Here is a 115,343-nt window from a genome sequence, read left to right on the forward strand (position 1 = left end):
GGCGGCGGCGGTCTTGACCGCGGCCTCCTCGTCCAGGTCGGTGACGGCGACGCGGTAGCCGCGGTCGTAGAACCGGGAGGCGATACAGGCGCCCAGGCCGCGGGCCGCTCCGGTGACCAGTACGACGCGCGGCTGGTCGTCCTCCCACCCTGCCGGGCTCACAGGAGGAACCCCGACGCCGTCACGGCGTCCTCGGAGTTGATCAGACGGACGACCTTGCGCACGATCCGGGGACCGTCGGCGGTGAACGTGACGCGGTGGGTGAGATCGGCCGCCAGGACGAAGGTCTCACCGCGCTTGTAGCCGACGACCACCTGCGCGGAACGGATCTCGATGGAGTCCCCGGACTCGTCACGGGCGGCGACCGTGAAGCGGGAGACGGTACGGACCGTACGGGCCGCGGCCGTCGCCGAGATGGAGAAGCCACCGGTCAGCCGCTCGATGCGCATCCGGCGCATCCGGTCGTCGTCGTACACCAGGTTCAGCGAGCCGGCGAAGTCCGTCGTCTGAGGGTCGATGGGGACGACGTACTCGCCGCCCTCGGCCCACAGCGTGTCCCACTCCTCGTACCGCTTGGCGTCCAGGAGGCGGGCCTCGCGCCAGATCAGGGAGAGCGCGGCGAGGGCCCGCGGGTCGTCGAGCGGCAGTTCGGCATCCACAACTGCCGTACTGAGGACGTCACCAACTGTCGTACTGAGAACGTCACTTGACATCTGTCATCATCCTCTTCCACATCGCGTACGCCTCGCGCATGCCGGTCTCGTCGGTCGCGTGGGAGGTCGGCTGGCCCAGGTCGTTGGGCTTCTCCCGGCCGAGGCCCCGGTTGACGAGGATCGGCATGTCGACGCCGCCGGTCACGCCGCGCTGGACGCGGTTCCAGGCCTCGGCGTCGTCGGGGCTGCCGAAGCCGAACGGGCCCTGGAAGTGCTCGTGGATGCGCAGCCGTTCGCGGTTGACGATCTCGGGGCCGCCGTCCAGGCCGAGGGCCACGTGCCGGATCTCTGTCTCCGCGACCGAGACCGGCCGCAGGACCCGGAAGAAGGACATCGACATGGCCACGTTCGGGAACAGGTTGAGGTTGAAGCCGGCGCCGTGCAGCGAGCGCACGATCCGCCGCACGCGCTCCGGCGGCAGGTCCTTCGACAGCTCCTCGATGACATGGCTGAAGCGGTCCTGGAGCTTTTCGCTGCCGTCGTCGACGTCCAGGTCGACGTGCTCGGCGACGGACACGGACACGCTGTGGCCGTTGCCGAGGGCGTGGGTGACCGCGCTCTCGTCGGTCATGATCGACAGCATGCTCGCGGTCTCGGCGTCCACGGACGACATCCAGGAGCGGTGCACGATCGGGAAGTGGTACCAGTCGGTCGTGTTCTCCAGCTGGATCTTCCAGTTGCCCTGGAAACGGAACTTGTGCTCGCCCTGCACCTTGATCGGGAAGCCGGCGCCCTGCTTCATGAAGCGGTCGATCCACAGCCGCGCCCCGCCGAGGAAGTCCTCCAGCGGTTCGATCTCGTCGTTGAAGCTCGCGAAGATCATGCCCGCGTACGTCCCCACCTTGAGGCGTTGCAGCGGCAGGTCCTTCTTCTCCGTGACGTTCTCGTAGCCCTCGGGATAGGGGATGCCGCGCAGCGTGCCGTCCAGGGCGTACGACCACGCGTGGTAGGGGCAGGTGAAGCCGTTGCCGTTGCCCTTGGGGACGTCGCAGACGCTGGCGCCGCGATGGCGGCAGCGGTTGAGGAGGACATTGATGCCGCCGCGGCGGTCGCGGCTGACGATGACGGGACGGCGGCCGATCCAGGCGGTCTTGAAGTCGCCCGCCTTGGCGATCTCGCTCTCGTGGGCCACCCACACCCAGGTGCGGTGGAAGATCCGGTCCATCTCCAGCTCGAACAGCTCCGGGCCGGTGTAGAGGGTGCCGGCGACGCGGTCGTCCTCGACGAGCGACGCGATGTCGGGAGTCTCCGGGGACACGGTCATCGGGTGGCCTCCGGCTCCGGCAGCGGACGGCCGACGCGCGCCTCGATCTTCATGTAGCGCCACAGCCCGTGCTCGCCGACCTGGACGGTGCGGAAGAGGTTGCAGGCCGCGGCCACCGTCGGCTGGTCGGTCACGTCGGCGAGGACGTACGACGTCCAGGGCCAGGAGCCGGAGGGGCCGACCATGTGCTGGTCGTCGTCCATGGTGCCGAGGACGCTCACGCCGGGCAGTTCCCAGAGCTGGGAGAGCATGGTCGTGAAGCCGTCCCAGACCGCCTTGCCCTGACCGGTGGGCAGATCGAAGAAGTTCTGGTTGACGCCGATGCAGAAGAGCACGCGCAGGGGTTTGCCGCCGGAATCGGGCATGGGGGAGTTCCCGCCTTTCAGGGGTGGGCCGGACAGGGCTGCTCGGAGATGCCCGGACAGTGGCTGCTCGGAGGTGGCCGGGAGGGCTAGAGGTAGCCGGGGAAGGGCTCGACGCCCATGAGGACCGCGCCGGCGCCGTCGTACATGCCCTCCTGGAGGAAGGCGTGTTGCGGGACGACGGACGCGTCGCGCAGGAAGCGCTGCATCGGGTGGCCGTCGGTGATGGCCGGGATGCCGCTGAGCTGGTAGGCGGCGCGGACGACCTCGAACGAGTTCTTCGCGAGATGGGCGGAGGCGAGCCGGAGCAGGCTGGCCTGCTCGGAGGTCGCCGGATCTCCGGCCTCGACCGTTGCCCACACCTCGCCGGTGGTCTCGTAGAAGAAGGCGCGTGCGGACCGGAGTTGGGCCTCGGCCTGGCCCACCGCGATGCGGTAGGTGGCGCGTTCGGCGGGCTTGGGGGCGCCGGTGAATCCGGCGCGTCCGCCGCTGGCGATCGCCTGGTCGAGTGCGGCGCGGGCGACTCCGAGGCCGACCACGGCAAGGACCTGGGCGGCATAGGGGACGGTCGGGTAGCGGTACAGCGGTTCGTCGACGGTGGGTTCGCCGCCGCGTACGAACGTCCACTCCTCGGGGACGAGCGCACCGTCGGCCACCAGGTCGTGGCTTCCGGTGCCGCGCAGGCCGATGACGTCCCAGTTCTCGACGATCTCCACCTGCTCGGGGCGCAGCACGGCGGTCAGCGGACGACCGGCGTTCTGCTGACCGGCCTTGCCCCCGCTCGCCTTGATGCCGACACCGAGGACGTCCGCGCCCTTGCAGCCGCTGGCGAACTTCCACCGGCCCGAGACCCGGTACGTACCGTCGACGAGTTCGGCCGGCTGGACCGGGAACAGGCCGCCGGCGAAGGCCACATCGGGCCCGTCGGCGTACAACTCGGCCTGGGTCTCCAGGGGCAGCGCGGCCAGATAGACGAGGGCCGAGCCGAAGCTGGCCACCCAGCCCGCCGATCCGTCGACCTCCGATATCCGCTCGATGAGCCGCAGGAACTCGACCGGCGGCAGCGCGTCGCCGCCGAAGCGCTTCGGGGCGCCCGCCCGGTAGAGACCGGCTCGTTTGAACTCGGCGACCATGTCCCGCGGAACGTGCCGCTTCTCCTCGAACTCCGCGCGCCGCTCGGCCACTTGGGACAGCACGCGGTCGAAGTCGGCCGCTCGGGCGTCGGAATCGACCGGTGCCGGGGATTCCAGCGACTGCGTCATGGGACGAACTCCTCGCATTGCCGGGCGGTCCTCGTTCCCGCCGTGCCTTCACGCTAGGCGCGGCGGGAACGGGCCGACAATTGGGAGTTGGCTGGAGTGTGTAGGGGATTCCTTTACGCGGTCCGGTGCGCCGAGAGCCCTTGACGGCCCGGCGCGCCAGGAGCCTCTACGTCGGGTCGCTCGCCAGGAGTCGTGCGATGCCCGGCGGGCTGAAGATGTCCCGGGTGGCGAGCGCGATCCCGCCGTGGATCCCGGCCGCGGCGCCGAGCTGGGTGGTGGTGATGGTGAGTTTGCGGGTGGCCAGGGGCAGGGCGCGCTGGTAGACGACCGCGCGGACGCCGGAGAGCAGATCGTCGCGGAGTTCGCTCAACGGGCCGCCGAGCACCAGGGTGCGCGGGTTGAACATGTGCACCAGCATCGCCACCACCTCGCCGATCTCCGTGGCGGCCTGGCGCAGCGCGTGCAGGGCGGGCGGATCACTGTTGGCCACCCGCAGCGCCAACTCGTGGGCGCCGTGCAGCGGGTCCTCGCCCGTCGACTCGGGAATGCCGAGGCTGCGCAGGATCGCCCGGTGGGAGGCGAGCGCTCCCACGCAGCCGATGTTGCCGCAGGCGCACAGCACATCGCCGCCGCCGACCGCCCGGATGTGGCCGATGTCGCCGGCCGCCCCGTCGGCTCCGCGGTACACGTCACCGTTCGCGGTGACGATGCCGGCACCGATACCGCTGGCGATCTTGATGCACAGCAGCGGAGTGTCCGCCTCGGCCTGGCCGGCCTCGCCGAGCGCCATCAGGTTGACGTCGTTGTCCACCACGACCGGGCAGCGGAACGCGGTGCGCAGGTGCTCGGCGACGGGATAGCTGTCCCAGCCGGGCATGCCGGTCGGACGTACCGCGCAACCGTGCTGGAAGTCGACGGGACCGGGCAGGCCGACCACCGTCTCGCGTACCCGGCCCGGGTCGCGGCCGTGCTTCGCCAGCAGACTCGACAGCCGCTCCGTCACCGCGTCCAGCACCGCCTTGGGGCCGGCGTCGATCCGGACGTCCACGGTCTCGTGCGCGATCACCCGCTGGGTGAGGTCGGCGATGGCGACCTGGCTCGACAGGGTGTCGATGTCCGCGACGGCGATGGTCCCGGCCTGCGGGCTGATCGTCAGGACCCGTGGCGGGCGCCCCCGGACCGACTCCCTGCTCTCCAGCTCCTGGAGTATGCCGCGCGCCACGAGGTGGTCGACCTGCTGGCCCACGGTCGAGCGGGCGAGGCCGCTGCGCCGGGAGATCTCCGCACGGCTGGTCGCCTCACCGGAGACCACGAGATCCAGCACCCTGCGCAGCGCGACCGGCACCGGGGAGGACGGAGTCGTCCCCGCGGTGTGTCCCTCGCTGTATCCGTCGCCTTTATGCATTCTGGTGACCCTAATGACGTCACCTTCCGCCCGTCAACAAGGTGTTCAGGCCAAGGATGTCTGGATCATGACGAGATCGTTTCGGTATGGGCCCGAGATTTGACCGATTTTAGGCCTTGGAGAAAATTAAATAGGGCCTCTTGTGCTTTTCCAGCGAACTAAACGATGGTGATGCGCAACGCGGCGTTCAGGCCGCGGTCGGTCGGAAGACGGCGGAGGTGCACCGGTGAGTGGTTCCCTGCGAGCGGTCGTGATCGGGACCGGCATGATCGGCGCGGTACACGCCGCGGCGATCCGCTCGGCCGGCGGGATCCTCGCCGGAGCGGTGGCCTCGACTCCCGAGCGCAGCGCGCAGGTCGCCAAGGAGTGGGACGTACCCGCTCGCTATCCGGACTTCGACGCGGTGCTCGCCGACGAGAGCGTCACGGTGGTGCACCTCTGCACACCCAACGCCCTGCACGTCCCGCAGGCCGAGGCGGCCCTGCGCGCCGGCAAGCACGTGATCTGCGAGAAGCCGCTGGCCACGGCTGCCGCCGACGCCGAGCGGCTGACTCAACTCGCCGAGCGCGCCGGGCTGTTGCTGGCCGTTCCCTTCGTCTACCGCTATCACCCCCTCGTCCGGGAGATCCGCGAGCGCCGCCTGCGCGGTGAGTTCGGGGCATGGCAGCTCATCCACGGCAGCTACCTCCAGGACTGGCTGCTGGCCGAGGACGCGACATCGTGGCGGGTGGATCCGGCGGAGGGCGGGCCCTCGCGGGCCTTCGCCGACATCGGATCCCACTGGTGCGATCTCGTGGAGTGGGTCGCCGGAGTCCGCTTCACCGAACTGACGGCCCGCATCGGCACCACCTTCGCCGACCGGCCCACCGAGGACGTGGCCGCCGTACTGCTGCGCACCGAGGACGGTGTCCTCGGCACGCTGACGGTCTCCCAGGTCTCGGCAGGCCGGAAGAACCGGCTCTGGTTCGAACTCGACGGCGCCGACGGCAGCGCGGTCTTCGACCAGGAGAACCCCGAGACCGCCTGGCTGGGCGCCCAGGACGGCGCACGGATTCTCGTCCGCGATCCACAGCACGGCTCCGCCGAACAGCGGCGCCTGTCCCGGCTGCCCGCCGGACACGCCCAGGGGTACGCCGACTGCTTCAACTCCTTTGTCACCGACGCCTATACGGCCATCGAGGGCGGCGCGCCCGAAGGCCTGCCCACCGGCGCGGACGGGCTGCGCTCGGCCCGGCTGGTCGAAGCCGTGCTGCGGTCGTCCTGCTCCCTCGGATGGACCGACGTGGACGGCCCCGTCCCCCACCACGAGAGCCAGGAGGCCCCCGTATGAAACTCGGCATGCTCACAGCCTGTCTCCCGAACCTCTCCCTGGCACAGATCGCCGCCTGGGCGGACGAGGCCGGATACGAGGCCCTGGAGGTCGCCGCCTGGCCCGTCACCGGCGGCCGCGACTTCGAGGCCGCACACCTGCCGGTGGCCGACTTCGGCACCCAACGGGCGGACGAGACAAGGGAGTTGTTCGAGCGTCACCGGCTCCAGCTCTCGGCGCTCGCGTACTACGAGAACAACCTCCACCCTGACGCCGGGCGGCGGGAGGAGATCCATACCCACCTCAAGAAGGTCATCGACACCGCGGCCGCCCTCGACGTCCCGTACGTCGGCACCTTCGTCGGCCGCGACTGGACCCAACCCGTGGCGCACAGCCTCCGCGAGGCCGAGAAGATCTTCCCCGAACTCGTCGAGTACGCGGGCGAACGCGACGTACGCATCATCATCGAGAACTGTGTGATGGAGGGCTGGCACCCGGACGGCTACCCGGGCAACCTCGCCTACTCGCCCGAGCTGTGGGAGTGGATGTTCTCCCTCGGGCTCTACCTCAACTGGGATCCCTCGCACCTCACTTGGATCGGTGTCGACCCGGTGAAGACCATCGCGCCGTACGCCGACCGGATCGTCCACGCTCAGGCCAAGGACGCCGAGATCCTGCCCGGCGCGATCGACCGCTACGGCGTCTTCGGCAAGGCGGTCGGGCGCGACGACCCCTGGGACAACGGCTGGTGGCGCTACCGCGTCCCGGGCCGCGGCCAGGTCGACTGGAACGCCGTCGTGGACGCCCTGTACGAGAACGGCTTCACCGGAACGCTCTCGGTCGAGCACGAGGACCCCGTGTGGAGCGGCACCGAGGAGAAGGTCAAGACGGGCCTTGAGATCGCCCACCGCACCCTGCGCCCACTGATCGTGGCCTGACGCGCGTCGTGCGCCCCACTCGACCGACACGCCCCCCAACTGACAAGAAAGCGCAGGAGATTCATGGCTCAGGAGAACACGCGGCACCGCATCGGGATTCTGGGCGCGGGCAACATATTCGGCCGTTACGTCGAAGGCCTGCGTAAATTCCCGGAGCTGGAAGTGGTCCGCGTCGCCGACATCGACCCGGCCCGCGCCAAGCAGGCCGCCGCCGAGTTCGGCATCCCGGAATGGGGGGACGACACCGCACTCCTCGCCGACGACAGCGTCGAGATCATCATCAACATCACGCCCCCGCAGTTCCACGCGAAGACCACCATCGCCGCGCTGGAAGCCGGAAAGCACGTCTACGCGGAGAAGCCCCTCGCCGTCACCGTCGAGGAGGGCCGGAGCATCCTCGAAGCCGCGGCGCGCACCGGACGCCTGCTGGGATCGGCGCCCGACACCTTCCTGGGCAGCGCCGTACAGACCGCACGGCACGCCATCGACACCGGGCTGATCGGTGAGGTCGTCGGCACCACCGCCTTCGTACGCTCCAGCCGCGCCGAGACCTGGCACCCCGACCCGCGCTCCTTCTTCCAGCCGGGCGCCGGCCCCGTGTTCGACATGGGCCCCTACTACCTGGCGGCCCTGATCAACTGCCTCGGCCCGGTCGGCTCGCTCTCCGCGGCCACCCGCATCGGCGCCAGGACCCGCAAGGTCACCAGCCCCGACCGCGTGGTCGACGAGATCACCGTCGAGGTGCCCACCCACGCGTCCGCGGTGCTGACCTTCACCTCCGGAGCCATCGGCACCGTCCTGATGAGCTTCGACGTCTGGGACACCGAGCTGCCCCGGATCGAGATCTACGGCACGGAGGGCACCCTCGCGCTGCCGAACCCCAACTTCTTCGACGGCGACGTACGGATCAAGCGCCACCAGGACACCGACTGGGAGGTGCTCACCCCGGTGACCGAACTGTTCGGCGCCGTGGGCACACCCGAGCAGCACCGCCGGGGCCTGGGAGTACAGGACCTCGTCGGCGCGCTCACCGGCGAACCGCACCGCGCCAACGCCCAGTTCGCCTTCCACACCCTGGAAGTCCTCGCGAGCTTCGAGATCTCGCAGCAGGAGAGCCGGGTCGTCGCGCTGGAAAGCAGCTGCGAGCGCCCCGCGCCCCGCTACGCCCCCTGATCCCGAGCCACCCACCGCACGCCGAAAGGACCCGAGAACATGAAGATCAGGCAGGACCGCCTCGCCATCAACCCCCTGCAATGGGTGGCCAGTGCCGAAGGCTGGATCGACCCCACCCTCGCGCCGTCGCTGGAGAACCGGCTCGAAGTCATCCGCGACGCCGGCATCACCGCCGTGCACAGCGACGTCCCCGGCGACATGACGGCCTCGGCGTACGCCGCGCTGCTGGCCGGGTACGGACTCAGCGCCGCGCCCGGCTACGTTCCCGTACGGCTCACCGAGGACGAGGCCGAGCGGCAGCAGTACCGGGACAATGCCGCGCGGATCGCCGCAGAACACGCGGAGCTCGGCGTGCCCACGATGTTCCTCGCCATGGGGATGGCCAAGGACGCGGTACGCGTGGCCCACCCGGCGGTCGGCCAGGACGCCGACCGGGACCGGCTGGAACGCGTACGGGACCTGCTGGCGGAGACGGCCGGGATCATCCGCGCCGAGGGCATCACGCCCGCCTTCCACCCGCACGTGGGCACCTGGGCCGAGACGGAGGAGGAGACCCGCTTCGTCCTCGACACCGTCGACGCCTCCGTCCTCGGGTTCGGTCCCGACATGGGCCACCTGGCCTGGGCGGGCGCCGACGCCGCGCAGCTCGTCCGCGACTACGCCGACCGCGTGGCGAGCGTCCACATCAAGGACCTGGACCTCAACCTTGCCGCACAGGCGAGGGAGGCGGGATGGGACTACCGCAGGACGGTGAAGGCGGGCCTGTGGTCGGAACCCGGCCAGGGAAACGCCGACATCGAAGGCTTCGTCGACGCGCTCCCGGACGGCTTCGACGGCTGGCTGATCATCGAGGTGGACCGCGGGGCCCGGCCGACGCCGGAGGAGAGCGTCCGCAAGTGCGGGGAGTGGGCCGCCAAATACGTGCAGTGATCCACCGGCTCGGAACGTCGAATGACTGGTTGTTCACACCCGGGGAGCGGGACGACCACGGGGAGCCGAGGAGACAGTGGTAATGGAACAGATGGAGAGATCATGCGCAAGACAGCGGCGTTCATCGGCGCCGGATTCCTGACCGTCACAACCGCCGCCTGCGGCGGCACCGCCTCGACCGGTGCCGCCGACAAGACACTGACCATCTCCGAGTCGGTCACGGCCACGCCGTGGGACCTGGCGAAGGCCAGCATGGGCCCCGAGGCCCAGTACTACCAGCCGGTCTACGACACGCTGGTCCGGCTGAACTCGAAGAACGAGCCCACGCCGAACCTGGCCACCTCGTGGTCGTACGACAAGGCCGAGACCACCCTGACGCTGAAGCTGCGCAGCGGTGTGAAGTTCACCGACGGCACGGCCGTCGACGCGCAGGCCGTCAAGCAGAACCTCCTGCACACCAAGAGCGGTACGGGCACGGCCGCCGGCGAGATCCAGGACATCGCGAGCGTGGACGCCACGGATGCCCGGACCGTCGTCATCAAGCTGACCCACCCCACCGCCGCCCTGCTCCCCGCCCTGGGCCAGGTCTCCGGCATGATCGCCAGCCCCAAGTCGCTCGACAACCCGAAGACTCCTGTCGGCTCCGGCCCGTACCAGCTGGACACCTCCGCGACGACGGCCGGGCAGACGTACACCTACACGCGCACCTCGGGCTACTGGAACGCGAAGGCATTCCCGTTCGACAAGATCGTCATCAAGTACCTGGCCGACCCGACGGCACGCACCAACGCCCTGCTCACGGGCCAGCTCGACGGTGCCTCGCTCAGCCTCAGCAAGGTCAAGACCGTCAAGGGTCGCGGCCTGAACGTCATCACCTATCAACCCGGCGACATCGAGGGCCTGTTCATCTGGGACCGGGCCGGCAAGATCGTCCCCGCGCTCGGCAAGCTCAAGGTCCGGCAGGCGCTCAACTACGCCTTCGACAAGCAGGCCATCATCAAGACGGCCAAGACCGGACTCGGCGAGCCCACCACGCAGCTGTTCGCCCCGTGGGAGGAGGGCTACGACGCCTCGCTGAACTCGACGTACTCCTACGACCCGGCGAAGGCCAAGAAGCTCCTCGCCGAGGCCGGCTACCCGAACGGTTTCTCGGTCACGCTGCCGGACCTGTCCGCCCTCTTCCCGCAGGAGCAGGAGGCCCTCACCCAGTCCCTCAAGAACATCGGGATCAAGGTGAAGCTGGACAACCTGCCGAGCGACCAGATCTTCAGCAGCATGCTCTCCGGCAAGTACGCCCTGACCTACTTCAAGCTGGGCGCCCCCACCTCGTGGGACAAGGTCCAGCTGGAGCTGACCAAGAACGCCACCTGGAACCCCCTCAAGTACGACGACCCCAAGGCCGACGCCCTGATCACCCAGATCTCGAAGGCGTCCGGGACCGAGCGCACCGCACTGCTCAAGAAGCTCAACACCTACGTCGTGAACCAGGCGTGGGACGCCCCGTGGACCCCCACGGTGAACGCCTACGGCACCGCCAAGGACGTGAAGGTGACACCGCAGCCCGGTATCAACTTCCCGCCGATCTACAACTTCGCGCCGACGAAGTAGCGGCGAGGCCGCTGCGACCCGCGGAAGGAGGAACTGACCGTGCTTGTCTTCTTGTTCCGGCGCATCGCCGCCGGTGTCGTCCTGGTGGTCGTGGTGGCCACCGCGACGTTCCTGCTGCTCAGCCTGACCGGCAGCGACGTGGCCCGCAACATCCTCGGCGAGACAGCCTCGCCGGCCCAGGTGTCCGCCAAGGCCCATGAACTCGGCCTCGACGAACCCCTGGTGGTCCGGTACGGGCACTGGATCGACGCGGCCGTGCACGGCGATCTGGGCCAGTCCTGGTACACCGGCGACTCGGTGAACCAGTCCCTGGTGAACACCCTTCCGATCACCCTCTCCATCGTGCTCGTCGGCATGCTGATCGCCCTGGTCCTCAGCATCCTGCTGGGGACCGTGGCAGCGCTGCGCGGCGGCTGGGTGGACCGCGTCGTGCAGTTCGCCGCGGTCCTCGGCACCGCGATCCCCAGCTTCCTGATCGCCCTGGTCCTCGCGGTCGTCATGGCGGTCCAGCTCGGACTGCTGCCGGCCACGGGATATGTCGCCCTCGGCACGTCCCCCTCGGGATGGTTCCAATCGGTCATCCTGCCCGCCGTGGCACTGGCGGTCGCGGCCACCGCGGCCACCGCGATGCAGGTGCGGGGGGCGCTGATCGACGTCCTGCGGGCCGACTTCGTCCGCACCCTGCGCAGCCGGGGCCTCACCACACGCAGCGTCGTGTACCGGCACGCCCTGCGGAACGCCGCGCCACCCGCCCTGACCGTGCTCGCCCTCCAGTTCATCGGCCTGATCGGCGGCGCGGTCGTCGTGGAGAAGGTGTTCGGGCTGCCGGGCATCGGCACGCTCGCCAACTCGGCGGCCGTCCGGGGAGACGCGCCCGTCCTGCTCGGCACGGTCGTGGTGACCGTCACCGTCGTCGTCGCCGTCAACCTGCTGCTGGACATCGCGTACGGCTGGCTCAACCCGAAGGTGCGTGTCTCATGACCGTCCCGGAGACCGCCGCGATCCCCAAACGGGACCGCCTCCTGCGCCGGACCCTGCGCGACCCGGTGGCCGTCGCCTGCCTCGTGATCCTGGCCCTGGTGATCCTCGCGAGCCTGGCCGCCCCCCTGCTCACCGACTACGCACCGGACCACAGCGTCCTGTCGGACACCCTCGCACCCGTGTCGGGCGCCCACCCGCTCGGCGGCGACGGCGTCGGCCGGGACGTGCTGTCACGGCTCCTCTACGGCGGCCGGACCAGCCTGCTCGGCGGCACGCTCGCGGCCCTGGTCGCCTTCCTGGTCGGCGGACCGCTCGGCCTGGTCAGCGGCTTCTACCGGGGCTGGTTCGACGCGGCCGCCGGCTGGATCATCAACGTGATCATGGCCGTGCCCGCGATCATCGTGATGCTGGTGGTGATGGCGGCCGTCTCCCAGGACCTCAACGTCGCGATGATCGTCCTGGGCGTCATCATGGCGCCGATGGTCTTCCGCCTGATCCGCGCCTCGGTGGTCTCGGTGCGCGAGGAGCTGTACGTCGACGCCGCGCGGGTCTCCGGCCTCGGCGACCCCCGCATCATGCGGCGGCACATCCTGCCGGTGGTCATCGCGCCCTCGGTCATCCAGGCGACGCAGCTGTTCGCCGTGGCGATCGGCATCCAGGCCGGGCTGTCCTTCCTCGGTCTGGGAAAGGCGTCCCAGGCCAGCTGGGGCGCGATGCTCAACGACGGCTTCACCAACGTCTACACCAAACCGACGCTGCTGGTGTGGCCGGGCCTCGCGATGGGGGTGACCATCCTGGCGGCCAGCCTGCTCGGCAACGCGGTGCGCGACGCACTGGGGACGACCGAGACCCGGGTCGTCCGCCGCCGTCGGCCGGCGCCCAGGAAGACCGCTGCCGGGGGGCCGTCGCCGTCCGATCGCCTGCTCACCGTGGAGGACCTCCGCATCACCTACCCGAAGCCCGGACGTTCCGGCCGTTCCGGCGGCTCCGACGGCGACAAGATCGTCGTCGACGGAGTCAGCCTGACCGTGGAGCGCGGTGAAGTCCTCGGCCTGGTGGGCGAGTCCGGCTCCGGCAAGAGCCAGACGGCGTTCGCCGTGCTCGGACTGCTGCCGAACGAGGCCGAGGTGACGGCGGATCAGATGTCCTTCGCCGGCAAGGAGTTGCTCGGTGTGAGCCAGACCGCGCTCAACGCCCTGCGCGGCCGGGGGATCGGATACGTACCGCAGGAACCCATGTCCAACCTCGACCCCTGCTTCCGTATCGGCTCCCAGCTCGTCGAACCCATGCGCAAGCATCTGGAGATCTCCAAGGGCGAAGCCCGCACCAGGGCGCTGGAGTTGCTGGCGCGTGTCGGCATCCCGGACCCGGAGCGGGTGTTCAGGTCGTACCCGCACCAGGTCTCGGGCGGCATGGCCCAGCGCGTACTGATCGCGGGTGCCGTGTCGTGCGATCCACAGCTGCTGATCGCCGACGAGCCGACCACCGCACTCGACGTCACCGTCCAGGCCGAGGTGCTCGACCTCATGCGCTCCCTCCAGCAGGAACGCGAGATGGGCATGATCCTCGTGACCCACGACTTCGGCGTCGTCGCCGACATCTGCGACCGGGTCGCCGTCATGCAGACCGGACGCATCGTCGAGACGGCCTCTGTCGAGAAGATCTTCGCGTCGCCCGAGCACGCGTACACGCGGATGCTCCTCGATTCCACCCTCGAAGGCGGCCCGGCGCGCGCCGCCCTGAGCGCCCCCTTGAAGGAGGTGACGTCATGACCGCCGGCCCCGCGGCCCCGACCCCGTTGCTCGAACTCGAAGACGTCGTCGTGGAGTACCCCGGCAAGGGCCGCCGCGCGAAGCCCTTCCGCGTCCTGCACGGAGTGTCCCTGTCGATCGCACCCGGCGAGACACTCGGCCTGGTCGGCGAGTCCGGCTCCGGCAAGACGACCCTGGGCCGGGCGGTCCTCGGCCTCGCCCCCGTCACCGGCGGCTCGATCCGCTACGCCGGAAAGCCGGTCTCGGGGCTCGGCAAACGGGAGCGGCGGGCGCTGAGCAAGGACGTCCAGGTCGTCTTCCAGGACCCGTTCACCTCGCTGAACCCGGCCATGACCGTCATGGACATCCTCACCGAACCGATGCTCGTGACCGGCGTCTCGCGCACCGACGCGGAACGCCGCGTCCAGACCCTGCTCGACCAGGTGTATCTCCCGCACGACGCGGCGCAGCGACTGCCGCGCGAGTTCTCCGGCGGCCAGCGGCAACGCATCGCCATCGCACGCGCCCTGTGCCGGGACCCCAAACTGATCGTGTGCGACGAACCGGTCAGCGCCCTGGACCTGTCCACCCAGGCACGGGTGCTCGACCTCTTCATCGAGATCCAGGAGGCCACGGGGGTGGCGTATCTGTTCGTCACGCACGACCTCTCCGTCGTACGGCACATCAGCCACCGGGTGGCCGTGCTCTACCGCGGCGACATCGTGGAGACGGGCCACGCCGCCCAGGTCACCGAACACCCCGAACACCCCTATACGAAACGGCTGTTGCTCGCCGCGCCCGTGCCCGATCCCCAGCGGCAGGCCCAACGCCGGGCGGAGCGGCTGCGGTTGGCGCGGGAGAGGGACGCGTCATGAGCGACGAGTCGAGCGAGAGGCTGGTCGTGGACACCCTGACCCGCTACCTCGCCCTCTGCGACGTTCCGGTGCGTACGGAAGGTGAGTTGGGGGACCTTTTCACCGAGGACGCGGTCTGGGAGGGCGGCGGCAGCGAGTACGCCGAGAAGTTCGGCCGCACCGTGGGCCGCGAGGCGATCGTCGAGATGTTGTCGGCCTACCTGCCGCCCGCCCCTCACTTCCGTACGAACGTGCACCTGCTCTTTCCTGGCGTGGTCTACGTCAAGGGCGTTACCGCCCGGGGGAGTTGGAAGATGCAGCAGCTCTCACGCTACGAGTCGGGCGCCGCCGAGGTCATGGTCGCCAAGCTCGACGTGACCTTCCGGATCGGTCCGGACCGGACCCGCATCTCGGCCTTCCGCACGGAACGGCTGTTCAGCGCACCGTTGACGGGAGAGTGATGAGCGCGCACACCCACGGCCGGACGATGTTCCTGACCTGCTACGCCGACACCCACCAGTACGGCTGGCATCATGTCGACCTGTTCGTGCACGACAGCGCCGGCCAGGAGGTCAACTGGGTGCACTGGCAGGTCGATCAGGACGGTCCCGACGGTGCCGACGAGGCGACCGCGCGGGTCGAACCCGCCCTGCGCCGCACCAGCGAGTGGAAGCGCGGCGTCAGTGCCGACGGCAGCGAGTACTGGATCGCCCAGGCCGCCTGGGGCGATTGAGATGTGCCTCGTCTACATCCTGGACGACGACGAGGAGTTGTGCACCTCGCTGGCCTGGCTCCTGGAGTCGGTAGGCATCCGCTCGCAGTGCTTCTCCGACGCCCGGGACTTCCTGCGCTCCTACGACCGGGACCGCCCCGCCTGCCTGGTCCTCGACGTGCGGATGCCGGAGATCAGCGGATTCGGCGTCCAGGAGATGCTGAACGAGGCGGGGGCTGCACTCCCCGTCGTCTTCGTCTCGGCGCACGGCGACATCCGGATGTCGGTACGCGCTCTCCAGAACGGGGCCGTCGACTTCCTGGAGAAGCCGTACGACCCGCAGCACATGCTGGACGTCGTGCAGGCGGCCCAGCGGACGGCGCGGGAACGCTTCGACGAGCTGGCCCAACGGCGCGATCTGCTACGGCAGTTGGAGAGCCTGACTCCCCGTGAACGCGAGGTGCTGCACCTGGTGGTGGACAGCGTGCCCAGCAAACAGATCGCCGGGCGGCTCGGCATCAGCACGAAGACCGTCGACGTACACCGCACCCGGATCCGGGAGAAGACCGGCGCGGAGAGCATCGCGACGCTGGTCCGTGACGTACTCCGGCTGGGACTGCGGCTCCCGGCCGCCCGATGAGAGCGAGGGCAAGGCCGTATGAACGATCTCGAACCGGCCGACTTCCGGGCCCTGACCCAGGCGTTGAAGTACTGCGTGCTGCTCCACGACGCGAGGACGTACGACATTCTGTGGGCGAACCAGGCGGCGTGTGAGCTGCTGGAGTGGACCGTCGACGAACTGAAGCCGCTCAAGGCCCCCGACATGAGCAAGAACGCCCGCCAGTACAGCCGGGAGTTGGGGCACCGCTGGCTCGGGCAGGCGGTCGCGGACGGGGTCAGCGCCACCGAGTGGTGCTACCGCTCCAAGAGCGGCGAGGAGATCCTGACCGAGGCCATCGCGATCCGTGTGGACCTGCCGTCGCGGCCCGTCGTGATGGTCCAGTTCCGTGACATCGCTGAGGAGAAGGCCGTCCGCCGCGATCTGTTCCGGACCGAGGGCCGACTGCGCACCTTCCTCGGCAACCTGGCCGAAGGCATCGTCGTCCTCGACGACGACGGCGGTGTGGTCTTCGCGAGCGAGTCCGCCGCCAAGCTGCTCGGCGTCGGCCAACCGGCCCTGCACGGCGCCGACTTCGGGGACTACTGTCGCGACGGCGCCGTCCCCGAGCGCGAGGGCCGCTACCGCCTCGGTGCCCCCGGCGGCGAGGCCCGCTGGTACGCGGCCACCTGCCAGCACATCGACATCGAGAGCGATCTGCGCGGCCGGCTCGTGCTCTTCTACGACATCACCGACCGGGTGCGTGCGGAGGAGGAACACCGCCGGGACACCCAGCACTTGAACCACCTCGCCCGCTACAACGCCATGGGCGACATGGCGATGGCGATCGCGCACGAGGTGAGCCAACCGCTCGCCGCCGCCTACAACTTCGTGGAGGGAGCCCGCGGCCGGCTCGCCGCCGGTGACGAGTCCGTCGCCTGGGGGCTGGACAACGCCGTACGGCAGATCGAGCGGGCCCGCCGGATCCTGGGCAGCCTGCGGCAGTACGTGGGCCGCCTGGAGCAGTCCGAGCAGCTGACCGACCTCAACTCGATCGTCGAGGACTGCGCGTACTTCATCGACGTCAGGGCTCAACAGCACGCCGTGGACGTCGAGTTCGACCTCGCTGACGCGCCCCTCCCGGTGCGCTGCGAGAACGTCCTCATCGGGCAGGTCGTCATGAACCTCGCCTTCAACGCCCTTGAGGAGATGGCGAGTTGGCCGCCGGGGGAGCGCAAGGTCGAACTCACCACGCGGCGTACGGCGGACGGAAACGCCGAACTCGCCGTCCGTGACCACGGCCGGGGCCTGCCGGCCGACCTTCCCGGCGACCGGATCTTCGACGGCGTCTTCACCGCGAAGGAGAACGGCAGCGGCATCGGCCTGGCCCTGAGCCACCGCATCATCACCCGGCACGGCGGCCATATCCACGCGGCCGGGAACCAGCCGCAGGGAGCGGTCTTCCGCTTCACCCTCCCTCTCATCCCGGAGGAGGATCATGCCTGACCAGGACATCCACGTGACCGGACTACGGGCCGAGCACCACACGGAACCGCTCGGCATCGGCGAGCCCCGCCCCCGGCTGACCTGGCAGACCGTCACCACCCGTCCGGGCTGGACCCAGGCGGCGTACGAGATCCGACTCACGGACGGTGAACGGGAGTTGTACACCGCCCGTCGCCTGTCCGCGGACTCGGTCCTGGTGCCCTGGCCCGGTGACCCCCTGCACTCGCGGCAGCAAGTCGGCGTGTCCGTAAGGGTATGGGGTCCGAAAGGCGCGGGCGCGAGCCCGTGGTCCGCGCCGCTGACCGTCGAGGCCGGGCTGCTCCAACCGGCCGACTGGCAGGCCCACTTCGTGTCCCCGGCCTGGCCCGAGGCCACCGACCGACAGGTCCCGCCCCCCGTCCTGCGCACCGCCTTCCGGCTGCGCGCACCCGTGGCGTCCGCCCGCCTCTACGCCACGAGCCACGGCCTGTACGAGGCCGAGATCAACGGCGTACGCGTCGGCGACCACGTCCTGGCCCCCGGCTGGACCCACTACACCGAGCGGCTGCGCCACCAGACGTACGACATCACCGAGGCGCTGCACACGGGGACCAACACGATCGGCGTGCTGCTGGCCGACGGCTGGTTCCGCGGCCGGATCGGCTTCGGCGGCGGACGCCGCAACATCTACGGAGACCGGCTGGCCGCCCTCGTCCAGATCGAGGTCCGCTACACCGACGGCACCACCGAGACCTTCGGCAGCGACTCGGAATGGCAGGCCGCGCACGGCCCGATCCTCACCTCCGGGATCTACGAGGGCGAGGAGTACGACGCACGGCTCGTGCCCGCTGACTGGAGTCCGGTCGAGGTCCTGCCCTCCGTCCTGACGCCGCTCGTCGCCCCGGACGGCCCGCCCGTACGCCGTACCGAAACACTGGCTCCCGTCGACGTCCTCACCTCACCGTCCGGCCGCACGATCCTCGACTTCGGCCAGAACCTCGTCGGCCGTCTCCGTATCCGGGTCACCGGCGAGGCCGGACACACCGTCACCCTGCGCCACGCCGAAGTGCTGGAGGACGGCGAACTCGCCGTGCGCCCACTGCGCGAGGCCCGCGCCACGGACACGTACACCCTGCGGGGCGATGCGGGCGGCGAGGAGTGGGAGCCGCGCTTCACCTTCCACGGCTTCCGCTACGCCGAAGTCACCGGCTGGCCGGGGGAGTTGGGCGAAGGCGACATCCACGCCGTCGTCCTGCACACCGACATGCGCCGCACCGGCTGGTTCACCTGCTCCGACCCGCTGCTCAACCGCCTGCACGAGAACGTGGTGTGGGGCATGCGCGGCAACTTCGTCGACATCCCCACCGACTGCCCACAGCGCGACGAACGCCTCGGCTGGACAGGCGACGTACAGATCTTCGCCCCCACCGCGACCTTCCTCTACGACTGCTCCGGCCTCCTGCGCTCCTGGCTGACCGACCTCGCCGCCCAGCAGTACCCGGACGGCCGGGTCCCGATGTACGTGCCCTTCTTCCCCGACCGCTTCCCCGAACTGCGCGCCGCCGCCTGGGGCGACGCGGCGGTCATCGTGCCCTGGGTGATGTACGAGCGCTACGGCGACCTCGGCATCCTCGCCGCCCAGTACGACAGCATGAAGGCCTGGGTCGACGGCATCACCGCCGTGGCCGGTGACCGGCACCTGTGGAACACCGACCGTCAGCTCGGCGACTGGCTCGACCCCACCGCCCCGCCGGACCGCCCCGGCGACGCCCGGACCGACAAGCAACTGGTCGCCAACGCCTATTACGCCCACTCCGCCTCCCTGCTCGGCCGTACCGCCCAACTCCTGGGCAGGGAGGACGACTTCGCGCACTACACGAAGCTGGCCGAGACGGTACGGGCCGCCTTCCGCGACGAGTACGTCACCCCGGACGGCCTCCTGACGAACGACGCCCAGACCGCGTACGCCCTCGCCCTGCGCTTCGGCCTGCTCGCCGACGCCCATCGGGCCCAGGCGGGACGCAGGCTCGCCGAACTCGTCCGCGAGGGCGACTTCCACATCGGCACCGGCTTCGTCGGCACGCCGCTGATCTGTGACGCGCTGTGCGACGCGGGGGAGTACGACACGGCGTACCGACTGCTGCTGACGAAGACGTGCCCGTCGTGGCTCTACCCGGTCACCATGGGCGCGACCACCGTCTGGGAACGCTGGGACAGCATGCTGCCGGACGGCACGGTCAACCCCGGCGAGATGACCTCCTTCAACCACTACGCCCTCGGCGCCGTCGCCGACTGGCTGCACCGCACCGTCGCCGGGCTGGCACCGGCTGCTCCCGGCTACCGCCGCCTACTCGTCCGACCCCGCCCCGGCGGCGGACTCACCCACGCCTCCGCCACACACGAAACGCCGTACGGCCGCGCCGCCGTGTCCTGGACCCGCACCGACGGAGTGCTGCGCGTGACGGTCACGGTCCCGCCCGGCACCACCGCGCTGATCGACCTGCCGGGCATGGCGGAGCGCCCCGAAGTCGGCTCCGGCGAACACCGCTTCCTCACGGAGATGCCATGAACACCCGTTACCAGCACGCGACTCTGATCGACGGCACCGGAGCCGCGCCCGTACCGGACGCGGTCCTCGTCGTGGACGACGCCGGTCTCATCGCCTATGCGGGACCGGCGGCCACCGCACCCCCGACCCCGACGGCGGTGACAGTGGACCTGCGCGGACGCACCCTGCTCCCCGGCTTCTTCGACTGCCATACGCACCTGTGCATGACCCCGGGCCGAGGGCTCACCGCAGGACTGACCGCCGACCCGACCGTGGAGACCTTCGAGATCGCGCGGCGACTTCGCACAACCCTCGACGCCGGTGTCACGACGCTGCGCGACCTCGGCGGTCTGCCCGCCGGCTATCGCACCGCCGTCGAACGCGGCCTCGTCGAAGGCCCCCGGCTCCAGACCGCCGTCAAGGTCATCGGCCACACCGGCGGACACGCCGACTGCTCACTGCCCGGCGGAGTGAACGCCGCCCCGCATCTGACCGCGATCGCCGACACCCCCGACGAGGTACGGATCGCGGCCCGGCGCATGCTGCGCGACGGCGCGGACCTCATCAAGGTCTGCGCCACCGGCGGCATGGGCAGCCCGCACGACGACCCCGACGACGAGGGGCTGACTCTCGACGAGTTGAAGGCAGTTGTCGACGAGGCCCGACGGCATCGCGGCAAGACGGTCGCCGCGCACGCCCAGGGCACCGCGGGCATCCGCAACGCCCTCCGGGCCGGTGTCACCAGCATCGAGCATGGCTACGGCATGACCGACGAACTGTGCGATCTGGCACTGGAGTCGGGCGCCGTCCTCGTCCCCACCCTCGCCACGGTCTTCGCCCCGCTCGACCAGGCGGTCATGGCCGACTACCACTTCCGCAAGAAGAGCCGCTGGGCCGGCATCACCAAGGAGAACATCGCGCACGCCATCGCCCGCGGCGTCCCGATCGCGCTCGGCACCGACGCCGGTGTCGTCGAACACGGCCGAAATCTGAGCGAGTTGTCGCACCTGGTGGAACTCGGCATGGACCCGTTGGCCGCGATCACCGCAGGCACGCTCAGCGCGGCCCGACTCCTCGGCGTCGACGACCGACTGGGCTCCTTGGAGGCGGGGAAGACCGCGGACTTCGTGGCGGTCGACCAAGACCCCTTGTGCGACATCGGCAGCCTCGGCAGGCCGGAGAACGTCGTGCTGGTCGCCCAGGCGGGAGAGCTGTGGAAGGACCTTACGAGAATCTGACGCGGAGTCCGAACGCCTTCATACATCGCCGCACAGTGGCAACTCTGGTCCCACACACCCCGGGCCAGAGGAGCCGCACATGAGCAGGCACAACAAACGCAGGTCGAAGCTGCAGAAGAGGCTGACCGTCCTGGGTGGAGGGGCGGTGGCCGTCGCGGCGGCCGTCGTCATGGTCAACGGAGCCTCCGCGGCGCAGGTTTCGCCGACCCCGCGCGCCGCCTCAAAGGCCGACCACGCCGTGTTCGTCCAGGGCAACGAACTGGCCGGGAACACCATCCGCGTCTTCCGGCGGGGCGACGACGGGAAGTTGACCGCCGCGGGGAAGTACGCGACCGGCGGCAAGGGCGGCGACCAGACCGACGCGCCCACCGACTCGCTCGCCTCGCAGGGGTCGCTCGTCTACGACCACCGTTCCGGCCGGCTCCTGGCGGTCAACGCGGGCAGCGGCACCCTGACGTCCTTCGCCGTGCACGGCCAGAAATTGACAGACCGTCAAATAGTCTCCACGGGAGGCGACTTCCCGTCCGCCGTCACGGTCTCGGGGGATCTCGCCTACGTCATGAACGCGGGCGGCGCGGGAAGCGTCCAGGGCTTCCGGATCACCTCCAGGGGGCTGAAGCCGCTGAGCGGTTCGAACCGCGGTCTGGCGCTGAAGAACGACAAGGTGCCGCTGTTCAGCAGCTCGCCGGGGCAGGTCGCCTTCACGCCGGACGGCCGGGACCTGGTCGTCACCACCAAGTCGGCGAACACCATCGAGGTCTTCCCCGTGGGGAAGGACGGCCTCCCGGCGGACAAGCCGGTCGTGAACAAGTCGGTGGGCATGGTGCCGTTCGCCATCGCCTTCGACAAGTCCGGGCGCATGCTGGTCGCCGAGGCCGCCAACTCCACCGTCACCACCTACAAGGTGCGCCACGACGGCGAGTTGAAGACCGTACAGGCGTCCCTGCCGAACGGGCAGATGGTCCTGTGCTGGCTGGAGCGGGCCGGTGACTTCTTCTACGGCGGCAACACCGGCAACTCCACCGTCAGCGGCTACCGCCAGGACGCGCACGGCCGACTCGCCCTGACCAACGAGGCGGGCATCGCCGCCGCGCCGTCCGGAATGTCGCAGGGCGTCATCGACCTCGCCGTCGCCGCCGACAAGTTCGTCTACGTCCAGAACGCGACCTCCGGCACCGTCGACGGTTTCCGGGTCGGGCGCACCGGTGCCCTCACCAAGATCACGACGATCACAGGACTGCCCGCCTTCGCCGCCTCCGGCATGGAGGGCATCGCCGCGGTGTAAGAAAGCGGCCATCGCGGCGGAACGTCCCGGGCACGCGACGAGCGCGCCCGGGACGTCGTGCTTGGGGTGGGCGTGCTCGCACAGAACGACAGCGTGTGGACGCGCCGCGCTGAGTGTCGCCGGGCGGGACGCCGGGCCGGAGTTGCTCACCGCCGCGACGCAGTCGGCCCCGTTCCACGGGAGAGTGCTGGAGACTGAGCCGCCGACTGCCGCACGAGGGTCGCATCACCGCGTGGAGCCGCGAAGCCCTTGGAAATCTTGTGGCGAGGGTCCGTAGACACATGCCCGGTGTTCAGCCGCTGCTACGGCTGCCCCTGCGGCGCAGGGCGATGAAGCCGCCCGCGATGGCGAGGACGCCGGTGGCGGCTACGGCGGCGATGCCACCCGCGCCGGTGGCGGCGAGGTCCTCGCCCCGGCCGCCCTGCGGCTGGGTTCCGCCGGAGGAGTCGGTGGCAGGGGTCGCGGCGCCGGTGCCGCTGCTGCTGCCTGAGGCGGACGTACTTGCGGACGGTGTCGGTGTGGTGGCCGAGACGATCGCCTTGTCGCGGGTGAAGGTGAGGGTGCCGAAGCCGAGGTGGTCGAGGCCGCCGCCGGTTCCGTAGTCTCCGCCGCCGCCCTCGGGCCTGACCTTGGCCGCCATCTCGCTGACGTACGGCGCGTCGAGGCCGCGGCGCTTCACGTAGTGGTTGTAGAGGCTCTCCCAGATCGGGCGCACCTGACCGCGGGCCCAGGTGGACGCCTCTGTGAACGTCTCCCAGCCCTCCCACACGCCGGGTGCGCCCTTGTGCCAGGTCCAGGAGGTGAAGGGGACGTCGTGGCCGAGGTTCCACTTGGCGGCGTACTCGACGCCCTTGAGGACGCGGCTGTCGTCGTAGCCGTAGAGGTCGATGCCCTGGTTCCACGCCGTCTCGCAGATGGTGCCGAGCAGGCCCACGCTCAGCAGGGCGTGCCCCTGGTCGCGTCCGACCTCCACCATCTGTCCGAGGCCCCCGGGGTGGATGAAGGGGATGGCGTTCTTGATGGAGCCCATGCCCTTGCCGGACTTGAAGTACGTGACGGCCTCGTCGACCTTGGCCCGGTCGTCGCAGAGGATGCCGACGGACAGCACGCACGCGACGCTCAACAGGTCCCAGCTGCTCCAGTAGTTGGAGTCGTAGGCGCCGTTGTGCTTGGCGAGGAAGCTGCTGCTCATCGGGTAGAAGACGGTCAGCATCATCTTCTGGAACCGGGCCAGGTCGAAGCCGTCGTAGCCGCGCATGATCTCCGCGGCGTTCGCGAACTGGTAGCCGTGGATACCCGCCGCGATGAACCGGTCGGCGTCGCCGTCGAGTGTGGTGAGTTTGGCCGACCAGGCGTTGAGGATGTCGCGGGCGGTGTCCGCGTGGGCCGTGTCGCCGGTGACCTTCCAGCGCAGGGCGTTCTGGTAGGCGGCGGCGATGTCGAAGGCGAGCGTGGTGACGTTGTCACCCGTGGCGCCGCGTATCACCGTCGCGAGCGGCGTCGCCTTCCAGACGCTCGCCGAGCGCGGGTTGCCCGCCAGCTTGGCGTAGCCCGCCTTCCACCGGCCGGTGCCCGCCTTCACCTTGGCGGCCATACGGTCGAAGTCGGCCTGCGTGTGCAGCAGTCCCGGATGTGCGAACGCGGTGCTCGCAGCGGCGGGAGTGGCTCCGGCACCGATCGCGGCTGCCCCGATGCCCGCCGCTCCGGCTGCTCCCGCCACCCGCAGCACGCTGCGCCGGCTCATCATCGGTCCGCTGTTGTTCTGGCTCACTGACACTGATTGGCTCCTGTCGGATCTGGCCGTACGCAGCAGGAGACGTACGGGCGGAGCGCGGATAACAGAAACCGTGGAAAGAAATCTTGAACGCCTCTGGCACACTGCCATCCTTCGGAGCGCCGGCATCGGGCGTTCGTCGACGAGGTGGGGCGGGACAAGGTGGGACGGGTTCGCTCGCACGACGTGCGGGAGCGGCCGGATGTCGCGGTGGTCGTGGCGGCGCGGGCCGGTGACCCCGAGGCGTTGGAGCACCTCGTGCGGAGCTGTCTGCCGTTGGTCTACAACATCGTCGGTCGGGCCCTCGACGGGCACAGCGACGTCGACGACGTGGTCCAGGACACGATGCTGCGGGCCCTGGACGGGCTGCCGGGCCTGGAGGAACCGGAACGGTTCCGGTCCTGGCTGGTCGCCATCGCCGTACGGCAGGTCCGCGACCGGTGGCGCGGTCGGCAGGCCCGGCCGCAGTCGGATCTACCGGACGAGGCCGTCCAGGAGGTGGCCCCGGAGGCGGACTTCGCCGATCTGGCCATTCTCCGGCTGGCCCTGTCGGGACAGCGGCGCGAGGCGGTGGAAGCGACCCGTTGGCTGGAGGACGAGGAGCGCGAGGTGCTCTCGCTGTGGTGGCTGGAAGCCGCCGGGGAGCTGACCCGCGCCGAACTCGCGGCGGCCTGCGACCTCGCGCCGCAGCATGCCGCGGTACGGGTGCAGCGGGTCAAGGAGCGGCTTGAGTCCGGGCGGGCCGTGGTGCGGGCGCTGGCCGCGTCGCCGCGCTGTGCGGAACTGGACGCGGAACTGACCTCCTGGGACGGTCGGCCGAACGCGCGGTGGCGCAAGCGGCTGGCGCGTCATGTCCGCGACTGCCCGCAGTGCCTGTTCAACACCTCCGAACTGGTGCCCACAGAAGGGTTGTTGGGTGGCTTCGCGCTGGTGCCGGTACCGATCGGTCTGGCGGGCCTGCTGCTGGCCAAGTCGATGCCCTCGGCCTCGGCGGCGGGTGGGGTCACGCACGCTCCCGGCGGTGCGGGCCGGGTAGGACACCTGCTGGCCAAGCTGGCGGCCAAGCCGGTGGTGACGTTGACGGCCGGGGCGTTGGCCCTCGCGGGTGGCGGCGCGGTATACGCGTACACGCGGTCCGACGCGCCGGTACGACCACCTGCGGCAAAGGCCCAGCCCCATGCCCCGGCATCGTCCGCGGTCTCGTCGGCACCGCCGACCCCGACGCCTTCCGCCACGCCGAGCCCGACGCCGGCGGCCGGTTCAGCGCTCCTGGGCCGCCACGCCCTGCGGTCGGCCGGGCAGTCCGGCCGCTATGTGCGGGAAGTCGGCAATCTCGGATTCCTCAGTCCCGTCGCCGCGACCAGTCCAGGGTCCGCGAAGCAGGAGGCCACCTTCCGATTCGTCGCCGGGCTGGCCGATTCCCGCTGCTACTCGATCGAGGACGCCTCGGGCAGATATCTGCGCCACTACGCCTTCCGCATCCGGCTGGACGCCAACGACGGATCGGCCGTCTTCCAGAAGGACGCCACCTTCTGCGCCCGGCCCGGTTCCACCGACGGGTCGGTCTCCCTGGAGTCGTACAACTACCCCGGCCGCTACCTCCGTTACCGCGACAACCTCCAACTGTGGGTCGACCCGGCCCAGAACACCGCCGCGTTCCGCGCCAGCCGTTCCTTCACTGTGGTCGGGCCCTGGACCTGATCGCCCCCGCCTGCCATCGCAGGCGAGGGCGCATGTGGTGGGTCGATGTCCCGGCTGCCGTGAAGGCCGTGCGTACGAATCCGCCCGGCAGGGGCGTGCTGTCCACCGGGACAGGACGGCCCTCGCTGTCCGAAACCCGCAGGAGGCCCCCACCGGTCGGGGCGGTCAACACGTAAGTGCCCGCGCTGGTGAGGGTCAGCCGGGCGCTGGTGAGCAGGCCGTGCTGCCAGTCGAGGTCCACGCCGACGCCGCCCCGGGCCCGCAGCCCCCGGACGCTGCCGCCCGGCCAGGTGGACGGGAGTGCGGGCAGCAGCCGCAGTTCGCCGGTGTGGCTCTGGAGGAGCAGTTCGGCCATGGCCGCCGTGGCACCGAAGTTGCCGTCGATCTGGAACAGCTCCGGCGGGTGCAGGTCGAAGAGGTTGTCCGAAGTGGAGCCCGCCAGAAGGGAGTTGAGGCTGTGCCGGGCGAGGTCTCCGTCGCCGATTCTGGCGGCGAGCGCGGCGACCCAGGCGAGGCTCCAGCCGGTGCCCCCGCCGCCGTGCGCGAGGCGCTGGTCCAGGGCCGCGCGGGCGGCGGCGAACAGCTCCGGAGTCCCCTCGGCGTCGATCAGCGAACCGGGGTAGAGGCCGTAGAGGTGGGAGAGATGGCGGTGCCCGAGGTCCTCGGGCTCGACGTCCTCCCACCACTCGGGCAGTGGCTTCCCGGCCGCGTGTGCCACCGGGCGCAGCCGTTCGCGGGCGGTGCGCAGCGTGTCCTCGATCTCGTCGCGCAGGCCCAACTCCCCGATCGACGCGAGGCAGTTGTCGAAGAGTTCTCCGGTGAGCCAGAGGTCCATCGTGCTCGCCGCGCTGGTGGCGACCAGCGATCCGTCGGCTGCCCGGAAGCGGTGCTCGGGTGAGGTGGAGGGGCAGGTGACGAGGCGTCCGTCGGTGTCCTCGACGAGGAAGTCCAGAAGGAAGACGGCGGCCTCCCGCATCACCGGATACGCGCGTTCGGCGAGGAAGCGGCGATCGGCGCTGAAGCGGTAGTGCTCCCAGAGATGGGCGCACAGCCACGCCGCCCCCATCGGCCAGTTGGCCCAACTCGGGCTGCCCTGGACCGGATTGGTGCTGCGCCAGATGTCGACGTTGTGGTGGGCGGTCCAGCCCCGGCAGCCGTAGTAGGCGTGCGCGGTGCGGCGGCCGGCCTCGGCGAGATCGGTGATCAGGTCGAAGAGCGGCTCGTGACATTCCGGCAGGCCGGTGGTCTCGGCGTGCCAGTAGTTCATCTGGAGGTTGATGTTGGTGGTCCAGTTGGACTGCCAGGGCGGCTGGACCGCGGTGTTCCAGACGCCCTGGAGGTTGGCCGGCTGGGAACCGGGACGGGAGGAGGCGATGAGCAGATAGCGGCCGTACGCGAAGTGCAGTGCGGCCAGGCCCGGATCGTCGCCGCCCGCCCGCACAGCGGCGAGGCGTTCGTCGGTCGGCAGGTCGTCGAGCGCCGGGTCGTGGTCCAGGCGTAGATCCGTCCGCCCCTGGAGGGCCCGGTGGTCGGCGGTGTGCTCGGCGCGCAGCCGCTCGTAGGGAAGGGCGGCGGCGGTCTCCAACTGCCGTACGACATCGGTGTCCAGGCCGGATTCCGGGCCGAGCGGGGTCCGGTTCCAGCCCCGGTAGCCGGTCGTGACGGCGACGAGCAGGGTGGCGGTCGTCGCTCCGGTGACGCGCAGGCCTCCGTCCGGGGTGCGCTCGACGGTGGCGGACGGGTCGGCCCGGACGCGCAGTCCCGCCGCGAATCCGGTGCCCGCGTCGGGCGCGTACGTGACGGCGTCGGGGCCGGTGGCCTCGAACCGCACGTGCGCGGGGGCACGGCCCGTGATGACCGCGCCCGGCGCCGATCCCGGGTGCGCGGAGTGCAGGCGGGCTGTGAAGGACAGTGCCGCCGGGCGGTCACAGCTGAGCCGTATCGCGAGGACGCCCGCGACCGCCGAGACGAACAGTTCGCGGGTGTGCCGTACGCCGTCGACGGTGCAAGCGACCGCGGCGAGGCCTTCGGTCAGGTCCAACTCCCGCCGGTACGAGGTGACTTCACCAACATGGTCCAGATCGAACAGCAGGGCACCCAGCGGCTGGTACGCCTGCGTGAACGGCCCCTGCATTCGCGTGGCCAGCTCCTCGGCACGCACGTGGTCGCGGTCACGGAGAACCGCCTCACGCAGGGCGGCAAGGTGCGCGGCGGCCCCGTCGTCGTTGTGGTCCCCGGGACCGCCGGACCAGAGGGTGTCGGCGTTGAGGTCGATCCGCTCCCGTACGGCACGCCCGTGCACCATCGCGCCCAGGGACCCGTTGCCCAGCGGCAGCGCCGCGAGGAAGTCCTCCGCGGGCTGCCGATACCAGAGCCTCAGCACGGGCGGAAGCCGAGCGTCAACGTCACCGGGCGGGCGTCGAGTTGGAACTGGGGCTGGGTGCGCGGACCGCAGGCGCCGCTGCCGATGCCGTGGTGCGCGGCGTCGAGGTTGACATACACGCGGTCACGGGGACGCAGGTCGCTGGTGTGCCGTGCGGCGTCGAGGTCCTCGCTGGTCCAGCGGCGCACGGTGAGATCGGCGTGCGGGTACCCGGTGACGGTCAGCCCGGCGCCGTCCGGGCCGGTGAGGCGGGCGTCGCGCACCTGGCGCCGGTTGCCGTTCTCCTGCGGCAGGACGTACGGCGTCTGGAGATCGTCGACGGCGGCGTCGAAGTGCCCGACCCGGACGGCGGCGGTGGTGTCGGAGTACGCCTCACCGGGGCCGAGCCCGAACCAGTCCACCGTCTCGATGTCCCCCGGGAGCGCCATGCGGATGCCGATGCGGGGGAGCGGGCAGGGCCAGGTGCCCAAAGGCTCGGTGGTCAGGGCGAGTTGGAGCAGGTCGGGGTCCTCGGCGTCGGCGGCCCAGCGGAAGACCGTACGCATGGCGAAGTCGGCGCCCGCGGGCGCGGTGCGCGTGACGACCTCCAGACCGCCGTCGTGCGGGCGGAGGCCGACCAGCCGGTGTTCCAGTCGGTCGAGGCCCGCCTTGCGCCATGCCTCGGCGAGTGGACCGTTCCAGGTGCGCAGGTCGTTGTCGATGGGGGCACGCCACAAGTCGAGGCGGGGGCCGTCGACTTGGAGGCCGCCGAGCGCGGTCAGCGATCCCGTTACGGCGTCGAAGACCGCGGGTCCGAGGGTGTACGTCCCGTCGGCCAGGGCCGGGACCAACGGCCGGACCACCGCCGGCACTTCCGGCGCGGGGCCCGCGACAGCGGCCTGGTCCCAGGCTATTTCGTGACCGGCCGGTGCCCATGACTCGTCCGCCGCGAGCTCGGCGACGACCGTGACCCACCGCTCCTCGCCGTCCTCCAGGGGTGCGTCGCAGAGCTTGGTGAGCGCCTCAGGCCAGAGCAGCACCCCGTCGGCGCCTGCGGGCACCGGCTGGAGCGCCAACTCCCCGTCCCCGCGCGGCTGTCCGTTGTCCTCGACCGACCAGCGGAACCGCAGATGGGCGGTGTCCAGAGTGTGCAGCAGATTCCGGACGCGGACCGCCCTCGCCGTGGTGTCGACGGTGATCCGTACCGGCTCCACGGCCTTCTTGTACTCCGTGAGGCCGGGGGAGGGGGTGCGGTCGGCGAAGACCAGCCCGTCGCAGCAGAAGTTGTCGTCGTGCACCGGCTCGCCGAAGTCGCCGCCGTACGCGAAGTGTTCGCGCCCGTCGGGGGTGCGGCGCCGGACGCCGTGGTCGATCCACTCCCAGACGAAGCCGCCGTGCAGCCGGGGGTGGGTCTCGAAGAGTTCCTGGTACTCGCTCAGACCGCCCGGGCCGTTGCCCATGGCGTGCGCGTACTCGCAGAGAATGACCGGCAGTCGGCGGCGTCGTGCGTCCAGTGCCGGGTCCTCGGCGACCGCTTCCTGGCCTCGGCCCAGGAGACCCACTTCTCCGTGGTCGGCGTACATCAGGCTGAAGACGTCGGTGTACGGGCAGTTGTAGTCGCCCTCGTAGTGGATGAGCCGGTCCGGGTCGCGGTCCTTCGCCCAGGCGGCCATGGCCGCGAGGTTGGAGCCGGTGCCGGCCTCGTTGCCCAGCGACCACATGACCACGCTGGGGTGGTTCTTGTCCCGCTCGACCATGCGGCGCATCCGGTCCAGGTAGGCCTCGCGCCAGCACGGGTCGTCGCTCGGGTTGCCCTTCCAGCCGACCAGCCCGAAGCCGTGCGTCTCCAGGTCGCACTCGTCGACGACCCACAGGCCGTAGGTGTCGCAGAGGTCGAGGAACGCGGAGTCCGGCGGATAGTGGCTCGTCCGGACGGAGTTGATGTTGTGACGCTTCATCAGGAGTACGTCCGTGAGCATGTCCTCGTGGCTGAGGGTGCGCCCGGTGTCGGGGTGCCACTCGTGGCGGTTGACGCCCCGGAAGAGCAGAGGCCGGCCGTTGGCGAGGATGACGCCGTCCACCACCTCGATCCGGCGGAAGCCGATACGCAGGGGGACCCGCTCGCCGTCGGTCACCAACTCGCCCTCGTAGAGGTGGGGTTGCTCGGCGGACCAGGGGATGACGCCGGGGGCGGGGTGCGGTCCCGCCGGGTCGGCGTCGGCGATGCCCAGGGCGGGGACGGTGAGCAGGGCCGGGCCGTCGGCCCGCACGGACAGGGTGCCTTCGCCGGTGAGGTGGTCGTAGTCGGCGTGCACGAAGAAGTCGGTCAGCGCGCCGGCCGGGCGGGAGAGCAGGGTGACGGGGCGGAAGATCCCCGACAGCCACCACATGTCCTGGTCCTCCAGGTAGCTGCCGGACGACCACTGGTGCACCCGGACCGCGAGGACATTGCGACCCGGCCGCAGGGCGTCGGTGACGTCGAACTCGGTGGGCAGGCGACTGCCCTTGCCGTCGCCGAGCGGCGTGCCGTTGAGCCAGACGGCGAAACAGGAGTCGACGCCCTCGAAGCGCAACAGGGCGTGTCCTTCGGGCCAGTTGTGGGGGAGGAGGAACTCGCGGCGGTACTCGCCGGTCGGGTTGGCGTCCGGTACGTGCGGCGGATCCACCGGGAACGGATAGACCTGGTTGGTGTACGCGGGCGGGCCGAAGCGCGGCTCGCCCGGCAGCCCCTGCATCTGCCAGCAGGACGGCACCGGGATCGTGTCCCAGCCGCTGTCGTCGAACCCGGCTTCCTGGAAACCCTCGACGACCTGCGGCAGGCCTGCGGCCAAGTGGAAGCGCCAGGTCCCGGTCAGATCCAGTGCGGGGGCGTCGGAGGTGAAGGCGGCCCGGGGCTGCTCGCGGCCGCGGCCCGGTGAGAGGCTCTCCAGGTAATCGTGTGCGGTGGGTTCACTCGTCACAACAGGTGCCTTCTTTCGGGCAGTTGGCGGTGCGCGCTCCCGCGGGCGACAAGGGGCGGTGGAGCGCGCGGGCATGGCGGTGCACGCGTCGGGCGGGGAGCGACCGACGCGTGGGGTTCCGGGCGGGGCGGCGCTGTCGACGCCGCACCGGACGTCAGTGGACGGCGGGCGGCGCGGAACTCGCGCGGGGTACGACCTCGGGCCGTAGGAGAGTCAGGGACGGGGCGGCCGGTCTGCTGTTGGCGATGCCTCGCCACAGCAACTCGGTGGCCTCCCTGGCCATCTGCCGCTTCGGCAGGGCCACCGTGGTCAGGGGCGGATGGGCGTGTGCCGCCTGGGGGATGTCGTCGATGCCGACGACCGAGATGTCCTCCGGCACTCGGAGTCCCTGGTGCCGGCAGACTTCCATCACCCCCAGGGCGATGGCGTCGGTGGAGGTGAACACGGCCGTCACGGGTTCCGCCGCACGCAACTGCGGCAGGGCTCGCAGCGCCGCCTCATAGCCGGACGCGGGCGTCGCTCCCGGTGCCGTGAACACCAGGTCGTCGGGGACCGTGATCCCGTCCTCGGCGAAGGCCCGCCGGACGCCGGCCACCCGGACCCGGTGGGCCGGGAGGTCCGCGATCACCGCCACCTGGCGGTGGCCGAGCTCCCGGAGGTGCCGCCCGGCCAGATACCCGGCCTTCTCGTAGTCGATGGTGACCACGGGCAGCGTGTCCGGCGGATCGATCTCCCAGGCACACAGCACGACCGGCAGCTCCAACTCGCTCTGCGGGGACAGCTGTTCGCCGATGTCGAAGTCGCCGGCCACCAGGAGCGCGTCCACCGACCGGTTGGAGAGGGTGGCCAGTTGACGCCGGGCGCGGTCCCCGTCGCCCCGGGTCGTGGCCAGCAGCAGGTGGTAACCGCGCTCCTCCAGCAGCATCTCCACCTCCTCCACCACCTCCGAGTAGAAGGGGTTGGCGATGGTCGGCACGATGAAGCCGATGGTCATGGTGGTGCCCGTGGACAGGCTCCGGGCCACCAGGTTGGGTGTGTACCCCAGTTCGGCGATGGCGGCCTCGACTCTCGCCCTGGTCTCGGGGCTGACGACCGTCCGCCCCCGGACCACGTTGGAGACGGTCTGCTTGGTGACGCCGGCGCGCTGCGCGACGTCGGCCATGGTGACCACGGGGCGGGTCCACCTCTCATTTGACCGGTAAAAACATCTGTGTTCTGGATTCTTGCAGCGCCTTCCGAGGCGGGTCAAGGTGCCCAGAAGCCTCTTTCCGAGTGCCCTGATGGCGACAGAAACCGGTTGTGCGCGACCTCTTGACGCTCCGGACACACATAGTTAACGTCACTCGGCAGCGGCATTTGACCGGTCAAAAACCGTGCTGCGACAGAGCTTTGCTGCTTCACCGAGTGAGGCGGAGCCGATCTCGACGGCCCGCGATTCCACCGTCCCCCACCGCAGTCAGGCGGGAATTCCACGCGCCCTCCCCACGGCCGCGCCGTGCCCGCTCCCCGTCAACAGAAATCCTGCGAAGAAGCCGGAAAGGCAGGAAGCAGTCATGCGGTCCACAACTGGTGCTCCGATGTCACGGCGTCGGTTCCTCACGACCTCCACCGGTGTCGCCGCCGCGGCCACGGCTGGCGGTCTGCTCTCGGGCTGTGCCGGCTCGGTGTCCTCGGGCGGTTCCGGTGGCAAGACCACCCTCACCATCATGTCGAGCGGTACCGAGCTGGGCACGGCCGCCGAGATCAAGCAGGCCGAGAAGACACTCGGCATGACCCTCAAGGTGGTCAAGTACGACCTCACCCGGCTGACCGCCATGCTCACCGCCGGGACGGCCCCCGACATCGTGCGTGCGGTGGGTGCGACGGACGCCCCGTACCTCGCGTCGCACGGTGTCGCCCAGGATCTGGACGACTACTTCGCCAAGAGCGGCGTCCTCAAGGCGAGCGACCTGGACCCGGTCAACGACGTGTGGCGCTGGGACGGCGAGAAGCAGGGCGTCGGCCCGCGCTACGGCATGACGAAGGACTACTCCCAGGACTCCATGCTCTGGTACAACACGGCCCTGTTCGACAAGGCGGACGTCTCCTACCTGAGCGACACCGTGCCGCTCACCTACGACGAACTGCTCGACGTCGGCAAGCGCCTCGCGCAGACAGGCAAGAAGTCCAAGGTGTACGGGCTGAAGATGGACGGCTTCACCGGGACCTTCCTGAACATGACGACATCCGCCGGTGGACAGCTCTTCAACAGCGACTACTCGGCCGTCGACTACTCCAGCCCGGAGGCGCGCAAAGCCCTCGCCTGGTACATCGAACTCGCCAAGTCCGGCATCTCGCCGACCATCGTCGACCCGGACCCCAACGGCTGGGACTGGCCCACCTACCAGGTCGGCCGGATGGCGATCACCACCGAGGGCTACTGGTTCGGGGGCATGATCACCACCGACAAGAAGATCGCCGCCACCTCCCGCTTCGCGCCCGCCCCTCAGTTCGGCAGCAAGCGCACGAGCTCCTGCCTCAGTGCCACCGGCCTGTGGATGCCCAAGGCGGGCAAGAACAAGGACGCGGCTTGGCAGGCGATGGAGTACTTCCTCGGTGGCGAACCCGCGAAGAAGCGGGCCAGGACCGGCTCCGGACTCCCCGCACTGAAATCCCTGCGCCCCCTCCTGCCGAGGACCGAGGGATTCCAGAAGCAGGCGTACGCGGTGCAGGAGCGGGAGCTGCCGTACTTCTCGCTGCTGCCGTTCACGCCGTACGTCCGGATCGACGCCATGGACGCCGTCGTCAACCAGGTGCTGCCCGCGGCGATCAAGGGGACAGTGTCCGTCGGGAAGCTGGCGGACCAGCTGAACGAGGGGATCAACAAGCAGCTCGCCAACGGCAAGAAGCTGATCAAGTGAGTGCGGGACAACTCGCCGAGGCACCCGCGAAGGCCACCCTGCCCGCAGAGGCCGTATCGAGCCGGCCGCCCCGTCGGCGTGGTGCGCGTGCCCGTCAGCAGGAACGTGTCTTCTATCTCTGTGTCACACCATGGCTGTTGGGGTTCCTCGGCCTGACGCTGTATCCGCTGGGGTACGCCCTGTGGCTGAGCCTGACCGATTCCGACGGCATCTCGCCGCACACGCACTTCATCGGCCTGGACAACTACAAGGAACTGCTCTCGGACCCGGTCACCCGCGACACCCTGGTCCGCACCGGGATCTTCGTCGCGGCCGTCGTGCCGACCGCCATCATCGCCGGGCTCGCCCTCGCGGCGTTGCTCAACCGTCCGATCCGGGGCCGGGGCGTCTACCGCACGCTGCTCTATCTGCCCGCGGTGTTCCCTCCGGTCGGCGCGGCGATGGCCTTCAAGATGGTCTTCGACCGTGACACCGGCGCGGCCAACGGGATCCTCGGCTTCCTCGGCGGCGGCCCGGTCACCTGGCTCGCCGATCCGTACGCCCGGTACGTGCTGCTCATGCTCACGCTCTGGGGCTGCGGCAACGCCATGATCATCTCGCTGGCCGGCCTGCAGGACATGCCCAAGGAGTTGCTGGAGGCCGCCCGCATCGACGGTGCGAACTCCTGGCAGTCGTTCCGGCGGATCACCCTCCCGCTCCTGTCGCCCGTGATCTTCTTCCAGGTCATCACCGGCGTCATCGGCGCACTGCAGAGCATCATGCCGATGCTGCTCGCCGCGAACCCCAGCCCCGCCGCGGTCACCTCGGTGCCGCAGGGCAACTACCTGTACATGATCAACGTGTTCGCGCAGTACCTCGCCAACGGCCGCTTCGGCTACGCGTCCGCGCTGCTGTGGGTCCTGTTCGCCGTGATCCTCGTCGTCACCGCCCTGATCTTCAAGCTGAGTTCGGGCGCGGTGTTCTACAACTTCGAGCCGGAGACCAAGAAATGATCCTCGCTCGTCGAACCGGCCTCTACCTGATTCTCATCGCGCTGGTCGCGCTGTTCGCCAGCCCGTTCGGCTGGCTGATCATCACCGCCCTCAAGGACAACTCGGAGATGGCCGCCTACCCGGTGCACTGGTTGCCCGAGAAATGGCAGTTCGGGAACTTCTCCAAGGCCCTGAACTTCTTCAACTACCTTGGCTACGCCCGGAATTCACTGATCATCGCGAGCATCTACTCGGTGCTGATCACCCTCAGCTCGGCCTGGGCCGGCTTCGGCTTCGCCCGCATGGCGGCCCGGGGCAAGCGGCTGGTCTTCGGCGTCCTGCTCTCCACGATGATGATGCCGGCGATGATCACCCTCATCCCCACCTACATCATCTTCGCCAGGCTCGGGATGATCGACACCTACTGGCCCTGGGTCCTGTGGGGGCTGGCCGGAGCGCCCTACCTGATCTTCCTGTTCCGGCAGTTCTTCGCCAACATGCCCCGGGAGCTGGAGGAGGCCGCGATCGTCGACGGCTGCGGCTACGGACGTATCTTCTGGCGGATCTTCCTGCCGCAGTCCTGGCCGGTGCTCGCCACCAGCATGCTGCTGTCGTTCACCTGGGTCTGGGGCGACTACATCGCCCCGTCCCTGCTGCTGAGCACGGACCACACCACGCTGGCCGTCGCCGTGGCCACCCAGTACGTCAACGAGGGCAACCAGGCGCCGATCAACAACCTCATGGCGGCGGGCTCGGTCATGTACATCCTGCCCGTCCTGCTGCTCTTCTTCGTCCTCCAGCGCGGCTTCGTCACCGGGGTCTCCACCTCGGGACTGAAGTAACGGCGCCTGAAGCAGGGCACGCGAATCAACAGCGCCTGAGACAAGCGCACTTGAAGCAACGGCACGTGAAGCAACGACACCCTCCTCGAACCCCAAGGACGCAGCATGTCTTCGCCCTCCGCTGCCCGTTTCACCCTCGACCCGGCCTTCGGTATCGGAACCGTCCACCCGCGGCTGTACGGCTCCTTCGTCGAGCACCTGGGCCGCTGCGTGTACAGCGGCATCCACGAGCCCGGACACCCCGACGCCGACGAGAGCGGCCTACGGGAGGACGTCCTCGCGCTCGTCCGCGAACTCGGTGTCACCACCGTCCGCTACCCGGGCGGCAACTTCGTCTCGGGCTACCGCTGGGAGGACAGTGTCGGCCCGGTCGAGCAGCGGCCCCTGCGCCTGGAGCCGGCCTGGCGCTCCACCGAGACCAACGAGTTCGGCCTCGCCGAGTTCATGGGCTTCTGCGCCAAGGCGGACATCGAGCCGATGATGGCCGTCAATCTCGGCACCCGTGGCGTGGAGGACGCCGGCCGGCTCCTCGACTACGCGAACCACCCGGGCGGCACCGAGCTGTCCGACCTCCGGGCCGCGCACGGCAACAAGGAGCCGTTCGGCATCCGCATGTGGTGCCTGGGCAACGAGGTGGACGGCCCCTGGCAGATCGGACACAAGAGCGCGGAGGAGTACGGCCAGGTCGCCCGCGAGACCGCCAACCTCATGAAGATGATCGACCCCGGCCTCGAACTGGTCGTCGCCGGCTCCTCCAGCTTCGGGATGCCGACCTTCGGCACCTGGGAGTCGACGGTCCTGACCGAGTGCTATGACAAGGTCGACCACGTCTCCCTGCACGCCTACTACGAGATGAAGGGCGAGCGCCCCGACCGCGACTCGTTCCTCGCCTCGGCCGTGGAGATGGAGCGGTACATCGAGGCCGCGGTCGCCACCTGCGACCACGTGGGCGCCACACTCAAGTCCCAGAAGAAGATGATGATCTCCTTCGACGAGTGGAACGTCTGGCACACCGAGCCCGAGTCGCCGCCCGCCTCCCGCCCCGAGGACGACTGGCCGCAGGCCCCACGGCTCCTGGAGAACAACTACACACTCACCGACGCCGTACTCGTCGGCTCCCTGATGATCGCCCTGCTGCGCCACGCCGACCGGGTCACCGCCGCCTCCCTCGCCCAACTGGTCAACGTCATCGCCCCGATCATGACCGAGCCGGGCGGTCCCTCCTGGCGGCAGACCACCTTCTTCCCCTTCGCCCAGGCGTCGAAGTACGGCCGGGGCCGGGTGCTGCGCGTCGAGGTGGACAGCCCGACCCACACCACCGAACGCCATGGCGAGGTCGATCTGTTGCATGCCACGGCCGTCCACGACGAACAGGCCGGCACGATCACCGTCTTCGCCGTCAACCGGAGCCTGACCCGGGAACTCCCGCTCGAAGTGGACCTCCGCGGTCCCGGCGCCGTCCGGATCGTCGAGCATCTGCTGCTCACCGGCGACGACCCCGACGCCCGCAACACCCTGACGGACCCCGAACGGGTCACTCCCCGCACCGTCGACGCCAGTGCTGTCACCGGTGACGTACTGACCTCCACGCTGCCGCCGCTGTCCTGGAACGTCGTCCGCCTGGCCATCGACAGCGCCAACGTGCCTGCCACCGCCCAGAGTTGAGAGGGAAACCCCGGATTCATGACTGTCTTCACCGCTCAGGACGGCGCCCTGGAACGGCGCGCCCCGCACGAACTCCTTGTCATCGAACCCTGGGGCCCGCACGCGGTACGGGTCCGCGCCCGAGCCCTCCGGAACCCGGACGACACGATCGCCGGCCGCAGCCTGGACGGCAGCAGCGTCACCCGCACCGACGAGGCCGGCGCCGTAACAGGAATCGACGAAACGCTGCCCGGAGCCCTCGACATCCCCCCGCCCGACTCCACCGCCACCGCGACCGCGCACCCGGACGGCACCGCCCGGCTCGTGAACGGACGCATGACCGTCGAGGCCGACCAGGACGGCAAGCTGCGCTTCCTGCACACGGCGACCGGCCGCGAACTCCTCGCCGACAAGCGCCCGTACACCTGGTACCCGGAGCCGCGCACGTTCGCACCGCTCGGCGACGGCGCCTACCGCATCGAGCAGAGCTTCGAGGCGTACGACGGTGAGCGCGTCCACGGTCTCGGCCAGCATCTGCACGGCCGCCTCGACCAGAAGGGGCTGGTGATCGACCTGGTGCAGGGCAACACCATCGTTTCCATCCCCTTCCTGCACTCCTCCCGCGGCTACGGTCTGCTGTGGAACAACCCGGCCACGGGCCGGGTGGAGTTGGGCGGCGACACGACCCGCTGGGTCGCGGACGAGGCACGCGGGCTCGACTACTGGATCACCGCGGGCGACACCCCCGCCGAGATCATGCGGGCGTACGCGGACGCCACCGGCCATCCACCCCTGGTGCCCGAATGGGCCACGGGCTTCTGGCAGTCGAAGCTGCGCTACCGCACCCAGGACGAACTCCTCGCCGTGGCACGGGAGTACAAGCAGCGAGGACTGCCGCTGGCCACGATCATCTGCGACTTCTTCCACTGGACCCACATGGGCGACTGGGACTTCGACCGGACCGACTGGCCCGACCCCGAGGGCATGGTCAAGGAGCTGGAGGCACTCGGCGTCAAGCTCGCCGTGTCCGTCTGGCCCACAGTGGAGCCCGGCAGCGACAACTACACCGCTCTGCGCGACGCGGGACTCCTCGTCGGTGACCGCCACGGCGGCCTGCTGACCTTCCCCTGGCCGTCCCGCGGCCACGGTGCGGACCACCAGCCGATGGCGTACCTCGACTCCACCGAACCCGGCGCCCGCCGTTACCTCTGGCAGCAACTGCGCGAGCACTACCGGGAGTTGGGCGTCGCCGCGTTCTGGCTGGACGCGTGCGAACCCGACCTGACCCCGGAACTGGCCGCCCGCGCGGTCTACGCGGCGGGCCCCGGCATCCAGGTCGGCAACATGTACGGGCAGGCGCAGGCACGCGCCGTGGCCGAAGGGCTCCAACAGGACGGCGACGACCGCCCGTTCAGCCTGATCCGCTCCGCCTGGGCCGGCAGCCAGCGCTACGGCGCCGCCCTGTGGTCCGGCGACATCCGCCCCACCTTCGAGTCCCTCGCACAGCAGGTGCGGGCCGGGCTGAACGTCGCGATGAGCGGCATCCCCTGGTGGAACATGGACATCGGAGGCTTCGGCGGCGGTGACCCCACCGACCCGGCGTACCAGGAGGTCATGGTCCGCTGGTTCCAGTACGGCACCTTCAGCCCGGTCATGCGGCTGCACGGCGACCGGCAGCCCAACTGGCCCACTTTCTCAGCAGACATGACCGGCGGGCCGAACGAAGTCTGGTCCTACGGACAGGACGCGTATCCGATCCTCTCCGCGCATCTGCACCTCCGTGAGCGCCTTCGCCCGTACCTGCTGGAACTCGCCGAGGCCACGCACCGCACCGGCGCCCCCGTCATGCGCCCGCTGTTCTTCGACTTCCCGGACGACGAGCACGCCTGGAGTGTCGACGACCAGTTCCTGCTCGGCCCCGACGTCCTCGTCGCCCCGGTCACCGAGGCGGGCGCCCGGGAACGCACGGTCTACCTCCCGGCCGGCGCCCGCTGGACCGACACCGCCACCGGTCAACTCCACGAAGGCGGCGCGACGTTGGAGGCCTCCGCGCCGCTGGAGCGCGTCCCGGTCTTCGTCCGCGAAGGCGCCGCCGTGGCGTCCGCGTTCACAGGGAGCGCCGGATGACGACGCGTACGACGGCGGGCAGGCGTGCCCGTACGACGATCCGTGTCGACGCGCGCCCCGGCGCCGGACGGCCGATCAGCCCGGACCTGTTCGGCGCCTTCTTCGAGGACATCAACTACGCGGCGGACGGCGGGCTGTACGCCGAACTCGTCCAGAACCGCTCCTTCGAGTACACCGCCGAGGACGCGCCCGGGTGGCACTCCCTGACCGCCTGGGACGCGGTCGAACTCGGCGGCGGACGCGGCGAGTTGAGCACAGGGACGGCCGATCCGCTCCATCCGGCCAACCCCCACTACGCGGTGGTGGAGGTGACGAATCCGGGCGACGCCGTGGGCCTGCTCAACCACGGCTTCGACGGCATCCCGGTCGAGGCGGGCGCCTCGTACGACCTGAGCCTCTTCGCCCGTCGGCCGGAAGGTGAACAGGCCTCGCTGGTCGTCCGGTTGACCGGCTCCGGCGGCGCGTACGCCGAAGTCCGGCTCGATGGACTGCAGGACACCTGGACACATCACGAGGCGGTACTGACCGCCACCGCGACCGACCCCGAGGCCCGGCTGCTCGTGCTCGCCACCGCCCCCGGCACCGTCCACCTGGACCTGATCTCCCTCTTCCCGGAGCACACCTTCCGAGGCAGACGCAATGGTCTGCGCGCCGACCTGGCACAGACGATCGCCGACCTTGAGCCCAAGTTCCTCCGCTTTCCCGGTGGTTGTGTCGCCCACGGCCTCGGGCTCGGGAACGTGTACCGATGGAAGGACACCATCGGCCCGCTCGAAACGAGACGCCAGCAGCCCAATCTGTGGGGCTATCACCAGTCCGCGGGGCTCGGCTACTTCGAGTACTTCCAGTTCTGCGAGGACATCGGCGCGAAGCCACTGCCGGTGGTGGCCGCGGGCGTCTGTTGTCAGAACACCCCGGGCGGCCAACAGGGCATCCCGATGGACGAGATGCCCGCGTACGTCCAGGACGTCCTCGATCTCGTCGAATACGCCAACGGACCCGCCGACTCCCCGTGGGGCGCCCAGCGATCCGCCGCCGGCCACCCCGAACCGTTCGGCCTTGAGTACCTCGGCGTAGGGAACGAGGACGAGATCACCCCGGCCTTCCGGGAACGGTTCGAGATGATCCGCACGGCGCTCGCGGAACGGCATCCGGACATCTCGATCATCGGCACGGCAGGGCCGAACCCGGCCGGTGCCGACTTCCGGGACGGCTGGGAGTTCGCCCGCAAGCTAGACCTCGCGGTGGTCGACGAGCACGCCTACCTCAGCCCGCGCTGGTTCCTGCAGAACACCACCCGGTACGACACCTACGACCGGGGCGGACCGAGGGTGTACCTCGGCGAGTGGGCGTCCAAGGGGGACACCCTGCTCAACGCGCTCGCCGAGGCGACGTACATGAACGCCCTTGAGCGCAACGGCGACATCGTGGCCCTGGCCTCGTACGCCCCGCTGCTGGCCAAGTCCGGTCACACCCAATGGACGGTGGACCTCGTCCACTTCGACAACACCGACGTGCGGCTGACACCGAGTTACCACGTGCAGCGCATGCACTCCACCCACCACGGAGACGCGTACCTGCCGCACACCGTGACCGGCGCTCCGGCCGACACGCCCCCGCCGGACCCGCTGCGCGGGGGTGGCGTGCGCCTCACCACCGTCAATACCCGGGTCGAGTACCGGGGACTTCAGGTGACCAGCGGCGGCTCGGACTACGTCCTTGAGGTCCAGGCGCGGAAGACCGAGGGGGAGGAGGGCTTCGTCGTCGGCTTCGGTGCGGTGGACACGCCCGACCACTACATCTGGAGCCTGGGCGGCTGGCACAACCAGGGCCTCACTCTCCAACGCGTGTGCGACGGCATCGTCGAGGACGTCGACCGGGTGCCGGGGCCGATCGAGACGGACCGCTGGTACGACATCCGGATCGAGGTCGCCGGACCGCTCCTCCGCTGCCTCCTCGACGGCGTTCTGATCCACGAGACGGAGGACGACAGGACCGCCCCCGAGACCTTCTCCGTCTCCACCGTGCGGGACACGGCCTCCGGCGATCTGCTGGTCAAGATCGCCAACCTGACCCCGTACGAAGTCACGGCCGACATCCGCCTCGACGGGACGGACCGTGCCCCCTCCCGTGCCACGAAGACCGTCCTGACCGGCGAGTTCACGGACCGCGACATCACTCCTCACACGTCGGACATCGTGCCCGGGGTCGCCTTCGAATGCCCCGTGCCACCCCGCTCGTTCACGGTTCTCCGCCTGGAGGGCTCCACCCAGCCGGCCCACCCAGCATGGACAAGGAGCCCCCAGCAGTGACCTCACCCCTCGCCCCCGCCGCCCCGCTCTTCCGGGACCCGGTCCACGACGGTGCCGCCGACCCGACGCTGATCCGCGACCGGGGGACCGGCGACTGGTGGATGTTCTACACCGCCCGCCGGGCGAACCTCGCCACCGAAGGTGTCGGTTGGGTGCACGGTACCGACATCGGCATCGCCACCAGCGCGGACGACGGCCGTACCTGGACCTACCGCGGCATCGCCCAGGGACTCGCCCATGAGCCGGGCCGCAACACCTACTGGGCGCCGGAGATCCTCTGGCACGACGGCAGTTACCACATGTACGTCTCCTACGTCCCCGGAGTCCCCGCCGACTGGGACGCCGACCGGCACATCCTGCACCACACCTCCCGGGACCTCGTGAACTGGCGCTTCGAGTCGGTGCTGAAGCTGTCCAGCGACCGGGTCATCGACGCCTGCGTATGGCCGCTGCCCGACGGGAGGTGGCGCATGTGGCACAAGGACGAGGCCGACGGCAACCGCATCCACGCGGCCGACTCAGCCGACCTGTTCACCTGGCGGCCCATCGGCCGCGCACTGGACGACCAGGCGCAGGAAGGCCCCAACGTCTTTCGCCACCAGGGCAGTTACTGGATGGTCACCGACTTCTGGTCCGGCCTGCTGGTCTACCGCTCGGACGACCTGACCCACTGGACGCGGCAGGACGAGCCGCTCCTCGCGGGCAAGGGCCTGCGCCCCGGTGACGACGGAGACGGCCACCACGCCTTCGCGCTCTCCCAGGGCGAGGACGACGCCTACCTCTTCTACTTCACCCACTCCGCCGGCGGGCAGCGCTCCTGTGTTCAGGCCGCCCCGCTGGCGGTGCACGAGGGCCGACTGCGCTGCGATCGCGACGCCGCGTTCGGCCTGCGTCTGCGAGCGGACCGGACGCCCGCTCTCCGGGGCGGCAACCAGCCGTCCTGACGGACCCCCCCCACACGACCTCAGGGCAAAGGAGCCCGACGTGACAGAGAGAGCCGCACCACCACCGAAAGGCACCACCCGCCGCACCGTACTCAAAGCCGCCGCTGGTGTAGGCGCCGCCGCCGTGGCGAGCCCGCTCCTCAGCGCGAGCCCGGCCTCGGCCGCGACGATCGTCCACCCCGGCATGCTGCACACCGCCGCCGACTTCACCCGCATGGCCGCCAAGGTGGCCGCCGCCGCCCAGCCCTGGCAGGACGACTGGCAGCTGCTGATCGCCAACTCCCATGCGCAGGCCACCTATACGGCCAACCCGCAGGCCACGATCTACCGGGGCTCCGGCACCCCGGAGAACTACGGCATCCTCTACAACGACATCGCCGCCGCCTACCAGAACGCGCTGCGCTGGAAGATCCAGGGGGTCGGCGCATACGGCAACGCGGCCCGCGACATCCTCAACGCCTGGTCGTCCACGCTCACGCTGCTCGACGGCTCCGCCGACCGCTTCCTGTCCTCGGGCATCTACGGCTACGAGATCGCCAACGCGGGCGAGATCATGCGCGGCTACGGCGGCTTCGACCTCACCGCGTTCCAGAACCTCCTGCGCAACGTGTTCTACCCGCTCAGCAACGACTTCCTGGTCAACCACAACGGCGCCTACGACAGCAACTACTGGGCGAGCTGGGACCTGTGCAACATCGCCTGCGTCCTGGCCACCGGCATCCTCTGCGACGACCAGACCAAGATCGACCAGGCCATCACCTACTTCAAGACCGGTGTGGGGATGGGCTCCATCGAGAACGCCATCCCCTACCTGTACGACGACCAGGGCCTGGCCCAGTGGGCGGAGAGCGGCCGCGACCAGGGCCACACCATGCTGGGCATCGGCCTGATGGCCACCATCTGCGAGATGGCCTGGCACCAGGGCTACGACCTGTACGGCTACGACAACAACCGCTTCCTGAAGGCGTGCGAGTACGTGGCCCGGTACAACCTCGGCGAGGACGTCCCCTTCACCTCCTGGACCTGGCACTACGGCGCCCCCGGCGTCTGGGAGGGCTGGCAGACCTTCACCGCGCCGGCCACCGACAGCAGGGGCCAGCTCCGTCCCATCTGGGCGCAGATCTACAACCACTACGCGGTGCGCAAGGGCCTGTTCGTGCCCAACACGGCCGCGTTCGCCAAGATCGTCGAACCCGAGGGCGGGGGAGGCGACTACGGCTCGACCAGCGGCGGCTACGACCACCTGGGCCTGACCCAGCTGACCTCCACCGAACAGACCCGCACCACCCTGCCCACCGGGGTGACCCGCTCCCTCCAGTCGGTCAACTACCCGACGTACTACGCCACTTACGGCTCCGACAACCTCGGTGCGCTGACCCAGGTCACCTCGTCCAGCTCCGCCACGCTCAAGACGGAGGCCGGCTTCACGATCGTGGCGGGCCTCGCCGACTCGAAGGGCTACTCCTTCAGGTCCTCCGACGGCCGCTATCTGCGGCACTACGCGTTCCGGATCGAGCTGGACACCAGCGACGGCACGGACGCCTTCAACGCGGACGCCACCTTCTACGCCCTGCCCGGCTCGACGAGCGGGTCGGTGCGGCTGGTGTCCCACAACTACCCGGGCCGCTGCGTCCGGCACCGGAACTACCAGCTGTGGGTGGACACGTACGACCTGGTCGCCGGGACCTTCCCGGCCGACAGCTCCTTCGTCCCCGTCACGGCCTGGGCCTGACCGAGACACCACCACCCCTGTAGACGGTCGCCGCCCGCGCTCCTCCGCGGGCGGCGGCCACCCTCAGAAGGGACACCCCCGATGGACCGCCCCGAATCGCGCTTCTCCCGCCGCACCCTGCTGCACGCCGCGGGCGCCACCGCCCTCACCGGTTACCTGTCCAGCCTGGCGACCCCGGCACGAGCCGCCACCGCGCAGGAGACCTCGGCCAACCAAGTGGCGACCTACCCCATCCCCGACGGGATAGCGACGAACGACAGTTTCGCCGTGAAGGTACGTACGCCAGGAGGCTCGTGGCAGAAGGTCGCCATCTACCAGGCGAAGTCCATGACCATCGATCCGAGAACGGGCAGCGGCACCACCCAGAACTCCTCCATGGCGTACTTCGACTTCACGGGGGAGGTCCAGGTATCCGTCACCTACACCGCCGACACGGTCAAGAAGGCCCGGATCCGCCCCACTTCGTACGGCATCGCGCACAAGCTGGACAAGAGCAGCGCCACCCTGACCTTCACCCTCACCGAACCGCGGAACCTTTCCATCGAGTTCAACGAGGACATCTTCGACAACCTCCAGCTGTTCGCGGGAGCGATCGACACCAACCCGCCCAGCGCGGACGACCCGGACGTCATCTACTTCGGCCCCGGTGTGCACTCCACCTCCGACGGCCTGCTCACCGTGCCCAGCGGCAAGACGGTCTACCTGGCCGGCGGCGCGGTACTCACGTCCCGGGTGGTCTTCGACCACGTCGAGAACGCCAAGCTGCTCGGCCGGGGCATCGTCTACCAGGCGCCCAACGGCGGTGGCTGCGGCGTCAATTACTGCGAGAACATCGAGATCGACGGCGTCACGATGCTGCTCCCCTGGGGGCACTCCATCAGCGCCGGGCAGACGCAGAACCTCACCATCCGCAACCTCCGCTCGATCTCCGCCACGACCTGGGGCGACGGGATCGACCTGTTCTGCTGCAAGGACGTCGTGATCGACGGAGTGTTCATGCGCAACTCCGACGACTGCGTCGCCGTCTACAACCACCGCTGGGACTTCGTCGGAGACTCCACCGACATCGTCCTCAAGAACTCCACCCTGTGGGCGGACGTGGCCCACCCCATCAACGTCGGCACCCACGGCAACACGGACAGTCCCGAGACGATCGAGAACCTCACCATCTCCAACATCGACATCCTCGACCACCGAGAACCACAACTCGACTACCAGGGCTGCATCGCCCTGAACCCGGGGGACAGCAACCTGGTCCGCAACGTCCGCATCGAGGACGTCCGGGTGGAGGACTTCCGCTGGGGGCAGCTCATCAACATGCGGGTCATGTTCAACACGTCGTACAACACCTCGGCCGGCCGCGGCATCGAGATGGTCTACGTCAAGAACCTCAGCTACACCGGCACCCACGCCGCCACCTCGCACATGGTGGGCTACGACGCGGACCACGCCATCAAGGACGTCACCTTCGAGAACCTCGTCATCAACGGCACACTCGTCTCCGACACCGACGGCCACGCGTCCTGGTACAAGACCTCGGACTTCGTCCCGATGTACACCAACGAGCATGTCTCCAACCTGAAGTTCGTCGACTCCGGGGCCTCGCTCACCGCCGTCCTGCCCGCGATCAGCAGCGCCAACTCCGCGACCGGGAGCGCCGGTTCGGACTTCGCCTACACCATCGAGGCGTCCAACCACCCCTACGCCTTCGACGCCACCGGCCTGCCGGACGGCCTGACCGTGAACAAGTCCACCGGCGCCATCTCGGGCAAGCCGACGGACACCGGCACCTCGTCCGTCGAGCTGAGTGCCACCAACGCCGTCGGCACCGGCAAGCAGACCCTCACCCTGGTGGTGGGCTGACATGGCGAGACGCATGAGCCGCCGGTGGTTCCTGGGCGGCACCGGCACCATGACGGCCGCCGCGATGGCCGCGACCGCTCCCACCACGCTCCTCACGGCGGGCCCGGCCCACGCCGAGATTCCCGTGGACGACGGAGCCGCCGGCTTCACCTTCGCCCACCCGGGGATCCTGCACACGCAGGAGGACCTCGACCGGATGAGAAGCGCGGTCGCCGCCAAGGAGGACCCGGTCTACTCGGGATACCAGGCCATGGCCGCGGACAGCCGCTCCTCCTACGACTACACGGCGGCGAACACCGGCCAGATCACCACCTGGGGACGCGGCCCCTACAACTACCAGGACCAGGCGCCGAACGACGCCGCCGCTGCCTACCAGAACGCCCTGATGTGGTACATCACGCAGGACGTCCGGTACGCCGACAAGGCACGGGACATCGTCGACATCTGGTCGCGGACCCTGGAGGGAATCACCGGCGCGGACGGTGAACTCGGGGCGTCCCTCCAGGGGTTCAAGTTCGTCAACGCGGCGGAGATCCTGCGCCACACCGGCTACGACGGCTGGGCCGTCGAGGACATCGCGCGCTGCGAGAAGTCCCTCAAGGACGTCTGGTACAAGGCGCAGTCCGGCTACGCCCTGTTCGCCAACGGCGGCTGGGACGCCGGGATCATCCAGACCGTGCTGGGCATCGCCGTGTTCTGCGACGACCGCGTGATGTTCGAGGACGCGGTGCGCTACGCCGCCGCCGGGGCCGGGAACGGCAGCATCAGGCACCGGATCGTCAACGCCACCGGGCAGGGCCAGGAGAGCGGCCGGGACCAGACCCACGAACAACTGGCCCTCGGCCTGCTGGCCAGCGCCTCCCAAGTGGCCTGGAACCAGGGCGTCGACCTGTTCGCCTTCGCCGCCAACCGCATCCTCGCCGGGTACGAGTACGACGCGAAGTACAACCTCGGCAACGACGACGTGCCCTTCGCCGCGGACCTCGACCGGACCGGCAAGTACATCAAGACGGCGGTCACGACGCTCGTCCGCGGGCTGTCCCGCCCCATCTTCGAGCTGGCCTACGCGCACTACGTGAGCGTCCTCGGTCTGTCGGCGCCGTACACGAAACAGGCGGTCTTCCGGGGCACCGACGGGGCCCGGTTCGTCGAGGGCTATGACCAGGACCACCCGTCCTGGGGCACCCTGACCTGCGCCCGCGAGGCACCGGCCTCGTCGACTCCCGTCGCGCCGCCGGGTGTTCCGGCCGGGCTGACGGCGAGCAACGGATCGGACTCCGTCGACCTCGCCTGGGTGGCGTCGGTGGACCCGGCCAGCGCCACCTCGGCCGCGACGTACTCGGTGGCCCGGTCCAAGACCAGCGGCGGGACGTACAAGACGGTCGCCACCGGGCTGACGTCCACGACGTACTCCGATCTCGAAGTCACCGTCGGCACGACGTACTACTACACGGTCACCGCCACCAACGCGGTGGGCACGAGCGTCGCCTCCCTGGAGGTCTGCGCGACGGCCGGCCTGCCCAGCAACTGGTCGTCCCGGAACGTGGGGACCGTCCAGACGTCCGGGCTGACGACGTTCGACGGCGAGCGGTTCACCCTGGAGGCGAGCGGCGCGGACATCGCGGGCACCGCCGACAGTTTCCGGATCGCGCAGATGTCGCTGAGCGGGAACGTCACCATCACCGCACGGGTGGTGTATCCGCTCAGCTCGCAGTACGCCAAGGTCGGCGTGATGATGCGCAGTTCGACGGCAGCGGGCTCGGCGCACGCGTCGATGCTGCTCCAGGGCCTCACCCTCACCGCCTGGAGCGGAGTGTGGACCACCCGCGCCACCACCGGGGCGACGACCTCGGCGACCGGCAGTACCCCGGTCCCGCCCGCACAGCAGACCGCGATCTCGACGGCCGCCTCGTACCCGATCTCGAATCTGGGGTCCCTGCCGGATTCGGCGACGCCGTTGCAAGCCCCTTACGTGGAGGCGGCGGGCGACGGATACCGGATGCGGATGCCGTACTGGGTGCGTCTCGACCGCACCAAGGACAGGTTCACCGGCTCGATCTCCCCGGACGGCGTGCACTGGACCGAGGTCGGCTCCACCGAACTGGACCTCGGCACCACCGTCTACGTCGGCCTGGTCAACTGCTCGTGCCTGGGCGTCTCGCAGTCCTACGCGGAGACCGGCACGGCCGCCTTCGACAACGTCACCGTGGTACGCAAGGCCTCCACGCACTGGCAGGTCGCCGCGCCCAAGGGGACCGTCAACACACTGGCAGCGAACGCCGGTTCCAGCGCGATCGAGCTGACCTGGAGCGACCCGGACCTGTCCGGCCGCTACACCGTCCAGCGCGCCACCTCACCCGGCGGCCCCTACGAGACGATCGCCACCGACGTGGGCCCGGTCGGCTTCGGCGTCCACACCGGCTACCGCGACCCCGCCGGGACGCCCGGCACGACCTACTACTACGTGATCGCCAAGACCAACGTCGGCGGCACGGGCCCGACTTCGGCCGAGGTCGACGCGACGATGCCGACACCGCCCGCGCCGAAACTGAGCAGCGCGTCAGCCGCGTACGCCAACATCGGTGTGCCGTTCGGGTATCTGATCGGCGCCTCCGACGACCCCGCGTCCTTCGCCGCCACCGGACTGCCCGCCGGGCTGAGCGTCGACACGGCGACCGGTCTGATCTCCGGCACCCCCACGGGCACGGGGGACTTCACCGTCCCCATCTCGGCGACCAACGCGGCCGGCACCGACAGCGCGACCGTCGAGCTCACCGTCGGGACCCCGCCGCTCGCGCCCTGGTCGTACCAGGACATCGGCGACTACGTGCTGGACGAACGGCAGTTGGGGATCTACGGCGTGGTGTCCGTCCGCACGCCGGGCATCACCAGCTATGACGCGATGGACAAGAGCTTCACGGTACGCGGCGCCGGGACGGACCTGAACGTCAACGGCCAGGGCATGACCGCCCAGTACGCCTGTCTGCCGGTCACCGGTGACACCACGTTCATCGCCCGGGTCGTGAGCCGGGCCAACGCGGGCGACAACGACCAGGTCGGCCTGCTGATGACCCAGTCCCTCTCGCCGTTCGGCCAGCTGGCCGGCGCGATCCTTACCAGCACAGGCAGCGGCGACACCGGCGTCAAGCAGTTCGTACGCCGCCTGGTGGTGGCCGGCGGCACATCCACCACCAACGCGAGCGGCAGCGGTGTGCCCACCCCCGCCTGGCTGCGGATGGAGCGCAGCGGCAACAAGTTCACCGCCTCCGCTTCCTCCGACGGCATCACCTGGTCGGTCATCGGCCGGGACACCATCGCCACCTTCGGCTCGGCCCCCTTCTACGTCGGGCTCGCCGTCACGTCCCGTACTCCGTCCGCCCTCAACACCACCGTCTTCGACCACGTCAGCGTGACGGCAGGCGCGACCACCGTCCTCGGCCAGCCCGTCCAGGACCCCTACCAGACCTTCAGCTCGGCGACGGCTGCCACCGCGGCCTACGGCCAGTCCGGCACCGACCTCGCCGTCTACGGCGACGGCACCGACCTCTGGGGCGGCACCGACCAGTACAGCGCCATCTACCTGACCGGCGCGCTGCCCAAGGCGTCAGTCGCCACGGTCGTGGTGACCTCGCAGGACTCCACCGCCGCCTGGGCCAGAGCCGGGATCATGGTCCGCGACGACATCACCGGCACCGGCACCTCGCCCGGCTACCTCACGCTCTCCGTGACGCCCGGCCACGGCGTCGCGCTCCAGTGGGACGGCGACGGCGACGGCGCCCTCGACCGCAGCGTCGAGACGGACGGCAGCACCTCCTACCCGACCTGGCTCAAGCTCGTCCGCTCCGGTACCGACTACACCGGCTACCGCTCCGCCGACGGCACCACCTGGACGACCGTCGGTACCGTGACCGTCGCGAGCGCGGTGACCGCCCAGGACGTGGGAGCCTTCACGACTTCCGCCTCCGGCACGGCCGCGGAGTCCGACTTCAGCGAGTTCACCGTCACCGCGCAGACACTCGCCCAGGTCCTCGCCCAAGCCCGCGAGACCGACCGGGCCGCCTGGACGCAGGAGAGCTACGCGGCCTTCACCGCCGAACTCGACCGCATCGAGACGGAGGGGGCGAAGCCCGGCGCCGACGAGGACGCCCTGATCGACGAGGTGTTCACCGCGTACGACCTGCTGGACCCCAGCCACGCCCTGGTGGTCGGCGCGCCCCGGTCACTGCAGTCCGTCAACTTCCCTGATTACTACGCCGCTTACGGCTCCGACGCGCTCGGCATCCTCGGCCAGGTCACCGAAGCCAGCAGCGACACCATCAAGAAGCAGGCCGGTTTCACGGTAGTGGCCGGCCTCGCGGACTCGGACGGCTTCTCCTTCCGCAGCGCCGACGGCCGCTACCTACGCCACTACAGCTTCCGCGTCAGGCTGGACGCGAGCGACGGCTCGGACACCTTCAAGCAGGACGCGACCTTCCATGCCGTCACCGGGTCGAAGGACGAGTCGGTCCGGCTGATGTCCCACAACTTCCCCACGCGCTGTATCCGTCACCGCTCCTACCAGTTGTGGGTGGACGAGTACGCCACCTCCGACACGGCCATACAGGACGACAGTTCGTTCATCCCGGTGGGTGCCTGGACCTGATTCACCTACCGCGACCGGCGCGGGACATGCGGCTCTGGGTTGTGAGTTCCAGTCGCTTCCTGGAACGATTCGGAGCCGCGTCCCGCACGAGTGGGCCTTCAGCTCCAAGTCGGCATCATGGCTTCGGGGTAGCGGGCGCCGTAGCCGCCGGTGGGCAGGATCTCCTTGATGTGGGCGAGGTCCGCATCGGTGAGGCTGACGTCGGCGGCGCCGATGTTCTCCTGGAGCCGATCGAGGTTGCGCGTGCCGGGGATGGGGACGATGTCCTCGCCCTGCGTCAGGAGCCAGGCAAGGGCGAGCTGGGCGACGCTGATTCCCTTGGTGGCCGCCAACTCGCCGAGCAGGCGGGTGGCTTCCTGGTTCTTCTCGTAGTTGCCGGGCTGGTAGCGGGCGTCCCACTGGCGCATGTCGCCGTCGGGGTAGTCGGCGCCGGGCTTGGCCTGCCCGGTCAGGAAGCCCCGGCCGAGCGGGGAGTAGGGCACGAAACCGATGCCGAGCTCCCGCAGGACGGGAAGGAGCGTCTCGACGTCCCGCTCGAACAGGGAGTACTCGGTCTGCAGGACGGAGACCGGCTGGACGGCGTGGGCGGCGCGGATGGTCTGCTCGCCTGCCTCGCTCAGGCCGAAGTAGCGGACCTTGCCCGCGTCGATGAGCTCACGGACGGCGCCCGCGACCTCCTCGATGGGCACGTTCGGGTCGACGCGGTGCTGGTAGAGGACGTCGATGTGGTCGGTGCCCAGGTGGCGGAGGCTGTTGTCGGTGACCTCGCGGATGTGCTCGGGGCGGCTGTCGACGCCACCCTCTCGGGTGCCGGTGAAGTCGAAGCCGAACTTGGTGGCGATGACGACCTCGTCGCGCACCGGCGCCAGTGCTTTGCCGACGATGCGCTCGTTCGCGCCCTGCCCGTACAACTCGGCGGTGTCGAAGAACGTGACGCCCAGTTCCTGGGCCCGACGGATGGTCGCGATGCCTTCCTGCTCGTCGGAGGGGCCGTAGGCAAGGGAGATGCCCATCGCGCCGTAGCCGAGGGCGGAGGCGGTCAGGCCCTGTCGGCCCAGGTGTCGCTTCTGCATGTTCACACGTCTTCTTTCCGTGATCCGGGTTGCCTGCCGGGAGCGGGCGGGCGTGGTCGCCGGAAGCGATCCAGCCGTCCAGCCGTCCCGGATGTAAGAGTACTCTTACACGTGAGAGTGCTCTTACATCCCGGTAGGGGAGAATGGGCTCCGTGAGTGACACCATCGCCCGGCGCGGCTACCACCACGGCGACCTGCGCGCCCAACTGATCCGCGACGGTCTGGCCGTCCTGGCCGAGACGGGCACGCTCGGCTTCTCGGTGGCCAAGGTCGCGGCCCGCGCGGGTGTTTCCTCCGGCGCTCCCTATCGCCACTTCCGTGACCGTGAGGCCCTGCTCGCCGCCTGCGCCGCCACCGTCGCGCACGAACTGGCCGACCGGCTGGCCGAGTCGGCAGAGGCGGCAGGGGACGACCCCGTGGAACAACTGGCCGCCACCGCGGGCGCCTACGCGCTCTACGTCGCCCAGCACCGCGTCGGCCTCGAACTCATCTACGCCGACGACTTCCAGGGCTCCCACTACCATGAACTCCACGAAGCGGGCCGTCACTTCATCGACGTCATGCTCCCCCTGGCCACCGCGGCCGCCACCGCCGACACCATCCTCGGGGTGATGGAACTCCTCGAAGCCCACCTCGCTCTCGCCCACGGCTACGCCACTTTCCAGCTCCAGGGAGCCTTCGGCCAGAACCGCCGCAGCCCCGGGGACCTTCCGCGTCTCGCCACCACCGCGGCCCGAGCCCTCATCACGGGCAGGAGTACGGCTGCTGCCGCAAGGGGCTGAGTAGCCCCCTCACGCACCAGTTTCTGCACCTTCTGACGCCCTCGCCACTGGCGTCGAGCCGTCCGACGCCGTCACTCGCGCCGGTCACCAGGGCCACTCGTCGTGGGTACGCCGGACGACGACTTCGCCGAGCGCATGCGGGCGAGGTAACACCGCGGCCCCGAACGGAAGTTGATCTCGTCCGGGGCCGTGGTCGTACGTCCGGCCAAGCGCCGCAGGCCTACGCGTCGAGCGACGTCATGACGTGCTTGATGCGGGTGTAGTCCTCGAAGCCGTAGCCCGAGAGGTCCTTGCCGTAGCCGGACTTCTTGAAGCCGCCGTGGGGCATCTCCGCGACGAGCGGGATGTGGGTGTTGATCCACACGCAGCCGAAGTCGAGCGCCTTCGACAGGCGCATCGCGCGGGCGTGGTCCTTGGTCCACACCGAGGAGGCGAGGGCGTAGTCGACGCCGTTGGCCCACTCGATGGCCTGGGCCTCGTCGGTGAAGGACTGGACGGTGATGACCGGGCCGAAGACCTCGTTCTGGATGATCTCGTCGTCCTGCTTCAGCCCTGAGACGACGGTCGGCGCGTAGAAGTAGCCCTTCTCGCCGACCCGGTGGCCGCCGGACTCCACCTTGGCGTGTGCGGGCAGGCGTTCGATGAAGCCGGTGACCTGCTTGAGCTGGTTGGCGTTGTTGAGGGGGCCGTAGAGCACGTCCTCGTCGTCGGGCTGCCCGGTCTTCGTCTCGGCCGCGGCCTTCGCGAGCGCCGCCACGAACTCGTCGTGGATGCCCTCCTGGACGAGGACGCGGGTGGCCGCGGTGCAGTCCTGGCCGGCGTTGAAGAAGCCCGCGACCGAGATGTCCTCGACGGCCTTGGCGATGTCGGTGTCCTCGAAGACCACGACCGGTGCCTTGCCGCCCAGTTCCAGGTGGACCCGCTTGAGGTCCTTGGCCGCGGACTCGGCGACCGACATGCCCGCGCGCACGGAACCGGTGATGGAGGCCATCGCCGGGGTGTGGTGCTCGACCATCGCGCGGCCGGTGTCCCGGTCGCCGCACACGACGTTGAAGACGCCCTTGGGCACGATCGAGCCGATGATCTCGGCGATCAGGACGGTGGAGGCGGGGGTGGTGTCCGAGGGCTTCAGCACCACCGTGTTCCCGGCCGCGAGCGCGGGGGCGAACTTCCAGACGGCCATCATCATCGGGTAGTTCCAGGGTGCGACCTGCGCGCAGACGCCGATCGGCTCGCGCCGGATCATGGAGGTCATGCCCTCCATGTACTCGCCGGCCGAGCGGCCCTCCAGCATCCGGGCGGCGCCCGCGAAGAAGCGGGTCTGGTCGACCATCGGCGGGATCTCCTCGGAGCGGGTGAGCCCGATCGGCTTGCCGGTGTTCTCCACCTCCGCCGCGATCAGCTCCTCCGCGCGCTCCTCGAACGCGGTGGCGATGTCGAGGAGGAACTTCTGCCGCTTGGCCGGGGTCTCGTCCCGCCAGGCCGGGAAGGCCGCCGCGGCGGCCGCCATCGCGGCGTCCACGTCCGCCGCCCCGGACAGCGGCGCGGTCGCGTACGCCTCACCGGTCGCCGGGTTGACCACCTCGGTGGTCCGTCCGTCGGCGGCGTCCCGGAACTCACCGTCGATGTAGTTGCGCAGCCTGAGGAGATCGGTCTCCACGTTTCTCCTCAGGCGTTCGACGGGGCGGGAATCGCGTCGCCGGCGGGGGCGTCGCTGTGCTCGTACGGCTTGGCCACCCACATGTAGACCAGGCCGAGGCCGATCACCACGGCGGCGGCCAGCAGCACCAGGTAGTTGTCGTACCAGGCAAGGTCCGGGGTCCGGGGCCAGATCAGGACCACGATCGCGCAGACACCCCAGGCCACGGCTCCGGCGTTCACGACTGTGCCCCAGCGGCCGAGGGAGAACTTGCCGCCGGGGTTCCAGCCGCGCAGCCGGGCGCGCAGCGCGGCCAGGACGACCATCTGGAAGCCGATGTAGATGCCGACGGAGGCAAAGGAGACGATCTTGGTGAGGGCGTCGGTGGAGAACTTCGACACGAAGATCACCAGTGCGGGCACGACAGCGGCCAGCAGCAGGGCGTACGGCGGCACATGGCGCCTCTCCGAGAACTTCGCGAAGAGCCGGTGTCCGGCGACCATCTTGTCCCGGGCGTAGGAGTAGGTGAGGCGGCTGGCGGCGGCCTGCAGGCTCATCACGCAGGACAGGAAGGAGATCAGCACCACGCAGAGCACGACCCGCACCCCGGTCGTACCGAAGGCGTCGGTCAGGGCGGTGGCGACCGGGTCGGCATCCTTGCCGCTGACGACGGCGCCCATGTCGGGGACCGCCAGCAAGAGCGCCAGGGCGACGAAGGTGGCCGCCGCGCCGCCGATGTAGACGGTCAGCCGCATGGCCTTGGGGATGGCGATGCCCGGGTTCGCGACCTCCTCGGCGACATCCCCGCATGCCTCGAAACCGAAGTAGAGGAAGATCCCGATGAGGGCCGCGGAGGTGAAGGCGGTGAGGTAGCTGCCGCTGCTGCCCGCGCCGAAGGTGTCGAAGATGACGCTGAGGTCGTAGTGGCGCTCGGTGAGCAGCAGCCAGCCGCCGACCGCCAGCGCGCCGAGGAGTTCGGCGGCGAAGCCGACGAAGGCGGCATAGGCGACGACCTTGGTGCCCAGGAAGTTGATCGCCGTGGAGATGACGATGAGGGCCAGCGCGCACAGGATGGAGGCGTTCGTGGTGCTCTCGATGCCAAGTACCTGGGCGACGTAGGGAGCGGCTCCGTAGGCGACGCTCGCGATGGTGGAGAGCAGCGCGAACATATAGACCCAGCCGGTCATCCAGGCCCAGCGCTTCCCCCACAGCCTGCGCGCCCAGGGGTAGATACCACCGGAGACCGGATACTGGGCGACGACCTCGCCGAAGACCAGTGCGACGAGGAACTGCCCGATGCCGACGATGACGAGGGCCCAGATCATCGGCGGTCCGGCGGTGGCCAGGGAGGAGGCGAAGAGCGTGTAGACGCCGACGACGGGCGACAGGTAGGTGAATCCGAGGGAGAGGTTCGCCCAGAGCCCCATCTCCCGCTTGAACTCGGAGGTGTAGCCGAGGGCCGCGAGCTGGGCCGCGTCCTCGTCCACGGCCCCACCTCTGTCGGCATGTATGTCGGTGCTTTCCTGCGACATGGCTGGTTCCCTTCAGATACGGCCGGCTGAAGCGGTGTCCGAGGACAGCCGCTGGGCGAGATAGATCGGTACGACGGACAGCAGGACCAGGACCGCGGCGACGACATTGACCACCGGTGCCTGCTGGGGGCGGGCCATGTTGGCGAAGATCCAGACGGGGAGGGTCTGGACGCCCGGACCGGCGGTGAACGTGGTCACGACGATCTCGTCGAAGGACAGGGCGAACGCCAGCAGCCCGCCGGCCACCAGCGCGGAACGCACCAGCGGGAAGGTGACGTCGAGGAACGTGCGGAAGGTGTGGGCCCCGAGATCCGCCGCCGCTTCCTCGTACGAGCCGGGCATCCGCCGTAGTCGGGCGATCACGTTGTTGAAGACCACGACGATGCAGAAGGTGGCGTGTCCGACCACGACGGTGAACATGCCCAGCCCGACCCCGAGCGGTTCGAGGACCGTGCGGAACGCGGTGTTGAGCGCGACGCCGGTGACGATGCCGGGCAGTGCGATCGGCAGGACGACCACGAAGGAGATGGCCTCGCGGCCGAAGAACCTGTACCGCTGGACGGCGAACGCGATGAGCGTGCCGAGGACCAGGGCGATGGCGGTGGCGCGTCACGCCACCCGATGCCCGCCGACGAGGGTCAGCCGGACGATCCGGGCGTCCAGGCGGTCGAGCGCCGGGCCCAACGGGGTGTGCAGCAGCACCAGATCCGCCCGGGCTCCCACGTGGACGCGGCGCGGAGCATCGCCGGGCCGTTGTCCGGGGGAGAGGTAGCCGTCCAGTGCCTGCGCGGCGGTGAGCCGTTCTCCGGGGCCGACGACCGCGCCCGAGCGGGTGCGTCGCCGTACCGCCGCCCGCATCACCGCCCACGGATCGACCGGCCCGTACGGGGCGTCGCTGGACAGCCCCAGCGGAACTCCGGCCGCGCGCAACGAGGCGCAGCGGTACAGCTCGTCGTGCTCGGATGCGGGGGTGCCGCGCAGGAAGTCGTCGCCGCGGTCCGCGAGGAAGCCCGGCTGGGTCACCGCCCGCAGGCCGAGGCGGCGGATGCCGGGAATGACGTCGGCCGGTACGAGGGAGGCGTGTTCCAGGCGGTCGCCGGGCAGGCTGCCGGCCTCCTTGAGCGCGATCAGGAACAGCAGCAGCGACTCCCGGGTCACGCAGTGCGCGGCGACCGGCCGACCGGCCCGGTGCGCGGCGGCGACGGCTTCGGTCAAGTCGTCGAGGGCGGGCAGCCCGGAGTCCGCGAGCACGATCTTCCAGGGACCGGCTTCCGGGCGGTTCGGGCCGGGGCCGGAGTCCGGTGTGGCGCCGAGGCCCGGGGCACCGCTGAGCGGCGCGCCCAGCAGCAGCACCCGCTGGCGCAGTTCGCCGCTCGCCGTCGCCGCCGAGATCGCCTCGACCGTGCCGGTGTCCAGTTCCGGGCTCGCATCGGTGACGGCCGTGATGCCGTACCCGGCCAGCAACAGGCTCAGCCCGGCCAACGAGGGCGGTTCGCCGCGCGGCAGCCTCGCGCGCAGCCAGTCGTCGGCCCGCCACAGGCGCCCGGTCGGGTGCCCCCCGGCGTCGCGCTCGATACCGGGATGGTCCCCGCCGCTGAGTCCGACGGCCTCGGCGGCACGGGAGTTGAGCACCCACAGGGCGCCGCTGCGGTGTTGCAGCCGGACCGGAACATCGTCGCGAAGCTCGTCGAGACCGGCCGCGTCCAGATCTCCGGCCGTGGACTCGTGGTAGCGCACGCCTCTGATCCAGCCGTGTCCGTCCGGCCTCGCACGTCGCAACACCTGGGCTAGTCCCGCCCGGTCGGGCGTGGTGGCGGGGTCGCAGGAGGCGGACGCCAGATCGGCGGCGGTGGCGAACAGATGGATGTGATGATCCGTCAGCCCGGGGAGCAGCGTGCCGCCGTGCGCCTCCACCAGCTCCTCTGCCCGGTCCGCACGCGGCAACGACCACCCCAGCTCCACCACCCGACCGCGCCCGATCCGGACGTCGAGCAGTTCCCCGTCCACCTCCGCACCGCGGATCAGCAGGCCGTTCACGGTGCGGCGATCCCGAGCCGTCGCAGTACCGCGCCGGTGTCGGCGCCCAGTTCGGGCGCGGCGGCTCGTGGGGTCCTCGCGACCGGCGCGAGGACCGGAACCCGTTCCTGCCCGGTGTCCACCGCCCAGCCGGTCCCGGCCCGTCGCACCCGCGCCCCTGGGCCGGTCCCCACTCCTTCGAGGGTCGCCGCCACGACGTCCGCCATCGCCACGTCCCACAGCACCCCGCCGCCGCCCTCGGGCTCGGACAGGGCCAGCGTGGCGGCGGTCAGACCCGTGAGCGGATCGGCGATCGCGTCCCCGCAGAAGACCGGCAGACCTCGCTCGTCGCACGCCAGCAGGCCGCTCGCGGCGGCCACGTCGTCGCCGAAGCCGACCCTGTCCGAGGCCCGGCCGCGGGCGGTGATCGACACCCAGGTGCAGCCGCGCTCCACCTCGGCCAGGGCGTCCAGCCCGAACCCGGCCAGCGCGCGGGGGCGGGACGCCTCGATGACGATGTCCGCCCTGCGCACCAGCGCGTGCAGGGCGGCGCGCCCGGCGGGGTCCGCCGGGTCAAGCGCGACCGAGCGGTGGCCGCCGTGCAGCAGGTCGTAGAAGGGCCGGTTGCCCTGTCGGGCGCCGTCCGGACGGGAAGGGACCTCGACCTTCACCACGTCCGCGCCCGCGAGACCGAGGAGATGCGCGCACAGCGGGCCGGCCCACAGCGCGCTGAAGTCCACCACCAGCAGCCGCTCCACCGAGCGCGGCCTGCCCGGCTGCGGTGGCTCGGCGCGACGGCCCGCGCCGCCCTCGCCGTCCCCCTGCCGTCCGAGTGCCCTGACCGATCCCGCGGCCAGGCTCAACAGCGTTGCCCGCTCGTCCAGTTGGGCACCGCTGTGCTCGGCCAGCCAGGTGGCCAGCCGCTGCGGCAACCGCTCGTCGAGGTCGTGGCCGATCAGCGCGCTCCACAACAACGGGTCGTCCGGGCGGGCGGACGACACCGCCGCCCAGCCGTCCAGCGTCGGCAGCAGCCGGCAACTGCCGCCGACGGACAGCCGCCCCCGGCGGCTCCCGCCGGTGAGCGCCGCACGCTCGGACAGCAGCCGCGGTCCGTCGATCCGGACGGGGTGGCGGGAGCCCCCCGTGGCCAGCTCGACGCGGTCGGCCATCCGATCCGCCCAGGAGGCTGCGGCGCCCGCGGGTACGATCGGCGGGCCGGTACTGTGGCCGGTCAGCGGCAGGACCCCGCTCCGCGCCCAGTCGCGCGCGGTCTCGGCGGAGGAGCCCAGGGACCAAGTGACCATGTCAGGATGCTAGGCCAGGATGATGTTGACTCGCAGTGCGATCTCCGTGGCGGACCTGGCCGCGGGCGCGGCCCACGCGGACCTGCTCGCCGAGGGCGGCGCCGTGGTCGACCCGTTGCTGCTGGTCGACCTGGACCGCCCGTTCGGCAGTACGGCCGTCCTCCGACGCGCCGTGGAGCGGGCCCAGGAGTGCGACCGCCTGCTCGTCGGCGTCACCCGCGCCGCCACGCCCCCGGCCGCGCTGACCGAGGCGCTGGACCTGACCCTGGCGCCCGCCGACGGCGGGGATCGCCGTCTGGTCGCCGTCGAGGACCCTGACGCCGAGGCCCGGGTGCTGCACGGCCACGCGCTCGGCCACCCGGAGGCGGCCGTCGTCCTTGGCCAGGTCCTGCGGGTCGGCGAACAACTCGCCGTGCACCAGGCGCTGGACGCGGAGTCGCTCGCCTACTCCACCCTGCTCACCGGCGGCGGCTTCGCGCGCTGGCTGGCGGCCCGCGGCGACCGGCCGGTGCCCCCGCCCGCGAGAGCCGAGACCGTGCTGGTCCGCCGTGACGGCGACACCCTTCACCTCACGCTGAACCGGCCCGAGCGGCGCAACGCCTACGGCCGGGAGCTACGGGACGCGCTCGTCGCAGCCCTCGACGTCGCCCGGCTCGACGCGACGGTGGCCGAGGTCGTCCTGGACGGGAACGGCCCCTCCTTCTGCTCGGGCGGAGACCTCGGCGAGTTCGGGGTCGCCGTCGATCTGTCGACGGCGCACCTGGTGCGCACCCGTGGTGGCGCCGCCCGGTCGGTGCACGAACTCCGGGACCGGATCACCGTGCGGATGCACGGCGCCTGCGTCGGCGCCGGGATCGAGCTGCCCGCCTTCGCCTCCCGCATCGTCGCCGACCCCGGGACGGTCTTCCGGCTGCCGGAGCTGGGCATGGGACTGATCCCGGGCGCGGGCGGCACGGTGAGCATCCCGCGCCGTATCGGCCGCTGGCGCACGCTGTACCTGGTGCTCAGCGGGTGCCCGCTCGACGCCGGGCAGGCACTGCGCTGGGGCCTGGTCGACGAGGTGGAGCCGGTCGGTCCTCCGGCCGCCTGAGCGCCCGGCTCGCGGCCTTTCCCGTGCCGTTGCCGAGCCGCCGAGTCGGCAGGCAGTTCACCTCGGCAGCGGTGATCCCGGCGGACGTGTCAGAGTGGCGGACGCCGATCAGCATGGACGCACAGAAGAGCGCGCCGAAGTCCCCAGCGGCGGCCGGGAGTTCGGCATCCCAGGAATGCCGAAGCCGGGCATGCCGACAGCCGCCTCGGCCACTTCGTGCTCACGCATTCGGGGACAAGGCGGCCGGCGGACTCCTCGATGTGCCGCGCGGCGCGGTGCGGTCAGGAGGCGAAGGGGTCGCCCGGGATCTCCTCGGTGGTGAAGAAGATCGGGGCCCCGTACGAGTCCTCGACATCGGTGACCACGAGGTCCTCACGGAGCCTCTCGGTGCGGATGTTCTTGCGCTTCAGCCAGCTCTCGACCGAGTCGAGGTCCGTCACCTTGAACCGGAGGCTGTAGATCATGTTGCCCCACTTCGCCACATGGCGGCCCAGGTCGGAGTGCTCCTCCAGCGGCTGCGCCAACTGGAGCAGGCAGTCGCCGAGTTGGACCGTCTGGAAACGAGCCCGCAGGGCGTCGTCGATCCCTTGCTGGACCGGAACGGCCTCCATCACGTCGACGTAGGTGCTGACCGCCGACTCCAGGTCGCGCACGCCGAGAGTGACGTAGGAGAAACGCTCGATCGTGAGCGGGTGGGACCGCCACATCTTCACCTGGGACGACCAGGTCTCCAGGTCGCGGGGGTCGTTGGGCATGTCGATCCGGCACATCTCGACCATCAGACCGGCGGTGTCACGCGGGCTCGGGTAGAAGTACTGTGTCTCCGGGTCGAGCTTCTCGATCTTCCCGCCGCCCGGCGCGCCGATGTACACCCCCTTGGCCAGCAGCCGCTCCGCGAGCCCCGGCAGATCGTCGACCTTGTAGCCGACGGAGTGCAGGTGCTCGCCGAACTTGTTGTAGAACTTGCCGACCGGCTTGGTGCCGTCGGCCGGCAGCGCGGGCGCCATGGTCTCGATGCACACGTCACCGACCATGAACAGGCCGGCGTACCGGTCCTCGATCGGCAGATAGTTGGCCTCGTCGACGCCGAGGAAGTGCAGCCCGCCGAACACGTCCTCGTAGAAGCGGTTCAGCTTCTCCACGTCGTCCGACATGTGGATGACGTGGATCATCTGACCGATGCCGTGGCTACCGGTCGTCTTGGCGATCTTCTGCATGGAGGGACTCCTCTTCCGAATCGGTTGGTATCACTTGCCGGTGCCTCGTCCGGCGGGTCGCCGCCCCGACACCGGCGTCTTCTGCTGCTGCCGTCGATGGCCGGTGTCCGGTCAACCGGCCAGGAGAGCGCGGGCGGTCGCCTTGTCGGCTCGGCTGTCGCGTTCGCCGGGCGTGGCGGACGCCAGGGCGTCGAGCAGCGCTCCGCGCACGGCGTCCACGTTCTCGGGCACGACGTGGTCGACAACTCCCCGGCGCAGCAGCTCGGCGGACGTCATTTTCAGGGCGCGGGTCAGCTCGGGCGCCCGCCCGGCGTCGCGGTAGAGGATCACCGCGCCCGCCTCCGGGCCGATGACCGAGAAGACCGAGCCCTGGAGCAGGAGGAAACGGTCGGCGTGGGCGAGCGCCATGGCACCGCCGCTGCCGCCCTCTCCGACACACAGGCACACGCTTACGGACGCCAGCCCGGCCATCGCCAGGAAGGTGCGGGCGATCTCGCCCGCGACACCCGCCGCCTCCGACTCCGGCGACGGGTCAGCCCCCGGGGTGTCGACGAGGGTGACGACCGGCAGCCGCAGCCGGTCGGCGAGCAGGATCGCGCGCTGCGCGAGACGGAACGCCCCCGGTCCTGGCAGCGCCGGGCGACCGGCCCCGGCGAATCTGTCCATCGCGACGACGACGGCACGCGAACCGGCGATCGTCGCGAGGCCGGCGCGCAGGGCCGGGTCGGAGCCGCGCAGCTCCACCCAGGAGTCGGTCAGCCAGCTCGCCCATTCCAGGCCGGACGGGCGTCGGGTGCCACGGGACCGCTGGAGGAGGAGGTACGGGTCCGCCGGGACCGGCGTCGGGTCGGGCCCCTCGGGCCGGCCCTGTGGCAGCGTCAGCGGCGGGCCCGGGCGGGCACCGACCGCGGCGGCGAGCCAGCCCCACTGCTCGCCGTTCGGTGTGAGGGCGTCGACCAGTCCGTGCCGGTGGGCCGACTCGGCGGTGTGCGACGTCGGCGGTGGGAACGCGCCGGTCACCTGGGCGACGACGCGCGGCCCGCCGAACCCGATGGTTGCGCCCGGCTCTGCGGCCCGCAGGTCGGCCAGCGAGGCCCAGGAAGCGTAGACGCCGCCGGTGGTGGGGGAGCGGAGCACGGCGGCGGTCAGCTGACCGGCGGCCGCGTGCCGGGCCGCCGCGGACGACGTCCGTGCCATCTGGAGCAGGGAGAGCATGCCCTCCTGGAGGCGCGCACCGCCGCTGGCGACCGTCTCGACGACCGGCAGTCGGCGCTCGGCGGCGCGGTTGAACGCGCGCACGATCCGCTCACCCGCGACCGCGCCCATCGTCCCGGTCTGGCGGCTCGCGTCGCACTCGATCCAGACGGCCTCGGCGCCGCCGAAGGAGACCACGCCGGTGCGGACCGACTCGTCCTCGGACGCCGGTACGGCGTACCCCGCGAACCGGAGTGGATCCACCGAGCGCAGGTGCGTGTCCCACTGCTCGACGAGCGCCGGCGGGTCGGCCGTCCGGCTGCGGTCGGCCGTCGCCTCAGTCGTCATAGCGGTAGAACCCCCGGCCGGTCTTGCGACCCAGCCAGCCGAGCCGGACGTACTGCTTGAGCAGCGGTGGCGGGAAATACCGCGGGTCCTTGTACTCCTCGTACATCGATGCGGCCATGTCGTGGACGATGTCGAGGCCGATCAGGTCGCTCAGCCTGAACGGGCCCATGGGGTGGTTGAACCCGAGGCGGACGACGCTGTCGATCGACTCCATGTCGGCCACGCCGCGCTCGAAGGCCCGTACCGCGTCGAGCAGGTAGGGGACGATGAGCAGATTGCCCACGAAGCCGGGCACGTCGTTCACGACGACCGGGTTCTTGCCCATGGCCACGGCGAGATCGACCATGGTCCGCACGTGTTCGGCGGACGTCACCGGGGTCTTGATCACCTCCACCAGCTTCATCGCCGGGACCGGGTTGAAGAAGTGCAGCCCGACGACCCGATCGGGGCGGCTGGTCGCGGCGGCCAGGATCACCAGAGGAATCGTCGAGGTGTTCGACGCGATGAACGTCTCGGGCCCGACCAGGCCGTCGATCTCCTTGAGGACGCCCTTCTTGAGCTCGACGTCCTCGAACACGGCCTCGACCACCAGGTCCGCGTCGGCCACCCGGGCGAGCTCGGTGGTCACGGTGAAGCGGGAGGCGGCCTCGCGCGCCTGCTCGGGGGTGATCCTGCCGCGGGCGGCGGTGGCCTCAAGCCCGGCTTCGACGCGCAGCCGGGCGGCCTCGGCATCCGGCTCGGTGCGTTCGACCCCGACGACTTCGATGCCGGTCTGGGCGGCCACCTGGATGATGCCGGCACCCATGGTGCCGCAGCCGACCACCGCGATCTGCTTGATCTGCACTGATTCTGCCTCCTGGTTCCCGCCGGCCGAACCGCGGCGGACGGCTCCGGGTCCGCACTGGCCGGGAGCTTGTACGGTAGATGCAACAGTAAGTACTACCGTATCTCTGATCAGGGATGGGCGTCGAGTGCTGCCGCATGTGACCGAGTACATGTTCATCGGCCCCGCCCGACGGGTAGTCGGGCGGGGCCGATGCGGATCCGGGTACGAACGTGCGGGGTCGGCTCAGCTGCTTCGCGGGAAGTCGTAGAACGTCCGGGCGTTGTCCTCCAGCAGCTTGTGCACCTCGTCCTCGGGGATGCCGCGCATCGACTCGGCGAGGATCTTCCTGGTGTTCGGCCAGTTGCTGTCCGAGTGCGGGTAGTCGCTCTCGAACATGATGTGGTCGACGCCGATCCGGTGGCGGGCCTCCAGTCCGGCGTCGTCGGAGATGAAGCAGCCGCCGAGGTGGCCGCGTGCGAACAGCTCACCCGGGCTGACCTCGCGGTTGACGGCGTTGTACCAGCGGTGGCGCTCCCAGGTGTAGTCCAGGCGCTCCAGCAGATACGGCATCCAGCCGATACCGCCCTCGGAGAGCGCCATCCGCAGGTTCGGGAACTTGTGGAACACGGGCGACAGCAGCAGTTCGGCCATCGTCGTCACGGAGTTGAGCGCGAACAGCGAGATCCCGACGACGAAGTTCGTGCTCATGCCCTCCGGTGACACCGTCGGCGATCCGCCCGAGCCGAAGTGCAGCGACAGCGGGATACCCGACTCGTTGGACAGGGCGAGGATGGGATCCCAGTGGTCGGTGTGCCAGGAGGGCAGGCCGATGCGGTCCGGCAGCTCGGGGAAGGTGTAGGACTTGGCGCCCAGCGGGGCCGTGCGGTTGAACTCCCTGACCGACGCCTCGACGTCCCAGTACGGAAGCGTGAGCAGCGGTATCTGCCGCGCGGGGTCGTACCCGCACCACTCGTCCAGGATGAAGTCGTTGTAGGCGCTCACGCAGGCGGCGGCCAGTTCGAGGTCCTTGGACTTGGCGAACGTGCTGCCGGCGAAGCCGCCGAAGTTGGGGAAACACAGCTGGGCCCACACGCCCTCGGTGTCCATGTCCTTGATCCGCTGGGACACGTCGTAGCACCCGGGCAGCATGTCGTCGTAGGAGCGCGGGTCCATGCCGAAGTCCCTCGGATCCTTGCCGGCGACGGCGTTCAGGGCGAAGTTGCCGGCCTTCGCGCCCTCGTAGATCCACCAGTCGTTGCCGTCCTCGGCGCGCTCGATGCGGGGAGCGACGTCGGCGTACTTGCTCGGCATCCGGTCCGTCCAGACGGTGGGGTGTTCGATGACGTGGTCGTCGACGGAGATGATCTGAAGGTCCTCGGGCAGCATGGCGCCTCCTTGCGCTTGCGATCGAAATGCTTCTCGCAATGCATACGGTATAGCCATCTATCCGGTAGGTCGACACCTGGGCGCAATGTCTTGGCAACGTGCGCGAGGGGACGCGGGCGGCACCGCCGTCCGCGCGGTCGCGGCACCGATGGCGCCGTGACCGCACGTCAGGGCATGTGCGCGAGTGCGCCCGGTTCAGCGGACCTCGATGACGACCGCTCCGGCCTGGCCGCCGCCGGCGCACATGGCGGCGACGCCGATGCCGCCGCCGCGCCTGCGGAGTTCGTGCGTCAGCGTGGTCAGCATGCGGGCGCCCGATGCCGCGACCGGGTGTCCCAGGCTGCATCCGCTGCCGAAGATGTTGACGAGCTCCTCGTCGAGGCCGAGCAGCTTGCACGCCGCGGCCGGGACCGAGGCGAAAGCCTCGTTGATCTCCCACAGCGCCACGTCGCCGATCGACACACCGGCCCGCTGGAGCACCTTCGGAATCACCTCGACGGCGCCCATGCCGGTACGGCGCGGCGCGACACCCGTGGCGGCCCAGGCCCGCACGGTCGCCAGGGGGGTCAGCCCCCGCGTCCGGGCGAGCTCGTCGCTGACCACCGCGAGGGCGGCCGCCGCGTCGTTCACCCCGGCCGCGTTCCCGGCGGTGATGGAGAAGCCCTCGATCTCCGGGTGCAGCGGCTTCAGCGTGGCGAGCTTCTCCAGAGTGGAACTGCGGCGGGGGTGCTCGTCGATCGCGAAGTCGACGACCGAGCCGTCCCGGCGGGTGACCTTGATCGAGGCGATCTCGTCGACGAAGACGTCGGCGTCGATGGCCGCGACCGCACGCGCGTGCGACCGGTAGGCCCAGGCGTCCAACTGCTCACGGGTGAGCCCGGCCTCCAGAGCGACGTTCCAGCCGGTGCTCAGGGTGACGTCGTCGGTCGCGTCGGCCGTGTACGGGAACGTCGGTGCCATGCGCTCCTCGAACCGGTCGACCGTCCCGGGTACGCGCCACACGGTCTTCGGGGCGAGCGACGAGGACTGCGCCCCGCCGGCGATGACGGCCTGGTCCATACCGGCCCGGACCGACCCGGCGGCGATGCCGACGGCGGTCAGGCTGCCCGCGCAGTGGCGGTTGACCGCCTGGCCGGCGACCTCGGTCATGCCCAGGGAGACGGCGGCGTGGCGAGCGAGGTCGCCGCCGCCGTACATGGATTCGGCGAGGACGACGTCGTCGAAGCTCTCCGGTGCGAGACCGGACCGCTCGACCGCCTCCGCGACCACGTGACGTGCGAGATCCTCGGCGCTCGTCTCGCTCAGCGAGCCCTTGTAGGCGGTTCCGATGGCGGTTCGGACAGCACTGACGATCACGGCTTCGGGCATGGCCCACCTCACAGCGACAGATCTGGGACTTCCTGCCTCGGCGGCTCCGCGATGCGGCGGGCGAGGCTGAAGTATGGTGCTCGTAATGCTAACTGTATAACCTACGATAACCAATATGAGAGGGCGTGCTTTCCCCTCTCACCGGCCCCCGGGACGGGCCCGACCAAGGAGGAACTCATGGAACTTGCGGGTGCATCCGCGATTGTCACCGGCGGCGCGGGCGGCTTCGGCGAGGCGACGGTGCGACGTCTCGTGGCCGCGGGCGCCAAGGTGGTCATCGCCGACATGGCGGAGGACCGCGCCAAGCAACTGGCCGACGACCTCGGCGAGAACGCCCGGTTCGTGCACACGGACGTGACCGACGAGGCGTCGGTGCTCGCGGCGATCGAGGCAGCCAGGGAACTCGGCCCGCTGCGCGCGGCCGTCGTGGTCCACGGCGGCCCGGCCGCCGGCGCCCGGATCGTCAACCGCGAGGGGCGGCCCTACCCGGTCGACACCTTCCGGCGCACGGTCGAGATCTTCCTCACCGGCACCTTCACGGTGCTGAGCCGGGCGGCGGCGGCCATGGCCGAGAACGAGCCGCTCGACTCCGGCCAGCGCGGTGTCGTGATCACCACCGCCAGCATCGCCGGCTACGAGGGGCAGGTCGGGCAGTCCGACTACTCCGCCGCCAAGGGCGGGGTGATCGGCCTCAACCTCACCGCCGCCCGCGACCTGGCCCCGCTGGGCATCCGCGTCATGAGCATCGCGCCGGGCACCTTCTTCACCCCGGCGTACGGCATGCCCGAGGCGGAGGCCCAGGCCAAGTGGGGCCCCGGGGTGCCGAACCCGAAGCGGATGGGCCACGCGGACGAGTACGCCCGGCTCGCGCTGCACATCGTCGACAACGACTACCTCAACGGCGAGGTCATCCGGATCGACGCGGCCCAGCGGTTCAACATCAAGTGACATCGAAAGCAAGGGCCGGCCGGCGAGTTCTTCGCCGGCCGGCCCTTGCTCGTGCGCGCGAACCGTCCGGTGCCCGGAACTCAGCGCCCCTGCCAGACCGGGGCCCGCTTCTCGGCGAAGGCGCGCGGGCCCTCCACCGCGTCGGCCGAGCCGCTCACGCGGGCCAGTTCCTTCGTGGTCAGCTCCCACAGCGGAGCATCCGCGGGCCGCTGGGAACCCTGGTGTCCCAGCGCGATCCGCTTGGTGGCCTGGACGGACAGCGGTGCGTTGGCGGCGATCCGGCCGGCCAGCTCGACCGCGGTCTCCAACACGTCCGCGGCCGGCACCACGCGGTTCACGAGATGCAGTTCGAGCGCCCGCTGCGCGCTGATCGGGTCACCGGTCAGCAGCATCTCCAGGCCGACACGCTGGGGTAGCTGGGCCGCGAGCCGGAAGGCGCCGCCGGCCCCGGCCACGAGCCCGCGCTTGACCTCGGGGAGACCGAACGACGCCGTGTCCGCGGCCACCACGAGGTCACTGGCCAGGGCCAGTTCGGTTCCCCCGCCGATCGCCGCGCCGTTCACCGCCGCGATGGTCGGCTTGCCGATGTAGTGACCGACGTATCCGGCCAGCCCCCACAGCTCGCGGCCCTCGGGGATGATCCGCTCTCCGCGCAGGATGGCCTTCAGGTCCGCCCCGGCGCAGAACGCCCTGTCGCCCGCGCCGGTCAGCACGACCGCGCGGACGTCGTCGTCGTGGTCCGCCTCTTCGAGGGCGTCGCCCACGCCGAGGCAGACCGCTTCGTTGACGGCGTTGCGTGCGTCGGGGCGGTTGATGGTGATGACCATCACGTGCCCAAGCCGCTCGACGAGAACGGGGTGCTCGGCTGACGCCTGCCCGGTGCTGCTCGGCTCGCTCACGAATCCTCCTCCTGGTCGCGATCGCCCCGACGGGCCGTGCGGCTGTCCGGGCGTATAGAAAGTCTTACGGTAATTGTAACGGCAATATCGGTGGTAGCACTGGCGGTCGTGCTGGTGCCGGTGCGGCTCAACCGAACCGCACGACCGCCTTGCCGGGGGCGAGCCTGGATCCGTCCGCCGCCTCGGTCCACACGTCCACCGTCGCGGTGACGGCGCCGTCGGCCTTCTCGACGCCGGTCACCACACCGCGCGCGGTGACGGTCATGCCCTTTGTGTTGGCCCCGCGGAACTGGCACGAGAGGCTGACGATCCGTCCGCTGTCGCCCATCCACGCCCGCAGCGCGTTGTGCAGGTAGGACCACTGGAGGTTGCCCATCCCGAAGGCGGTCGGGTACCCGGCCGCACGGCCGGCCTCGTCGTCCATGTGGATCGGCACGAACTCGTAGTTGACAGCCGCATAGCGGTTCCAGTTCGCGAAACCGGTCTCCCTGGTGAACGGCCCGATCTCGTCGCCGATCCCGACCTTGTCGCCGGACGTCGCAGTCTGCACGTCGGTTCGTCCCTTCAGTAGCGAATGAGCGTCGACACGGTCCGCTTGACGAGCCGGCCGCTCTGGTTGGTCCAGGTCTCCTCGGCGGTGCTGAAGAGCATCAGACCCAGCCGTCCCTCGCGCTCGGTGTACGGCCCGAGGCACCGGCTGCCGGTGATCACGTCGCCGGGGCGCATCCGGTCGCCGTACTCCACCGACATGCCGCCGTTGAGCTGGAAGGTCAGTCCGGGCCCGGGTACGCCGGCCTGGATCTCGGTGTTGTCGGGGTCGTTGGGATCGGAGACCGCTTCGGGATTCCGGGCCCAGGTCTCGGCGCACGACCAGGCGAACGGGTTGAACTCCTCGGGCGCGACGATGCCCCGGTGGACGGTTCGGCGGGCGTACTCCTCGCTGAGGAAGAGCTGCGGAGCGGGCTCGGGCCAGTACACCGCGAGGGCCCATCGGCGGATGTCGGACGCGCTCACGGGGTGGCTCACCTGCCGGGCGAGCTCGACGCCCACAGCGGCCCGCATGGCCGCCGAGATGCTGCTGTCAGTCATGGTGCTCCCTGCGAACCGGACGGAAGGAACGGCCCGGGGGCCGTGGCGGGTGGCGGGTTCTCACGCCAACCGCTCGATGAACTGCCTGAGTTGGCGGATGTTGCGGCACTCGACGACGTCGTCGCAGTGGGGCGCGTACTGGTTCATGACCGAATCGCCGCTGCCCCACGCCGCGCGCGGCTCCGGGTTGAGCCAGTACACCCGGCCGGCGCGCCGCCGGAGCGCCGACAGCGACTCCACCGACGGCGAGCGGTAGTTGGTCCGCGCGTCGCCCAGGACGACGACGATGCTCCGGCTGCCGACCTGCGTACCCCACCGGTCCCAGAAGCCCCGGAGCGCGTTGCCGTAGTCCGACCGCCCGTCGAGCCGGACCCCGCTGCCGGACTCGTCGATCCGGCGTGCCGCCTCGACGGCGCCGTCCGAACCGGCGAGCAGATCGGTCACCTCGTCCGTGCCGTCGACGAAGACGAAGCTGCGCACCACCCGGAACTGCGTGCGCAACGCCTGGGCGAGTTGGAGGGTGAACCCGGCGAACGTGGCGACGGATCCGGAGATGTCGGCGAGCAGGACCAGCTCCGGCTTGGCCGGGCGCGGCGGCCGGAACGCCAGCCGCACCGGCACCCCTCCGGCCGAGAGCGACGCGCGTACCGTACGGCGGAAATCGAGCGGACCCCGCCGGGCGCGTCGGCGCGTCGCGCTCAACCTGCCCGCCAACTGGGCGGGCAGCGGTGCCAACGCGGCGCGCAGCGCGGCCAGTTCGGCCGTCGACGCGGTCAGGAAGTCCAGGTCCTCCGGCAGCGCACTCCGCAGGGAACGCGCCACGGCGGCGGCCCCCCGGTCCTCGACGAGGCGTCGGCGCACCTCGGTCTCGATCTCCTGCCGGAGCCGTTCCACGCGCCGGTCCGCCTCCTCGGCCGCCAGCCGGACCCGCAGGCCGGACACCGGGGAGCCGTCGGCCCCGCCACTGAGCCCGGCCAGTCGGTCGCGCAGGTCATCCGGCTCGACGGCACGGAACGTGCGCTGCACGGCGAGCGTGCCTGCCACCGGTTGACCGGGCCGGATCCGGGCGTGCCGGTCGACCAGTTCGGCGGTCACGGCGCGCAGGCCCAGATCGTCCCGCTGGTCGAGAACCCGCACGAGCAGGTCGCGCAGCTCTGTGTCACCGGCCCCGGCGAGCCGTGCGGCCAGCCGGCCGCGGACCGGCGTGCCGTCGGCGTCCGGTGCCGGACCTCCGTCCTGACCGGGGCGCGGCCCGGGGGAGAAGAACAGGTCGAAGACCGTGTCGAAGGCTCGCCCGTGCCGGTGGCTCTTGACCAGCGTGGCCGCCAGGGCGGCTCTGAGCTGGTCCGGCTGGAGCGGGTCCGTGTACTCCAGGCTCCGGACCGCGTCGATGCTCTCGCTCGTCGACACCGGCACACCGATCTGCCGCAGTTCGCCGATCAGTCCCTCGACCGCGGCCAGCACCGCTTCGGCTGCCTCCTGAGGTACTTTCGGGAGTCGGCCGGGCCCGTCCGGGCCCGGCCACGGCGGGCCGGAGCGCGCTGTCGCGACGGTCATGACGGAACCCGGCCGAGTTCGCGCGTCGCGAGTTCGATGTCGCTCTGGTGCTTGAGCAGGACCGGGAGGGCCGCGACCACGTCGGCCGGGTCCAGTTCCGAGGACTCGAACAGGAGCAGTGTCCTGGCCCAGTCGATCGTCTCGGAGACGGACGGCTTCTTCTTGAGTTGCAGGCCGCGCAGCGAGAGCACCACCTGGGTGAGCTGCGTCGCGAGATGCTCGCTGATGCCCGGCACGGCGGAGCGGACGATCTCCCGTTCCCGCTCGGCGCCCGGATACCCGATGTACAGGAAGAGGCACCGGCGCTTCAGCGCGTCGGACAGCTCACGGCTGTTGTTGGAGGTGAGCAGCACCAGGGGCCTGCGGCGGGCCGCCACGGTCCCGAGTTCGGGGATGGAGACCTGGAAGTCCGAGAGGACCTCCAGCAGCAGCGCCTCCGTCTCGATGTCCAGCCGGTCGACCTCGTCGATGAGCAGGACGACGTCGTCCTCGGATCGGATCGCTTCGAGCAGGGGGCGGGCCAGCAGGTACTCCTCGCTGAAGATGTCCCGCTCCAGCGCCTGCCACTGCTCCGCGGCGGCGTCGCGCGATGCGTGGATCCGCAGCAGTTGCTTGCGGTAGTCCCACTCGTAGAGGGCCTTCGACTCGTCCAGGCCCTCGTAGCACTGCAACCGGATCAACCGCGCCCCCGTGACCCGGCTGAGCGCCTTCGCGAGCTCGGTCTTGCCGGTGCCCGCGGGACCTTCCGCGAGCAACGGTTTGCCGAGTCGCCCGGCCAGAAAGACCGCGCCGCTGATCTGCGGGTCCGCGATGTATCCGACGGCGGCGAGGCTGTCGGCCACGTCCAGGGGCGTCGTGAAGCGGTGGCCGGCGCCGTCGTACTCGTCTGCTGCGGGCATGCCTGTCTCTCCCCAGGGGCCGCTCGCGGTGGTTCTCGGGAGCCCGTTCCCGTGGCTCCCGAGCGTTCCGCCGACGGCCAGGTTTGTTATACCGTATGTCTTCCAGTAAGGATTCAAGTTAGCCTTACGGTAATGTCTTTGACAAGGCTCTTCGGGCGGTGGCTGCGGCCGGTGGGTTTCACGCGTGCCCGTGGCCCCGGTCGCCCGGCACCGTCGGCCGCGAAGGTATGAGCGCCGCGAGGCGCTGTGAAACGACAAGGGAGTCCGCATGGATCTAGTGCTCTCGGCAGACCAGAAACTCTTTCGGGCCACCGTGAAGGGCTTCCTGGAGAAGGAGGCTCCGCTCACGAGGGTGCGGGAACTCGCGGACACGTCCACCGGATTCGACCGCGACTGGTGGAGCCGGGCCGCCGAGCTCGGCTGGACGGCGATGCTCGTCTCCGAGGAGCTCGGGGGCGGCAGCGTCTCGGGGGACGGCCTGCTCGATCTCGCCATCGTCGCCGAGGAGTTCGGCCGTGGCGTCGGCCCCGGCCCGCTGCTGGCGACCAACATCGTGCTGGCCGGCCTGGCCGCGGCCACCGACGGCCCGGACCACTCGCACACCGTCGAAGCGCTCGTCTCCGGCGAGAGCGTCGCCACCTGGGCGGTCTACGAGCCCGGCGGGCAGTGGTCCCCGCTGACACCCGGCCTGACGGCGAAGCCCGGGAGCGACGGCTTCGTACTCGACGGCGTCAAGGACCGGGTCGAGCTCGCCGAGCAGGCGGACCTGTTCCTGGTGACGGCGACGACCGAGCAGGGGCTCACCCAGTTCCTGGTGCCGGCGGACGCGGCCGGGGTCTCGGTCGAGGCGTCCCGGAGCCTGGACCTGGTCCGGCGCTTCGCGGAGGTCCGCTTCGCCGGTGTGGAGGTCCCCGGGTCCGCCGTCGTCGGCCTCGTGGGCCGCGCGGAGCCGCTCGTCGAGCGCCAGCTCCAGGTCGCGATCGTGCTGCAGAGTGCCGAGACCTGCGGGGCCCTTGAGCGGGTGTTCGAGTTCACCACGCAGTGGGCCTTCGACCGCTACTCCTTCGGACGTCCGCTGGCCTCCTACCAGGCGCTCAAACACCGGTTCGCCGACATGAAGACCTGGATCGAGGCGTGCCACGCGACCACCGGCGCGGCCGCCCGCGCGGTCCAGGACGGCGCCGAGGACGCGGCCGAGCTGGTGAGTGTCGCCAAGTCCTATGTCGGGAGCCGCTCCACGCAGATCCTCCAGGACTGCGTCCAGATGCACGGAGGCATCGGCGTCACCTGGGAGCACGACCTCCACCTGTATCTCCGGCGTGCGACGGTGAACCGGGCCCTCTACGGGACGCCCGAGGACCACCGCCTCCGCATCGCCGACATCAGCGCGCCGTCAGAGAGGAAGACGTCATGACCGACAGCACTGTGGAGGCCGTCGAGTCGTTCCGCCTCAGGGCCCGCACCTGGCTGGCCGAGAACATGCCGCGGGTCGACGTCGACGCCGTCCCGCCGCCGCCCGGGGACGACGACGCCGAGTGGGTCCGTACCCGTGAACTGCAGAAGAAGCTCTACGCGGGCGGGTTCGCGGGCATCTGCTTCCCTTCGGAGTACGGCGGCCTGGGTCTCACCCCTGAGCACCAACGAGCGTTCACCGAGGAGTCCGAGGGCTACGAGTTGCCGCTGCTGCTGAACGTCCCCACGTTCAGCATCTGCGCGCCCACGATCATGGACATGGGCTCGGAGCAGCAGAAGCGCGAGCGCGTCTCCGCGGCGATCCGCGGCGACGAGATCCTCGTGCAGTTCCTGTCGGAGCCCAGCGGCGGTTCGGACCTCGCCGGCCTGGTCACCCGCGCGGATCGCGACGGGGACACCTGGGTGCTCAACGGGGCCAAGACATGGAGCACGTGCGCCTACGCCGCGGACTACGCCCTGTGCCTGGCGCGCACCGACTGGGACGCGCCCAAGCACCGGGGACTGACGATGTTCCTGGTGAAGGTCCACCAGCCCGGGATCACGATGCGCCGTATCACCCAGGTGAGCGGGTCGACCGAGTTCTGCGAGGAGTTCTTCGACGACCTCGTCCTGCCCGCGGACGCGGTGGTGGGCGAGGTCAACGGCGGGTGGGCGGTGGCCTCCCGGCAGTTGTTCCACGAGCGGACGGCGGTGGGCGGCGGTTCGCCCTTCACCAGCGGCCGGGGCACCGGGCGGGTCAGCCAGCCCAAGCCGGACCTCGTCCAGATCGCCCGTGCGTCCGGCCGGACCGCCGACCCGCGGGTGCGCGAGATGCTCGGTGAGGGGCACGCGCTGGAGAAGGTGCAGGAGCAGTTGATCCACCGCGTCAGCATCGGCCTGGAGACCGGTCAGATGCCGTCCCCGGCAGCCTCGATCATGCGGCTGGCCCATGCCGAGACCGACTGGCGCGTCGACGACCTGGCGTTGGAGATCGCCGGGGGCCTGGCCGTCAGCGGCGAGGGTCCCGGCCGGGTGGGCGACAACTTCCTGATGCGCCAGGGCGCCAGTCTCGGCGGGGGCAGCACCGAGATGTCGCGGAACATCATCAGCGAGCGCATCCTCGGGATGCCGCGCGAATACGCGGCCGACCGCGATGTGCCGTTCAGTCAGGTCAAGCGCGGCAGCAGCTGACGCGAGCCGCCGGAACGCAACGGCGCACCGAGAAGAGCGTGTTCGCTCTTCTCGGTGCGCCGCTACTGGTTCCGCGGGCGGGCTCTCCTGGCCGGCGAGATCTCGACCGCCAGGGTCCCGGAGCGCGCCGCCCGCTCAGCTCTCGGTCTTCTGCTTCCGGGGAGCGGCACGCTTCCGGGCCGGCTTCTCGGGCTGCTTGAGCCTGCCCCGCAGCCCGTCGATGATGAATTCGAGACCGGACTCGAAATCCGCGTCCGCCGCGAAGCTGACGCTCCAGTACTCCTGGGTCTGCTCCATGCCGGGGTACGTACGTTGCTCCTCCGGGCTCTGCGAGGCCCAGATGGGATCGGAGCCGTGCCACGCGAACCGGTTCTCCTGCTCCCCGGTGCGCTCGAACAGGCGCGTCTTCTGCACGCACCCCTGCGTGTAGACGGACATGGCCATGTAGCCGCGCGCCGCCGTCTCGGGGGCGAAACCGGCGTCGAGCAGGATCGACACCTCGCGGTCGATCCGGTCGAGGAAGAGCGTCCGCGGACGGACGGTGCTGAGCATGCTCCGGAAGATGAGGAAGTCGCACAGCACGGGGTTGTTGTGGAAGATGCGCCGCATCTCCCGGAAGTAGGAGCGGCAGTGCTCGTCCCAGGGCAGCCCGGCGTAGTCGGGCAGTTGGCCGAGGAATCTGCCGGACGCCACGACGAGCATGGCGTCCAGGAGTTCTTCCTTGGAGCGGTAGTACCAGTAGAGGCTGGTCACGCCGACGCCCAGACGAGACGCGACCTTCGGCATGCTCAGGGCGTCGAGGTTGTCCTCCTCGGCCAGTGCGAAGGCGGCATCCAGGATGGCCTCGCTGCTGAGCGACCCCCGGGGCCGGCGGCCGGACTTCGTCGGGGCGTTCGCCTTGTTGGTGGCGTGTGGCATGCGGTGGCCCATCCCATACTGATATCGACGTCGGCTTTATAGTATGGCCTTCGTCTGGCGGGCGCTCCCGTTACGTGCCGGTGCGTACGAGGTCCCGGCTGCGTCTTCGACGGGCCGGGACGCGGCACTTCTAGCGGACGGCGAAGTCGGCGACCAGGTTCCGCCTGAGCACCTTGCCGGTCGCCGTGACGGGGAGCTCTTCGATGAACCTCACCAGGTCGGGCGTTTTGGATCCGCGCAGCCGGGTCCGGACGTGGGCCCGGATCTCTTCGACGGTGCACCGGTGTTCCGGCTTGACCACGACGAACGCCGCGATGCGCTGGCCCCATTCCTCGTCCGGGACGCCGACGACGGCGCAGTCGAGTACGGCCTCGTGTGTGGTCAGGGCCTCCTCGATCTCCGCGGGAGCGATGTTCTCGCCGCCGCGGATGATGGTGTCGTCGGCCCGGCCCTGGACGAACAGATAGCCGTCCTGGTCGAGGTAGCCGAGGTCGCGGGTGGGAAACCAGCCCCGTTCGTCGAGGCGGCTGCCGCCCTCCACGTACTCGCCGGCCACCTGCGCGCCCCGGACCACGATGTCGCCGACCACCCCAGGGGCACACGGCTCGCCGTGATCGTCCTGGACCTCGATCGTGACGTGGGGCAGGGCGCGGCCGACGGACCCCAGTCTCAGCCGTACCTGGGGGTCGTCGCCGTCCAGCGCTTCGCGGTGGTCGTCGGGACCGAGGACGGCGATCGAGGAGGAGGTCTCCGTCAGCCCGTACGCGTTGACGAAGCCCGTCCCGGGGAACAGTCGCAGCGCGTCGGCGATGACCTTCGCGGACACCTTGGCTCCGCCGTACGACAGGGAGCGCAGGGAAGGCGGTGCGGTGGCCGCGGACTCCTGGAGTTCTCGCACGATGCGGCTGAGCATCGTCGGGACGACCATCGCGTGAGTGATCGCCTGCGTGCGGACCACCGCCAGCCACTCGGCGGCGGTGAAGTGGTCCAGATAGACGATTCTGCGCCCGGCGTACAGGTTCGACAGCAGATTCGCGACCGCGGCGATGTGGTACGGGGGGACGCTGACGATGGTGGCGTCGGTCTCCTCGGCCGAGGCGAACTCCACCGAGCCCAGGATGTACGACGTCAGATGGCGGTGCCGAAGGACCGCGCTCTTGGGCGCCGCCGTGGTTCCGCTCGTCATCAGCAGCACCGCGACGGCTTCCTGGCCACCGCTGACCAGTGTCGCGTCCGGCACGGTGGAGGCGCAGCGGTCCAGGAACCCGCCCAGGTCGAGCACCGTCAGATGGGGAGCGAGGCGCTCCGCCCGCTCCGAGGTGTCGGTGACCACGACGGCGTCTTCCTGGCGTGCCAGGATCTCGCGCAACTGGTCGTCGCTCAGGCGGTAGTTCAGCGGCAGGAAGGGTACGTGCGCCGCCGCGGCGGAGAACAGCGCCACGGGGAAGGCGGGGCCGTTCCCCCCGAGGTAGACGACGGTTCGAGCACCCGTCCCGGCGAGGAGACGGCCGCCCGTCGCCGCGCGGTCGCGCAACTGCGCTCCGGTCAGGCCGTCCTCCCGTTCGCCGACGAGCACACGGTCGCCCATTCCGGTGGCGACCATTTCGAGCAGGGTCAACAGGTCCACGGAGTCCTCCGGTCAGTCGGATGCGGGCAGCGGCTTGGCGGACTTGAGCACGAGCTCCGCTCCGTTGAACGTGAGCGGCCCCGGGCCCGGCTTGACGCAGAGCAGTTCGAGCCCGGACGGCTGGTGCTCGTAGCGCTTGCCCAGCACGACCGCGGGGCCTTCGGGCGACCCGGTGGCGGGTTGGCCCGCGGCGTCGCTCGTCATCTCCGCGTCGCCGCAGCACACCGTGCCTTCGAGGCCGGGCGCGCGGACCACCACGACCTCGCACGTCGAGGATGTACTGCGGAGTTGGCTGCCGACGGTCAGTGGCATGAGAAGTCCCCTTCGCCCGATAGGACCGGTGCCGTGACACAGAGGTGGCAACGGCGGATCGTTGTTTCTACGGTAACCTATACCGTAAGGAATACTATAGAAAGGTCGGCGTGACTTTCGACGGCCTGGGACGACTGTGGCCGCGCCTTCGAGGAGGGCGCGGCCACAGTCGTGCTGCGTTCACGGGATCGGCCGGGGACCGGACCTGTTCCGGTACGGGCCGCCCGGCGCTCAGAGGATCGCCTTGAGCTCCTTCGCCTCGGCGATCTCGGCCCAGGTCACGCCGGCTTCGACCAACAGCGCCTCGGTGTGTTCGCCGTACTCCGGGGCACGTGCGGACTGCGGCCGGGTCTCGTCGAACTGCACGGGGTTGGACACCACGTGGTACTCGCGTCCGAGGCCGTCCTTGTTCGGTACGAGGTACTCGTTCGCGATCGCCTGCGGGTCGGCCAGGACCTCCTGCGGGCTGGCGATCACCGACCAGACGCCCTTCTCGTCGGCGAGTGCCGTCGTCCAGTGTTCGAGGTCCTGCGCGGCGAACGTCTCCCGGAGCAGGCGCACCGCCTCGTCGGCGTTCGCGATCAGGTTCTGCGAGGGGGTGAACCGCTCGTCGTCGGCCAGGTCCGCGCGTCCCACCCGGACGCAGAAGTCGTGCCAGAAGCGGTCCGGCTGGAGGAAGACCAGCTGGATCCAGCGCCCGTCCTTGGTCCGGTACCGGTTCGTGACCGGATTCAGCGCGCTGCCGGGCGGCGGCACTGGGGTCCGGTCCACGCCGAAGAACTCGGCCGCGAGGATGTCCGGGGCCATGGTCCACATGGCCTGTGCGAGGAGCGAGACATCGACCACGCTCGGCTCACCGGTGCGCTCGCGGTGGAACAGAGCGCCGGCGATCCCTCCCGCCAGGGACATGCCGCTGGGCAGGTCGCCGAACGCCGCCCCCTGAGAGAACGGGAACTCGGCACCCGGGGGTGTCAGGGCATAGGCCACGCCTCCGCGTGCGGTGAAGCTGGAGGAGTCGTAGCCGCCCTTGTCGCTTTCGGGGCCGCGTGGGCCCTGGCCGGAACCGCGGGCGATGATGATCTTCGGGTTCATCGCGCGGATGTCCTCGACATCGAGCCGTGCCCGGGCCCGGGGACCGGGAAGCCAGTTCGTCAGGAACACGTCGGCCGACGCGATCAACTGGGCGAACAGCTCCCGGCCCTTGTCCGACTTCAGGTCAAGGCCGATGCTCCGCTTGCCGCGGTTGGTGATCTCCATCATGTAGTCGGCGTCGACCGCGGCGTTCTCGCGCCGCAGGCCGCCGACCACCAGGCTGCGTGTGGAGTCGCCGCCGCGGGTGTCCTCGATCTTGACGACGTCGGCGCCCCAGTCGGCGAGGACGGCTCCCGCAGCGGGCACGAAGGCCCAGGAAGCGAGTTCGACGACCTTGATGCCGTTGAGGATTCCCGTCATTGGAGTCCTTCCCTCTGCGATTGCTCGGTGACCGGCCACTCGGCCGTTGGACCGGGGAGGCGGCGACCAGCCGCGTCCACGGCCTGGAGAAGGTATTACCATAAGCGTTACCGTAAGGGAATCGCCAGTGTGGCGGAGGTGGTGGGGTGCGGTCCGGACGGGGTGCCGGACAGGGCTCCCGCATCACATCGAAAGCATTGCGGTAAGAGATACGGTATGTAAAACTTGCGGTCCTGCGCGCCGCGGTTCCGGTGGCCGCGGGTGTGATGTCGGAGGTGGCGATGACGGACAAGCAGGCTCCGGTCCCGGACCGGTACAGCGCGTTCTACTGGGAGAACGCGGCCCGGGGACGCCTGGCGGTCCAGGCGTGCGAGGAATGCGGCCAGGTGCAGTTCCCGCCCAACGCGGTCTGTGAGAGCTGCCAGTCGCAGTCCCTGACGGCGAGACCGGTCAGCGGGCGCGCCACCCTCTACGCGATGACCGTGATCCGCCAGGCCTTCCACCCCGCCTGGACAGACTCCCTGCCCTACGTCATCGCCCAGGTCCAGCTCGACGACGCACCCGGCATCCGCATCCAGACCAACATCGTCGAGGCCGACCCCGCCGACCTCAAGGCCGGCGACCCCCTCGAAGTCGTCTACGAACAACGCGGGGACGTCACAGTGCCCCAGTTCCGCCCCACCCAGAAGAACGGAACCTGAACCGTGGCCTTCGCAACCCGCGCCACCGCCGTCGTCGGGGTCGGCTACTCCACCATCCACCGCGAGACGGGGGTCGACTCCCGGCCGCTCGCGGTGACAGCCGCCAAGCAGGCGATCGGGGACGCCGGGCTGACGACCGCCGACATCGACGGGATCTTCGAGTACCCGGGACAGGGCACCCAGATCGCCGTCGAGATGCAGCGGATGCTGGGTATCCGCGACCTCGCGGTGTTCGGCGACAACTCGGCCTCGGGACCCTCGGGCCTCGCGGCGGCGCAGAACGCGGTGATGGCCGTGGCGTCCGGTGCCTGCGAGACCGCCCTGGTGTTCAGGTCGGTGACCCGGGAGTGGGGCCAGCAGAGCGGCAAGTCGGAGTTTCCGCCGGCCGACGGCCCGGCCCAGTTCCTGGCACCGTACGGCGACTACGGCGCGGTCATCCCGTCCATGGGCATGCGCAAGTACCGGCGCTTCGTCGACTTCGGCGGCAGCGAGGAGGACTACGGCCACATCGCCGTCAACGCCCGCCGCTGGTCCGCCCTCAACGACCGGGCCGTCCTGCGGACCCCGATCACCATGGACGACTACCTGTCCTCGCGCTACATCGCGGAGCCGCTGCGCCTGTTCGACTGCGACTACCCGGTGACCGGTGCCTGCGCCACGGTGATCACGTCCACCGAGCGGGCGGCGGACCTGCGCAGGAAGCCGGTCGTCGTCGACGCGATGGCCCAGGGGACCGGCTCCCGCCCGAGCTGGAGCTTCGCCGACGACCTCGTCTTCGGCGGCACCATCGACTGCGGCAACCGGCTGTGGGAACGCTCGTCGGTGACACCCCAGGACGTCAAGGTGGCCGAGCTCTACGACGGCTTCACCCACATCACCATCTCCTGGGTGGAGGCCCTGGGCCTCTGCGGCCTCGGCGAGTTCGGGGACTGGGTGGACGGCGGCCGGACGATCGGTCCGGGCGGCCGGCTGCCGCTCAACACCAACGGCGGCCAGTTGGCCGAGGGCCGGCTGCACGGACTCAGCTTCCTCAACGAGGCGGTCCTCCAACTGCGTGACGAATGCGGCGACCGCCAGGTCGCGGGTGCCGACGTGGCGGTCGTCGCCAACGCGCACGGACCGCAGTGCGGGGCCATGGTTCTCACCTCCTGACGGTGACCGACGAAGAAGGAGGCCGAGTCATGCCGTTCGGTTCGGAAACGGGCAGGCGGACGCCGGGCTCCGCGGGCACGCCCGACGGCCGTTCCGCGCCGGGGAGTCCGGCGCCGATCAGCCGCGGCTCGATCCGTCGCACCACCACCGTCGACGCGCGCCCCGACGGCACCTGGCAGGCGGGGACACTGATCGACGCACGGGGCAGGGATCTCGTCGCCGACGGCGGGGGACACACCCGCGAACACGCCACCCACCGCCTGCGTACCCGAGTGGACCAGGACGGCACGCTGCGGGACGCCGACGACACCACCGGCGACACGGCCGAAAGCCGGTTGCCGGCCGAGCTGGTCGGGATCGACTCCCGTCGCGGGTTCCGCCGCGCGCTCACGGCGTACTTCGGCCAGGCCGGCGGCGCAGGCCTCCAGGCCGCCCTGCTCGACGACCTGCCCGGTATGCGGATCATCTCCGGCTACGCACAGGTGCAGCAGCACGCACCCGCGCGGCCCGCCGACCAGCGGCCCTCCCCAGTCATCGGGGTGTGCGCGGGCTGGGCCGCCGGCGGCACCGCGGCCACCTCGGGCGAGGCGCTTCCCCGCATGCTCATGTCGCGTCCGCCGGCCCCCGACCTCGGCGGCGCGGACGAACGGGTCTGGCACTCCGACCCCCCTCCGCCCCGGGCGGGGATGCGGCGGCGGCGCCTCATCGAGGTGACCCCCGACACGGTCACCGGCGTGTACGGATACTTCCGCGACACGTACTGCCGCCCGGACGGCATCGAGGTCGTCGTCCACGAGTACGAGATCACGGCGACCGTCGCGGCCGGGGCCGACGGCCTCCCGGTGGTGCGGGAACTGACGGCACGTCCCGGCGCGCTGCCGTTCCCTGAATGCCCGGCAGCCGCGGCAACGGACGTGCGCCTGCACGGAGTTCCGCTCGGCGAGATCGAGCCGGAGGTCCGCCGGAGACTCGTCGGCCCGCACGGCTGCACCCATCTCAACGACCTGCTGAGGACACTCCGCCTGGTCGAGCCGATGACCACCCTCTTCCGTGCCACGCGCGGGGAACCGAACCAGTGACCGAAGGAGCCGCGTCGTGACCGCGACAGACGAGCTGCGCCACTACCTCGACGCCCACCTGCCCGCCTTCCGCGAACAGTGGGGCGAGCAACCGGAGTTCGAGGGGAAGCTGGCCTGGCAGCGCATACTGCAGAAGGGCCGCTGGGTGGCACCCCAGTGGGCCGAGGAGTTCGGCGGCCGGGGCCTGGACGTCGTGGAGGCCCTGGCCTGCAGCGAGGTCCTGGCGGAGTACGGGGCCCCCGGCACCGCCGGCATCTACGGAGTGGCCAACGTCGGCCCCACCATCGCCCAGTGGGGAACCGAGGAGCAGCGCCGCCACCTGCCCGCCATCCTCGACGGCAGCGAGATCTGGTGCCAGGGGTTCAGCGAACCCGGCACCGGATCCGACCTGGCCGGCCTCCGGACCAGGGCTGTCCTCGACGGCGACGAGTTCGTCATCGACGGCCAGAAGATCTGGACCTCGGACGGTGTGCGCGCCTCACACATGCAGCTTCTGGTGCGCACCGACCCGGACGCGCCGAAGCACAAGGGCATCTCCGCGCTGCTGATCCCGCTCGACACCCCTGGCGTCGAGCGCCATCCGATCCGGCAGATCACCGGGGAGTCCGAGTTCGCGGAGGTGTACTTCACCGGGGTGCGAGTCCCTGTCAGCAGCCTGCTCGGGCCGCTCAACCAGGGCTGGGGCGTCACCATGACCACGCTCGGCCACGAGCGCAGCGGCGTCGTGACGTACGCCTCCCAGGTCCAGCGGCAGGTGGAGGCCGTGGTGGACTCGCTGCGCTTCGACCGGACCGGACGGGAGCTCTCCCCGCTGCTGCGCGACGAACTGGTGCGGCGCTGGGTGGAGGGCCGGGTCGTGGGCGTCCTGGGGCAGCGGTCCCTGGCGTCGATCCGGGCCACCGGCCAGCCGGGACCGGAGCAGTCGATCATCAAGCTGGAGTGGAGCCAGTTCGGGCAGCGGCTCGCGCAGACGCAGCTCGCCCTGGGTGGTCTCGGCGCCGTCGCCGGCCCGGACGACGCACTGATGACGGACTATCTGCGCGCCCGCGCCTCCACGATCGCCGGGGGCACCACCGAGGTGATGAAGAACATCCTCGCCCAGCGCGTCCTCGGTCTGCCGTCCTGACCGCGCCCGGCCTCGCCGACCGACCCACACCTTACGGAGGACCGATGGATCATGAACTCGCCCCCGAAGTGAGCGAGCTGCGTCGCACCGTGCGGGCGTTCCTCGAACGCAAGGCGCCGGAGAGCGCCGTACGCCGGGTCGTCGACGAGGGCCTCGGCCGCGATGCCGAGGTCTGGGACCAGCTCGCGCGGCAACTCGGCCTGCACGGCCTCCTCGTCCCCGAGGAACTGGGCGGCCAGGGCACCTCGTTCGTCGAAATGGGCGTCGTGCTGGAGGAGATGGGCCGCAGCCTGCTGCCCGGCCCCTTCTTCTCCAACGCCGTCCTCGCCGTCGGCGCGCTGACGGCGTCCGGTGCCGACGGGCTCGCCGCCGAGCTGCTCACGGCCATCGCCGAAGGCACGACGATCGCGACCGTCGCGTTCTCCGAAGGGCTGACCGGGCGGCCCGGCGAGTCGACGGCCACCGCCCGGCTCGCGGAAGGGACGTGGCGGCTGAACGGTCAGGTCGAGGCGGTGCTCGACGGCCGGGCCGCCGACGTCCTCCTCGTCGTCGCCCCGGCCGGTGGCGAGCTCGGGCTGTTCGCCGTGCCGGCGGACAGCTCCGGGCTGGAGCGCACGCCGTTGGCCGGGCTCGACCTGACGCGCGAGTTCGCCCGGGTCCGCCTCACGGACGTCGAGGCGCGGCGGATCGGGGGCGACTTCACCTCGGGGCAGCGCCATGTGCTGGCGCTCGGGACGGTCGGCATCGCCGCCGAACTCGCCGGAGCGACGCAGAAGATCCTGGAGATGGCCGTCGACTACGCCAAGCTCCGTGAGCAGTTCGGGAAGCCGATCGGGTCGTTCCAGGCCGTCAAGCACCTGTGCGCCGACATTTTCGTCACCGCCGAGTCCGCCCTCGCGGTCGCCCGCTATGCGGCCCGCGTGGCCGCGGAGGACCCGGAGGGGCTGGTGGAGGCGGCCGCGCTGGCCAAGGCGTACTCCAGCGAGGCGTGCACTCTGGCGGCGGAGCGGAACATCCAGGTCCACGGCGGTATCGGGTTCACCTGGGAGCATCCGGCCCACCTGTACCTGCGCCGGATCAAGTCGGGAGAGCTGCTGTTCGGCGACTCGGCCCACCATCGGGAGGAACTCGCCGGGCTGCTCGGCCTCACCGCGGGATCCGCGGTCGGCCCCGTCGCACGGCCCGCGGTCCGGGCCGCGTCGGCCGAGCCCGTGCGGGTGTGACCATGGACGCCCAGGAAGTGGCGCTCCTCGCGGTCCGGTTGGTACTGGGCGTCATCATGATCGCCCATGGGTACAACCACTGGCGCGGTGGCGGCCGTATCGCCGGTACCGCGCGCTGGTTCGAAGGCCTGGGGCTGCGGCACGGAACGCTTCAGGCGTGGGCCAGCGTCGTCACCGAGATCGGAGCAGGGGCAGCCATCGCGGCGGGATTCCTCACCCCCTTCGCCTGCGCCGCGGTCATCAGCGTGATGGCGGTCGCCGGCCTCCTCGCGCACCGGGCGAACGGCTTCTTCGTGTTCAAGGAGGGGTACGAATACGTCCTGCTGATCGCGGTGGTGGCAGTCGCGCTGGCGGCACTCGGACCGGGCACCGCGTCGGTGGACCACCTGGCCGGCACGGAACTGACCGGTTGGGGCGGCGGTGGCGTCGCCGTGCTGCTGGGAGCCCTCGGCACCGCGACGCTGCTCGCGCTGACCTGGAGGCCCGGTCGGGGCGGCGACGTACGCTGACGCACCACCACGGCGCCGCCCCTGAGGGGCGGCGCCGACGTGTGTCCCGCTGTCCCGGCCGACCGGCGCGGGAAGCCGGTCAGAACGAGATGCCGACCAGCTTGGTGTCGAGGTACTCGTCGAGTCCCTGCGGACCGCCCTCGCGGCCCAGGCCGCTCTCCTTGATCCCGCCGAACGGCGCCGCGGCACCCGTCGGGTTGATGTCGTTGATGCCCACGATCCCGAACCGCAGCGCCTCCGAGACCCGCAGGGCGCGCGACAGGTCGTTGGTGTACACATAGGCGGCGAGGCCGTACGCGGTGTCGTTCGCCATCGCGACCACCTCGTCCTCGTCGTCGAACGGGATCACCGGGGCGATCGGGCCGAACGTCTCCTCGTAGTAGACGTCCATGTCGGGGGAGACCCCGGTGAGCACGGTGGGGGCGAAGAACTGCCCGCCGGCCAGGCCCTCGTCGAGCAGGCGCTCGCCGCCGGCGACGACCTTGGCGCCCTTGTCCAGCGCGTCGGAGACCTGGCGCTGCATCTTCGCCATCGCGGCGGCGTCGATCAGCGGGCCGACGGTGACGCCGTCGGTCAGCCCGCTGCCCGCTCGCATCGCCCGCACCCGCTCCACCAGTACGTCGAGGAAGGCGTCGAGCAGCGGACGGTGGACGAAGACGCGGTTCGGGCAGATGCATGCCTGGCCGGTGTTGAGGAACTTGACCAGGCTCAGACCCTTCGCGGCCCGTGCGGGATCCGCGTCGCCGAACACGATGAACGGCGCGTGGCCGCCCAGCTCCAGCGAGACCCGCTTCACCGTCCGGGCCGCCTTGGCGTTGAGCGTCCTGCCGACGTCGGTGGACCCGGTGAACGTCAGCTTGCGTACTTCCGGGGCTGTCATCAGGGTGTCGGCCACGGGACCCGGGTCGCTCGTGGTGACCAGATTGACCACGCCCGCCGGAACGCCGGCCTCGTGCAGCAGGCCGACGACCGCGGCGGCGCACAGCGGGGTCTGCTCGGCGGGCTTGAGGACGACCGTGCAGCCCGCGGCCAGCGCCGGCGCGACCTTGCGGGTGATCATCGACATCGGGTAGTTCCACGGTGTGATCGCGGCGACCACACCGACCGGCTGGCGCATCGTCAGGAACCGGTGACCGGCGCGGGACGAGGGGATGGTGGTGCCGTAGACCCGCTTCGCCTCCTCCGCGTACCAGCTCAGGAAATCCGCGGCGTAGCGCACCTCGTTGCGGGCCGCCCGGATCGGCTTGCCCTGTTCCCGGGTCATCAGCCGGGCCAGCCGCTCGGAGTCGTCGGTCATCGCGCGGTGCGCGCGCTCCAGGACGGCTGCCCGCTCGTAGGCGGTCGCCGTCGACCAGGACGGGAACGCACGGCTCGCCGCCTCGATCGCCCGGCGGGTCTCGGTGGCACCGGCGTCGGCGGCGTGCCCGAGCGTGGTGCCGTCGGCGGGGTTCGTCACCGCGAACTCCTCGCCCGAGTCGGCGGCACTCCATGTGCCGTCGAGATAGAGAGTGCCGGCTGAGGGCACGGCGTCGTCGGGCATCTGGAGGACCTCCGCGAGGAATGTCGTGTCCGGCCGGATCAGCCGGACGGAATGATTCGATACTTCTATGTCTGCCGGGCCGCACAGTCCGGCACGAGCGGGAGCGGCGGCCACCGGCGCTAGGATGGGCCGCGGAAACGACGGAAGGGAAGGTCGGCACCCATGGCCAGGATCGCCGGAACCAGCCGGTTGCGGCAGGCCGCGGCGTCGCCGGAACTCCGCCCCGCGGACGTCTTCAAGGCCTTGGGCGATCCGGTGCGTTGGAGCATCGTCTCGCAGGCGGCCGAGGCCGGCGAACTCGCCGCGAGCACCCTGGAGGACACCCTGGAGGTGTCCAAGCCCACGATCTCCTACCACACGAAGATCCTGGTGCAGGCGGGTCTGCTCGCCGTCCGCAAGGAGGGCCGGAACTTCTACTACACCCTGCGGGACGACGTGCTGCACGCCCTCATCGACGACATGCGGGCGCTGACTTCCGGACCCGGCGACGGCGCCGGACAGGTTCCCGGTGCGGCCGCGTCCGCCGGACACGAGTCCGACGGAACGCTCCCGACCTGGTAGCGCGGCGCGGAGCGGGGTCACGGACGCCACGGCCCCGGGGCGGCTCAGTCGAGTTCCGGCGGCGTGTCGCGGATCAGGTGCCAGGCGTCGACATCGACCCCCTTGTTCACGATGGCTCCCGTGTGAGCCAGGTGGACGAGATGCGCGTAGGCCTCACCTATCGCGAAGCGGCGGGCCGTGCCCAGCATCTGCGGCCAGGGCCGGCTCCACCGCAGTCCCGCCGTGACGGCTGCCGTGTCCGCGCCGGGCTCCGCGCGGACCACGTCGATCACCTCGGCCAGGCGGTCGCCGTGGTGGCGCCTCAGGTCGTGCACGCGCTGTTTCAGACCGGCGAACCGGTACTCGTGCGCCGGCAGGACCTCGGCGTCGTCGTAATCGGTCAGCAGGAGCAGCGAGGACAGGTAGTCGCCCAGGACGTCGTCCTCGACGCCCGGCAGCGGGCTGATGTTCGGGGTGATCCTCGGCAGGACGTGGTCCCCGGTGAGTATCACGTTCCGCTCCGCGTCGAAGAAGCAGACGTGCCCCGGTGTGTGGCCGGGGGTCCAGATCGCCGAGAGCGAGGATCCCGCACCCAGCGGCCGGTCACCGTCCTCGATCAGTCTGTCCGGCACCACGTCGAACCGCTCGAACATCTCCGGACGCGGTTGTTCGGCGCTCGCCGGTTCGTCGCGGGGCACGCCGCGGCGGGCGAGCCAGGTGGTGTGGGCCCGGTCGAAGGCGCCGGGGCCGGTCTCGGCGAACTCCCGCTGCGGACGCGCGTCCGCCTCGTGCATCGCGATCCACGCTCCGCTGGCCTCGCGGACCCGGCGGGCCAGGCCGAAATGGTCGGCGTGCCCGTGGGTGACCAGTACGGCCCGGACATCACTGATGTCCCAGCCGGCCTCGCCGAGGCCGGCCACCAGTCCGTCCCAGGCGTCCTCGCACGGCCATCCGGTGTCGACGAGCGCGACTCCGCCGGCGTGGCCGACCGCGTAACTCAGCACGTAGCGCAGCGGGTTGTCGGGAAACACCGTCGGGATCGACCACAGGCCGGGCCTGACCTGCTCCACGGGGGGCAGAACGCGGTCCAGCCAAGCCTGGCGCTGGGCTTTCCCGGTGACAGTGACGCTGTCCGGCTCGTGCGGCACGCGCGGTCCCTTCGCTCGGTACGCCGGACTTCAGCTCCACGGAACTCGGCTGGAAGCACGCCGCACTGTTTCCTATCAACATACTTACCGTAAGGCTTTCCGTCCATGTTGCCCGAGCGTGCCTGGCCTGTCTGTTGGGTCACAGCCTTCGCTGCCGTCCAGGCTGTCGGGCCGGGACGGCAGCGAAGGAGCCGGGCGGGGATGCGTCAGTCGGTCACCGCCGCGCCGCCCGTCGCCTGCGCGCGGCCGTGCCGCATGAACAGGCTCAGCGCGACGGCGATCACGCCGAACACCGCGGCGCCGAGGAAGACGTAGGTGTAGCCCTTCCCGGCATAGGCCGAGCCGGCACCCCCCACCACGTAGAGCGCGAGCACCACGGTGGCCAGCACCGGCGCGGCGCCGGAGGTGAGCGCGGAAGTCGTCGCCTGGAGCCCGCCGCTCACACCGGTCAGGCGCGGCGGAACGGCCTCGATGACCAGGTTCACCGTTCCCGCGTAGTAGAAGCCCGACGCGACCCCGAACAGCATCATGCTGATCGCGTACTGCCACAGGTGGTCGTGCGCCAACGCGATGACCACCGAGGCGACGACCCCGATCACGGAGCACGTCAGGACGACCAGCCGTGGCGAGTAGCGCCGGCACAGGTAGCCGCCGAGCGGTCCGCAGATCATCGTCACGACACCTGTGAACAGCCCGAACAGTCCGGCGTGGAAGGACGACATGCCCATTCCGTACGACACTCCGCCGCCGGCATGGCTCTCCAGCATCTGCGGGATCAGGAACCCGGAGGACGACGCGGGGACCGACGCGAACAGCGCGATCAGCAGCGAGGTCCGCAGCGCCGGACTGGCCAGCAGCTTCATGTCGATCAGCGGTTCGGGCAGGCCGTTCTCCAGGACGACGAACCCGATGAACGACAGCACCGCGATCGCGAAGGGCACCAGCGTGCCGGCCGACGTCCACCCCTTGCTCGAACTCTGGGTGAAGCCGAACAGCAGCATGCCGATGCCGAGGGTGAGCAGGAACGCGCCGCCGACATCGATCCTGCGCTTGCTCCGGCGCCCGATGTCGGGCACGCCGAAGTACAGGACGGGTGCGAGGGCGAGCATGTAGAGGAAGCAGAACCAGAAGACGGAGTGGTAGCTGAAGGAGCCCACCAGGGCACCGCTGATGATCGGTCCTATGGCGACGGCCACGCCGATTCCCGTCGCGCTCAGGCCGATCACGATGGGGACCATCCGCTTGGGCAGGTACTCGCGGAAGAACGCGTAGTTGACGCCGGGCATCGCGATGACGGAAGCCTGGAGGACCCGTGCCACCATCATCATCGGGAACGAGGACGTCAGCGCCCCGAGGAGCGAGCCGGCGAGGAAGAGCACCGCCGCCGCCAGGAACAGCCTCTTGTAGCCGAACACGTCGGAGAGCTTTCCGGCGAGCGGTTGGAGAGCGCTGCCGACCAGGAAGGTGATGGTCACGATCCACGGCAGTTGGCCGGGGGTGAACGGCGGGATCATGTTGTGCAGGATGTTGGTGAACATGACGGCGGAGAAGACCGTCGCCTCCATCATCAGCATCACCGCGACCGTGACCAGCACATAGTGCGCTGTGGATCGCTGCTCGGGCTGAGGGGGATCTTCCACGTCGGGGTGGGTCAGTTTGCCGACATCGGTCATGGCCTCTCCTTTGAGTACATGCGGTGCGGACGGGAACCGGCAGGCCGAGCCCCGGACGGGCAAGGTGGGTCGGCCGCGGGGTGTTCGGAGCGGGTGTGCTGCGGTGCGACGGCCCGGCAGGGGAGGACGCGCGCCCGGAGGGCGAGGACGAGCTCGTCCGGCGCCGCGTGTTCGGTGAGATCACCGGCTCCGTGCAGGGATGCGGCACAGAGAGGGATCGGGCATCCCTACATCATTTCGATACTTCGATACATTTGCGTCGGTGGGCACAGTATTAGCCCACGGAAGCCGCGCACGCTAGTGTCGTGCGCATTACCGCAAGGCGTCCGATAACTCCGACGAATCGACGGGTCCCGACTCGCGGTCTGCCGGAGGACCAGTCGGCGCGGCAGTGGCGCACGGACGACCGGAGAGGAGTTCCCATGAAGGAGACCGGATCCGCCGCACAGCCGGCCGGCATGGACCACGCCCCGTCAGATCGCCCGGCGGAACAGGCCGAGGGTCACCCACCCGACCTGGACGGCCTGTTCGACCTGCACCGATGGTCGCCGAACGGCTTCCGTGCCCTTGGCCCGAACATCGGCACAGCGCGGCTGTTCGGCGGCCAGGCCGTGGCACAGGCACTCTGCGCGGCGGGACGAACGGTCCCCGAGGGGTTCAGGGCGAACAGTCTGCACGCCCACTTCCTGCGCTCCGGAGAGACCTCGGGCGCGGTCGAGTACCAGGTGGAGATCGTGCGGAACGGCACCACGTTCGCCACCCGCCGGGTCGCCGCCGTCCAGCAGGGGACGGAACTGCTCCAGCTCACCGCCTCGTTCCACCGGCCGGAGCCAGGGCTCACCCACCAGACGGCGGTGCTCGACGTACCCGACCCGGAGTCGCTGCCCACTCCGGAGGAGTCACTCCCGGACGCGCGGGGGCGGGAGTGGTACCGAGGCATCCGAGCCCGCTTCCCGTTCGACATGCGTTTCGTCGGCGCCCCGCCGGGAGTGGCCGCCGGTACCACCGCTCCGCCACGCCACGGCGTGTGGTTCCGGGCACGCGAACCCCTGGGTGCCGACCCCCTCCTGCACGCCTGCACCCTCGCCCTGGTGTCGGACCTGTTCCTCCTCGCCGCGGCCCTGCCTCCGCACGGTCTGCGGATGGGTACGCCGGGGATGCTGGCGGTGAGCCTGGACCACGCCGTGTGGTTCCACGACCGCGCCTTCCGCGGCGACGACTGGTTCTTCTGCGCACAGGAGGGGTCATGGGCCGGCGGCGGCCGGGCGCTGTGCCGCAGTACGGTCTTCGACCGCCGCGGCACCCTTGTCGCGACGGTCGCGCAGGAAGGGCTGATCCGCGTCGGTCCACAGTCGGCGCGGTAGGCCCCGGCCCGCGTCCCGAGCGGCCGGAGCGGGCACCTCAGTCGCCCATGAACAGGGGACTGCGGTGCTCCCTCTTGGCCCGGATCCCCTCGTGGATGTCCGAGGTCGCCATCGTCACCGGCTGGGCCAGCGCCTCCCACTGAAGCGACGCGGCAAGCCCGTTGGCCGACTGCTCAAGCCCTGCCTTCGTCAGCCGGGTCGCGATCGGCGCGGCGCTCGCGATACGCCGGGCCACTTCAAGAGAGCGGTCCAGGGCGTCGTCCGCCACTTCGGTCACCAGTCCCCACGCGGCGGCCTCGTCGGCCTGCAGTTCGCGCCCCGTGTAGAGGAGGTCCCGTGCGCGCGGCACGCCGACCGCCTCCTGGAGCAGCCAGGTCGCGGCCATACCGCCATGGGTTCCCAGGTAGACGAACGGAGTGCTGAACCTGGCGGAGGTACTCGCGTACCGCAGGTCGCACGCCAGGGCCAGGCACAGCCCCGCCCCGACGACGGGTCCGTTGACCGCGGCGATCACGGGGAAGGGCAGCTCCCTGGGCGCGAGCCAGGTCCGGTAGAACGGCAGCATCCGCTGCCGCATCCGGTCCGGCGTGTTGTCCCGCGCCGATCCCTGGTCGAGCCAGGAGAGGTCGGCGCCCGAGCAGAACGAACTCCCGGCTCCTGTGACCACGAGCACCCGCACGTCATCGTCCTCGGTGACCACGGCCAGCGCGTCCGACCAGGCGGCGGTCATCTCGGCGGTCATGGCGTTGCGCACGTCCGGGCGGTTGAGCGTGATCAGCCGTACGCCTGGCGCCGGCTCTTCCAGAAGCACGGCGTCGTCCGAGCTCATCTCGACTCTTCTTTCTCGCGGTTGCCCCGCAGGTGGACGCGTCGCCGACCCGGGGCGACGGGCAACCGGCCCGGCGCCGCGCCCGCTCAGGCGCTCCGCGCCGGCTCGTACAAGGTCATCACCGGAGGTCGGCTGTCCATCGCCGGCGACATGTCGAGCTTACCGGCGGCCGCCGCCTCCCCGATGGCGCCCAGCACCGCGCCCGGGTCCTCGGCCTCGATCTCGTACAGGGCCAGGTGACGGTACTCGGCGGGCGGACCGGCCGGGGACGCCGTGAAGCGGGTGGCACTCACGATGCCGGGTACGCGCTCCAGCAACTGCGGGATGTGCACCTGCTCGTACCAGGTGTCGAACGCGGCTTCGTGTTCGGGGCCGGCGGCGTTGGTGTGGACGAGGAGGATGGCTTTGCGCGTCATCGCTGAATCCTTTGATGGACATCAATGTATCGACGCAAATCTAGGTGGGGGCTTGCTGTCGCGTCAATGAACCCCTGAGGGGACAGTGCTCAGAAGAGTCGTGTCGCGGGCAGCCGCGCACTGAAGCTCCCGCCCCGCAGCCGTAACGCCGCCTACGTCCGTCCCAGTACGCGGAGTTCGCGGAGAGCCTTCGAAACGAGGACCGGGACCGCCGCACCGGCGCCTTCGTAGCCGTCGCTCACTGTCTGGCCGCCGAGGTACCGGGCGTGGACGCCTTCGAGGATCACGGCGAGCTTCATCGCGCTGAAGGCCAGGTAGAACGGCAGGAGGCTCAGGTCCCGGCCGGTCGACTCCGCGTATCTCTCGGCCACTTCGAGGCTGCTGGGGAAGCCCTGCTGGGTGGTGACGCCCACGGCGACGGGAATCAGCTCGCGGTCCGTGTCGTCACGGTCGTGCCAGTACGTCAGCGTCATGGCCAGATCGGCCAACGGGTCGCCCAGTGTGGAGAGTTCCCAGTCGAGAACACCGGCGATGCGGGGCGGCCCGTCCAGGCTGACGATGGTGTTGTCGAGGCGGTAGTCGCCGTGCACGATCGAGGCGTCGGAGCGCTCCGGCACATGGTCGCCGAGCCGGTTCAGGAGCACGTCCATGTCCGGAAGCCGGCGCGTGTGCGAGCGGCGCCACTGCTCGCCCCACCGGGACACCTGGCGCGCGCAGTAGCCGTACGGCCGTCCGAAGTCCGCCAGACCGATGCTCGCCGGGTCGATACGGTGCAGGTCCGCGAGGGTGTTCACCAGGCCGTCGGCCAGCGTCGAGCGTGCCTCGGGACCGAGCCCCGCGGTGTCCTCCGCCGTGCGTACGACCACGCCGGGCACCTCGGCCATGACGTAGAAGGGACAGCCGAGGACATCGGGGTCCGTGCAGAGCGCCAGCGTTCGGGGCACGGGTACCTCGGTCCCCGCGAGCGCGGTCTGGACGCGGTACTCACGCTTCATGTCGTGCGCGCTGGGGAGCACTTCACCGAGCGGTGGCCGCCGGAGGATGACGGTTCCGCGGGGGAGACGCAGCCGGTAGGTGATGTTCGACAGCCCGCCGGAGATCAACTCGGCCTGCCAAGGGCCGCCGTCCAACAGGTCCGGCAGCGTTTCCCGCAGCCACTTCTCGATGTCCACGGCCGGCAGACCGGGCAGATCGGTGCTCATGACTGAACTCCGCTTTCCTGTACGGCGGTTGTGCCCGCACGGCGTGCGGCCCGCTTGGCGATCGACATCCGGTGCGCCTCCGAGGCTCCGTCGTAGATACGGAAGGCGCGGATGTCGGCGTAGATGCGGCCGATGACCAGGTCCTCGCTGGTGCCCAGTCCTCCGGCCAGTTGCACCGAGCGGTCGACGATCCTTCCGACGGCCTCGCTGATGAAGACCTTGGCGCGCGACGACGACTCGGTGCCCTTACTGCCCTCGGCCACTTCCCAACAGGCCTGCCACAGCAGCGCTCGGGCAGCGACCAGGTCGATCTCGTTGTCGGCGATCAGCTGCTGTGCCATCCCGAGGTCGGCGAGCCGCTGACCGAACAACTCCCGGTCGACCGCCCGCGAAAGAGCGATCTCGTGTGCGCGCCGGGCGGCACCGAGCCACCGCATGCAGTGGGTGAGACGGGCGGGCGCCAGCCTGACCTGTACGTACCGGAAGCCCAGCCCGGCTTCGCCGAGCACGGCGTCGTCCGGTACGAACACGTCCTCGAACAGCACCCGGCAGTGGCCGCCGACCATGGTCGAGTCGATGGTGCGGGCGTGCTCCTTCACCGCGAAACCGGGGGTGTCGGTGTCGACGAGCAGCATGGTGGCACCGCCGCTCTCGCCGTCGCGCGCCATGACGATCGTGAACGCGGCGCCCTCGGCTCCCGTGATCAGGTGTTTCTCACCCGAGATGCTCCAGCCGCCAGGGACCTTCGTCGCCAGGGTGCGTACGGCGGACGGGTCGGAGCCCGCTCCGGGCGGCGGCTCGGTCATCGCGAAGCAGGAGCGGATGTCGCCGTTGACGAGCGGGACGAGGTACTTCTCCCGCTGAGCGGGCGTGGCCACCACATCGAGCAGATGGATGTTGCCCTCGTCCGGGGCCGCGCAGTTGAGGGCCAGCGGGCCGAGCAGACTGGTGCCTGCCTCCTCCAGGAGGACGGCCGCCTCGTCGAAGCGGAAGCCGCCTCCGCCGAGGTCGGCCGGTGCCTGCGGTGCCCAGATCCCCGCGGCCTTCGCCGCCTGTTGCAACTCGCGGCGCAGCCCGTCGTCCAGGCCGTTCGCGAACGCCTCCTGCTCGCGCGGGACGACGACGTCCGTCACGAACTCGGCGATCCTGTCGCGCCACTCCACCACTCTGGGCGCAAGAGAGAAATCGAAGGACATCTACGGTGACTCCGTCCGGCTCGTCATGTCGTTGCCCGGGCCGGATCCGGCCCCGGTTCTCCCGGCGGCGGTCATGCGCGCCACAGCGTTTCTCCAGGCCGGGTGACCACGATGTTGGGCACCGCGGCATACCGCGACAGCCGGCACAGCGACACCGTGAGTTCCGCGATGTCCGAGACCTGGATCATCGTGGCGGGGTCGACGCGGTCGTGGACCCAGGCCGCCATGTCGGTGTCGACGTAGCCGGGTGACAGGGCCGTCGCGTTCACGCCCCGGGCGCCCTCGGCAGTCGTGATCGATTCGCAGAGGGAGATCAGGGCGGCCTTGGTGGCGCCGTACGCCGCCAGGCCCGGCTCGCTCACGACTCCCGTGATCGACGCGATGGCGATGATCCTCGCCCCGAGTCCGGACGGCGCGGATCCGGCCGTGCGGAGTGCGGGCAGGAGTCGCTGGGTGAGCTGGAAGTTGCTCCTGAGGTTCACCGCCAGCATGGTGTCGAGCTTGTGCAGGGGATAGGCGGCCAGCTCGCCGCCCGTTCCCATACCGGCGGCGAGCACCAACACGTCGATGCCGCCGTGCAGTTGGAGATGCGCGTCGGCCAGTGTCTCGACCTGCTCCGGGTCCGCCATGTCCGCGGACGCGGTCTCCACCCGGCCCCCATGGACGCGCAGTTGATCAGCGGTGTCCTTGAGCGGTCCGTCGGCGCGAGCGGACAGGGTGAGATCGAATCCCTCTTCCGCGAGCCGCTCTGCGATGGCCCTGCCGATTCCACGGGATGCGCCGGTGACGAGCGCGGTACGCCGGACTGTCATGGCACTCCTTCTGAGCTAATGACCGTTAGCTCAGATCCTGATCGTTTGATCAGAAACTTGTCAAGAGGTGAGTGTGCTAAGCCACATCGCCGAAGCTAATGAGCAGTAGCCGATATCCTCACCGCATGACTGAGGCGCTGCATGACGAAGACGGGTCGCGTTGGGCGGGGCAGGGCGCAGGCCTGCCGCAGAAGCAACAGGCCGTCGACGCGCGGACGATCTCCGCGGCGGCGCTGAGGCTGTTCGCCGAACGGGGCTATCGTGCGACGACGATGTCCGACATCGGCGCGGCGATCGGCATCCGCGGCCCGAGCCTGTACCGCCACGTGACCTCGAAGCAGGTACTGCTCGGGGGAATCATGGTCGACACGATGCGGGCGCTGATCGCCGACCAGCGGGCGGCGCTCGATGCCGGCGGCGACGTGTCCCTGCAGCTGCGGCGGATCGTCGAGGCGCATGTCCGCTATCACGCGGCACATCGCGAGCAGGCGTTCGTCGGCAACCGTGAGATCGAGAACCTGGAACAGCCCTACCGCGACCAGGTGCTGCGGTTGCGCCGGACCTACGAGCGGGGGCTGCGCACCGTCATCGAACGGGGGTGCGCCGAGGGCGACTTCACCGTCGCGGAACCCCGGCTCGCCTCGTACGCGATCCTCGACATGGGCATGGGGGTCTCGGCCTGGTTCCGTCCGGACGGACCGCACGGCGCCGAGCAGATCGCGTACACGTACGCCGACCACGCGATCCGTATGCTCACCGGCCGGTCGTCGGAGGGTGCGACGACCGCCGACGGGTGACGGTCCGTGTGCCGTCGTCGGCACACGGACCGTCCTTGTCCACGCCTACTGCCGGCCGATCCGGGCGTACACCTCGGGTTTCGTCCTCCGATAGACGAGCGCCATGACGACGCCCGCCGCGAAGGTTCCGTACACGACCGCGAACATCGTGTTCGCGAGTGTCTGCGAGCCGCTGATCAGCAGGTTGAAGTTCTGGGTCGCCAGGACCACGGAGATGGCGAGGCCGACGAGCGCGAGGGCGGGAGCGATGACCGAGTTCCAGGGATTCGCCCCGGCCACCCGGTTCCGCCTGAGGTAGACGGGAACCGCGACGCCGGTGACCAGGAGCAGGACGATGAGCGCGTAGCCGAAGATCCCGACCAGTACGGCGTACAGCTTCGAGGGGTCGGTACCGAGGGCGACGAAGGGGGCCAGTCCGAGCAGCGACAGGGCGGTCATGGTGAGGGACGCGCGGTGCGGGGAGCCGTGCCGGCCGTGCACCCGGCTGAGGGAGCGGTGCAGGATGCGGTCCGCGCTCAGGTTGTACATGTAGCGCGACGTGATGTTGTGGCCCGACAACAGTGCGGCGAAGATGCTCGTGTTCAGCAGCACGGTCACGATGTCCACGGTGACGCGGCCGCTGTATGTCTCCAGGCTGGAGATGAACGACCCGGTGGGGTCGGTGGCCGCGGCGGCCACGACCTTGTCGGCGCCCACGGCCTGGATCATCACCCACGCGCCGCCCGCATACAGGACGGTGACGAGGCCGATGACGAGGTACGTCGCCCGCGGAATCGTACGGTCGGGATTCCTTACCTCGTCGCGGAAGATGGTGGTCGCCTCGAATCCGCCGAAGCAGGTGATGCCGTAAAGAAGGGCGATGCCGATCGAGCCGGAGAATATGGCATGCGGGGTGAAGGAAGAAGTGCCGAGACCTGAAGCGCCGCCCTGGAATACGACACAGGCGTCATAGACGAGGACGACGATGATCTCGCAGACCAGAAGCGCGGAAAGAATCTTCGCCGAGAGGTCGAGCTTGAGATAGCCCAGCGTTCCGACGATCGCCAGCAGGAACAGACCCCAGACCCACCACTTGATATCGGGCCCGTGATAGGTGTCGTGGACGAGCGATTCCAGTACGAGGCCGCCGTACGCGTAGCTGCCGATGACCATGAAGTAGTAGCCGAGCAGTGCGACGAACGAGGATCCCAGCCCCGCGACCCTGCCGAGACCTGCGGTGATGTAGGCGTAGAAGCCTCCCGGGTTCGGCAGGTGCCGGGCCATGGTGGTGAATCCGGCGGCGAAGAGGGCGATGATCGCCCCGGCGGCGACGAACGCCATGGGTGCGCCGAGGCCATTTCCATAGCCGATGACCACCGGGAGAAAGCCGACGACGATCGCGAGGGGTGCGTTGAAGGCGAGCACCGTGAAGAGCAGATGGGCGGTGCCCAGGTTTCCTCGGAGTTGCGATTCCTGCGGTGATGACGCCGTGGGAGTTTTCGGCTCATTCGCCGCTGACACAGAACTCATGTGCACCCTCTCTGATGATGGCCCCGACCCCCTGCTGGGGCATTGGCGAATCTTGTCGGCCCAGTAATGGGTTACTGAAGCGGCCTGTCAAGGTTTTCGGGAAAATTCACGAATTCTGGGGACCGGAATGGAGAGTGCGGGTCTGCTTCCGGGGGTGGGTTGACAGCCTGGTGAGGCAGTCCCACAGTGGACCACTAGTTGGTCATCTGATCAGGTCGTTAGATTACGATGGCGTTCGCCGCTCCGCAAGGGGTCTGTGCATCCCGTCTCCGTCGATGCGGCGGGTGCCGACCGCGCCGGCTCAGGCCCGCGGCCCGGACCGGTGGGCGCCCGAGTCGCCGCGAGGAGTGTCATGTCGATTCAGCCGCAGATCACGTACTCGGAGGGGTTCGTCGCACCGGGTTTCGAGCCACTACGGGAGGCGTTCGACCGGAACTTCGCGCAGCTCGGCGAAGTGGGGGCGTCCTGCGCGGTCTACGTGGACGGCGAACTGAAGGCCGACCTGTGGGGCGGACTCGCCGACATCGTCACCGGGGAGCGATGGCGGGCGGACACGGTCGGGCTGGCGTACTCCGTGACGAAGGGCGCCACGGCGATCCTCTGCTGCCTGCTGGCCGACCGGGGGGAACTCGACCTCGACGCTCCCGTCGCCCGCTACTGGCCCGCCTTCGCGAGCCACGGGAAGGGGGGAGTCACGGTCCGGATGATCCTCGCCCACCAGGCCGGACTGCCGGTTCTCGACGGCCGGTTCACTCGTGCGGAGATCCTCGCGTACGGCGTCGCGGCACGAGCACTCGCCGAACAGGAACCTCTCTGGACGCCGGGCGCCGACTTCGGCTACCACGCCCTGACGTACGGCTGGCTTCTCGACGAGGTGGTTCGACGTGCCACCGGCCGGACGATCCAGGACCTGTTCTCCAGTGAGATCGCCGGCCCGCTGGACCTCGACTTCTTCATCGGTCTGCCCGACGGCGTGGAACAGCGGGTCGCCGCGCTGGTCGACGACCCGTTGTCCGGTCGCCCCGCTGCCTCGCCCGACTCCTCGCTCGCGGACCGGATTCCCGATCCGGAGCTGAGGCGGGCGATCGGCGCCGACCGGAGAGTTCCGGCGGACCTGTCGTCACTGCTGGTCCGGGCGATGACTGCCAACGGTGCGCTGAGGACGCCCGATGCCGACGAGTGGAACACGCCGAGCGTCCGCAGGGCATCGCTTCCCGCTGCCAACGGGATCACCAACGCCCGCTCTGTGGCTCGGGTTTATGCCTCCTGCGTCGGTGAGGTGGACGGACTGAGGCTGCTGGGTGAGGACATGGTCACGGCCGCGACCGCCGAGCAGAGTGCGGGGCGTGACCGGGTGACCGGGCTGGACGCGCGGTTCGGCAGCGGGTTCATGCTGCCCAGCGCGGGGGTGCCGATGCTGTCCGGGAGTTCCTTCGGGCACGAGGGTGTCGGCGGGGCACTCGGCTTCGCCGACCGCGATGCCCGGGTCGGCTTCGGGTATGTGCAGAACCTGCTGAAGACGGAGATGACCGGAGGCCCGGATCCGCGCGTCGCGGGACTGCTCGCGGCGCTGCGCGACGCACTCGGCGGCCAGGGTCTGTCCGGCGGAACGGGTCGGAGAAAGGCAGCGGCGCCCGACGGACCCAGGTGAGTGGGTCTTGGCGTGTGCGGCTGTAGGCGGAGAAGGTGCTGATACCAGTGGCTGCCGCCGCGGGTGATGCGACGGGAGTCCCCGCGTGAGGTCGTTAGGGGGCGGGGGAGTCGACAGCGGACGACAACGCCGCTGGAGGTTCCCCGCGCCCCTTGGGTGGACGGGGGAGGGCGTGCCAGGACCGGCGTCACCGGCATGATCCGCCGGACACACCCTGAGCGCTCCGCCGGCTGTGTCGATGCGCGGGGACGGGCTGTGCCGTCGATCGTCCGCCGCGCCATCGTGGCTGGTCACGCCAACGCGGCGGAGCCGCGTACGGATACAGCCCCGCACGCCTTCAGGGTGCTGCCGAACCGCAGCGGACTTCGCTCCAGCCGCTGGGATCGGATCGGCCGTCGGCGCCCTCGGTGTTCTCCGGGCATTGACACGCGGAAGTACGGCACGCATTCTGATCGTACGATCAGGTCATTTGATCAGAAGTCCTCGCCGTCGACCCCACCGGGGATCGCGGCTCGGAGGACACCATCCCTGGCCCTCAGTCGACAGAGGACGGTCATGACTCATCTTCAAGGCGGCGATCCCGCGGTCGTCATCGTGGGCTCGGGTTTCTCCGGGCTCTGTGCCGCCATCAAGCTCAAGGAAGCCGGGATCGACGACTTCGTCATTCTGGAGAAGGACTCCGATGTCGGCGGCACCTGGCGGGACAACACCTACCCGGGCGCCGCCTGCGATGTTCCGAGCGTGCTGTACTCCTACTCCTTCCGCCAGAACCCGGACTGGACACGGCACTTCCCGTCCTGGGACGAACTCCACGCCTACCTGCGGCAAGTCGTCGACGTCTACGAACTCGGCCCGCACCTCAGGTTCGGCGTCGAGGTGGAGGAGATGCGCTTCGACGACACCACCGACACCTGGACCGTGGTCACAGGGGCGGGTGAGTCGATCCGGGGCAGGTTCGTCGTGAACGCGACCGGCGTGCTGAGCAAGCCGGTGGTGCCCGACATCTCCGGCCTGGAGACCTTCGACGGAAAGGCGTTCCACTCCGCCCGGTGGGATCACGACCACGACTTCGCCGGACGCCATGTCGCGGTGATCGGAACCGGTGCGAGTGCCGTTCAGTTCGTTCCCCACCTGGCCGAACAGGCGGAAAAACTCTACGTGTTCCAGCGGTCACCGCACTGGGTGACGCCGCGCGGCGACGCGGAGATCCCCGCGCGCCGGCGTCGTCTCTACGGTCGGCTGCCCCTCGTGCAGCGGCTGCGACGCTGGGCGACGTACTGGGAGTTCGAGACGCTGGCCCGGGGTTTCCTCGGACACCCCAAGGTCGTCGAGCGCTACCGGCAGCGAGCGCTGGACTTCCTCAAGGAGTCCGTGCCCGACGAGGCGATGCGGGCGGTGCTGACCCCCGACTACGCCCCCGGGTGCAAGCGCCGCCTGGTGTCCGACGACTGGTTCCCCGCGCTTCGGCGGAGCAACGTCGAACTGATTACGACGGGCCTGCGCGAGATCACGGCGGACGCGGTCGTCGCAGCGGACGGCTCGCCGCGCCGGGTCGACACCATCGTCTTCGGCACCGGGTTCGCCGCCACCGACTTCCTCGCCCCGATGAAGGTGTTCGGGCGGGACGGTGTCGAGATATCGGACGCCTGGAGGGACGGAGCCGCCACGAAGCTGGGCATCTCGACCTCGGCGTTCCCGAACTTCTTCATGATGCTGGGCCCGAACACCGCACTCGGGCACAACTCGATGGTGTTCATGATCGAGGCGCAGACCCGCTACATAGTCGGCGCCATCAAGCACGCGCGCGTGAAGGGGATACGGGCTCTCGAACTCCGCCCGGAGGTACAGGCGAGCGCCTACCGGAGGACTCAGCGGCTGATGAAGAAGACCGTCTGGGTGTCCGGCGGTTGCCGCAGTTGGTACCAGTCGGCGGACGGCCGCATCGACACGCTGTGGCCGGGTACGACTGTCTCCTACTGGTGGCGGACGAAGCGGTTCAAGGCCCGTGACTATCGGTCGGGGCAGGGAGCGACGACGAGCGGGACCGCGTAGACGCTTACCGGCCGGGCCTGTTGACGGAACCTGCTCGGCTGGTGAGGAGTGACGGAGTGACGCCGTACCGGCATGTCATGGATGCGGCTCGATCGGAAGGTATCCCTATCCAGATGCGACTTGTGCTCATCGGCCCTCCTGGCGCAGGCAAGGGCACCCAGGCAGCCATCCTCCGCGACGATCTAGGCATCCCGCACATCTCGACCGGCGATCTGTTCCGCGAACACGTCAGCCGGCGGACGGCTCTGGGGCAGGATGCCCAGCGGTATCTCGACACGGGTGAGCTGGTCCCCGACCACATCACGGGCGAGATGATCCGCCGACGGCTGGCGGAACCGGACACGCGGCGGGGTTTCCTCCTCGACGGCTTCCCACGAACTGTGCGACAGGCGGAGGCACTTGGGTCGATGCTCCCCGGCGCGGACGGCGGGATCGACGCCGTCCTGGAGTTCACCGCTCCCGAAGACGTCGTAGTGGCAAGGCTGTTGGGCCGTGGCCGTGCGGACGACACCGAGCAGGTCATCCGGCACCGGCAACAGATCTACCGCAGCCAGACCGCTCCGCTCCTCGCCCACTACGCGGACAGGCTGCTGACGATCCAGGCCGTCGGCTCCGCCGAGCAGATCGGTGAACGGGTACGGACGGCATTGCGGGAACGGGGCCTCGCGGCGAGTGAGGACGAGAGCGCGGCACGGCCTTGAACCACATCCTGTCGGCCATGTGATCCGCCGGTCGCGGCACCGGGCCGGCTGACTCTCTCGCCCCGATCCACCCGCCGGGCTCCGGCGAACACCATCGTTGAACTTGTGAGGGCAACACCATGGGTCTCACCACACTCGAACCGACCGCGTCCGTGGATGACGTCTGCGACGTGATCGCGCGCGACGGCGGCGTGATCGTGAAGGACTTCATCGACAGCGAGCTCCTCGACGCGATCAAGGCCGACCTCCTGCCGGAGCTGGAGCGGGTCGGCTGGGGTCAGGACGACTTCGCCGGAGCCAAGACGCGTCGACTCGGCGCCCTGTTCAAGCACAGTCCGCGCATGACCGACCTCATCACCCACCCGTTGTTCTACGGTGCCGCGGAGCGCTACCTCCAGCTCCCGACCCCGGTGTGGTTCGGCGAGGAGCGGGCGGAGCTGGTTGCGAACATCCAGGTCGGAGTCACCCAGCTCATCGACATCCACCCCGGCGAGGGCTCTCAGCCGCTGCACCGGGACGACGCGGTCTGGCAGTGGCGCCACCCGGAGGGCGGTCGCCAGGCCCGGGTGCAGATCATGCTGGCCGTCACCGACTTCACCGCCGACAACGGCGGGACACTGGTGATCCCCGGCAGCCACCTGTGGGACGACGAGCGCGGCCCCCGCGAGGAGGAGACGGTCCCGACCGAGATGACGGCGGGATCCGCGCTGATCTGGCTGGGGGCGACCTACCACGCCGGCGGCACCAACAACACCGACATCTCCCGGACCGGGCTGACCCTGACCCTCGACCTGGCCTACCTCCGGCAGGAGGAGAACCAGTACCTCTCCGTGCCCCTCGACGTCGTCAAGGGGCTGCCGGACCGCGTCCAGCGCCTCCTCGGCTACGAGGCGAGTCCGCCGTTCATGGGCTGGATCGAGGTCGACGGTGTGATGACCGACCCGCACCACGTGCTGGAGGACGACCCGTCCTCCGCCAAGGCCGCGGCAACGTTCTAGGGGCCGGTCGGCCGGAGAGTGTGGTGAAAGTGTCAGTCGCAGCCAGTTGCTGACAGCTGCGACGTGCAAGGGGGCGTCCGGGTCGACGAGCCGCGTGAGTTCGACGATGCGTGCCTGGAGGCGGAGGCCGTACGCGGCTCTGGCCTCCGGCAGCGCGTCGTTGCTCTCGAACAGGAGCTGGTATGCGCCTGGGCGGGCGGCGCCCCAGGCGATCCAGGTGTCGCCGGCGACGACCAACTGCTTGTCGGACTCGTCTCTGGCGTCGAGTGTGTTGCCGGCCGAGACGCCGACGAGGAGGGGCAGTCCGTTGGCGTCCGGCAGGACGTGCATCTTGGAGCCCGGTTTGCCTCTGTCCACGGGGCTCGGGCCTGCGTGTTCGCCCTCTCCTTTTAGCCCTGTGTCCTGCCTTCCGCCGCCCGGCGGCCGCACTCCCGACGGCGGGATCCGCGGCTTCGAGATCTCCCACAACAATCCGCCCCATGTACGTCTCGACGTCCGCCTCACCACCTAGGACGCGGTCTCAGCCGGTCGGCCGCGGCCCGGTGAGTCCGGGGAAGCCGGCCGGGGCGCCGTGGTTGATCCATTCGGCGAGCCGGTCGGGGGAGAACAACTCGTCCTGGACTTCACCCCCTCCTACGTACGAGCCGGCTCCGCCCACGCCGCGCTGCGCACCGCCGACGGTGAGCACCGCTTCGGCCCGTACCCGTCCAACGGCTACGAGGCCGAGTGGCAGCACCTCGCCGACCTCGCCCATCGCACCGCAGTACCGCGCTACGACGTCGGGCGGCTGGTCGACGACCTCGCCTACGCCGTCGACATCGCCGAACGCGCCGCGACCGTCCAGCACTCCGAGGGAGCAGCCCTACGACGACCACCGCACCTCCGCTGGCCGTCCTCCTCGACCCGGCCCTCGATGTGCCGTTCACCCACGGCACGCTCGCCGGCCTGCCCCAGTGGCTGCGCCGCACCGAGACCGGGCCCGCCGACGTGGTGGCGGTGACCGCCGACACCCCGGACTGGCCCGACCGGCTGCGCGCCGTGCTGACGGACGCCGACCCGCCCCGGGCCGTACTGCTGAGCCGGGTCACCCCGGCCGACCCGGCGACAGTGAGTGAACTGGCCGCCCTGGCAGACGAGTTGGGCATCCCGGTGGTCGTCGACTCTCCCTGGGTACTGGACCCGACGGTCACCGAGCACGCGGAGCGGCTGCGCGCCGCGGCCGCCGGTGCCGTACTGGTGGACACGGTCGTGGTGGTGCCGACCGCCGCCGGACGCGCCCCGGCGGCCGTCCTCCTCGACCAGCTCGCCCTGGTCCGGCTGGTCGTCGGCCCGGTGTCCGGGCTCCGGGTCACCGGCCTCGACGAACGCGGTCACACGGCCGGGGCGTACGCCGGGGGCGTACCCGTACAACTGTCCTCGGTACTCTCACCGCTCGGCTCCGCGCAGGCCCGGCTGAGCATTCGCTCCCGGGGCGAGCAGTGGCAGTTGCGCTTCGCCGACCCGAACACCGCCCGGCCCACGGCGGCGCTCCTGATCGACGATGCCGGCGAGCAACTCCAGCCCACCCGGTACGAGACCGCGCACCGCGCCGCCTGGCGGCAACTGCACGGCGCCGCGACCGCCTCGACCCAGCCGTCCTACACCTTGTCGGACCTTGTCGCGGACCTGCGGTTGCTGCCGACTGAGGCCCTTCGCTGAGGGGCCCCACGTGATCGCCTCGGACCGCCCCGGTTGCCACGGCCTCGGTGCCGACGGGGACTTCAGCGACAGCGACCGTTTCGTACCTGGATCACGCGGCCCTGGCGTACGGCGACCGGGCGGCCGTGGTGACGGAGATCGGCGAGGGACGTAGCCGCCCTCGCCGGCGCGGAGCCCTTGCGTCCGCAACCTGGTGCCGCCACGGCCGCGATCTCCTCGTCAGCCGTGCACGCGATGGGTGCGGCCGGCCCACTCCGGCTCGCGCAGGGCGAACTTCTGGATCTTCCCGGTCGAGGTCTTCGGCAGTTCGGCCACGAGGTCGATGTTCCGGGGCGCCTTGTATCGGGCGATCTTCGCCCGGACGTGCTCGATCAGCTCCGCCTCGGTGGCCTGCTTCCCCGCCTTGAGGACGACGAAGGCCTTCGGCCGTTCCCCCCATTTCTCGTCCGGCACCCCGACCACGGCGACTTCGAGAACCGCCTCATGGCTCATCAGCGCCTGCTCCACCTCGATGGTGGAGATGTTCTCGCCGCCGGATATCACCACGTCCTTGGCCCGGTCACGCAGCTCGACATAACCGTCGGGGTGCATGACGCCGAGGTCGCCGCTGTGGAACCATCCGCCGGCGAATGCCTTGGCGGTGCCCTCCGGGTCGCGGTAGTAGCCCGCCATCACGTTGTTGCCCCGCATCACGATCTCGCCCATGGAACTGCCGTCAGCCGGTACGTCGACCATGTCCTCGTCCACGACGCGCAGGCCCTCGGTCTGGATCATGCCGACACCCTGACGGGCCTGGACCACTGCCCTTTCGTCGGAGGGGAGGGCGGACCAGTGCGGTTGGGCCTGGGAGACGGAGTACGGCCCGTAGGTCTCGGTCAGACCGTAGACGTGGACGATCCCGAAGCCCATGCGCTCCATCTGCAGGATCGTCGTGGGGCTCGGCGGCGCACCCGCGGTGGTGATCACCAGCGGGTGGTCGAGGGGGCCGGCCTGCGCCGCGTTCAGGATCGTGGTGACCACGGTCGGTGCCCCGTTGAGGTGGGTGACCCGATGTTCACGGATCTGCTGCCAGATCGCGTCGCCGCGCACCTCGCGCAGACAGACGTGCGTCCCGCCGATGCCGGTCACCGCCCACGGTGTGCACCACCCATTGCAGTGGAACATCGGCAGGGTCCACAGATAGACGCTGTCCTGATGGTGGGAGGAGTGGACGATCTCCCCGAACGAGTTCAGGTAGGCGCCTCGGTGGGTGTACACGACGCCCTTCGGGCGGCCTGTCGTCCCCGAGGTGTAGTTGATGGAGATCGGCGCGAGCTCGTCCTCGACCGACCAGCTCAGCTGCTCGTCCGAACCGCGGGCCGTGAAGTCGGCGTAGCTCACCAGCCGCGATCCGATCGCCGCGGCTGCCGCGGGGTCCACGCTCCCGCCCGCCTCGGTGTCCTCGAACACGATGACTTCGGTGACCGTCCTGACGTCCTGGACGGCGGCTGCGACGGTCGGTAGGAAGGCCGCATCGGTGACCAGGACCTTCGCGCCGGAGTGATCCAGAATGTAGGCGATCTCCTCGGCGGAGAGCCTGGTGTTGACGGCGACGAGCACCGCCTGGGCGAGCGGTACCGCGAAGTGCGCGACGAGCATCTCGGGCAGGTTCGGCATCAGATAGGCGACACGGTCACCGGCCCGCACATCGCTCGCTCGAAGCGCGTGGGCCACGCGGGTCGCCCGGGCGGCGACCTCGCCGTAGCTCAGGCTCCTGTTCCCGTAGATCACTCCCGGCTTGTCGGGCCATACGCGGGCGGTTCTCTCCAGGAAGGACAGCGGGGTCAACTGGGTGTGGGAGACGGCGTTCATGAAATGTCCTCCTGGCAGCAGCGACAAGAGTTGGCGGTGGCTCGGCCACGGTATTCAGCACGCATGCCCAGGTCAAGTGACTTGATCAAATGATCAGGCTCTTTTCCGGCGGCAGAGATCCGTCTGGATCCGGACCGGAGGCCTGCTCGTCGCCGCCGCTGGACGTCTAGACCCGGATTTCGCACGTGCCTCGTTCGGTTGGAACGGGGCGTGTGCGGTGTCGGGTGGGTGGTGTGGTCGTTGATGTGATGTGTCGATGATTTCGCGTGCCAAGCGGCCACGGGTGCAGCGTCCACGGATGAACGTGGAGATCGCGCCTGTGGTGGAGAGGCGTCTGGGTGCTCTGCCCGCCTCTGCCGAGTTTCTGCGCCGGCTGGACGTGGCCGGGATCATCGACGGGCTGTGTCCGGTCCGGGAGGTCGCGCATCTCACTCATGGGCAGGTCATCGAGGTACTGGTCGCCAACCGGCTTTCCGCGCCCGCGCCGCTGGTGCGGGTCGGTGACTGGGCCCGCGAGTGGGCTGTTGAGGAAGTCTTCGGGATCGAGGCGGACCTGCTCAACGACGACCGTATCGGCCGTGCCCTGGACGCCATCGCGCCCGAGCTGGAGGCCATCGTCGGCAGTGTCGGGGCGAGCGCGATCGCCGGGTTCGGGATCGATGTCTCGCGCCTGCACTGGGACATGACCAGCATGTCCCTGCATGGCGCCCACGAGAGGCCGGAAGAGGGGTTCCCGCAGGTCAAGTACGGTCATCCCAAGGACCGCCGGGCGGATTTGAAGCAGATCCAGGCCGGGATCGCGATCTCCGCGGACGGCGGCATCCCCGTTTTCCATCGTGCTTACGACGGCGGGGCCGGCGAGGTCTCCCAGGTCGTCGGGGCGATGACGGCCCTGCGTGAACTGGCCGCGCCCCGCGACTTCCTGATGGTCGGCGACTCGAAGCTGATCTCCTACGGCAACCTGCTGGCCCTTCAGGAAGCCCAGGTGAAGTTCATCGCCCCGGCGCCCGCGGCCAAGATTCCCGATGGCCTGTTCGCCGGCCTCGACGCGGGCCGGGCCCGCCTGGTCGACTACACCGCCGGGCGGGACGCGGGCAAGCCACCCGCGCAGCGTGGCCGCTACCGCGTGCTGGAAGACACCCAGACGCTGGCCGGTCCACGCAAGCGGGACCCGCAGGTCACCGTGCGCCGGATCCTGGTCCACTCCAGCGCCAACGCCGCTGCCCAGCAGGCAGCCCGCACCCGGCGCCTGGACAAGGCCCGTGAGGAACTGGACAAACTCCAGTCCGCCTGCGGCGGCCGGCACTACGCCACCGCCCAGAAGGTCACCGCACGGATCGGTGTGATCACCAGCAAACGCCGTATCGGCTCCTGCCTGGTCACTTCCATCAGCACCGACGAGACCGGCCGACCCGCCCTGACCTGGCACTACGACCAGGAAGTCCTGGCCGCCCAAGCCGCCACGGACGGCTGGTACGCGCTGCTGACCACCCTCGATCCCGCAGTGGCCGACGCCGCCGAGGTCCTCATCCGCTACAAGGGCCAGCCGATGGTCGAGCGCCGCTACAGCGACTTCAAGGGCCCGCTCGCCGTGGCCCCGGTCTTCTTGCACCACAACCGGCGCATCGCCGCCCTGATCACCGTGATCTGCCTGGCCCTGCTCGTGTTCTGCCTCATCGAACGCCAGGTCCGCCAGGCCCTGGGCGACGACCAGAGCATGCGCGGCCTCTACCCCGACAACCGTGCCCTCCGGCCGACCGGACGCATGATCCTCTACCACCTCGCCGACCTCCGGATCCGTGTCGGAACAGCCACCGACCCACCAACCATTCTGATCACCCGCGCCGTTCAAGCCCACCTCCTCGAACTCCTCGGCATCGACGAAACCCGCCCCCGCTGGCTGGAGACCTCAAACCCCACGTGCGAAATCCGGGTCTAGACTGCGAAGCGACTTGTTCATATGACTCAGACAAAGGATCAGGGAGGCTCGCGCATGGCTCGCGTTCCCATGGATCAGCGCCGACAGGACTTCATCGAGGCGACGGTGCGTGTCATCGGCGAGCGTGGGACGAGGGGGGCGACAACCCGTCGTATCGCGGAGGCGGCCCAGGCGCCGCTGGCTACGCTGCACTACGTTTTTCATACCAAGGAGCAGCTGTTCTTCGCCGTTTTTGAACATGCTTCGGATCAGTTGCTCGAACGGATCGGCGCGAGCAAGGGTGGCACCGGGCTGGGGAAGACCGCCGCGTCCCTCCTGGACACCACGATGACCTGGTACATCGAGAACGACGACTACGCCCGTGCGCAGTTCGATCTGTACATGTGGGCTCTTCGGCAGGAGGACGTGCATCCGGGACTGGCCACCCGGGCCTACGACCTGTTCATCGACCGCTTCGCCGATGTGCTCCGGAAGCACCTCGTGGACGGTGACGATCCAGAGCTCGTGGAGCCGCTGGCCCGGATTGTGGCGTCGCATCTTGATGGTCTCTGTCTGCAATGGCACGGATACCGTGACCGCGCCCGGCTGGACGCCGATGTCGCCCTGGCGGGGGAGGCGATCGAGCTGCTGGTGGAGTCTCGGCGTGGTCGGAGTCGAGCATAGGGTACTGAGTTCCCTGACTGATGACACCAAGTGCCGATAGCCTTCTTGATTGTGGCACTCAGTGCCCTTAAGGTGGGGTACTCAGTACCATTCCTGTCAGCTCTCTCGAAGGTTGTGCCCGTGGGCCGCGATGTCGACCTGTACCGCCCGTCGGAGGAGCACGACATGCTCCGCGACGCGATCCGTTCACTGGCCGAGGCGAAGATCGCGCCGTACGCCGCAGTGGTGGACGAGGAGTCCCGCTTCCCGCAGGAGGCCCTGGACGCCCTCGTCGCGAACGACCTGCACGCCGTCCACGTCCCCGAGGAGTACGGCGGCACCGGTGCGGACGCGCTGGCCACGGTGATCGTGATCGAGGAGGTGGCCCGCGTGTGCGCGTCCTCCTCCCTGATCCCGGCGGTGAACAAGCTGGGCTCGCTCCCGGTGATCCTCTCGGGTTCCGAGGACCTGAAGAAGCGGTACATGACGCCGCTCGCCAAGGGCGACGCGATGTTCTCGTACGCCCTCTCCGAGCCGGACGCGGGCTCGGACGCGGCCGGCATGAAGACGAAGGCGGTCCGCGACGGCGACCACTACGTCCTGAACGGTGTGAAGCGCTGGATCACCAACGCGGGCGTCTCCGAGTACTACACGGTGATGGCGGTGACCGACCCCGAGAAGCGCTCCAAGGGCATCTCCGCGTTCGTGGTGGAGAAGGCGGACGAGGGTGTCTCCTTCGGCGCCCCGGAGAAGAAGCTCGGCATCAAGGGCTCCCCGACCCGCGAGGTCTACCTCGACAACGTCCGCATCCCGGCCGACCGCATGATCGGCGCGGAGGGCACCGGCTTCGCCACCGCGATGAAGACCCTGGACCACACCCGCATCACCATCGCGGCCCAGGCCCTCGGCATCGCCCAGGGCGCCCTCGACTACGCCAAGGGCTACGTCAAGGAACGCAAGCAGTTCGGCAAGCCGATCGCCGACTTCCAGGGCATCCAGTTCATGCTCGCCGACATGGCCATGAAGATCGAGGCCGCCCGCGCCCTCACCTACCAGGCCGCGGCCGCGTCGGAACGGGGCGACAAGAACCTCACCTTCCAGGGCGCCGCCGCCAAGTGCTTCGCCTCGGACGTCGCCATGGAGGTCACCGTCGACGCCGTCCAGCTCCTCGGCGGCTACGGCTACACCCGCGACTACCCGGTCGAACGCATGATGCGCGACGCCAAGATCACCCAGATCTACGAGGGCACCAACCAGGTCCAGCGCATCGTCATGGCACGCAACCTCCCTTAAGACCCAGAGGACTTCACCATGGAAACCATCTCCCGTCTCGGTGTCGTCGGCTGTGGCCTGATGGGCTCCGGTATCGCCGAAGTCGCCGCACGCGGTGGCCTCGACGTCCTCGTCGCGGAGACCACTCCTGAAGCCGCCGACGCCGGCAGGCGCCGTATCACCGACTCCCTCGACCGCGGAGTCCGGCGCGGAAAACTCACCGAGGAAGCTCGTGACCTCGCCCTGGCCGGGCTTTCCTTCACCCACGACCTCGGGGACATGGCGGACCGTCAGTTCGTCATTGAGGCGGTCGCCGAGAACCGGGACATCAGGACCAACGTCATCCGGACCCTGGACAAGGTCGTTGCCGATCCGGACGCGGTCCTGGCCACCAATACCTCCTCGCTGCCCATCGTCGATCTCTCGGTCGCCACCGAGCGCCCCGGGCAGGTCATCGGGATGCACTTCTTCAATCCGGTGCCGGTGCAGCAGTTGGTGGAGCTGATCCCCGCGCTCACCACGAGTGCGGACACTTTGGACCGTACGCGTCGCTTCGCGACCGAGCGGCTCGGCAAGGTGACCGTCCAGGCCCCCGACCGCTCGGGCTTCGTGGTCAACGCCCTGCTCGTGCCGTATCTGCTCGCCGCCGTGCGGATGGTCGCGGCCGGTTCGGCGAGCGCCGAGGACATCGACCGCGGGATGGAACTCGGCTGCGCCCACCCCATGGGGCCGCTGCGGCTGCTGGACCTTGTCGGCCTGGACACCGTCGAGTCCATCGCCGACACGCTGTACGACGAGTACAAGGAGCCGCTGTACGCGCCTCCCGCGCTCTTGCGCCGCATGGTCGCCGCAGGGCACCTGGGGCGCAAGAGCGGTCGCGGGTTCTACGGGTACGCGAGCTGATCCGGCGGCGATTCGGGCAGGAGCTGTTCGGCCCGGAGGCGCTTGCCGGTGATGGTGTGGCGGGCACTCACCGAAGTCCGGACAGCACCTGCGCGGCCGTGTTCGCCATGCCGAGAGCGTTCGGGTGGATGGGGGCCGCGTCCTGGACGTCCTGGAGACCCTCGACCCAGCGTGTACCGGGCGCCTGGCAGAGATCGTGGCCGACGCTGGAGGCGTACGTGTCGACGAACTCGGCGCCGTTGGCGGCGGCTTGGGCGGAGAGAAGTCGGTTCAGCCGCTGTTCGACGCTGTTCAGGTACGGTACGTCGCCGGTCGCGACGGGAACGTCCACCGCGCACTTCGACTTGGCGGCGGGCAGCAGATCCGGGTAGCCGACGACGGCCACCCGTGCGTGCGGGGAGCGCTGGTGGATTCCCTGGATCACGGCTCCGACCTTCGGCGCGATCTCGTCGAGCTTTTGGAGAATCTGGTCGGTGCCGCCGCTGTTGTAGTTCTTCTCGCAGGGTGCGCCGGTGGGGTCGGAAAAGCTGAGCACGACGCAGGTGACGACAATTCCCGCGAACCCGGCGTCATTCCCGCCGATCGTGAGCGTGACCAGTCCCGTATCGGACGTCAACGCGTCGAATTGCGGCGCGATCCCGAGCTGGCGGCCCGTCATGTCGTCCGTCACCGCGCCGCTGCAACTGACGTCGGTGAAGGTCGTGGGGTCGGTCGCCCGGGCCACCAGCGAAGGGTAGTTGTGGTCGGAACGGGCACAGATCCCCGAGCCGGAGACCGTTTCCGGAATGCCGGGCCCGGCAACGTAGGAATCACCCAGCGCGACGTAGTCGCCGAGAGCCGGCATGGCTGCCGCAGGCCCGGATGCGGCGACCGCGAGGGTCACGGCAATTCCGGTGGCGGCAGCGGTCCGTAATCGTAAGGGCGTTTTCACGCGCACAATTCATCTCCTTCGACGAAGTTGTGCGGGATGTTGCTACCGCCCGGTAACCATGTCAACGACGACGCCGGAATTATTGCTCCTCGCACAAAGACGGCAGCCGCTTTTATACGTCCGGTACTCCCGAGGCCGCGTGGTGTGAGAACCGCCGCGCGACCTCGCGCCGGTCGACCTTCCCCGAGGCCGTCAGCGGCAGCTTGTCGTAGACGGTCCAGCGCTCGGGGACGGCGTAGTCGGGGAGCCGTTGTGCGAGGTGGTCGCGGGCCGCGCGCTCGTCGAAGAGCGTGTCCGGGCGGGGCTCGACGGCGGCGGCCACCCGCTGGTGCAGGACCGGGTCGTCGATACCGAACACCACCACCTGGCCGACGTCGGGACGCTGGGCGATGCACGACTCGACGAAGGACGGCAGGATCTTCTCGCCGCCCCGGTTGATCACGTCGTCGACCCGCCCGGTGAGCCACAGCAGGCCCTCGTCGTCGAGACGGCCGAGGTCTCCGGTACGGAGCCACTCACCCCTGAACTTCTGCTCGGTGAGCCCGGGTTGACGCCAGTAGCCGGTCATCCGGGTGGGACCGGACACCCACACCTCGCCGGTCACCCCCGGGGACTGCCGACGGCCCTGCTCGTCCACGACCTTGAGCTGTACGCGCGGCGCCGGCAGGCCGACCGACTCGCCCTTGGCGGCGACGAGTTCGTGCGGCAGGAGACTGACGATCGAGGTGAACTCACTCAGTCCGTAGGCGTGGGTGAGTCGCAAGTGCGGCCATCGGCCGAGGAGTTCGTCGATCCACGCCGCGGGCATCGGGCTGCCGCCGAAGAAGAGCTTCGAGGCGGGACCGTAGATGTGCTCGGCCTCCTCGGACATCATCAGCATGCGCAGGATGCTCGGCACCGCGGCGAGGAAGGTGACCGGGCGTTCCCGCAGTTCGGCGATCGCGTCGGCCGTACGGTACTTCGTCAGCAGATGAGTTCGGCCGCCGACGACGAGCATGTGCCCGAACTGGTCGTTGAATCCCGTGTTGTGGAAGATCGGTACGAGGACCAGCGTGCTGTCGTCCTGGGTGCTCCCGTGGAACTCGGCGACCGCGAGGGCCCCCTTGAACAGGGCCTCGTGACTCAGCATCGCGCCCTTGGGGACGCCCGTCGTCCCGGACGTGAAGCTGATGAGGGCGAGGTCACCGGGGCTCGGCGCGTCCGGAAGGGCAGGGGCCGCGGGCTCGGCCGACCCGTCGGCCCGGCGGAGCAGCTCGCCGAGCTCGATCACCTCACGGTCCGACTGCGCGCTGTCCCGCACGAGTTCGGCGGTGGAGGCGTCGTGGAGGACGGCCTTCGCCTCGATCAGTTCGCACTGGTCGCTCAACTGCCCTGGGTTCAGGCGGTTGTTGGCCGGGGCCACGACGACGCCCAGGCGCAGGCACGCGAGGTACGCCACGACCCAGGCCACGGTGTTCCGGCCGATGAGGACGACCCGGTCGCCCTTGGCCACGCCGCGCGCCGCCAGTGTTACGGCGACTCGGTCGACGCTCGCGTCCAGGCCGGCGTAGGTGAGCTGCTCGGCCCCGTGGCGCAGGGCCACTCGGTCCGGACTCTCGCGTGCCCAGCCGCGCAAGGCCGCCGGCAGCGTCCGCACCGGCCCGCTCCGATTCTCTGTCTGCATGATGGCGGCAACCTTTGAACTAGGCCGCGGGCGTGGGCTGCACGCGCGTGATGCGGGAGCCCTCGCCGGCGAGGGACACAAGGATGTCTTCGTACAGCGGCAGTGCGACGTCCCAGCGCAGAGCCTCCGGTCCCCAGGCGCCCGGAAGGGCACCGTGGTCCAGGAGCACGACCGCCGCCACGGCGGCGCCGAGTCCTGTGGTGCGCGACATCGGGGCGTCGTCGGTGATCGCGAGGGAGCCGAGGACCTCCTGGCCGGCCAGAGCCTGGACGAGGACCGCCGAGGAGGCGCTCGGCCGCTCATCGGGCTTGCGGTTGTAGCGGGCCCACATCAGCTTCCACAGGAACTCGGCGGGCTCCACCTGCGTGCCCTCGATGTCGACCGTGACGTCGGTGTGGCCGAAGCCGATCCGGCCGAGCGTGGAGAAGGCGGCGTTGGCCCAGGCGGGCCGTAGCGTGCCCTTGCAGCTCGCGTACGTCAGCTGCGGGTAGTGCCGGGAGAGCGTGACCGGTTCGGGGTGGGCGGTGTCGTAGGCCTCGATGACACCGTGCGGCTCGGGGAACGCGTACGACGCGGCGGTCGACGGTACGAAGCCGGCCGACTGCTCCCATTTTCCGTCCCGGTAGACGGGGCAGGTGCTCACGGCCATGTGCAGCATGTGCCGCAGCGGGGCGAGACCGCCCGGGTCGCTCTCGTGGACGAGCCAGACGACCTGGACGCCGTCCGCGGTGGGGTGGGCGTCCAGCAGGCGGCTGGCCATCCAGTTGGAGACGCCGGGGGAGAGGCCCGCACCGGTGATGAGGGGCAGTCCCGCCTTCTTCGCCTCGTCGTCCAGGGCGAGGATGGCCTCGGTGCCCTCGACGTCGTCGCAGATGTCGACGTAGGCGGCGCCTGCGGCCAGTGCGGCGCGCGCCACG

General features: G+C 70.0%; 92 protein-coding genes and 2 pseudogenes (2 of these 94 only partly in view). 50 read left to right on the forward strand and 44 right to left on the reverse strand.

The window, feature by feature from the left end; genetic code table 11:
* The 6 genes from OG496_RS49790 to OG496_RS49815 all read right to left on the reverse strand — a co-directional run.
* Positions 1-162: the start of an SDR family NAD(P)-dependent oxidoreductase gene (locus tag OG496_RS49790; protein WP_405975637.1), read on the reverse strand. Its footprint begins 606 nt before the window's first position; the window shows 162 of its 768 coding nt (coding positions 1-162); it begins with the start codon at positions 160-162; its stop codon lies off the left edge, out of view.
* Positions 159-713, reverse strand: a complete 555-nt coding sequence (locus tag OG496_RS49795) for an aromatic-ring-hydroxylating dioxygenase subunit beta (RefSeq protein WP_405975638.1) — start codon at positions 711-713, stop codon at positions 159-161. Before OG496_RS49795 ends, OG496_RS49790 begins: the two co-directional genes overlap by 4 nt.
* Positions 703-1,977 carry a Rieske 2Fe-2S domain-containing protein gene (locus OG496_RS49800; RefSeq protein ID WP_405975639.1) on the reverse strand — a complete coding sequence of 425 codons (1,275 nt, stop codon included), beginning with the start codon at positions 1,975-1,977 and terminating at the stop codon, positions 703-705. The genes OG496_RS49795 and OG496_RS49800 overlap by 11 nt, the downstream gene beginning before the upstream one ends.
* A complete protein-coding gene (locus OG496_RS49805; RefSeq protein WP_317769754.1) occupies positions 1,974-2,342 on the reverse strand; it encodes a hypothetical protein in 369 nt (122 codons plus the stop codon). The genes OG496_RS49800 and OG496_RS49805 overlap by 4 nt, the downstream gene beginning before the upstream one ends.
* An 86-nt stretch (positions 2,343-2,428) precedes the next feature.
* Positions 2,429-3,601: an acyl-CoA dehydrogenase family protein gene (locus tag OG496_RS49810; protein ID WP_405975640.1), complete on the reverse strand. Its 1,173-nt coding sequence runs from the start codon at positions 3,599-3,601 to the stop codon at positions 2,429-2,431.
* A 166-nt stretch (positions 3,602-3,767) separates the two neighbouring features.
* On the reverse strand, positions 3,768-5,006 hold the full coding sequence (locus OG496_RS49815; RefSeq protein ID WP_405975641.1) for an ROK family protein: 1,239 nt from the start codon (positions 5,004-5,006) through the stop codon (positions 3,768-3,770).
* A 226-nt stretch (positions 5,007-5,232) separates the two neighbouring features.
* Between OG496_RS49815 and OG496_RS49820 the strand changes: the two genes are divergently transcribed.
* The 15 genes from OG496_RS49820 (at position 5,233) to OG496_RS49890 (ending at position 22,416) form a co-directional block, all read left to right on the forward strand.
* The gene (locus tag OG496_RS49820; RefSeq protein WP_405975642.1) at positions 5,233-6,336 is read left to right on the forward strand and encodes a Gfo/Idh/MocA family protein; all 1,104 of its coding nucleotides are present in this window, start codon (positions 5,233-5,235) and stop codon (positions 6,334-6,336) included.
* Positions 6,333-7,253, forward strand: a complete 921-nt coding sequence (locus OG496_RS49825; protein ID WP_405975643.1) for a sugar phosphate isomerase/epimerase family protein — start codon at positions 6,333-6,335, stop codon at positions 7,251-7,253. Before OG496_RS49820 ends, OG496_RS49825 begins: the two co-directional genes overlap by 4 nt.
* A gap of 63 nt (positions 7,254-7,316) precedes the next feature.
* Positions 7,317-8,426: a Gfo/Idh/MocA family protein gene (locus tag OG496_RS49830; protein WP_405975644.1), complete on the forward strand. Its 1,110-nt coding sequence runs from the start codon at positions 7,317-7,319 to the stop codon at positions 8,424-8,426.
* Between the two features lie 39 nt (positions 8,427-8,465).
* The gene (locus OG496_RS49835; protein ID WP_405975645.1) at positions 8,466-9,356 is read left to right on the forward strand and encodes a sugar phosphate isomerase/epimerase family protein; all 891 of its coding nucleotides are present in this window, start codon (positions 8,466-8,468) and stop codon (positions 9,354-9,356) included.
* Positions 9,357-9,458: 102 nt separating this feature from the next.
* On the forward strand, positions 9,459-10,964 hold the full coding sequence (locus OG496_RS49840; RefSeq protein WP_405975646.1) for an ABC transporter substrate-binding protein: 1,506 nt from the start codon (positions 9,459-9,461) through the stop codon (positions 10,962-10,964).
* 39 nt (positions 10,965-11,003) lie between these two features.
* The gene (locus OG496_RS49845; RefSeq protein ID WP_405975647.1) at positions 11,004-11,945 is read left to right on the forward strand and encodes an ABC transporter permease; all 942 of its coding nucleotides are present in this window, start codon (positions 11,004-11,006) and stop codon (positions 11,943-11,945) included.
* Positions 11,942-13,717 (forward strand): dipeptide/oligopeptide/nickel ABC transporter permease/ATP-binding protein, encoded by a 1,776-nt coding sequence (locus OG496_RS49850; protein WP_405975648.1) that lies wholly within the window; start codon positions 11,942-11,944, stop codon positions 13,715-13,717. The genes OG496_RS49845 and OG496_RS49850 overlap by 4 nt, the downstream gene beginning before the upstream one ends.
* On the forward strand, positions 13,714-14,571 hold the full coding sequence (locus tag OG496_RS49855; RefSeq protein WP_405975649.1) for an ATP-binding cassette domain-containing protein: 858 nt from the start codon (positions 13,714-13,716) through the stop codon (positions 14,569-14,571). Before OG496_RS49850 ends, OG496_RS49855 begins: the two co-directional genes overlap by 4 nt.
* Complete coding sequence (locus OG496_RS49860) at positions 14,568-15,011, forward strand: nuclear transport factor 2 family protein (protein ID WP_405975650.1); 444 nt, start codon at positions 14,568-14,570, stop codon at positions 15,009-15,011. Before OG496_RS49855 ends, OG496_RS49860 begins: the two co-directional genes overlap by 4 nt.
* Entirely contained in the window at positions 15,011-15,283 is a 273-nt protein-coding gene (locus tag OG496_RS49865) for a hypothetical protein (RefSeq protein ID WP_405975651.1), read from the forward strand. Before OG496_RS49860 ends, OG496_RS49865 begins: the two co-directional genes overlap by 1 nt.
* Before the next feature lies 1 nt (position 15,284).
* The gene (locus tag OG496_RS49870; RefSeq protein ID WP_019063425.1) at positions 15,285-15,902 is read left to right on the forward strand and encodes a response regulator transcription factor; all 618 of its coding nucleotides are present in this window, start codon (positions 15,285-15,287) and stop codon (positions 15,900-15,902) included.
* Between the two features lie 18 nt (positions 15,903-15,920).
* Positions 15,921-17,366 (forward strand): ATP-binding protein, encoded by a 1,446-nt coding sequence (locus OG496_RS49875; RefSeq protein ID WP_405975652.1) that lies wholly within the window; start codon positions 15,921-15,923, stop codon positions 17,364-17,366.
* On the forward strand, positions 17,359-19,914 hold the full coding sequence (locus OG496_RS49880) for a glycoside hydrolase family 78 protein (protein WP_405975653.1): 2,556 nt from the start codon (positions 17,359-17,361) through the stop codon (positions 19,912-19,914). The genes OG496_RS49875 and OG496_RS49880 overlap by 8 nt, the downstream gene beginning before the upstream one ends.
* Complete coding sequence (locus OG496_RS49885) at positions 19,911-21,131, forward strand: amidohydrolase family protein (RefSeq protein WP_405975654.1); 1,221 nt, start codon at positions 19,911-19,913, stop codon at positions 21,129-21,131. Before OG496_RS49880 ends, OG496_RS49885 begins: the two co-directional genes overlap by 4 nt.
* A 79-nt stretch (positions 21,132-21,210) precedes the next feature.
* Positions 21,211-22,416 (forward strand): lactonase family protein, encoded by a 1,206-nt coding sequence (locus OG496_RS49890; protein WP_405975655.1) that lies wholly within the window; start codon positions 21,211-21,213, stop codon positions 22,414-22,416.
* 292 nt (positions 22,417-22,708) lie between these two features.
* Here OG496_RS49890 and OG496_RS49895 read toward each other — a convergent pair whose 3' ends face one another.
* Positions 22,709-24,163, reverse strand: coding sequence for an alginate lyase family protein (locus tag OG496_RS49895; RefSeq protein ID WP_405976860.1), 1,455 nt, complete (start codon positions 24,161-24,163; stop codon positions 22,709-22,711).
* A gap of 189 nt (positions 24,164-24,352) precedes the next feature.
* Here OG496_RS49895 and OG496_RS49900 point away from each other — a divergent pair, with 189 nt between their 5' ends.
* Complete coding sequence (locus OG496_RS49900; protein WP_405975656.1) at positions 24,353-25,891, forward strand: sigma-70 family RNA polymerase sigma factor; 1,539 nt, start codon at positions 24,353-24,355, stop codon at positions 25,889-25,891.
* Here the strand turns inward: OG496_RS49900 and OG496_RS49905 are convergent.
* From OG496_RS49905 to OG496_RS49915, 3 genes are all read right to left on the reverse strand, one after another.
* Positions 25,866-28,274: a glycosyl hydrolase family 95 catalytic domain-containing protein gene (locus OG496_RS49905; RefSeq protein ID WP_405975657.1), complete on the reverse strand. Its 2,409-nt coding sequence runs from the start codon at positions 28,272-28,274 to the stop codon at positions 25,866-25,868. The two genes, OG496_RS49900 and OG496_RS49905, sit on opposite strands and share 26 nt — an antisense overlap.
* Positions 28,268-31,288 carry a glycoside hydrolase family 2 TIM barrel-domain containing protein gene (locus tag OG496_RS49910; RefSeq protein ID WP_405975658.1) on the reverse strand — a complete coding sequence of 1,007 codons (3,021 nt, stop codon included), beginning with the start codon at positions 31,286-31,288 and terminating at the stop codon, positions 28,268-28,270. The genes OG496_RS49905 and OG496_RS49910 overlap by 7 nt, the downstream gene beginning before the upstream one ends.
* Positions 31,289-31,367: 79 nt before the next feature.
* Positions 31,368-32,375 (reverse strand): LacI family DNA-binding transcriptional regulator, encoded by a 1,008-nt coding sequence (locus OG496_RS49915; RefSeq protein ID WP_405976861.1) that lies wholly within the window; start codon positions 32,373-32,375, stop codon positions 31,368-31,370.
* 415 nt (positions 32,376-32,790) lie between these two features.
* Between OG496_RS49915 and OG496_RS49920 the strand changes: the two genes are divergently transcribed.
* The 10 genes from OG496_RS49920 (at position 32,791) to OG496_RS49965 (ending at position 51,190) form a co-directional block, all read left to right on the forward strand.
* Positions 32,791-34,113 (forward strand): extracellular solute-binding protein, encoded by a 1,323-nt coding sequence (locus OG496_RS49920; RefSeq protein WP_405975659.1) that lies wholly within the window; start codon positions 32,791-32,793, stop codon positions 34,111-34,113.
* Complete coding sequence (locus OG496_RS49925; protein WP_366498296.1) at positions 34,110-35,105, forward strand: sugar ABC transporter permease; 996 nt, start codon at positions 34,110-34,112, stop codon at positions 35,103-35,105. The genes OG496_RS49920 and OG496_RS49925 overlap by 4 nt, the downstream gene beginning before the upstream one ends.
* On the forward strand, positions 35,102-35,926 hold the full coding sequence (locus tag OG496_RS49930) for a carbohydrate ABC transporter permease (RefSeq protein ID WP_366498297.1): 825 nt from the start codon (positions 35,102-35,104) through the stop codon (positions 35,924-35,926). The genes OG496_RS49925 and OG496_RS49930 overlap by 4 nt, the downstream gene beginning before the upstream one ends.
* A gap of 105 nt (positions 35,927-36,031) precedes the next feature.
* Entirely contained in the window at positions 36,032-37,591 is a 1,560-nt protein-coding gene (locus tag OG496_RS49935) for an alpha-N-arabinofuranosidase (RefSeq protein WP_405975660.1), read from the forward strand.
* Positions 37,592-37,609: 18 nt separating this feature from the next.
* Complete coding sequence (locus tag OG496_RS49940; protein WP_405975661.1) at positions 37,610-39,697, forward strand: TIM-barrel domain-containing protein; 2,088 nt, start codon at positions 37,610-37,612, stop codon at positions 39,695-39,697.
* Positions 39,694-42,009 carry an alpha-L-arabinofuranosidase C-terminal domain-containing protein gene (locus OG496_RS49945; protein ID WP_405975662.1) on the forward strand — a complete coding sequence of 772 codons (2,316 nt, stop codon included), beginning with the start codon at positions 39,694-39,696 and terminating at the stop codon, positions 42,007-42,009. Before OG496_RS49940 ends, OG496_RS49945 begins: the two co-directional genes overlap by 4 nt.
* Positions 42,006-42,953 carry a glycosyl hydrolase gene (locus OG496_RS49950; protein ID WP_405975663.1) on the forward strand — a complete coding sequence of 316 codons (948 nt, stop codon included), beginning with the start codon at positions 42,006-42,008 and terminating at the stop codon, positions 42,951-42,953. Before OG496_RS49945 ends, OG496_RS49950 begins: the two co-directional genes overlap by 4 nt.
* Positions 42,954-42,993: 40 nt before the next feature.
* Positions 42,994-44,685: an AbfB domain-containing protein gene (locus tag OG496_RS49955; protein WP_405975664.1), complete on the forward strand. Its 1,692-nt coding sequence runs from the start codon at positions 42,994-42,996 to the stop codon at positions 44,683-44,685.
* A gap of 81 nt (positions 44,686-44,766) precedes the next feature.
* On the forward strand, positions 44,767-46,548 hold the full coding sequence (locus tag OG496_RS49960) for a putative Ig domain-containing protein (RefSeq protein ID WP_405975665.1): 1,782 nt from the start codon (positions 44,767-44,769) through the stop codon (positions 46,546-46,548).
* A gap of 1 nt (position 46,549) precedes the next feature.
* Complete coding sequence (locus OG496_RS49965) at positions 46,550-51,190, forward strand: AbfB domain-containing protein (RefSeq protein ID WP_405975666.1); 4,641 nt, start codon at positions 46,550-46,552, stop codon at positions 51,188-51,190.
* Positions 51,191-51,288: 98 nt separating this feature from the next.
* On the opposite strand, the gene OG496_RS49970 is transcribed toward OG496_RS49965, so the two are convergent.
* Complete coding sequence (locus tag OG496_RS49970) at positions 51,289-52,263, reverse strand: aldo/keto reductase (protein ID WP_405975667.1); 975 nt, start codon at positions 52,261-52,263, stop codon at positions 51,289-51,291.
* 152 nt (positions 52,264-52,415) lie between these two features.
* Here OG496_RS49970 and OG496_RS49975 point away from each other — a divergent pair, with 152 nt between their 5' ends.
* Positions 52,416-53,045, forward strand: coding sequence for a TetR/AcrR family transcriptional regulator (locus tag OG496_RS49975; protein ID WP_266866168.1), 630 nt, complete (start codon positions 52,416-52,418; stop codon positions 53,043-53,045).
* Between the two features lie 220 nt (positions 53,046-53,265).
* Here OG496_RS49975 and OG496_RS49980 read toward each other — a convergent pair whose 3' ends face one another.
* The 5 genes and pseudogenes from OG496_RS49980 to OG496_RS50000 all read right to left on the reverse strand — a co-directional run bounded on the left by OG496_RS49980 (position 53,266) and on the right by OG496_RS50000 (position 59,536).
* The gene (locus OG496_RS49980; protein ID WP_405975668.1) at positions 53,266-54,705 is read right to left on the reverse strand and encodes a gamma-aminobutyraldehyde dehydrogenase; all 1,440 of its coding nucleotides are present in this window, start codon (positions 54,703-54,705) and stop codon (positions 53,266-53,268) included.
* Between the two features lie 8 nt (positions 54,706-54,713).
* Complete coding sequence (locus OG496_RS49985) at positions 54,714-56,171, reverse strand: APC family permease (protein WP_266866172.1); 1,458 nt, start codon at positions 56,169-56,171, stop codon at positions 54,714-54,716.
* 57 nt (positions 56,172-56,228) lie between these two features.
* Positions 56,229-56,822 (reverse strand): annotated as a pseudogene (locus OG496_RS49990) (ABC transporter permease); the annotation flags it as partial.
* Between the two features lie 3 nt (positions 56,823-56,825).
* Complete coding sequence (locus OG496_RS49995; RefSeq protein WP_405975669.1) at positions 56,826-58,253, reverse strand: amidohydrolase family protein; 1,428 nt, start codon at positions 58,251-58,253, stop codon at positions 56,826-56,828.
* Complete coding sequence (locus OG496_RS50000; protein WP_405975670.1) at positions 58,250-59,536, reverse strand: CoA transferase; 1,287 nt, start codon at positions 59,534-59,536, stop codon at positions 58,250-58,252. Before OG496_RS50000 ends, OG496_RS49995 begins: the two co-directional genes overlap by 4 nt.
* Positions 59,537-59,555: 19 nt before the next feature.
* Between OG496_RS50000 and OG496_RS50005 the strand changes: the two genes are divergently transcribed.
* Positions 59,556-60,626 (forward strand): enoyl-CoA hydratase/isomerase family protein, encoded by a 1,071-nt coding sequence (locus OG496_RS50005; RefSeq protein WP_405975671.1) that lies wholly within the window; start codon positions 59,556-59,558, stop codon positions 60,624-60,626.
* A 281-nt stretch (positions 60,627-60,907) separates the two neighbouring features.
* Here the strand turns inward: OG496_RS50005 and OG496_RS50010 are convergent, their stop codons facing one another.
* The 5 genes from OG496_RS50010 to OG496_RS50030 form a co-directional block, all read right to left on the reverse strand.
* Entirely contained in the window at positions 60,908-61,843 is a 936-nt protein-coding gene (locus OG496_RS50010; RefSeq protein ID WP_405975672.1) for a VOC family protein, read from the reverse strand.
* Positions 61,844-61,954: 111 nt separating this feature from the next.
* Positions 61,955-63,385, reverse strand: a complete 1,431-nt coding sequence (locus OG496_RS50015) for a carboxyl transferase domain-containing protein (protein ID WP_405975673.1) — start codon at positions 63,383-63,385, stop codon at positions 61,955-61,957.
* A complete protein-coding gene (locus tag OG496_RS50020; RefSeq protein WP_405975674.1) occupies positions 63,375-64,229 on the reverse strand; it encodes a 3-hydroxyacyl-CoA dehydrogenase family protein in 855 nt (284 codons plus the stop codon). Before OG496_RS50020 ends, OG496_RS50015 begins: the two co-directional genes overlap by 11 nt.
* A gap of 225 nt (positions 64,230-64,454) precedes the next feature.
* A complete protein-coding gene (locus tag OG496_RS50025; protein WP_405975675.1) occupies positions 64,455-65,597 on the reverse strand; it encodes an amidohydrolase family protein in 1,143 nt (380 codons plus the stop codon).
* A gap of 195 nt (positions 65,598-65,792) precedes the next feature.
* Positions 65,793-66,965: a thiolase family protein gene (locus OG496_RS50030; protein ID WP_405975676.1), complete on the reverse strand. Its 1,173-nt coding sequence runs from the start codon at positions 66,963-66,965 to the stop codon at positions 65,793-65,795.
* Between the two features lie 177 nt (positions 66,966-67,142).
* Here OG496_RS50030 and OG496_RS50035 point away from each other — a divergent pair, with 177 nt between their 5' ends.
* Positions 67,143-67,913, forward strand: coding sequence for an SDR family NAD(P)-dependent oxidoreductase (locus tag OG496_RS50035; protein WP_405975677.1), 771 nt, complete (start codon positions 67,143-67,145; stop codon positions 67,911-67,913).
* 80 nt (positions 67,914-67,993) lie between these two features.
* Here OG496_RS50035 and OG496_RS50040 read toward each other — a convergent pair whose 3' ends face one another.
* The 5 genes from OG496_RS50040 to OG496_RS50060 form a co-directional block, all read right to left on the reverse strand.
* On the reverse strand, positions 67,994-68,812 hold the full coding sequence (locus OG496_RS50040; RefSeq protein WP_405975678.1) for a crotonase/enoyl-CoA hydratase family protein: 819 nt from the start codon (positions 68,810-68,812) through the stop codon (positions 67,994-67,996).
* A gap of 127 nt (positions 68,813-68,939) precedes the next feature.
* Positions 68,940-69,362, reverse strand: coding sequence for a MaoC/PaaZ C-terminal domain-containing protein (locus OG496_RS50045; RefSeq protein ID WP_019064075.1), 423 nt, complete (start codon positions 69,360-69,362; stop codon positions 68,940-68,942).
* Positions 69,363-69,376: 14 nt separating this feature from the next.
* Positions 69,377-69,901 (reverse strand): MaoC family dehydratase N-terminal domain-containing protein, encoded by a 525-nt coding sequence (locus OG496_RS50050; protein WP_405975679.1) that lies wholly within the window; start codon positions 69,899-69,901, stop codon positions 69,377-69,379.
* Positions 69,902-69,961: 60 nt separating this feature from the next.
* Positions 69,962-71,458 (reverse strand): vWA domain-containing protein, encoded by a 1,497-nt coding sequence (locus tag OG496_RS50055; protein WP_405975680.1) that lies wholly within the window; start codon positions 71,456-71,458, stop codon positions 69,962-69,964.
* Positions 71,455-72,357, reverse strand: coding sequence for an AAA family ATPase (locus OG496_RS50060; protein WP_405975681.1), 903 nt, complete (start codon positions 72,355-72,357; stop codon positions 71,455-71,457). Before OG496_RS50060 ends, OG496_RS50055 begins: the two co-directional genes overlap by 4 nt.
* Positions 72,358-72,625: 268 nt before the next feature.
* On the opposite strand from OG496_RS50060, the gene OG496_RS50065 reads away from it, so the two are divergent.
* Complete coding sequence (locus OG496_RS50065) at positions 72,626-73,771, forward strand: acyl-CoA dehydrogenase family protein (protein ID WP_405975682.1); 1,146 nt, start codon at positions 72,626-72,628, stop codon at positions 73,769-73,771.
* Entirely contained in the window at positions 73,768-75,000 is a 1,233-nt protein-coding gene (locus OG496_RS50070) for an acyl-CoA dehydrogenase family protein (protein WP_405975683.1), read from the forward strand. Before OG496_RS50065 ends, OG496_RS50070 begins: the two co-directional genes overlap by 4 nt.
* Positions 75,001-75,135: 135 nt before the next feature.
* Here OG496_RS50070 and OG496_RS50075 read toward each other — a convergent pair whose 3' ends face one another.
* From OG496_RS50075 to OG496_RS50090, 4 genes are all read right to left on the reverse strand, one after another.
* Positions 75,136-75,918: a TetR/AcrR family transcriptional regulator gene (locus OG496_RS50075; RefSeq protein ID WP_266866216.1), complete on the reverse strand. Its 783-nt coding sequence runs from the start codon at positions 75,916-75,918 to the stop codon at positions 75,136-75,138.
* 130 nt (positions 75,919-76,048) lie between these two features.
* Complete coding sequence (locus OG496_RS50080) at positions 76,049-77,545, reverse strand: AMP-binding protein (protein ID WP_360079424.1); 1,497 nt, start codon at positions 77,543-77,545, stop codon at positions 76,049-76,051.
* A 12-nt stretch (positions 77,546-77,557) separates the two neighbouring features.
* Positions 77,558-77,857: a hypothetical protein gene (locus OG496_RS50085; protein ID WP_405975684.1), complete on the reverse strand. Its 300-nt coding sequence runs from the start codon at positions 77,855-77,857 to the stop codon at positions 77,558-77,560.
* A 231-nt stretch (positions 77,858-78,088) separates the two neighbouring features.
* Positions 78,089-79,309 (reverse strand): CaiB/BaiF CoA transferase family protein, encoded by a 1,221-nt coding sequence (locus OG496_RS50090; RefSeq protein ID WP_405975685.1) that lies wholly within the window; start codon positions 79,307-79,309, stop codon positions 78,089-78,091.
* 281 nt (positions 79,310-79,590) lie between these two features.
* On the opposite strand from OG496_RS50090, the gene OG496_RS50095 reads away from it, so the two are divergent.
* Genes OG496_RS50095 through OG496_RS50120 form a run of 6 tightly spaced genes read left to right on the forward strand, consistent with a single transcriptional unit; the run spans position 79,591 to position 85,099 of the window.
* On the forward strand, positions 79,591-80,010 hold the full coding sequence (locus OG496_RS50095; RefSeq protein ID WP_266866224.1) for a Zn-ribbon domain-containing OB-fold protein: 420 nt from the start codon (positions 79,591-79,593) through the stop codon (positions 80,008-80,010).
* A 3-nt stretch (positions 80,011-80,013) separates the two neighbouring features.
* Positions 80,014-81,162: a thiolase family protein gene (locus tag OG496_RS50100; protein WP_266866226.1), complete on the forward strand. Its 1,149-nt coding sequence runs from the start codon at positions 80,014-80,016 to the stop codon at positions 81,160-81,162.
* Positions 81,163-81,191: 29 nt separating this feature from the next.
* Positions 81,192-82,241, forward strand: coding sequence for a DUF2889 domain-containing protein (locus OG496_RS50105; RefSeq protein WP_405975686.1), 1,050 nt, complete (start codon positions 81,192-81,194; stop codon positions 82,239-82,241).
* Between the two features lie 16 nt (positions 82,242-82,257).
* Positions 82,258-83,367 (forward strand): acyl-CoA dehydrogenase family protein, encoded by a 1,110-nt coding sequence (locus OG496_RS50110; RefSeq protein WP_405975687.1) that lies wholly within the window; start codon positions 82,258-82,260, stop codon positions 83,365-83,367.
* A gap of 44 nt (positions 83,368-83,411) precedes the next feature.
* Positions 83,412-84,590 (forward strand): acyl-CoA dehydrogenase family protein, encoded by a 1,179-nt coding sequence (locus OG496_RS50115; protein WP_405975688.1) that lies wholly within the window; start codon positions 83,412-83,414, stop codon positions 84,588-84,590.
* A gap of 2 nt (positions 84,591-84,592) precedes the next feature.
* On the forward strand, positions 84,593-85,099 hold the full coding sequence (locus OG496_RS50120; protein ID WP_405975689.1) for a DoxX family protein: 507 nt from the start codon (positions 84,593-84,595) through the stop codon (positions 85,097-85,099).
* Positions 85,100-85,178: 79 nt separating this feature from the next.
* Here OG496_RS50120 and OG496_RS50125 read toward each other — a convergent pair whose 3' ends face one another.
* Positions 85,179-86,639 carry an NAD-dependent succinate-semialdehyde dehydrogenase gene (locus OG496_RS50125; protein ID WP_405975690.1) on the reverse strand — a complete coding sequence of 487 codons (1,461 nt, stop codon included), beginning with the start codon at positions 86,637-86,639 and terminating at the stop codon, positions 85,179-85,181.
* A 162-nt stretch (positions 86,640-86,801) separates the two neighbouring features.
* Between OG496_RS50125 and OG496_RS50130 the strand changes: the two genes are divergently transcribed.
* On the forward strand, positions 86,802-87,200 hold the full coding sequence (locus OG496_RS50130; protein ID WP_405975691.1) for an ArsR/SmtB family transcription factor: 399 nt from the start codon (positions 86,802-86,804) through the stop codon (positions 87,198-87,200).
* 44 nt (positions 87,201-87,244) lie between these two features.
* On the opposite strand, the gene OG496_RS50135 is transcribed toward OG496_RS50130, so the two are convergent.
* The gene (locus OG496_RS50135) at positions 87,245-88,327 is read right to left on the reverse strand and encodes an MBL fold metallo-hydrolase (protein ID WP_405975692.1); all 1,083 of its coding nucleotides are present in this window, start codon (positions 88,325-88,327) and stop codon (positions 87,245-87,247) included.
* Between the two features lie 206 nt (positions 88,328-88,533).
* The gene (locus OG496_RS50140; protein ID WP_405975693.1) at positions 88,534-90,000 is read right to left on the reverse strand and encodes an MFS transporter; all 1,467 of its coding nucleotides are present in this window, start codon (positions 89,998-90,000) and stop codon (positions 88,534-88,536) included.
* Between the two features lie 422 nt (positions 90,001-90,422).
* Here OG496_RS50140 and OG496_RS50145 point away from each other — a divergent pair, with 422 nt between their 5' ends.
* The gene (locus OG496_RS50145; RefSeq protein WP_405975694.1) at positions 90,423-91,364 is read left to right on the forward strand and encodes an acyl-CoA thioesterase; all 942 of its coding nucleotides are present in this window, start codon (positions 90,423-90,425) and stop codon (positions 91,362-91,364) included.
* A 37-nt stretch (positions 91,365-91,401) separates the two neighbouring features.
* Here OG496_RS50145 and OG496_RS50150 read toward each other — a convergent pair whose 3' ends face one another.
* From OG496_RS50150 to OG496_RS50170, 5 genes are all read right to left on the reverse strand, one after another.
* The gene (locus OG496_RS50150) at positions 91,402-92,193 is read right to left on the reverse strand and encodes an enoyl-CoA hydratase/isomerase family protein (RefSeq protein ID WP_405975695.1); all 792 of its coding nucleotides are present in this window, start codon (positions 92,191-92,193) and stop codon (positions 91,402-91,404) included.
* A gap of 86 nt (positions 92,194-92,279) precedes the next feature.
* On the reverse strand, positions 92,280-92,609 hold the full coding sequence (locus OG496_RS50155; RefSeq protein ID WP_266866248.1) for a DUF4286 family protein: 330 nt from the start codon (positions 92,607-92,609) through the stop codon (positions 92,280-92,282).
* Positions 92,610-92,761: 152 nt separating this feature from the next.
* A complete protein-coding gene (locus tag OG496_RS50160; RefSeq protein ID WP_405975696.1) occupies positions 92,762-93,811 on the reverse strand; it encodes a phosphotransferase family protein in 1,050 nt (349 codons plus the stop codon).
* Complete coding sequence (locus OG496_RS50165; protein ID WP_405975697.1) at positions 93,808-95,007, reverse strand: acyl-CoA dehydrogenase family protein; 1,200 nt, start codon at positions 95,005-95,007, stop codon at positions 93,808-93,810. Before OG496_RS50165 ends, OG496_RS50160 begins: the two co-directional genes overlap by 4 nt.
* A 71-nt stretch (positions 95,008-95,078) precedes the next feature.
* Positions 95,079-95,819, reverse strand: a complete 741-nt coding sequence (locus OG496_RS50170; protein WP_405975698.1) for an SDR family NAD(P)-dependent oxidoreductase — start codon at positions 95,817-95,819, stop codon at positions 95,079-95,081.
* Between the two features lie 125 nt (positions 95,820-95,944).
* Here OG496_RS50170 and OG496_RS50175 point away from each other — a divergent pair, with 125 nt between their 5' ends.
* The gene (locus OG496_RS50175) at positions 95,945-96,616 is read left to right on the forward strand and encodes a TetR/AcrR family transcriptional regulator (protein ID WP_405975699.1); all 672 of its coding nucleotides are present in this window, start codon (positions 95,945-95,947) and stop codon (positions 96,614-96,616) included.
* 45 nt (positions 96,617-96,661) lie between these two features.
* Here OG496_RS50175 and OG496_RS50180 read toward each other — a convergent pair whose 3' ends face one another.
* Positions 96,662-98,125 carry an APC family permease gene (locus OG496_RS50180; protein ID WP_405975700.1) on the reverse strand — a complete coding sequence of 488 codons (1,464 nt, stop codon included), beginning with the start codon at positions 98,123-98,125 and terminating at the stop codon, positions 96,662-96,664.
* A gap of 352 nt (positions 98,126-98,477) precedes the next feature.
* On the opposite strand from OG496_RS50180, the gene OG496_RS50185 reads away from it, so the two are divergent.
* The 4 genes from OG496_RS50185 (at position 98,478) to OG496_RS50200 (ending at position 103,527) form a co-directional block, all read left to right on the forward strand.
* Positions 98,478-99,776, forward strand: a complete 1,299-nt coding sequence (locus OG496_RS50185; RefSeq protein WP_405975701.1) for a serine hydrolase domain-containing protein — start codon at positions 98,478-98,480, stop codon at positions 99,774-99,776.
* A 555-nt stretch (positions 99,777-100,331) separates the two neighbouring features.
* The gene (locus tag OG496_RS50190; protein ID WP_405975702.1) at positions 100,332-101,828 is read left to right on the forward strand and encodes a flavin-containing monooxygenase; all 1,497 of its coding nucleotides are present in this window, start codon (positions 100,332-100,334) and stop codon (positions 101,826-101,828) included.
* A 113-nt stretch (positions 101,829-101,941) separates the two neighbouring features.
* On the forward strand, positions 101,942-102,529 hold the full coding sequence (locus tag OG496_RS50195) for an adenylate kinase (RefSeq protein ID WP_405975703.1): 588 nt from the start codon (positions 101,942-101,944) through the stop codon (positions 102,527-102,529).
* 119 nt (positions 102,530-102,648) lie between these two features.
* The gene (locus OG496_RS50200) at positions 102,649-103,527 is read left to right on the forward strand and encodes a phytanoyl-CoA dioxygenase family protein (protein ID WP_405975704.1); all 879 of its coding nucleotides are present in this window, start codon (positions 102,649-102,651) and stop codon (positions 103,525-103,527) included.
* 216 nt (positions 103,528-103,743) lie between these two features.
* Here OG496_RS50200 and OG496_RS50205 read toward each other — a convergent pair.
* Positions 103,744-104,031: pseudogene (locus tag OG496_RS50205) on the reverse strand (hypothetical protein); the annotation flags it as partial.
* 67 nt (positions 104,032-104,098) lie between these two features.
* Here OG496_RS50205 and OG496_RS50210 point away from each other — a divergent pair.
* Entirely contained in the window at positions 104,099-104,527 is a 429-nt protein-coding gene (locus tag OG496_RS50210; protein WP_405975705.1) for a hypothetical protein, read from the forward strand.
* The gene (locus OG496_RS50215) at positions 104,443-105,225 is read left to right on the forward strand and encodes a hypothetical protein (protein WP_405975706.1); all 783 of its coding nucleotides are present in this window, start codon (positions 104,443-104,445) and stop codon (positions 105,223-105,225) included. The genes OG496_RS50210 and OG496_RS50215 overlap by 85 nt, the downstream gene beginning before the upstream one ends.
* 219 nt (positions 105,226-105,444) lie before the next feature.
* Here the strand turns inward: OG496_RS50215 and OG496_RS50220 are convergent, their stop codons facing one another.
* Positions 105,445-107,076 (reverse strand): long-chain-fatty-acid--CoA ligase, encoded by a 1,632-nt coding sequence (locus OG496_RS50220; protein WP_405975707.1) that lies wholly within the window; start codon positions 107,074-107,076, stop codon positions 105,445-105,447.
* A 298-nt stretch (positions 107,077-107,374) separates the two neighbouring features.
* Between OG496_RS50220 and OG496_RS50225 the strand changes: the two genes are divergently transcribed.
* The 4 genes from OG496_RS50225 (at position 107,375) to OG496_RS50240 (ending at position 111,832) form a co-directional block, all read left to right on the forward strand.
* Positions 107,375-109,015 carry an IS1634 family transposase gene (locus OG496_RS50225; RefSeq protein ID WP_405969311.1) on the forward strand — a complete coding sequence of 547 codons (1,641 nt, stop codon included), beginning with the start codon at positions 107,375-107,377 and terminating at the stop codon, positions 109,013-109,015.
* 54 nt (positions 109,016-109,069) lie between these two features.
* Positions 109,070-109,678: a TetR/AcrR family transcriptional regulator gene (locus OG496_RS50230; protein WP_317772211.1), complete on the forward strand. Its 609-nt coding sequence runs from the start codon at positions 109,070-109,072 to the stop codon at positions 109,676-109,678.
* Between the two features lie 120 nt (positions 109,679-109,798).
* Positions 109,799-110,950, forward strand: coding sequence for an acyl-CoA dehydrogenase (locus tag OG496_RS50235; RefSeq protein WP_405975708.1), 1,152 nt, complete (start codon positions 109,799-109,801; stop codon positions 110,948-110,950).
* 18 nt (positions 110,951-110,968) lie between these two features.
* Positions 110,969-111,832: a 3-hydroxybutyryl-CoA dehydrogenase gene (locus OG496_RS50240; protein WP_405975709.1), complete on the forward strand. Its 864-nt coding sequence runs from the start codon at positions 110,969-110,971 to the stop codon at positions 111,830-111,832.
* Positions 111,833-111,899: 67 nt separating this feature from the next.
* Here OG496_RS50240 and OG496_RS50245 read toward each other — a convergent pair whose 3' ends face one another.
* From OG496_RS50245 to OG496_RS50255, 3 genes are all read right to left on the reverse strand, one after another.
* Entirely contained in the window at positions 111,900-112,715 is an 816-nt protein-coding gene (locus OG496_RS50245; RefSeq protein WP_405975710.1) for an SGNH/GDSL hydrolase family protein, read from the reverse strand.
* A 160-nt stretch (positions 112,716-112,875) separates the two neighbouring features.
* Complete coding sequence (locus tag OG496_RS50250) at positions 112,876-114,426, reverse strand: class I adenylate-forming enzyme family protein (protein WP_405975711.1); 1,551 nt, start codon at positions 114,424-114,426, stop codon at positions 112,876-112,878.
* A 19-nt stretch (positions 114,427-114,445) separates the two neighbouring features.
* Positions 114,446-115,343: the 3' portion of a saccharopine dehydrogenase family protein gene (locus OG496_RS50255; RefSeq protein WP_405975712.1), read on the reverse strand. 251 nt of this gene lie beyond the right edge of the window; the window shows 898 of its 1,149 coding nt (coding positions 252-1,149); its start codon lies off the right edge, out of view; it ends in the stop codon at positions 114,446-114,448.

The sequence above is a fragment of the Streptomyces sp. NBC_00988 genome (assembly GCF_045162645.1).
In the GTDB taxonomy this organism is placed as follows: domain Bacteria; phylum Actinomycetota; class Actinomycetes; order Streptomycetales; family Streptomycetaceae; genus Streptomyces.

What these genes read in the sequence shown, in the direction of transcription:
- OG496_RS49795 (WP_405975638.1), bottom strand. Translation starts at nt 713, where the DNA reads ATGTCAAGTGACGTTCTCAGTACGACAGTTGGTGACGTCCTCAGTACG.
- OG496_RS49800 (WP_405975639.1), bottom strand. Translation starts at nt 1,977, where the DNA reads ATGACCGTGTCCCCGGAGACTCCCGACATCGCGTCGCTCGTCGAGGAC.
- OG496_RS49805 (WP_317769754.1), bottom strand. Translation starts at nt 2,342, where the DNA reads ATGCCCGATTCCGGCGGCAAACCCCTGCGCGTGCTCTTCTGCATCGGC.
- OG496_RS49810 (WP_405975640.1), bottom strand. Translation starts at nt 3,601, where the DNA reads ATGACGCAGTCGCTGGAATCCCCGGCACCGGTCGATTCCGACGCCCGA.
- OG496_RS49815 (WP_405975641.1), bottom strand. Translation starts at nt 5,006, where the DNA reads ATGCATAAAGGCGACGGATACAGCGAGGGACACACCGCGGGGACGACT.
- OG496_RS49825 (WP_405975643.1), top strand. Translation starts at nt 6,333, where the DNA reads ATGAAACTCGGCATGCTCACAGCCTGTCTCCCGAACCTCTCCCTGGCA.
- OG496_RS49830 (WP_405975644.1), top strand. Translation starts at nt 7,317, where the DNA reads ATGGCTCAGGAGAACACGCGGCACCGCATCGGGATTCTGGGCGCGGGC.
- OG496_RS49835 (WP_405975645.1), top strand. Translation starts at nt 8,466, where the DNA reads ATGAAGATCAGGCAGGACCGCCTCGCCATCAACCCCCTGCAATGGGTG.
- OG496_RS49840 (WP_405975646.1), top strand. Translation starts at nt 9,459, where the DNA reads ATGCGCAAGACAGCGGCGTTCATCGGCGCCGGATTCCTGACCGTCACA.
- OG496_RS49850 (WP_405975648.1), top strand. Translation starts at nt 11,942, where the DNA reads ATGACCGTCCCGGAGACCGCCGCGATCCCCAAACGGGACCGCCTCCTG.
- OG496_RS49855 (WP_405975649.1), top strand. Translation starts at nt 13,714, where the DNA reads ATGACCGCCGGCCCCGCGGCCCCGACCCCGTTGCTCGAACTCGAAGAC.
- OG496_RS49860 (WP_405975650.1), top strand. Translation starts at nt 14,568, where the DNA reads ATGAGCGACGAGTCGAGCGAGAGGCTGGTCGTGGACACCCTGACCCGC.
- OG496_RS49865 (WP_405975651.1), top strand. Translation starts at nt 15,011, where the DNA reads ATGAGCGCGCACACCCACGGCCGGACGATGTTCCTGACCTGCTACGCC.
- OG496_RS49870 (WP_019063425.1), top strand. Translation starts at nt 15,285, where the DNA reads ATGTGCCTCGTCTACATCCTGGACGACGACGAGGAGTTGTGCACCTCG.
- OG496_RS49875 (WP_405975652.1), top strand. Translation starts at nt 15,921, where the DNA reads ATGAACGATCTCGAACCGGCCGACTTCCGGGCCCTGACCCAGGCGTTG.
- OG496_RS49880 (WP_405975653.1), top strand. Translation starts at nt 17,359, where the DNA reads ATGCCTGACCAGGACATCCACGTGACCGGACTACGGGCCGAGCACCAC.
- OG496_RS49885 (WP_405975654.1), top strand. Translation starts at nt 19,911, where the DNA reads ATGAACACCCGTTACCAGCACGCGACTCTGATCGACGGCACCGGAGCC.
- OG496_RS49890 (WP_405975655.1), top strand. Translation starts at nt 21,211, where the DNA reads ATGAGCAGGCACAACAAACGCAGGTCGAAGCTGCAGAAGAGGCTGACC.
- OG496_RS49895 (WP_405976860.1), bottom strand. Translation starts at nt 24,163, where the DNA reads ATGATGAGCCGGCGCAGCGTGCTGCGGGTGGCGGGAGCAGCCGGAGCG.
- OG496_RS49910 (WP_405975658.1), bottom strand. Translation starts at nt 31,288, where the DNA reads ATGCCCGCGCGCTCCACCGCCCCTTGTCGCCCGCGGGAGCGCGCACCG.
- OG496_RS49915 (WP_405976861.1), bottom strand. Translation starts at nt 32,375, where the DNA reads ATGGCCGACGTCGCGCAGCGCGCCGGCGTCACCAAGCAGACCGTCTCC.
- OG496_RS49920 (WP_405975659.1), top strand. Translation starts at nt 32,791, where the DNA reads ATGTCACGGCGTCGGTTCCTCACGACCTCCACCGGTGTCGCCGCCGCG.
- OG496_RS49930 (WP_366498297.1), top strand. Translation starts at nt 35,102, where the DNA reads ATGATCCTCGCTCGTCGAACCGGCCTCTACCTGATTCTCATCGCGCTG.
- OG496_RS49935 (WP_405975660.1), top strand. Translation starts at nt 36,032, where the DNA reads ATGTCTTCGCCCTCCGCTGCCCGTTTCACCCTCGACCCGGCCTTCGGT.
- OG496_RS49940 (WP_405975661.1), top strand. Translation starts at nt 37,610, where the DNA reads ATGACTGTCTTCACCGCTCAGGACGGCGCCCTGGAACGGCGCGCCCCG.
- OG496_RS49945 (WP_405975662.1), top strand. Translation starts at nt 39,694, where the DNA reads ATGACGACGCGTACGACGGCGGGCAGGCGTGCCCGTACGACGATCCGT.
- OG496_RS49960 (WP_405975665.1), top strand. Translation starts at nt 44,767, where the DNA reads ATGGACCGCCCCGAATCGCGCTTCTCCCGCCGCACCCTGCTGCACGCC.
- OG496_RS49965 (WP_405975666.1), top strand. Translation starts at nt 46,550, where the DNA reads ATGGCGAGACGCATGAGCCGCCGGTGGTTCCTGGGCGGCACCGGCACC.
- OG496_RS49970 (WP_405975667.1), bottom strand. Translation starts at nt 52,263, where the DNA reads ATGCAGAAGCGACACCTGGGCCGACAGGGCCTGACCGCCTCCGCCCTC.
- OG496_RS50000 (WP_405975670.1), bottom strand. Translation starts at nt 59,536, where the DNA reads ATGGTCACTTGGTCCCTGGGCTCCTCCGCCGAGACCGCGCGCGACTGG.
- OG496_RS50005 (WP_405975671.1), top strand. Translation starts at nt 59,556, where the DNA reads ATGATGTTGACTCGCAGTGCGATCTCCGTGGCGGACCTGGCCGCGGGC.
- OG496_RS50010 (WP_405975672.1), bottom strand. Translation starts at nt 61,843, where the DNA reads ATGCAGAAGATCGCCAAGACGACCGGTAGCCACGGCATCGGTCAGATG.
- OG496_RS50015 (WP_405975673.1), bottom strand. Translation starts at nt 63,385, where the DNA reads ATGACGACTGAGGCGACGGCCGACCGCAGCCGGACGGCCGACCCGCCG.
- OG496_RS50025 (WP_405975675.1), bottom strand. Translation starts at nt 65,597, where the DNA reads ATGCTGCCCGAGGACCTTCAGATCATCTCCGTCGACGACCACGTCATC.
- OG496_RS50030 (WP_405975676.1), bottom strand. Translation starts at nt 66,965, where the DNA reads ATGCCCGAAGCCGTGATCGTCAGTGCTGTCCGAACCGCCATCGGAACC.
- OG496_RS50035 (WP_405975677.1), top strand. Translation starts at nt 67,143, where the DNA reads ATGGAACTTGCGGGTGCATCCGCGATTGTCACCGGCGGCGCGGGCGGC.
- OG496_RS50050 (WP_405975679.1), bottom strand. Translation starts at nt 69,901, where the DNA reads ATGACTGACAGCAGCATCTCGGCGGCCATGCGGGCCGCTGTGGGCGTC.
- OG496_RS50055 (WP_405975680.1), bottom strand. Translation starts at nt 71,458, where the DNA reads ATGACCGTCGCGACAGCGCGCTCCGGCCCGCCGTGGCCGGGCCCGGAC.
- OG496_RS50060 (WP_405975681.1), bottom strand. Translation starts at nt 72,357, where the DNA reads ATGCCCGCAGCAGACGAGTACGACGGCGCCGGCCACCGCTTCACGACG.
- OG496_RS50065 (WP_405975682.1), top strand. Translation starts at nt 72,626, where the DNA reads ATGGATCTAGTGCTCTCGGCAGACCAGAAACTCTTTCGGGCCACCGTG.
- OG496_RS50070 (WP_405975683.1), top strand. Translation starts at nt 73,768, where the DNA reads ATGACCGACAGCACTGTGGAGGCCGTCGAGTCGTTCCGCCTCAGGGCC.
- OG496_RS50075 (WP_266866216.1), bottom strand. Translation starts at nt 75,918, where the DNA reads ATGCCACACGCCACCAACAAGGCGAACGCCCCGACGAAGTCCGGCCGC.
- OG496_RS50085 (WP_405975684.1), bottom strand. Translation starts at nt 77,857, where the DNA reads ATGCCACTGACCGTCGGCAGCCAACTCCGCAGTACATCCTCGACGTGC.
- OG496_RS50090 (WP_405975685.1), bottom strand. Translation starts at nt 79,309, where the DNA reads ATGACGGGAATCCTCAACGGCATCAAGGTCGTCGAACTCGCTTCCTGG.
- OG496_RS50095 (WP_266866224.1), top strand. Translation starts at nt 79,591, where the DNA reads ATGACGGACAAGCAGGCTCCGGTCCCGGACCGGTACAGCGCGTTCTAC.
- OG496_RS50105 (WP_405975686.1), top strand. Translation starts at nt 81,192, where the DNA reads ATGCCGTTCGGTTCGGAAACGGGCAGGCGGACGCCGGGCTCCGCGGGC.
- OG496_RS50115 (WP_405975688.1), top strand. Translation starts at nt 83,412, where the DNA reads ATGGATCATGAACTCGCCCCCGAAGTGAGCGAGCTGCGTCGCACCGTG.
- OG496_RS50120 (WP_405975689.1), top strand. Translation starts at nt 84,593, where the DNA reads ATGGACGCCCAGGAAGTGGCGCTCCTCGCGGTCCGGTTGGTACTGGGC.
- OG496_RS50125 (WP_405975690.1), bottom strand. Translation starts at nt 86,639, where the DNA reads ATGCCCGACGACGCCGTGCCCTCAGCCGGCACTCTCTATCTCGACGGC.
- OG496_RS50130 (WP_405975691.1), top strand. Translation starts at nt 86,802, where the DNA reads ATGGCCAGGATCGCCGGAACCAGCCGGTTGCGGCAGGCCGCGGCGTCG.
- OG496_RS50140 (WP_405975693.1), bottom strand. Translation starts at nt 90,000, where the DNA reads ATGACCGATGTCGGCAAACTGACCCACCCCGACGTGGAAGATCCCCCT.
- OG496_RS50145 (WP_405975694.1), top strand. Translation starts at nt 90,423, where the DNA reads ATGAAGGAGACCGGATCCGCCGCACAGCCGGCCGGCATGGACCACGCC.
- OG496_RS50150 (WP_405975695.1), bottom strand. Translation starts at nt 92,193, where the DNA reads ATGAGCTCGGACGACGCCGTGCTTCTGGAAGAGCCGGCGCCAGGCGTA.
- OG496_RS50155 (WP_266866248.1), bottom strand. Translation starts at nt 92,609, where the DNA reads ATGACGCGCAAAGCCATCCTCCTCGTCCACACCAACGCCGCCGGCCCC.
- OG496_RS50160 (WP_405975696.1), bottom strand. Translation starts at nt 93,811, where the DNA reads ATGAGCACCGATCTGCCCGGTCTGCCGGCCGTGGACATCGAGAAGTGG.
- OG496_RS50165 (WP_405975697.1), bottom strand. Translation starts at nt 95,007, where the DNA reads ATGTCCTTCGATTTCTCTCTTGCGCCCAGAGTGGTGGAGTGGCGCGAC.
- OG496_RS50170 (WP_405975698.1), bottom strand. Translation starts at nt 95,819, where the DNA reads ATGACAGTCCGGCGTACCGCGCTCGTCACCGGCGCATCCCGTGGAATC.
- OG496_RS50175 (WP_405975699.1), top strand. Translation starts at nt 95,945, where the DNA reads ATGACTGAGGCGCTGCATGACGAAGACGGGTCGCGTTGGGCGGGGCAG.
- OG496_RS50180 (WP_405975700.1), bottom strand. Translation starts at nt 98,125, where the DNA reads ATGAGTTCTGTGTCAGCGGCGAATGAGCCGAAAACTCCCACGGCGTCA.
- OG496_RS50185 (WP_405975701.1), top strand. Translation starts at nt 98,478, where the DNA reads ATGTCGATTCAGCCGCAGATCACGTACTCGGAGGGGTTCGTCGCACCG.
- OG496_RS50190 (WP_405975702.1), top strand. Translation starts at nt 100,332, where the DNA reads ATGACTCATCTTCAAGGCGGCGATCCCGCGGTCGTCATCGTGGGCTCG.
- OG496_RS50195 (WP_405975703.1), top strand. Translation starts at nt 101,942, where the DNA reads ATGCGACTTGTGCTCATCGGCCCTCCTGGCGCAGGCAAGGGCACCCAG.
- OG496_RS50200 (WP_405975704.1), top strand. Translation starts at nt 102,649, where the DNA reads ATGGGTCTCACCACACTCGAACCGACCGCGTCCGTGGATGACGTCTGC.
- OG496_RS50220 (WP_405975707.1), bottom strand. Translation starts at nt 107,076, where the DNA reads ATGAACGCCGTCTCCCACACCCAGTTGACCCCGCTGTCCTTCCTGGAG.
- OG496_RS50225 (WP_405969311.1), top strand. Translation starts at nt 107,375, where the DNA reads ATGAACGTGGAGATCGCGCCTGTGGTGGAGAGGCGTCTGGGTGCTCTG.
- OG496_RS50230 (WP_317772211.1), top strand. Translation starts at nt 109,070, where the DNA reads ATGGCTCGCGTTCCCATGGATCAGCGCCGACAGGACTTCATCGAGGCG.
- OG496_RS50240 (WP_405975709.1), top strand. Translation starts at nt 110,969, where the DNA reads ATGGAAACCATCTCCCGTCTCGGTGTCGTCGGCTGTGGCCTGATGGGC.
- OG496_RS50250 (WP_405975711.1), bottom strand. Translation starts at nt 114,426, where the DNA reads ATGCAGACAGAGAATCGGAGCGGGCCGGTGCGGACGCTGCCGGCGGCC.